The sequence below is a fragment of the Nocardia sp. NPDC046473 genome (assembly GCF_040645995.1).
Lineage (GTDB): Bacteria > Actinomycetota > Actinomycetes > Mycobacteriales > Mycobacteriaceae > Nocardia.
In genome coordinates, this window is record NZ_JBEYZJ010000005.1 from 1 (window position 1) to 115,343 (window position 115,343).

Genomic DNA, 115,343 nt, shown 5'->3' on the forward strand with positions numbered 1-115,343 from the left:
TCATCGGATGACCGGAGTAGTGCTGGGCGCGCCAGGTGGGGTCCCCGACCTTAGTTATCGGTCAGGTGCGCGATGTCACGTTCCGGAGGTGGTCATCTGGCTGTGGTGCTGTTCGCGAGCGCTTTGAAGCAGCGAGTGTGTCGGGTGGGTGTTTTCGGGGCCGCTGGGGCTCCGATGTGCACTCTTTGTTCAGGCCGCTCACCGTTTCTGGAAGCCGCTCACCCGGTGTAGTGGGTGTCCGGGTCACAGAAACGGTGCTCGGCCGACAGAGAAGGTGTGGGGTGAGAGTCGGGATCGACGGCACGTGGTGGCGGCGATCTGGTTGACGGGGGGAGTGGTGCCTGTTTTGGCGTGATCAGCTGTCCAGCTAGCCTCGAACTCGGGCATTTTCGGCGGCGCGGAGGTTCATGAGCATGCAGGCAGCGCAGGATCCGGATTCCCTGACTGCGGGGGGCGATGCCGTGGGGGCGGTGGCGTTGACGCGGGAGCAGATGGTGGACTTGATCGGTGGGCAGGCCGGTGCGGCAATGGTTTTCGGTGCGCCGGTCATGGCCGGGGGCGTCACCGTTGTGCCCGTGGCGCGGGCGGGCATCGGGTTCGCTGGTGCGGAGGGCGGTGTAGGGGGCGGTGTTGATGTGCGGCCGGTGGGTTTCATCGAGATCAGTCACGGTGTCGCGCGGTATCGGCCGATTCGGGATATCTGGGGGCGTGTCCTCGCGCCGCTGACCGGGGTGGCGGCGGGGCTTGCCGCATCGTGGGTGGCCCGCTCTGTGCTCGATCTTCGCCGTCGTCGTTGACGCCCTCAGAATCCGCAGGCGGTACCCCGCACACACCGCTGTGTTGACACGGCATATAGTTGTTGCTGCGGCGGTGGGGCTCGCCGCTCCGGACATCGGATTCGGAACAACCGCGGGCATTGCCGGCCAACAGTCCCTACCCCATCACCCCGCCCCCGGGCGGCCTTGGAGTAGGAGACAGCTGTGCCCATCGACCCGCAAACATGCCCTTCCGTCGATCCCGATATCGACCTGCACAACGCTGACCAGCGAAGCGAGCTCGCGGGCACGCACGGCGCGGTCTTGGCGGTCATCGCGGTCGGTGGCGCGCTCGGCGCGTTGGCCCGCTATGGACTGACCCTCGCCTGGCCCGCACCGGCGGGCGCGTTCCCGTGGGCGGTGTTCGCGATCAACGTTGCGGGAAGTTTCCTGCTCGGCGCGCTGATGGTGGTGATCACCGAGATCCGCCCGGCGCATCCGCTGGTTCGCCCGTTTCTCGGGGTAGGGGTCCTCGGCGGGTTCACTACCTTCTCCACCTACGCCGAAGACATTCGCGCACTGCTCGACCCGGCCACGGTCATCGTCGCCGCCGTCTATCTGGTTGCCACCCTCGTCGTGGCACTGGTCGCCACCACGGCCGCCCTGATACTCACCCGCGCGGCCGCCCGGTTCATCCGGGTGGCGGTGGCGTCATGAACGCGTTGTTGGTGATCGCGGGGGCGGCCATCGGCGCGCCCGCTCGCTACCTGCTCGATCGATCCATCCAGGTGCGCCACGACAGCCGTTTCCCTTGGGGCACACTGATTGTCAACGCCTGCGGCTGCCTCATCCTGGGCGCACTGACCGGCGCCGGATTGTCGGCACCGTGGATGTTGTTGGCAGGCACCGGTTTCTGCGGTGCCTTCACCACTTACAGCACCTTCACCTACGAGACCGTCCGGCTCGCCGAGCAAGGCGCCTACCGGCACGCGATCCTCAACGCGGTGGTGGGCGTCGCCGTGGGTGTGGCGGCCGCTGTCCTCGGCTACTCCATCGCCCGCGCCTTCCACGGATAACGCCGCAGCACCCACACGTGACGTTGATCGACGAAGCTGGCCGCGCGACCGCACCGCTGTTCCTTGCCGCACTACTCCCTCATGAAACTCGGGATGTCCAAGTCCGCGTCCCCGTGACATGCCCCGCATTCCCACATCGGAGCGTTGGACCTCTTGACACACCCACCCAAAACGATCTCCCCACGCTCGGCTCTCTCGAACGCGGCGTGCGTCGGAAGGCCGTACATGATCGGCGTCATCGCCCCCGCCGCACTCTGGACACACCGCCCTCTCCTTCGTCATACCGCCACTCTGACAGCGGTCCCGCCCATCCGGCATATTCTTGGCCGCAGTGTCGCCTGGGCGCAGTGGCGCTTTCTCTTCGGCGCCGGTTACTCGGGCTCCTTGGCTCCGAACAGACGGTCGTAGGTTGCGGTAGCGCGTTGACGTAGTTGTTCATCGTCCAAGCCGCCGGCATCGGCCCGTAGCTGCGGATCAGAAACGTAGTCGTCGACATCGGCGAACAGCGAATCCAGGAGGTGGAAATCGTTGGGTCGAAGATGGGTCTCCTTTGATTTGAAAGCTGAAAGATATTCCGATTCGAACTTCGGTGCGCTGATATCGCCTGAGATGAATCTGCGGATTATATCTTCATATTTGGCAAGACTTCGAGATTCGATATCATTCTGATTCGCCATTATCTGCCACCCAGCCCTCGCTGCAATTGGGGTCAGTCTTCCAGCCTGTGATGAACCCGCCGGTCGGCGACTGTACCTCCGTGGACCTGTACAGTTGGCCTGCTCGTGCGCACCAAGGATGTATTCGTAGCCACGAACATCCTGGATTGATGCCAGTCTGCGTCGTCTACGTGGCGGCGTAGGGATCGGTCAATGTTGTTGGTGTGCGTGCGATCTCCAGTGCGGTCTCGGGGAAGTTCGAACCTGCGACGTAAAACCGTGCACGGGTGCGGCCGACCGGTGCCAGGACTTGCCTGCGCACTAGTTCGCGTAGGTCGCGTTGTGCCTGTTGTAGATTCAGGCCCTCGTTCTGTTCGTAGCGGGTGCGCCGTACGCGGCCCGACATGGCGACGTCGTGCAACGCGGTGATGAGCCGCTCGTCCAAGCCGTCGCCGGTCGCGAAGTCGGCCAATGCCTCCCACACCCGGCCAGACCGCACAAACCTCGCGTGGACGGTCTGCGCCTGCTGGTGGTAGGCGATCAGATTGAACCGGATCCATTCCGAGACATCTTGATCCGGTCGATACTCGCTGCCGCGACGCCCCAATACCTGGTAGTACTCCCAGGTATTACCCGGACGTCCCAACCATGCCTCGATCGAGGAGAACTCCGGGGCCAGCACGCCTTCCCGGGCAATCATCAATGTTTGCAGCGAGCGTGACATCCGGCCGTTGCCGTCAGCCCACGGGTGAATAGACACCAGATGCAGATGCGCCATCGCGGCGCGAACCAATGGATGCGCGCCCTTCTCGATATCGAGCCAATCTACCAACTCTTCCATCAACGCCGGCACTGCCGCAGCCTCAGGTGCGGTGTAAGCGGCAATACTCGGGTCACGCACATCGGTCACGTATACCGGGCCACGCCGCCATTGCCCGGCGGGCCGGCGCGGACCATGCCGGTGCCCCTGCAGCATCCAGTGCAATGCGTTGAGAAGTCCCTTGCTGTATGAGAAATCCTCGACATCGTGCAAAGTTTGGATGTAAGTCATCATCTGCTCGTAGGCGAGCGTCTCGGCCTGGTTCTCGTCGGAGACATCAACATCACGTTCTCCGGCCATCAGGTCCTCCACATCGACAGTGGCGACTTTGAATCCTTCGATGGAGTTCGACGCTGCCACCGCGTCTGCGGTCAGGAACTTTCCTAACCTCGCGGTCAATGTGGCCGGCGCGCTCTGTAGCTGTTGGCGCAGCGCATCGTGCATGTCGCCCACTTCGGACAGCACACGCTCGTCGGCGTCGCTCAGCGTGGGAGTGGGAAACAGCACTTCGCGAGAATATAGCGGTGTAATCACTGCTGTAAGCGGGACTTATGGATTTGTTCAGCTCAGCTTGATCAGCAAATCTTGTGGGGACATTCTTGGCAAGAGTTGGTAAGAATGCGTCCCATGATAGGGACTGCCTCCGGGGAATTGATGGTTCGGCGGGGGGATGTGGGGGACCGGGCGCGTGGGGTGGAGCCTGCGCGGGCGGGGTTTCGGTCCGATGTCGAGGGACTGCGGGCGGTTGCTGTGTTGGCGGTGGTGGCGTTTCATGCGGGGGTGTGGGGAGTTGGTGGCGGTTTTGTCGGGGTTGATGTCTTCTTCGTGATTTCCGGGTTTCTCATTACCGGGATGTTGTGGCGGGAGGTGGGGGCTACCGGGACTGTCCGGTTGGCGCGGTTTTATGGTGGGCGGGCGCGGCGGTTGTTGCCTGCGGCGGGGATTGTGCTGGTTGCTACTGCGGTGGGGGCGGCTGTGTTGTTGCCGCCGTTGCAGGCTCGGGCGGTGTTGGGGGATGGGATTGCCAGTGCGTTGTATGTGGGGAACTATCGGCTTGCGTTGACCGGGACCGATTATCTGGCGGCTGATGCGCCGCCCTCGCCATTTCAGCATTACTGGTCGTTGGGGGTGGAGGAGCAGTTCTATCTGTTGTGGCCCGCGTTGATCATCGGGGTTGCCTGGTTTGTGCGGCGACGGGTGAGGGCTGATGCTTCGCCGGTTCCGTATCTCGTTGTGCTTGCGGTGGTGGCTGCGGGGTCGTTTGTGGTGTCGCTGAATTGGACTCGTACGTTGCCGCCGTGGGCGTTCTTCGCATTGCCCGCGCGGGCGTGGGAGTTGGCGCTCGGGGGTGTTGTGGCGCTTTCGGTGCCACTGTGGCGGCGGTTGCCGGAGTCGGCCGCGACCGTTGCCGGGTGGTTGGGGCTGGGGTTGATTGTGTTTGCCTGTACTCGATTGGACGGGCGGACACCCTATCCGGGAACGGCGGCGTTGCTGCCGGTTCTCGGTGCCGTGCTGATTATTGTCGCGGGGTGTGGGATGACTCGGTGGGGAGTCGGGCGGGCACTGTCGGTGGATCCGCTGCGGTCGCTCGGTCGTCTTTCGTATTCCTGGTACCTCTGGCATTGGCCGGTGTTGTTGCTCGCGCCACGGGTGCTCGGCCATGGGCTCGGCTCGGTCGGGGCGGTGGGAGCGGTGGTCACCGCCGCTGGGCTCGCGATGCTCACGTTGTGGTTTGTCGAGGATCCGGTTCGATTTGCACGACCGTTACGGCGTTCAGCGGGGCTGAGTCTTGCCAGCGGCGGTGTAGTTACCGCAGTGGCGGTCGGTATCGCGGTGGCGTTGCTCGTGTTTGTGCCCGCACCGGTCGGGCGTGGGGCGGCTGCTGAGGAGCTCACTGTGGTCGCGGCGCCTGCGGCACCGTCCGCGGAAACCGTCGATCCGCACGATGCGGCGGTTCGGCAGCTGACCGCGCAGGTGCAGGCTGCCGTGGCGGCGTCGGCTGACCAGCACGCTGTTCCTTCGAATCTCTCACCGGCGCTTGCCGATGCGCCGGGGGACAAGGCGGCGGTATTCGGAAACGGTTGCGTACGTTCATGGCTTGATGTCGGGCAGCCGGAATGTGTTTCGGGTGATCCGGATTCGACCAGCCGGGTCGCGCTGGTCGGTGATTCGCACGCGGCGATGTGGAGCCCGGCGTTCGAACAGGTTGCCGAGCAACGGCATTGGCGCCTGGAGACAATGAGCAAGGTCACCTGTCCGCTGATGGAACTGCCCATCACCAGCCCCTACCTCGGCCGGGACTACACCGAATGCGTGCAGTGGCGCCACCAGATCCTGACCCGCCTGCAAGCCGAGCACCCACGACTGATCGTGCTGAGCATGTCCCGCCGATACGGCGGCGACTTCGGTTTCACCACCTACGACCAAGCCTGGATCGACAGCCTGTCCCGCCTGACGACCCAGCTACGCGCGACCGGCGCGAATGTCCTTGTCCTAGGCCCGATCCCGGATCCACACACCACCGCACCGACCTGTCTGTCCGACCACCTCGACGACGCCCTGGCCTGCTCGCCGACCCGTCAGATCGCCGTCAACGATGACGGCATCGCCGCCGAACGAGCCGCGGCGACAGCGGGCGGCGCGCAGTACGTGGACCTCACCGACCTGTTCTGCACCACCGCCCGCTGTCCACTCATCGCCCGCAACAACCTCATCTACCGCGACGACAACCACCTGACCGTCACCTACGCGAAAACCCTCACGCCAATCGTCGCCGCACTGGCCGACCGCGCGCTCGACGCATCCCGGTAGGTCAGCGATCTGCTCGCTCGAGGTCGGTGCGCAGATACTGGGCGGTGACCGACCTCTTGTCGGAGGTGAGTTGCTTGGGCGTGCCCTCGAAAAGGACTCGGCCGCCGTGGCGCCCCGCGTCAGGCCCGAGATCGATCACCCAGTCAGCGTGTTTGACGACTTCCAGGTCGTGTTCGACCACGATGACGGTGTTCCCGTCGTCGACCAGACGATCGAACAACACGAGCAGCCGGTCGACGTCGGCCATGTGCAGACCGGTGGTCGGCTCGTCGAACACGAAAACGGTGCCCGTGTCCTGGAGCCGAAGCGCGAGCTTGAGCCGTTGACGCTCACCGCCGGACAGGGTGGAAAGCGGTTGGCCCAGCGTCAGATACGACAGACCGACCTCACGAAGCAACGCGAGCTTCCCGGTCACCTTCTCCTCGGTGAAGTAGGAGAGCCCTTCTTCGACGGTGAGCCCGAGCACCTCGGCAATATTCTTGCCGCGCAACGTCTTCTGCAGCGCCTCTTCGTTATACCGACTGCCTTCACACACCTCGCAGGTCACCGTGACGGGGTCCATATAGGCGAGGTCCGTCTCGATTACCCCGCGCCCCTTGCAGGCTGGGCACGCCCCGGTGGAGTTGAAGCTGAACAGCCCCGGCTCGGCGTCGTTGGCCTTCGCGAACAAGCTACGAACGGTATCCATGATGTCGACATAGGTGGCCGGCGTCGATCGCGACGAGATGCCGATGCCCGACTGATCGACCATCACCGCATCAGGGTGCTGGGCCGCGAAAGCCCCTGAGATGAGCGAACTTTTACCCGAGCCCGCCACACCGGTCACCGCGGTGAGCACCCCGGTGGGAATGCTGACGGAGACGTCGTGCAAGTTGTTCAGCGTGGCCTTGGTGATGTCCAGCGTGCCAGTCGATTTGCGCACCCGATCCTTCAAACCGGTGTGCTCACGCAACCTTTGGCCGGTGAGCGTGTCGGCCTTCAGTAGCTTCTGGTAGGTCCCCTCGAACACGATCTCACCGCCGTGCGAGCCGGCTCCGGGCCCCATATCGACGATGCGATCGGCGACGGCCATCACGTCAGGGTTGTGCTCCACAACGAGCACGGTGTTGCCGTTATCGCGCAGCTGGGCGAGAAGTTCGTTGAGCCGGTGCACATCTCGCGGATGCAGGCCGACGCTCGGCTCGTCGAAGATGAAGGTCAGATCGCTCAGGCTACTGCCGAGATGCCGCACCGTCTTCAGTCGCTGACCTTCGCCACCGGACAACGTTGACGTCTCGCGACCGAGGCTGAGGTAGCCGAGCCCGATCGATTCCAGCCGGGTCAACGCCGTGACGGCCGCCTCGACGACGGGCTTGGCGACCCGGTCATCGATGTGCCCCAACTCGACGATCAGTTCACTGACTTCCAGGGCCGCGTAGTCGGCGATGTTCTTGCCGTTGATCTTCGACGCGAGCGCGGCCTTGTTGAGCCGCCCGCCGCCGCACACTTCACAGGTGCCGGTCGTCACGACCTGCTCGACGTCCTTGCGCTCCTTCTCCTTCAGCGCATCGAGGCCGTTCTTGAGATAGCGCCGATTGAACCGGACGACAATCCCCTCGTATTCGTTGGAATGCGTCACGTCCTTGCCAGGCCGCCGGACCTTGAAACCCCCGCCGTAGAGCAGCTTTTCCCATTCCTCGGCGGTGAATTTCTGCAACGGCTTGTCCGGATCGAACACCCCGGATTCCGCGTAGGTGATCCACGGATACCCGCCGACGGCGAACAGCGGTGAGGTAATGGCCCCTGCGTTGAGCGACTTCTTCCGGTCGAGCAACAGGTCCAGATCGAGTCGCGCGGTGCGGCCGAGCCCTTCGCACTCGGGGCACATGCCCTGCGGCACGTTGAACGAGTACATGGTCGACTCGCCCGCACTGGGCTTGCCGTGGCGTGAAAACAGCACGCGCAGAATCGGATTGATCTCGGTCATGGTGCCGACGGTCGATCGGGAGCTGCCGCCGATCTGTCGCTGGTCGACCACGATCGCGGTGGACAGGTGCGACATGCCCTCGGCGTGCGGCCGCTCGTACTTCGGCAGCCGGTTCCGGATGAACCAGGGAAACGTCTCGTTGAGCTGGCGCTGTGACTCGACCGCGATGGTGCCGAACACCAGCGACGATTTACCAGAACCCGACACACCGGTGAAGACGGTCAGCCGCCCCTTCGGAATCTCCAGCGACACGTTCTTCAGGTTGTGCTCTCGGACGCCTTGCAGCGTAATACTGTCGTTCGCTTGCCGTCCGACTCGATCCGACATATCCACTCCCCTCAGCGTGACCAGAACTAGTTTCCAATTGGAAATTATATCATTACGCTCACGTCATGGGCGGCCAGCCATTCGGCAAGGCGAATCGGGGTCTCGTTGTAAAGGCCTCTTTCCTGCATCGACGATGCGGTGTCGACCGGCGCGTTGAGATGCTTGTCGATCGCGTCCTGGTCGAACAAAGGCAGGGCGGGCGAACTCGGTTCCGCGACGATCTTTCCCAGTATCTGTTTGATCGCCCGGTCGTACCCGGAATCCTGGGTGGACGGATATGGCGCCTTGCGGCGTTTCACAATGGATTCCGGGAGCAGATCCGCCGACGCGGCGCGCAGCAAGCTCTTCTCTCGTCCGTCGAAGGTCTTGATCGACCACGGCACATTGAACACATACTCGACCAAACGATGATCGCAGAACGGCACTCGAACCTCGATCCCGCTGGCCATGCTCAACCGGTCCTTGCGATCCAGCATCACCGGCAGCCACCGGGTGAGATTCAGATAGCTCGCGATCCGCATCCGCCGATCGTGTCCGGTTTCGCCACTCAGGTGCGGAACCTCTTGCAGCGCAGTGTGGTACTGGTCGGCGATGTATTCCGGCAGGTTCAGTTTCGCGGTCAGCTCAGGATCCAGGAACGCCGTCGATTGCTCGGTGATCGAGCGTTCGCCCAGCGCATGCCATGGAAAAGTACTGGCCTGCACGGCTTTCTGGTCGTGGAACCACAGGTATCCGCCGAACACCTCGTCCGCGGATTCACCGGAAAGCGCGACGGTGGACTGCTCCCGCACCGCTCGGAACAACAGATAGAGTGACGGACCGAGATCGCCGTCACCGAAGGGCAGATCCCAGGCCCGCGACACCGCCGACCGGATGTTCGGGGCAACCAGATCCGCGTTGTTCAACAGGATGGTCTGATGGTCGGTGCCGACATGCTGGACCAATTCCGCAGCGAACGGCTGGTCCGGGGCCTCCCGAAGCGGCTCCGGCGCGAAGTTCTCCACCTGCCCTTCGAAATCCACCGAGAAGCTCCGAATACGTTCGCCGCCATCGGCGTCGAGCCTGCGCTGCGCGAGGGCGGTCAACGCGCTGGAGTCCAAACCGCCGGACAGTAGGGTGCACAGCGGAACATCGGCCACCAGTTGCCGGGCGACGATGTCTTCCAGCAACTCTCGGACCTTGCCGACGCTCGCGGGAATGTCGTCGGTATGCGGCCGGGATTCCAGTTCCCAGTACTTCTCCTCGGACCGCCGGCCATCGCGCACCCGCACAACATGTCCGGGACGGACCTCGTACATGCCCTGCAACGGTGTCTGCCCGGGCACACGGACAAACGACAACACGTCGCGCAATCCGTCGATGGTGAGTACCGCCCGGCTTTCTGGGTGCGCGAGAATCGCTTTCGGCTCGGACCCGAAGAGAACGCCGTCCGGTGTCGGATAGTAGAACAGCGGCTTGACGCCCAACCGATCCCGATACAGCAGCAGTTCCTCGGCCCGGCTGTCCCAAATGGCAAAGGCGAACATGCCGTTCAGCCGCCGCACGAATTCGGTGCCCCACTCCAGGTAGGCCCGGAGAACGACCTCGGTATCGCTCCTGGTCGCGAAGCGGTGACCGTGCGTCTCCAGTTCGTCGCGCAGCTCGGTGAAGTTGTACACCTCGCCGCTGTAACTGATGGCGGCCAGCGGTGTTCCGTCGGGCAACGTTTCCGGCGTGACCATCGGCTGCTTGCCGCCTTCGAGGTCGATCACCGAGAGGCGCCGATGCCCCAGGGCGCAATGCGGATGCAACCACAAACCCTCGGCGTCCGGACCGCGTAAAGCCATGGTGTCCACCATCTTCTGGAGAACGCGGCGCTCGGCAGTGAGATCACGATCGAAATCTGTCCAACCGACGATTCCACACATCGTCTTATCCTTTCGCTATCGTCGTCTCACGCGAGGGTTGCCCACACGGTCTTCGGTTCGAGATACGCGTCGAGCCCGGCGCGCCCCATTTCCCGGCCGACGCCGGACGCCTTGAACCCGCCGAACGGGGCGGCCGGATCGCCGGGTGCCCACGTGTTGAGATAGATCGAGCCCGCATGCAGGCGAGCGGCGAGAGTATGTGCGTGGCTGAGGTTTTGAGTCCAGACCCCGGCCGCGAGACCGTAGTCGGTGTCATTGGCCAGGCGCACGGCATCGTCGATGCTGTCGAACGGCGCTGCCACCAGAACCGGCCCGAAGATCTCCTCGCGACAGATCCGCATGTCCGGCGTGATATCGGTGAAAAGTGTTGGGCGAATGAAGTATCCGCCGTGCGGTACGGGTTCGGGGAGGTCGCCCGAGGTCAATGTCGCACCGGCGGCCACCCCGCCGTGGATGTAACCACGCACCCGCCGGTACTGCTCGGCCGACACCACCGGCCCGCACTCGGTGGTCGGATCGAGCGCCAGACCGACCCGTGCACTCTTGGCTCGCGCCGCGAGTCCTTCGACCACCTCGTCGTACACGCTCCTATGTATGTACAGCCTGGATGCGGCATTGCACGCCTGGCCGGTATTGAAGTAGATCCCGTGGTAACTCCCGCCGATCGCGGCCTCCAGGTCAGCGTCCGGGAGAATGATGTTCGGACTCTTCCCGCCGAGTTCTAGCGTCACCCGCTTGAGTTGTGCGCCTGCCTTCGCGCCGATCTCCCGCCCGACGGAGGTAGACCCGGTGAATACGATCTTGTCGACGCCCGGATGATCAACCAGCGCGGCACCGGTGTCGCCGTCACCGGTCAGCACGTTCACCGTGCCCGCCGGGAACCCCGCCTCGTCGATCAGTTCGGCGAGGCGCAACGCGGTAAGCGGAGTCTGCTCAGCGGGTTTGAGCACCACGGTGCATCCCGCCGCCAACGCCGCCCCGACCTTCCACGCCGTCATCAACAACGAGAAGTTCCACGGGATGATCTGGGCGCAAACCCCCACCGGCTCTTTCCTGGTGTAGCACAACGTATTCGGCACCGCGACCGGGATGGTCTCACCCTCGATCCGCGCGGGCCAGCCGCTGAAGTAGCGGAATTGGGCTGCTGCGGCCGGCGCGTCGAGCGCTCGGGTCATGGTGATCGGCTTGCCCCCGTCGAGGGCTTCGAGCTCGGCGAGCTCGTCGCCGTTGCGTTCGATGAGGTCGGCGAGACGGGCGAGGAGCAGGCCGCGATCGGCCGCGGACAGCCGACGCCACGGTCCATCGAGGGCGGCGCGGGCCGCTACAACGGCTGCCACGACGTCATCGCGGCCCGCGTAGGCGATCTCGGTGATGTACTCGCCGGTCGACGGGTCGACCGTATTGAATGTCCGGCCGGTCGTCGAGGCCACGAACCTACCGTTGATGTACAGCAGGTGCTTGCGGGACAGGAAGTTTCGGGCCGCAACGCCCACGGTGCCGCACAAGGTATCCACGAGTCCTCCCGGTCCGCGTCAGAAGCGGTCGATGACAGTGATGCCGTTGGTAGTGAAGTCGCTCATCGCGGACAGGACTTCCCCGGCACGGTCCAGTGAAACGGTGCGCTGCACCAAGGTTTGTGGCGCGAGCCGACCGGACGAGACCAGCGAGAGCAACTGCGGGTAGCTGGAATGCGGATTACCGTGCGAGCCAACGATGGTCAGCTCACCGATGGTGATGATGTCCATCGGCAGCGCGATCTCACCGGCATCCGCCGCACTGGTGAGTCCCACCTGAACGTGCCGACCGCGTTTACGCAGCGAGCGAACGGAATTCACCACCGTCGTCCGAGTGCCGAGCGCATCGAGCGAAACGTGCGCACCGCCGCCGGTGGCCTCCTGAACCGCCGCGGGCACGTCCTGCTCGACGCTCGCGTCGATGGTGTGCGCCGCGCCCTGCTCCTCGGCAAGCACGAGCTTGGCCGGATCGATATCCACCGCCACCACGGAAGCTCCTGCGGCACTCGCGATCTGAACGGCCGCCAACCCGACACCGCCGACGCCGTGCACGGCAACCCATTCACCGGGCCGAACCTGCCCCTGCCCGGTCACCGCGTGAAAGGCGGTCATGAATCGACAACCGATGGCGCTGGCCGCGACCGGCGTGAGCTCGTCCGGCACCGGCACACAGTTGAAGTCGGCATTGCCGATATGCACGTACTCGGCATAGCCACCGTCGCACCAGAACCCGAGCACCTGCATGTTGTCGCACACATTGGCCCGCCCCGAACGGCAGTACCCGCAGGTGCCGCAGGCCAGGTGGAACGGTGTGGTAACCCGGTCGCCGAGATGCACGCCGCGCACCTCGGCGCCGACAGCGGTTACCGTGCCGACGATCTCGTGCCCCAGCGTGCGCGGCAACGCGACCTGTCCGCCCATCCAACCCCAGTCACCCATCCACGCGTGCCAGTCGCTGCGGCAGATACCGGTGGCGAGCACTTCGAGCACGACGCCGTCCGGTTCCGGTGCGGGATCGGGGATTTCGCGGAGCTCGAGTGGCGCGCCGTACTCGACAATCTGTGCCGCTCGCATGGTCGCTCCTTTCAGGAGATGCGCATGGGGAGTGTTTCCAGTCCCCGGGTGATGTTGTTCGGTTCCCGGACGGGCGCACCGGTGAGTTCGAGCGTGGTCGCGCGTTTGGCGAGCGCGCCGAACAGGGCGTGCGCCTCCATCGAGGCCAGGGTGCGGCCGGGACAGTTGTGCACGCCGAAGCCGAAACCGACGGTGTCGGCAGGGTTTCGGTCCGCCTGGAAACGGTCCGGATCGGGGTAGTGGCGTTCGTCCCGATTGGCCGCGGCGTAGGAGATGAGGACCCGGGCGCCTTCAGGAATCGTCACCCCGTCGACATCCCTGTCTTCGGTCATAACGCGAGAAAAGTGCTGGATCGGTGTCTCCAACCGAACACCTTCCAGGAACGCGCCGGGGACAAGCTTCGAGTCCTCCCGAATAGCCGCCCACTGGTCCGGATTTTCCGCCAGCAGCCAGAGGGTGCTCGCCACCCCGGCGATGGTGGTGTCCAATCCCGCGCAGGCGTAGGCGCTCATCGTCATCAGGGCTTCGGTCTCGGTGATCTCACCGCGATCGGCTGCCTCCCAAACGATCTGGCCGAAGCTGTCGGGCAACAGTTTGTCCGGCGTCGCGTCGGTGACCAGATATTGCATGAGCGCTTCCACGTCCGGGAAGGTCGACAGCTGCCGATCACCGGGCGGACCGAAGTAATTGAACGCGCCGAGGGCCCAGACCAGAATCTTGTCCCGCTGTTCGTCGCGGGGAAAGCCGATCAGGTCCATGACGATGTCCACCGGCAGCTTGGCCGCGAAATCGGTGACACCGTCGAATGTTTCGCGCTCCATCAGATCGTCGACGAGCTCGTCCGCGAGCTGCTCGATATTGCCGGCGACCTGGCGCACGTACTTGGGCCGCAGCGCGTCGTCCATGACCTTGCGCACCGCCCGGTGCCGCGGCGGGTCCATCGAGAGCAGCGACCCGTCTGATAGCTCGTTGGCGGTGGGATTCATCGCGATGCCCCGGGCGGAGCTGAACCCCGCCCAGTCGGTGAGCGCGGCGCGCACCTGGTCGTACCGGAACAGGCCGTAGAGATCGTGTTCGGTCATCCGGACAACCGGGCCCAGGTCACGCAGGGTCTGGTAGCAGGGGACCGGATCGAGGAGTGCCTCGGTCGAAAACAAGTCCAGCTCGGTCTCGACCGCGGGCGTTCGGGTCGAGCTGGTCACAACTGGTCCTTTCCCGCCAGGTCGTAGAAGCACAACCGGGGCCCGGCCTCCGGTCGCGTGTACATCCGGCGACAGGTCAGCTCGGACTTCTCGAACACGTCGAACCAGGCGGCACGGTCGCGTGGCAGACCCTGTCCGGTCAGCACGTGGATCAGGAAGAAGTCGTCGTCGTTTTCCCTGCTGTCGTAACGGATTTCGGGCTCGCCGACCAGCAGGATCTTCAACGCGGGGAAGGTCGCGGAGATCTCGTTCAACAGATCGATCACCGCCTGCTCGCCGTGCCGGAAGTGCTCGTGCAACGCGCTCATCATGCAGAGCCCGTCGGCCTCGAAGCACTCCTTCGGCCAGGTCTTCGGGGCGAACGCATCACCGACGACGAACTCGACCCGATCCGCCACACCGGACGTGCGGGCGTGCTCGTTGGCCACCGCGACGGCGTCGGCATCGATGTCCAGGCCGATTCCGGTCAGCGAAGGGTCACGCAGGCACGCGTCCACCACCAATTGACCGCCACCGCAACCGATGTCGAGGATGCGCTCGACCTTGCGACCACGCATGGCGGTCAGCAGGGTAGGTGTGTGAAACGCCGAGAACAGGGTGTCGCAGTGCGCACCGAGCTTGCCGCCGTCGCGGATCACGTCCTTGCCGTAGACCGCCTTGCCGGTGAGCAGATCGCCGGTCCTGCTGGTCACCATGCCGTACGCGTCGACGTAGACGCCGAGGCGGGCCAGCGAGACATCGGTGGTGAGGAACTCACCGAGCCGGGTCAGGAAGAATTCCTCGCCGCGGGTTTCGAGGATGCCTCGATTGACCAGGTAGCGCAGGAAACCCGGCCCCATATCGGGATCGATCCCGGCCAGCAGGCCGTCGGCAGGATTGCGCGGGCCGTTGCGGAGTCGTTCCAGCAGTGGGGTATCGGCGATGGCCCGCACCGCGTGGCAGACGTGCATCGCGCTGATCATCTCGGGCAGGTCGGACAGCGTGAACGCCTGCCATTCCCTGCGTTGCTGCTCATCGGTGAGTTCGATGATCTCCGGACGGTGTTCGGTGATCGTCATTGTCGTTCCTTTCGAAAATATTGTCGCCCAGCATCATTCGGCTACGGCGTAGGCGTGCCGCTTGCGTGGGCTCGCGGCCGCCCTGACGAACTCGTGGTCGTCGGTGAACCCGGTCGCGCAGACCCGGCCGAGCGAGTACGCGGGGACGAGTTCCACCTCGTGGCCACGCTGTGCCAGCTGCTGGACAACCGCGGGATCGCAGGTCTCCTCGGCCACCAGCACGCCAGGGCGATGCGCGTGCGGGGTGAACGACGCGGGTACCTGATCGGTGTGGAAGGCGGTGGTTTCGGTCGCGGCCTGGAAGTCCAGCCCGAAATCGACCACGTTGAGGAAGAACTGCAACGTCCACTGGTCCTGTCGATCGCCACCCGGCGTGCCGAAGGCGACGTACGGGCGGCCGTCGCGCAGCACCACGGTCGGGCTGAGCGTTGTCCGCGGCCGCTTGCCCGCTGCCAGCGAGTTCGGGTGGTCCGGGGTGAGGTAACCGCACTGACCGCGGGTGCCGAGCGGGAAGCCCAGGCTCGCGATGGCCGGCGAACTCTTCAGCCAGCCGCCGCTGGGCGTCGCGGCGACCATATTGCCGTGCTTGTCGACGGCGGTGACGGTGACGGTGTCACCCTTCGTCGTGGTCTCCAGCAGGATCGTCGGTAATCCGTTGCGCAGCTGGGACATCCACTCCGTCTCGGCCGCCGGATAGTCCGGCACGGACCGGTCGGGAATGAACGAAGTGCGCCCGCCCGGTGCGCCAGGACGGAGATCCAGCGCGGCACGCGGGCCGACCAGCCTGCGCCGTTCGCGGCTGTAGTCCTCGTCGAGCAGGGCGGCCAGCGGCACATCGCTGAAGGCGGGATCGCCGTACCACGCCTCACGATCGGCCATCGCGAGCTTCGTGCACTCGGTCACGGTGTGCAGATAGTCGGCGCTGCCTTGGCCCATCTTGGCCAGATCGAACCCATCGAGCAGCGCGATCTGCTGCAGGAACACCGGACCCTGCGACCACGGTCCCGGTTTGAACACCTGGTACGGACCGTAGCCGTGGCTCGGCGCGGTCTCCACGGTCGCCTGCCATCCGGCCAGATCGTCCGCGGTGAGCAACCCGCTGTGCCGCCGTCCGGTCGAGTCCAGCATCGGCCCGGACGCGAGGAACTCCGAGATCGCCTCCGCGACAAAGCCTTTGTAGTAGGCGTCGTGCGCGGCCTGGATCTGCGCTTCGCGGTCGGTCGAGGCGGACTCCGCCGCCTTGATCAGCCGCTGGTAGGTATTGGCCAGCGCCGGGTTACGGAAGCGGCTGCCCGCGGCCGGGGCGGCGCCACCCTGCAGATACGTCTGAGCCGACCCGGTCCACTCGTCGCGGAACAGCGGCGCGAGCACTTCGATCGCCTGCGCGGTCTCGGGCAGCAACGGAAAACCGTTGTCCGCGTAGCCGATCGCGGGCTGCAAGACGTCGGCCAGGCGCATGGTCCCGAACTCGGCGAGCAGCCGCATCCAGCCGCCGAACGCGCCCGGCACACAGGCGGGCAGCAGGCCCGAACCGGGGATGCCGCTCAATCCGAGATCGGCGAAGGTATCGATGCTGATCGCACTCGGCATCGGTCCTTGGCCGCAGATCTGCTGCACGTCACCGCTTTTCGAGCGATGCGCCACGACGGACAGGTCACCGCCGAGGCCGTTGAAGTGTGGTTCCACGACCTGCAGCACGAATCCGGCGGCCACGGCGGCGTCGAATGCGTTGCCGCCGTTCGCCAGGATTCGCATGCCTGCGGCGGAGGCAAGCCAGTGGGTGCTGGCAACGGCGCCGGTGGTGCCGGTCAACTCGGGCTTGGAAGGAGGCATGGGGGGTTCTCCCGGTTACTTGTCCTGGAATATCTGCAGACCGCGCGCGAGGATGGCGCTCGGGTCGTAGCGTGTCTTCGCGGCGCGGAAGGCCGTCCACTTGTCGCCGTAATGGGCCCGCCAATCCTGCGCGGTGAAGCGCAGCGAGCCGATCGGGTAGAGGACCGCGCCGTACCGCTCACGCGCGTGGGCGAACATTCGATCGTTGCGATCGAGCATTTCTTCGATGAATGCCGGATCGACGCCCGGGGTTTCGGCGACGGTGTTGATGTCGAGGACGAAGACCCAATCGGAGCCGTTCGCCTCGGGCACCGGCGGATACGGCCTCGTCATGTGTGAACGTCGCTGCGGGTAGATCAGGCTGATCCCGAAGGGCCCGATATCGCGTGCGGTGAGCTGCGACTGCACCTCGCCGACGTACTCCTCGACGACCGCGCCGGACAGCCACACGTCGTACCACGGCTTGACCAGCCGATCCCAGCCCACCTCGTCCCGCATGCCGTCGACCAGCGTGTCGATCTTGTACGCGTAGTCCAGGTAGCTGGTGTCGTCGATGAGCGGCTCGGTGGTCAGACCCTTGGCCGCGACCTGATCGTCCGGCGGCGTGGCCGGGTCGTAAAGGACGGTGGCGTAGAGCCGGTGGGTCGGCGCGGACTCCGGCGAGTACATCTCGGCATAGACGTGGTCGATGGCGGGACGCTCGATGAGCGTGCGCATGTCCTGGAAGAACTTGCCGTTGTCGGTGTACTCCAGCACGTAGCTGCGGGCGCGTTCGGTCGCGGGTACGAGGTCGAGCACGGCCTTGGTGATGACGCCGCACTGGCCGAGCCCGCCGAGCACCGCCTCGAACAGATCGGGTTTGTGGTCGGGGGAGCAGCGCTCGATATCGCCGGTCCCGGTGACGACCTCGAGCTCGCGCACGTGGTCGACCTGCAGGCCGGTGTTCAGCGCGCCGACGAGACCGCCGAGGCCACCCACCGAGAGCGTCCCGCCGACGGTCAGTGAGGTGTAGCCGGTGACGGCGGGCGGGGTGAGCCGCGGTGACTGCGCATAGGCGGCGTTGATCAAGTCCTTCCACAGGATTCCGGCGTCGACCTCGGCGACATCCGTCCCGATGGAATGGATGCGGTTGAGGTACTTGTGCTCGATGACCAAGCCGTCGGTGAGGCCCTGGCCGAGAGTGGTGTGCGCCGCGCCTCTGGCCGACACGCTGACGTCGTGCGCGCGGCAGAACCGGATCATCGCGGCGATGTCGTCCGCCGAACGCGGCCGCAGTACCGCAGCGGGCCGGTGGTTGGTGATGTTGCCGAGATCGGTGGCGACCGCTCGGCGCGACTCCTCGTCGACGAGCAGCTCACCTTCCAATGCGGGTGCGGTAGCGAACGACAGGCCCGCATTCTCGCCGGTGACCCAACTGCGCTCGAGCGGATCGAAACCCACGACCGCGGAATGTATGGTGCCGGCGCTGAATTCAGGCACGGCAAACTCCTTTCGACGCAATGGTTTGGCCGATGGCAAGCACGATGGCTGCGGCCGATTTCCACTACATCGAACATATCCGGACTGCTATGCCCGGCACATCCAGAGAATCCTCAAGTTACTGTCAAAAGCTCTTGAAGCCGTAAATCAGTGCAGGCTATGACGATATCGGCGCGGGTTGGGTGGACGCGTGGACAGCCTCGGCTACCTTGCCGCACAGTTCGGCGAAGACGGCCTGCTCGGCCGGGGTGAGCACGGACTCGGCGATCTTGGCATTAGCACGCCTGCATTCCGCCGCGCGGTCCAGGAATTCGCGCCCGGCCGGGGTGAGCGAGGTCGTCTGTTCTCGTCGATCGGTCCCGAGCGATGCCTGCTCGACCAGGTCCTGATCCTTGAGCACGCGAAGAGCTTTCGACATCGTCGGGCGGGACACGCTCAACGCGTCGCTCAGCAGAGATGGTGTCATCGGCCCACGTAGACGCAACATTTCGAGCACGTCGTACTGCTGCCAGCTCACCCGCTCGGGTGTCGTCCGGGTGCGCTGCGCCACCAGCACGCACGTCAGGTGGGCCAGCGCGTTCTCGATATCGTCCTGCCAGTCGAGTACCTGGCTGTTTTCGTTTTCGTCAACAGGCACTGGTCTCTCCTCGCCGGTCGTGGACTTGATTTCCTGCTGGAAACTAGTTTACGGTATCGATTGCTAAACCAACTTGTACCCTGTCATACAGGAGGAGTGGTCATGAGCACCTCGGGCGCGAACCCGACAACTGTGGGGTGGTTCGAAATCGCCGCCATTGATCCGGAGCTCAATAAGCAGTTTTACCAGCGGATATTCGATTGGGAATTCACCTCGTTCGGCCCTGGCTATTACACGATCACCGCGCGGGGAGCGTCGGCGAGCATGGGCGCGTTGCGTCGCGGCAGCAGTGACGCGCTGTGGATCAGCGTCGTCTGTGACGACATCGAGGCGACGATTCCGAGACTGGAAACGCTGGGCGCCAAGGTTTTCGAGAGTCCCGCGCGTACCGCGGCGGGCGATGTGCACGCGGTGATCACCGATGTGCAGGGCAACAAACTAGGTCTGTTCGAACCCGCTGTGCGCGAGCCTCGTTCGGCCCCGGTGCCGAACTCGACGGCCTGGTTCGAAATCGGCACAACGGATTTCGCGGCGACACAGAAGTTCTACGAACAAGCCTTCGGCTGGACGTATGAGCGCGACGAGGCGGCCGAAGGGGTGGTCTACTACAGCATTCACCCCGGCGGGGCCGAGGAACCGATCGGCGGCACGATGGATGTGTCGACCCTGCCCAACCCCACCGACTACGCGATCCCTGGACTGCTCGTCACCGACGTTCCCGACCTGCTCGCGCGCTGCGAACAGGCCGGCGGGCAACGCCTGATGGATCCGTTCTCCGACGCGACCGGTCTGATCATCGGACAGTTCACCGATCCGTTCGGCAACCGGTGGACCGCGTTCGCCCAGCCGTGAGGGGAACCATGCCTTTCGCCGTATATGTGTTGGGCCTGGGCGTTTTCTGCCTCAACACCACCGAAATCATGGTCGCCGGGCTCATTCCCGGCATGTCGAGCGACCTCGGTGTCTCCATCGCCGCCATCGGCTACCTCGTCTCGATCTTCGCCTTCGGCATGGTCGTCGGCGGCCCGGTGCTGATCGTCGGCTTATCCGAAGTGCCGCAGAAGAAGTCGCTGATCTGGCTGCTCGTGGTGTTCGTGGTCGGGCAGACGATCGGCGCGCTGGCCCAGGACTACTGGGTGCTGGTGGTGGCGAGAGTTGTTACCGCGCTGGCGGCTTCGGCGTTTTTCGGGGTGGCGGCCGCGGTCTGCGTGCGACTCGTCGGCGCCGAGCGACGCGGGCGCGCGATGTCGGTGCTGTACGGCGGCATGATGGTCGCCCAGGTGGTCGGCCTGCCGGTGGCCACCTTCCTCGAGCAGCACTTCGGCTGGCGGGCCAGCTTCTGGCTGGTCGACGCGTTGGCGGTGCTGTGCATCGCGGCGGTCGTCCTGCTGGTGCCCTCCGGCGGCAATACCCAGACCATGGACTTCCGGTCGGAGATCCCGGCGTTCCGAAACCTGCGACTGTGGGGCGCGTACGCCACCAATGCCCTCGTGATCGGCTCGGTCGTGGCCGGATTCACCTATCTCTCACCGATTTTCACCGACGCAACGCACTTCGCGCCCGCGACGGTGCCGCTGCTGTTCGCGGTGTACGGGATCGCGACGGTGGTGGGCAACGCCGTCGTCGGCCGGTTCGCGGACCGCTACACGCGGTCGATTCTGTTCGGCGGGCTGATCGCATTGATGCTGGTACTCACCGCTTTCGCGCTGTGTGTCGAGTACAAGGCGCCGACGATCGTCGCCACCGTGCTGCTCGGCCTGGTCGGCCTGCCGCTCAACCCGGCCATGGCCGCCAGGGTGATGTCGGTGTCGAACGAGGGCGCGCTGGTCAACACCGTCAACGGCTCCGCCATCAATATCGGTGTCGTCATCGGCCCGTGGCTCGGCGGCGTCGGGATCAGTGCCGGGCTCGGCCTCACGGCGCCGCTGTGGATCGGTGCGGCGATGGCGCTGTGCGGGCTGCTCACGCTGATACCCGATCTCCTGCAGCGCGCGCACGTGTCCGCCCAGGGCAGTGGTGCGATGTCGCCGGTACCTGCCGAGGGGGCCGGGGACCGTTCGTGAGGATCGCCGATAAGTATTGCGGCGTAATGTATTAGTGGACGAAACCGTCCATTTAGAGCGTCCATCGAGGCTCCGGCTTCGGTGGACGCTTCGCCAATCCCATTGTGCGCTGGAGTAACCCCGTCGCGAACGCATCAAACCCCTGGCAGGCAAAGGTTTCCGACAACCATCGACAATTGTTGTCTGACAGCGATTTAAGAGTTTCTTGAACCCTATTTGATTGCCCCGGAACTCGCTGTCCGTCGACGATGGAAGGTGCTGGGACACCCCCTCCCGCTGCGGTGAGGGGCCCGCCATGAGCACATTCGCGACGGAAAGGCATCCGATGCACGGGCTTGACATCGCGCCGAGATTTCACCACCTCGCCATTCAGACCGACGACGTGGACGCCACGATCCGGTGGTACCAGGAATTCCTCGGCGCCACGGTGGAATGGAAGCTCGACAGCTTCTCGCCACTCACTCTCGAGCGACTGCCGGGAATCGAGAAGCTGGTCGAGCTGAAAACGGGGGACGTGCGATTCCACGTCTTCGACCGGACCGAGCACACTCAAGACGGCCCGGACCCGCTCGGCTACCAATACCAACACCTCGGTATCACCGTGAACCGACCGGAAGACCTTGTCGCGCTTCGGGAGCAGTGGCTCCAGGCGCGCGAGTCGACCGACCTCACCTGGGCCAGCGACGAGGGGCCCTCCGACATCGTGACCGATGCGGACGGCATGCAAAGCCTGTATGTCGTCGACCCCAACGGTCTCGAGATGGAGTTCATCTACTTTCCTGGAGCAGGGTCGTGAGCAGCCGTAACGGACGTGATTCGAAGGGGCGTCGTCCGCCCGCATTGCAGCCGCATGTGCTGTTCATGCCGCCGATCGGCGACGACTTCGAAGAATCGTCGGATCAGGACGCCACCACCGATGCCCTCGCCCGAGAGATGCTGGAGTACCACGTCTTCGGCACCGAGCTGGTCGAGGAGGAGCGGGTGTTCTGGTACCGCTGGATCGCTGGCCATCAGATCTCGTTCCTGCTGTGGCGGGCCATGTGCGACGTCGTGTGGCAGCACGCCGACGAAGACGCCGACCGGCCCGGCGAGCGCGAACTCGACCTGCTGTCCGCCTGCGTCGACGGATACAGCGCGGCGCTGCTCTACTCGTCCACTGTCCCGAGGGACCACTATCACGCCGACATCCGGGCGCGAATGGCGTTGCAGCACCCCGCATTCAGCGGCACCTGGGCGCCGGACTATCGACCCGTTCGCCGGCTCTTCCGCGGCAAGATGCCCTGGCAGGAAGACGCCTCGTGCGCGGCGCTGGACGAAGCGGTCGCCCGCAACGAGGTGACGCACAGTCACATCGCCGATCATCTTGTGCCGGACGGTCATTCGCTGCTACAGAAGTCGGCGGGCGCGCCGGGGGTGAGTGTTTCCCGGGAGAAGGAAGACCTGTACGACAACTTCTTCCTGACCGTCCGGCGCCCGGTGAGCCACGCCGAATTCGTGGCACAGCTCGATGCCCGCATCGCCGACCTGGCCGCGGACCTGAAGCACAACGGGCTGTATCCCAACGTCGACGGCCGGCATCACCCGGTCGTCACCCAACAGTCCGACGGGGTGTTGCGGCCGCTGGTCGGCGACATCCTGCACGTGCTCGACCGGGCGGCTCGGCTGGTATCGGATCTGCGACTCGAGGAGGCGCGCCGATGAAACACGGCATCGTACTGTTGCCCGAGCACGAGTGGAAGGTGGCCGCCGACCGGTGGCGGGCCGCCGAGCAGCTCGGCTACCAGCACGCCTGGACCTACGACCACCTGATGTGGCGCTGGCTCGCCGACCGCAACTGGTACGGCTCGATACCGACCCTCACGGCCGCCGCCACCGTCACCAGCTCCATCGGCCTCGGCCTGCTCGTGGCCACCCCGAACTTCCGCCATCCGGTCACGCTCGCCAAGGAACTCGTCACCGTCGACGACATCGCGAGCGGCCGGCTGATCTGCGGACTCGGCTCCGGCGCACCGGGATTCGACGCAAGCGTGCTCGGTGGACCGGACCTCGGCGCGCGTGAGCGAGCCGATCGATTCGAGGCGTTCGTCGAACTCCTCGACACCGTGCTCGTCCGCGGCTCCGTGACAAAGGTGTCACGCTGGTACACCGCGGCGGGCGTGGATTTCCACCCGCGCGCCGACGACGCGATGCGCCTACCCTTCGCCGTGGCCGCGACCGGCCGGCGCGGGATGGCACTGGCCGCCGGCTACGCGCGGTACTGGGTTACCTCCGGCCCGCCCAACGACTTCCGCATGCGGCCGCTGCGCGAGGTCGTGCCCGTGTTGCGGGACCAGGTGCGTGGCATCGACGCTGCGTGCGAGCGGGTGGGCCGGGACCCAGTCACCCTCGGCAAGCTGTTCGTCGCCGATGCGGCTGTCGGCGGGATCACCAGTTCGCTGGCCGCCTACGAGGACGCCGCCGACGAGCTCGAGGAGATCGGCATCACCGATCTCGTCGTGCACTGGCCGCGCCTGGGCCAGCCGTATCAGGGCGACGAACAGGTTGTTGTCGATTTCGCCGAGAAGCACCTCGGAGGCGAGTGATGCGAGTACTGCGAGTGGACATGTTCGGCGCGGCACCCGGCCGCGGCAGCACCCTGGATGTGCTGATCTCGGCGGGCCGGTGCGACGACGACGCGGTGGCCGAAGCCACCGAGTATGCGCGCCAAGGCAATTCGGACGAGAGCGCACTGGTCAGCGAATGCTCCAGAGCGCAGCGAACTTTCGCCTCGCGCATCTTCAACACCGACGGCGAGACCCCGTTCGGCACGCACTCGCTGGCCGGCGTGGCCGCCTGTCTGGTCGGCACCGGTCAGCTCGACCCCGGTGAGCTCGGCCGGACCGCCGAGGTCGGCTGCCAATGGCTGTGGACCGACGGCACCGAGGTGCGGGTGCCCTTCGACGGACCCGTTGTGCACGAACAGATTCCATACGATCCGGGGTTGTTCGGTTGGAACCTGGGTACCTCCCACGCGGGCGGCATCGGCCGCGCTTTCAACTTCGTGCGGGTCACCGAGGACCCGCGATCCCTGCCTGTCCCGGATCTCGACCGCATGCGGGAAGTAGGGCTCACGGATCTCACCGCTTATCGCTGGGACCCGGATCGACGGGAAGTGCTCGCCCGAGTATTCGCGCCGGGGTTCGGCATTCCGGAAGACGCCGGTTGCCTGCCTGCGGCGGCTGCGCTCGGTCTCACCGGGCTCGGCTTGACCGCCGACGGCAAGACGCCCGTGACGGTCCGCCAGGTGACAGGAGACGGCAACGAATCCGTCTTCGGCTGCACCGGTTCCGTCCACGACGGCACCGCCAGCGTGCAGATCACCGGGCAGGTCTGGGTTCCCGCGATCGATGACGAGCAGAAAGCGAGTCAGGCATGACAGTACGACCGGAATCCGGAGTAACCATGCCGAGCAAGATGCTCGACGAGGCGCGGCGTCGTGACGTCGTCGATCCGCTCGCCGGGTATGCGCGGGACTTCGCCACCGACGGCTCCATCCACCTCAACGGCAATTCCCTCGGCCCGCCGCTGGGCACTCTTTCGGCCGAGCTCGATCGGGTCGTGACCGGCCAATGGGCGCCTCGACAGGTGCAGGCCTGGTTCCAGGACGGGTGGCTGGAGCTGCCTCGCACGGTGGGCGACAAGCTGGGCACATTGCTCGGCGCGGGGCCCGGACAGGTGATGGTTGCCGGTGAGACGACGTCGACGACGTTGTTCAACGTGTTGATTGCCGCCTGCCGTATGCGTCCGGACCGCCCGGTGCTGTTGATCGAGGGTGAGTCGTTCCCGACCGACCTGTACGTCGCGGATTCGGTGGCGAAGCTGCTGGACCGTGAGCTCGTCGTCGAGTCGCGCACCGGCTTCGATGAATACTTGCGGGACAACGGCACTCAGGTGGCAGTGGCTCTCGCCGCACCCGTCGATTTCCGGACGGGGGAGCGGCGCGAGATCCGGCCGATCACCGCGCTGTGCCATGCCGTGGGGGCCTTGTCGGCGTGGGATCTCAGCCATGCCACCGGTGTGCTCCCGGTCGACCTCGACGCCAATGCGGTCGACCTCGCCGTGGGCTGCGGCTACAAGTACCTCGGCGGTGGCCCTGGCGCACCGGCTTTCACCTACGTCCCCACCCGACTCCAGTCGACAGTGGACTTCCCCCTGTCGGGTTGGCACGGGCACGCCAAGCCATTCGCGATGGTGCAGACGTTCATTCCCGCCGACGACATCAATAGCGCACGTACCGGCACACCGCCGCTGCTGAGCCTCGTCGGTCTGAATCATGCTCTCGCCCCGTTGATCGAGGTGGGCATCCACGAGTTGCACCGGCGCTCAAAGGATCTCAGCGGATTCTTCCTGGAGTGCCTTGCCGATCGCCGCCCGGAACTGCTGCACCAGCTCGCGTCACCCGAGGACGCGGACCGTCGCGGCGGCCACCTCGCACTGCGAGTTCCCCAGGCGGACAAGGTCGAAAGCACACTCGCCGACAACGGCGTGCTCGTCGACGCGCGGCCACCCGATCTGATCCGCTTCGCCTTCGCGCCGCTGTACGTGACACACGAGCAGGTGGCGCAGGCGGTCGACGTGCTGAGCAATGCCGTGGGAGTAGTGAAATGACCAGCGCCCCTGAGTATCTTGCGCCCGAGTATGTCACCTACGCGCATATGGACCAATTGCACGAGCTGCAGGTCCCGCGCAGCGATGCCCGCGGCGAGCTGAACTTCATCCTGATCAGTCACGTCAAGGAGCTGCTGTTCCGTGCGGTGATCGACGATCTCGACACCGCCCGCCGTGCGCTGGAGCGCGACGACGTAGCCGACACCTGCCTGGCCTTGGCGCGGGCGACCCGAACCCAGCGGGTGCTCGTGGCCTGCTGGGAGTCGATGAACGGCATGTCGGTCGACGAGTTCATCGCGTTCCGGCATGTGCTCAACGATGCGTCCGGCACCCAGTCCTTCGCCTACCGCGCTTTGGAATTCGTGATGGGCAACCGGCCGGAGCGACAGGTGGAGGCCGCGGTGCGCGACGGACACCCGTTGCTGCGGGCCGAGCTGGAGAAGCCGTCACTGTACGACGCGGTACTGCAACACCTTGCCAGGCAGGGCTTTTCGATCCCGGCCGAGTGCGTGACGAAACCGCCTGCGCAACAACATGAGTCGAACCCGCTGATCGAAGACGTGTGGCTGCGGATCTACCAGCACCCGGAGCGCCATCACGACGCGCACCGGCTGGCGGAGAGCCTCCTGGAGGTCGCCTACCAGTTCTCGCACTGGCGGGCCACCCACCTGCTGGTCGTCGAACGGATGCTCGGCGGCAAGAGCGGCACGGCGGGCACCGACGGAGCACCGTGGCTCCGCGCCATCAACGAACACCGCTTCTTCCCGGAACTGTGGACCTTCCGCACCCGGATGTAGACGCGCACCACCAATCGAGAACGACTGCTGGAGGAAAACGATCACGATGACGGAACTGAAGACCGAGCTGACGAAACCGGTCGACCTCACCTCGCTTGTCCCGGTGTTGTTCGGGTTTGCTGCCTTTCAGCAGCTACGCGCGGCCTCGGAGTTGCAACTGTTCGAATACCTCGACCTGAACGGCCCGTCCACCAGCGACCAGGCCGCCGCGGGTTTGGGGCTGCCCGCCAAGTCCGCGCGTCAGCTCCTGCTCGGCACCACCTCGCTCGGCCTCACCGACCGCGAGGGCGAGCAGTACACGCTGAGCGCGATGCTGCACGACGCGATGGCCGACGGCACCTGGCCGCTCATCCGCAACATCATCGACTTTCAACAGCGGCTGTCCTACCTGCCCGCGAAGGAGTACGCCGAGTCGCTGCGGACCGGGAAGAACCTCGGCCTGAAGCACCTGCCCGGCAAGGGAAACGACCTCTACACCCGGCTCGAGCAGACGCCGGAGCTGGAGGCGCTGTTCTTCCGCGGCATGCACTCCTGGTCGGAGCTGTCCAATCCGGTGTTGCTGCACCAGGTGGACTACAGCGGCGTGACCAGGCTGCTCGATGTCGGTGGCGGCGACGCGGTCAACGCGATCGCGCTCGCACAGGCCCATCCGCACTTGAAGATCACGGTGTTCGACCTCGCGGGTGCCGTCGAGGTGGCCGGTGACAATATCGCGGCCGCCGGACTCGGCGATCGGATCGACGTGGTCGCCGGCGACATGTTCGGCGATCCGCTGCCCGGCGGATACGACATGGCGCTGTTCGCCCACCAGTTCGTGATCTGGTCACCGGAGCAGAACCGGGCGCTGCTCGAGCGGGCGCACGCGGCGCTGCCGCCCGGCGGCCGGGTGATCGTGTTCAACGCATTCGCCGACGACGACGGGCGGGGACCGCTCTATACCGCTCTGGATAATGTGTACTTCGCGACATTGCCTGCAGAGGAATCCACGATTTACCCATGGCGTGAGCACGAAGAATGGCTCGTCGCGTCGGGGTTCGTCGATATCAAGCGGATCCGCAATGAAGGCTGGACGCCGCACGGCGTCATCGAAGGGCGCAAGGCCGATGAGTAAGCTACTCGACCGCGAGTACTCGCCGAGTTCGGTCGCGCGCGACACCGCCCGATCGCTACGGCGGTACCGGACACGCAGCGACGCCGCCCGGTCCGAGCTCGACGTGCACATCGCGGTGCCGTACGGCGAAGGACACGGCGAACGGTGTCATGTGTTTCCTGCTGTGCCGCAAGGCACTCGGGGCCCGGAGACGCCCGCGCTGGTCTTCGTGCACGGCGGTCACTGGCAGGAGTCCGGCATCGACGACGCCTGCTTTGCCGCCGAGCACGCGGTAGCGCACGGATGTGCTTATGTCGCAGTCGGTTACGGTCTCGCCCCGGACCGCACGGTGCCCGGCATGATCGCCTCGGTGGCCAGGGCGCTCGAGTGGCTCGTCACCACCGGTCCGATGCTGGGCATCGATCCCGAGCAGTTGCACGTGGCAGGCAGCAGCGCGGGCGCGCATCTGCTCGCCGCGGCGCTCACCGGGGACGGCGCGCCTCAGGTACGCAGCGCGTGTTTGATGAGCGGACTGTACGACCTCACCGAGATCCCGCAGACCTACGTCAACGAGGCCGTCCGGCTGACGCCCGAGCTCGCTGCCGCGTGCAGCCCGCTGCGGATGCCGCCGCCGCGGTGCGACTCGATCCTGCTCGCCGCCGGGCGCTACGAGACCCGAACATATCTGCGTCAACACGAGGTCTACGCGGAATATCTTGCCGCACAGTCGGTCCCGATGACGGCACAGATCGTGCCCGAGCGGGACCACTTCGACCTGCCGCTGGACCTGGCGGACCCGTCGACCCCGTTCGGCCGGACCAGCCTGCGGCACCTCGGCCTGGCGCCGCGCCGCCCAGGCCCATCCACACCGGAAGGAACGGTGACATCAGCGCGATGAAACAGACACTGACCGCCCCGGTCGAGTCCGTCACGACGGGCCCCACCGAGGGTGCGACCACCGAAACAATCGTCGACGCCTTCGTCCGGACGGCGCGCGAACATGCCGACCGCGAGGCGATCTCCGACGGCAGCAGCACGCTGACCTATGCGGAACTGGACAACCTCAGCAGCCAGATCGCCCGGGCGTTGCGTGAACGCGGGCTGACGACCGGGGCGCGGGTCGGGGTGCATCTCGAGCGCAGCCTTGCCACCTATCAGGTGTTCCTCGGCATTCTCAAAGCCGGTCTGGTGGTGGTTCCGTTCAATCCGGTGCACCCCGCGGAGCACAAGTCGCGCATGTTCCAGGTCGCCGAGCCTGACCTGACGGTGACGGATGCCGTTGCGGTGGACGGAATTCCAGCGGAGACGTGCTTGCCGGTCGGTGATCTGTTGTCGGCCGCGGCGTCGTTGTCCACCGAATCGGGGCCGTCGGCGGTCACTGCGGCCGCGCCGGCGTTCGTCCTGTTCACATCCGGCTCGACCGGCGTGCCCAAGGGGGTGGTGATCGCGCATCGCGGGATCTCCCGGGTTTCCCAGCATCTCACCGGTTTCACGCCCGGGCCGGACGACCGGTTCCTGCAACTTGCCCAGCCCGCGTTCGCCGCGTCGACCACCGACATCTGGACCTGTCTGCTGCGTGGTGGCCGCCTCACGGTCGCGCCGCAGGAGATGCCACCGCTGGGCGAGCTCGCGAGACTCATTGCCAGCGAGCGGATTACGGTGCTCAACCTGTCCGTCGGTCTGTTCAATCTGCTCGTCGAGCATCACTCGGAGAACCTGACGCACGTTCGGACGGTGATCGTCAGCGGCGACTTCCCCTCCGCGTCGCACCTCGAGCGCGCGCTGGCGGTGGTCGACGGCGACGTGTTCAACGCCTTCGGATGCACCGAGAACTCCGCGTTGACCGCGGTGCACAAGATCACCTCGGCGGATCTGTCCAATGCCGAGATCCCCGTCGGCCGACCCATGCCCACCGTCGAAATGACCGTGCGTGACGAGGAATTGGTGGAATGCCCGCCCGACCGGATCGGCGAATTGTGCATCGCGGGCGACGGCGTGGCCGCCGGGTATCTCGGCGACGCGGAACAGACCGAGCGGAAGTTCGTCCGGCACGACGGTCAGCGACTGCTGCGAACCGGCGATCTGGCCAAGCTGACCACCGACGGCGAGATCGTGTTGGCCGGCCGCACCGACCAGATGGTGAAGGTACGCGGATTCCGAGTGGAGCCAAGGCATGTCGAGCTGACGGCCGAGGCGTTCCCCGGCGTGCAGCAGGCGGTCGCGCAGGCCGTCCCGAGCAGTGGGGCCGCGGATCAGCTGGCGCTGTGGTGCGTGCCGACCACCGGTCACGAGATCGCCGAGCCCGAACTGATGGACCATCTGCGACATCAGTTGCCGGACTACATGGTTCCGTCGACGGTGCTGGTGGTCGACGCCTTCCCGCGCAACACCAACGGGAAGATCGATCGCAAGGAACTCGGCTCACGGCTCGCCGCCCACAGCGCCGAGGAGGCGGAAGAGGCCGCGGGCGACGACGCCGCACCCAGTGCGACGCCGGACCGGCTGGCCGCGGTCGTTCGTTCGTCGCTGGCGGACATCACCAAAACCGAAGAACTCGACCTGGACGCCGGTCTCATCGAAAGCGGGGTCACCTCACTGCAATTGATCGACCTCGGCGCCCGGCTCGAGGACGTGTTGGGCGTCGCATTGGCACCCGACGACATCGTCGGCGCAGGCACCGTCCGCGGTGTCGCCGACCTGATCCGCACCAAACGTGCGCGAGGCTGACCATGACAGCTACCGATCAACACACCGCGAACGGCGCGCAGCGCGTGCCCGCGTCACCGGCTCAACCTGGACTGTGGTTCGACAGCATCTACGGGGCCGATCCCACGGCGTACAACCAGCCACTGGTGTTGCGCCTGGGAACCCGGCTCGACCACGACTGTCTCGTGCAGGCATTGGACGTCGTCCATCGCGACCATGCCGCGCTGCGCACCACGTTCGAGATGGCTGCCAACGGTGATCTGCAACAGGTGGTGCACCGCGAGCTGGCACCGACTGTCGATGTGCGCGACCGGCCCGATGGCGACACCGATGCCTGGGTGGCCGAGCAGGTGAGCGAGATCGCTTGCGCCGCTTTCGATCTGCGCGCCGGTCCGCTTGCGCGGGTGCGCCACCTCCGGTTCGGCGATGCGGGCAACAGCGTGCTGGTGTTCAACATCCACCACACGGTTTTCGACGGCATGTCGTGGAAGCCGTATCTCAGTCAGGTAGAAGCGGCCTACACCGCGGTGCTGCGCGGTGACGAGCCGCCGCAGGAAGATCGGCGGCAGGCCATCGAGGCCTACGAGCGCTGGACCGAGCTGTCCTCCGATGCCGAGACACTGCGGTTCTGGCGGGACAAGCTGGCCGACGCACCGGCGGCGGCCCCGCTCGGGCTGCCCGCCGAGGGACCGGCGCGACACGTCACCCGGCAGGTGGTGCTCGACGAGCGGCTGTCGGCGCGGGTGCGGGAGTTCTGCGCCACCGAAGGCGTCACCACCAGTATGTTCTTCGTCGCGCTCAGCTTCGTGCTGCTGCACCGGCAGACCGGTCAACACGACGTGCTGCTCGGTATCCCGGTTTCCGTGCGGGGAGCCGGCGACGCCGAGGTGCTCGCGCATCTCACTAATACCGTGGTGCTGCAGCACCGATTCGACGGTGATTCGATCCGCGACGTGCTGAGTTCGGCGAAACAGGAAGTGCTGGACGCGCTTCGGTATCGGCACGCGCCGCTGGAAGCCGTGCTCGGCGAGCTGCGCGCGGCCGGTGGCAGCCAGGACGGCGCCCTGTTCAACGCGATGGTCACCGTAATGCCCGCTGCCGCACGCCGTTTGGACCTGCCCGAGTGGGGCGTCGAGACATGGGAGCACGAGACCGGCGGCGCCAAGTACGACCTGGCGATCACGGTGGACGAGACCTCGGACCATTACACGCTGGTCGTCGAGCACGCGACCGCCGCGGCCGACGGCGAGAACTTCACGGAGTATCTGGCGCAGCGCCTGCGGATCCTGCTGGACAGCGTGCTCGCCGACCCGGACGCACCGGTCGACGATCTGGACTGGACGAGCGACGCGGAGCAGTGGGCGATCGCCGAGCTGTGCGCGCGCCGGACGGACGCACCGGAGCTCGGCACCGAGTTGACTGCCGATCTGTTCGCGGCAACCACTGCGACGGCAAGTGCGGATCCTGCGATTGCGGCGGACGGCACAGTAACCACCTACGCCGAATTGGCAAGGCGCGCAGACGCGGTGGCGGCGGCCCTCATCGACCGAAGAGTCCGCGACGGGCAGCCGGTCGCCGTGCTGATGCGGCCCGGGCTCGACCTGATCGCGACGGTCATCGGCATCCTGCGCGCGGGCGGCAGCTACGTCACGCTCGATGCCGATCAGCCGTGGGAGCGACTGAACTTCACCCTGAATGACTGTGGCGCAACGATTCTGGTGCGCGCGCCCGAGATCGACATCACTGATGCATCGTTGCCGCCGGGACTCGAGGTCATCGATTCACCCGAAATCGCCAGTGCGGAAGCCTCCTTCGAGGATCAGCGGAAAACGCCGAAGGACACGGCGTACATCGTGTACACCTCGGGCTCCACCGGCCGACCCAAGGGCGTCCGACTGCCGGAGATCACCCTCGCCAACCTCGTGCACAACCAGGCGATCTTCACCTCGGACCGCCGGATGCGCACGCTGCAGTACATGCCGCCCGCCTTCGACGTGTTCGCCATCGAGGTGTTCGGAACCCTGTGCAACGGTGGCACTTTGGTGATCCCACCCGTCCAGGCCCGTACCGATTTCGAGGCGTTGGCCGCGCTGCTCGCCGAAGAGCGGGTCGAGCGGGCGTATCTGCCGTACGTCACGCTCCGTGAACTCGCCGCCGTGCTGCGTTCGTCCACGGTGGAACTCCCGGACCTGCGCGAGGTGTACGTCACCGGCGAGCGGCTGGTGATCACCGGCGACGTGCGGGCGATGTTCCGGCGGAATCCGGACGCCCGGCTGATCAACGCCTATGGACCGTCCGAGGCCCACCTCTGCAGCTGGGACGAGCTGCCCGCCGACCCTGACACGTGGCCGACCATTCCCTCGATCGGCCGGGTGGTCGCGGGCGTCGACGCGTATGTGCTCGATACCGATTCGACGGGCGCGGCCCGGCTGGCGCCGTTCGGCGTCGAAGGGGAACTGTGCGTTGCGGGGCCGGTCGTGTCGCCCGGATATATCGGGCTGCCGGACAAGACGCGCGAAGCCATGGTCCCCGATCCGTTCGTCGGCGGGCAGCTGATGTATCGCACCGGTGATGTCGTCGTGCTGGCACCGGACGGGCGGCTGCACTACCGGGGCCGCAAGGACGACCAGGTCAAGATCCGCGGTTACCGCGTCGAACCCGGCGAGGTCGAGGCCGCGCTGGAACGGGAACTGGGTGTGGACGCGGCGGCCGTGATCGTGGTGTCCGACGGTGGCGACCGCGCGCTGCACGCCTTCGTGCAGAGCGACGCGGAGCCGCCGACGGATTGGCGCACCCGGCTCGGTGCCGTGCTGCCCGCCTACATGATCCCGCGGCAGGTCACTCGCATCGACACCATCCCGGTGACACCGAACGGGAAGACCGACCGCCGTGCCTTGGCGGACCTGCCCATCGAGGCCACGCCGCACCCTGCCGCGAATTCCGATGTCGCATGGACGGATTCGGAGCGAATGATGGCCGAGCTGTGGGACGAGGTGCTCGGCCGCCGCCCGGCAACACCGGAGGACGACTTCTTCGTCCTCGGCGGCCACTCGCTGCTCGCCGCGCGCCTGCACCGGCTGGTCAAGCAGCGCTTCCACACCGATGTCGCGCTGTCGACGCTGCTGAGCACGCCGACACCACACGGGATGACGAAGAGCCTCGCCGACCGCAACGCCGCCGCGGCACCGGATCTCAGCACGGACGCGCGCCTGCACGACCTGGTCGTGGGGGAGCGCGAGGAACCGGCCAACGGGACGGTATTCCTCACCGGCGCAACAGGATTCCTCGGCAGTCACCTGCTCGACGAACTGCTGCGCACGGGGCACCGGGTGCACTGCCTGGTCCGTGCCGACAGCGTCGCGGACGGGCGGGACCGCCTGCGCCGGACGTTCCGCAAGTTCGCGCTCGACCCCTCCGGGCTCGACGAGGTGGGCGTCTGCCTCGGCAATCTCGACCAACCCCGGTTCGGCCTCGGCAACGAGTACGACGCGTTGGCGCGCGAGGTGACCGACGTCTATCACGCGGCAGCGCACATCAACTTCGTCGTGCCGTATCACACCGTCAAGCGCACGAACGTCGACGGACTGCGCAACCTGCTGGACTTCTGCGGGATCAACCGCACACCGTTGCGCCTGATCTCCACGCTGGGCGTCTTCCCGCCGGACTCCACGTCCGGTCAGGTCGGCGAGGACACGGTGCCGGGCGACCCCGCGTCGCTGGGCATCGGGTATTCGCAGAGCAAGTGGGTCGCCGAGCAACTCGCATTCCGGGCGCGGGCGGCCGGGCTGCCGGTCACCGTGCACCGCGTCGGCCGCATCGCCGGTCACCGCCGCACCGGCGCGTGCAGGCACGACGACTTCTTCTGGTTGCAGATGAAGGGTTTCGCGCTGCTCGGCTGCTACCCGGACGACATCGTCGAGACGCCCGCCATCGACCTGCTGCCGGTGGACTACGTGGCGCGCGCCATCATCCGGCTGTCGGAAGACAAGCGGGACAACGAGAATTGGCATCTGTACCACCCGGACGGACTCGCCTGGCCGACCATCATCGAGGCCATTCGCGCGGAAGGCTACGCGACGGACCCGACCAGCGGATCCGAGTGGATGGCCGCGTTGGAGCGTGAGACCGCCGAGAACGACGATGAACGGCGCGGACTCGGTCCGCTGGTGCCGCTCATGCGCGAGGGCGTGATGCGCCTCGGCGCGCATTCCTTCGACAACGAGAAATCCCGGCGCGCCCTCGCCGACGTCGGCTGCCCCTATCCGCAGGCGGATCCGGGGTGGATCCACCGGATGTTCGAGTATTTCCGCGCCGTCGGCGCCATCGCGCAGCCCGCCCATGGAGGAGAAGAAGATGTCTGAATTAGCGATGCGCTCGGTAGTGATCATCGGCGCCGGGCCGGTCGGCTGCGCGTTGGCCACGCTGTTGCGGCGGCAGGGCTTGGAGGTGGATCTCTTCGAGCGGCAAGCGGAGTCGGCAGGAACCGGGTCGGGCCACTCGTTCAACCTGACGCTCACCTCGCGCGGGCTCGACTGCCTGCCGCTGTCGGTCCGGCGCCGCCTGTATCTGCAGGGCTCGGTGCTGGCCAAGCGGATCATCCACCATCGGGACGGCGCGATCTCCACGCAGGCGTACGGGACGATGTACAACCATCACCTGCTGTCCATCCCGCGCGGCATCCTGCAGGACCTGCTGCGTGATCAAGCGCTGCGGGCGGGCGCGCGAATCCACTACGGGCAGCAGTGCATCGATGTGGATACCGCGCGCGCCTCGGCGCTGCTGCAGGATCGGGACGGTTCATCGACCTGGGTCAGCGGAGATCTGCTCGTCGGCTGCGACGGCGCCAACAGCGCGGTGCGCGACGCCATCGTCGCCGCGCATCCGGCGGACATGCGGATGACGCGCGACACCATCGCGCACGGCTACGCCGAGATCACCATGGACTACGGGGACGCCGACCCGACGGGCATGCACCTGTGGCCGCGCGGCGACCACTTCCTGCAGGCCCAGCCGAACCGGGATCAGACCTTCACCACCAGTCTCTTCAAGCCGACCGCCGGAGACGCTGCGCAGCGGCGCTTTTCGGGCCTGCCGTCGGCGGCGGCGATCCGCCGATACTGCGCGAGCGAGTTCCCCGATGTCTTCGGGCGGATGGCGGAGGTCGGCAACGAGCTGGCCAGTCGGAGTCCCGGTTACCTGCGGATCATCAATACCGCGCCGTATCACCATCGGCGTGCGGTGCTGGTCGGTGATGCCGCGCATGCGGTGGTCCCGTTCTACGGGCAGGGCATCAACTGCAGTTTCGAGGATGCCGCCACGTTGGCGAGTCTGCTGGAGAAGTTCCAGGCCGCGGTCCGGTCCGAGGGCGGAACCGTGAAGACCGTGGCGGAGGTGGTGGTCGACGAATACAGCGACGTGCGGGTGAAGGCGGGACATGCGCTCGCGGAGTTGTCGATGCGGAATCTCGAGGAACTCTCCGATCACGTGAACAGTCCGCTGTTCCTGGAACGCAAGGCGCTGGAACGTCGGCTGCACGAGCTGCGTCCCGACTTGTACACGCCGCTTTACCAATTGGTGGCGTTCACCCACATGCCGTACGACGCGGTGCAGCGGGTGCAGCAGGAGTCGAGCGCGGTGCTGGACTCGCTGTGCCAAGGCCGCGACGTGCGAGCCGAGCAGGATGCGATCATCGGCGAGTTCGCCGAGTTGTACCGTGGCACAACGCAGCTCACTCCATCGAAGACGCGGACAGGGTAGTCGGTCAGCCCGCGGCCCCGCCGGCGCGGGCCGGTTCGACCGCCTGCGCCGGCTTGCCGCGGGTCGCTTCGTCATTGAAACGGAACCCGACGCCGTGCACGGTGACGATCCAGTCCGGCGAGCCGAGCTTCTTGCGGACGCTGCTCAGGTGGGTGTCGATGGTCCGGCTGGCCAGCGACGTCACCTCGGCGTCCACGTCGTCATATCCCCACACCCGCTGCAGCAGCTCGGCCCGGGAGAAGACCTTCTGCGGTTCGGTGGCAAGCAGGCGCAGCAGTTCGAACTCCTTGCGGGTGAGCTCGACCAGCCGGTTGCCGACTCTGACCTCGCGTAGCGCCGAGTCGATCTCCAACTGGCCGACGATGAGGGCCGGTTGGGACATCATGTGCACGCGGCGCAGCAGGCCTCGGAGCCGCGCCATCAGCTCGCGGCTGTGATACGGCTTCACGACGCAGTCGTCGCAACCCGCTTCCAGCGCGAGGACCTGATCGAGTTCGAACGAGGAGAAGCCGATGATCGGGATGTCGCTGGCTCGGCGGATTTCCCGGCACAGGGTGAGTCCATCGAAATCGGTGAAGTCGAGGTCGATGAGTATGACGTCGAAGTCGGGGTAGGACGCCAGGGTTTTGGCTCCCGTCGAGGACGGCTCGGGTTCGAACCCGTGCCGTTTGAGGTCGTTGACCGTATCCTCGATCCCCGCACAATCCGACACGATCAACAAGCGCGGATGAAGCAAAGCGCCCCTCCTTCAATGGAGCCGACCGACCCTGCGGTGCGCACCGGGGCGGTCGGCGTGAAAATCAGCTGGAAGATAGTTCGAGGAGAACTCGAATAGACGACTCCAGTGCGTAATTCATCGAGCCGCCGTTCGGTTCGAACGCGGTGTGTTCACCGGCGAAATGTATTCGGCCCTCAGGTGTTCGGGTGTGGTCCATCAGCTCGCTGTGGCCCACTTCCGGCAGGACATAGGCGCCGCCCGCGAAGGGCTCGTTGTCCCAGGCCACGGAGGCGCCCACCTCGAAGTTGGCGCGGGCGCCCGGCAGCATCGTTTCCACTTCGTTCAGCGCGAAAGTCACCCGCTCGTCCTCGCTCATGCTCGCCGCCGCCTGGGCGGGCCAGCCGGTGAGCCAGCATTCGAGGATTTTGCGGGGGCCGGGCTGGCGTGGGGTGGCGTCGCGGACCGTGCAGATCGGGGTATCCGTGGACAGCATCAGGCGGTCCTCCGGCCAGAACTTCTTGCGCATCTGCAGGTATATGCGCAGGACCGATACGTACCTGAGTTTGCGGATGGCCGAGTGCTTTTCGGCCGACAGTCCGGCCATCGACAGGTTGAGCCTGCGCACGCTGCTGAAAGGTGCGGTGACAATGACGCGGTCGGCATTCAACGTCTGCAATCGGTCGCGGTCGAGGAAGGTGACCTGTGCCGCGTCGTCGGTTTGAGTGATGCGGACGACCGGCTTCCGGTAGAGGATGCGGTCTTTGACCTTGTCCGCCATGGCCTGCGCGAGTCGGTCGGTGCCGTCCTTGACCTTGTACCACTGCGCGTCCGCGGTGGAGAAGGAGCGCGGGCTCGACTCGTAGCGGGCCCAGGCCATCGCCGACGCGGATTCCAGTTCGCCGCCGCGCATTTCGAGGAACAGCGGCTCGATCAGGCTGATCGCGGCGGGGGATGCGCCCTGGTCCTCGAGTATGCGGCGGACCGAAAGTTGGTCGAGTTCCAGCAGATTCGGCGTCGGGGTCCAGTCGAGGTCGGCGACTTCCGGTCCGATGTTCTCGTTGAACTTCGTGACGTATCTGGCGAACAGGTCGGTGACGGTGAGGTTCCGCTCGTCCGGGTGCAGACCGAGGGTTTCGGCGTGGTCGGGGACCTGGTCCGGCCGGATCCGAATACCGTTGCGGTAGTAGCTGAAGTCGGTGTCGACGAGGTCGCTCGGTTCGGTCTGCACGCCCATTTCGCCGAGATAGTGCATCGTGTAATGGCAGTGCTCGGTGACCGTCATGGCGCCGGCTTCCGCGTGCAGGCCGTCGGCGAACGGGTGGCGGTAGGTCCAGGTACGTCCGCCCGGGCGGTCGTTCGCCTCGAGAACGGTGACCTTGGTTCCCTGTTTAGTTAATTCATATGCGGCGGCGAGTCCGGCGAGTCCGGCGCCGATAATGATTGCGGAATCGATGTTGTTCTGCGACGGGAGACCCCCGTCGAACGTATGTCGGACGTCCTCTTGCGTAAGCCCCTGCACTGCTTTCCCTCCGGTGAACTGCGCTTGATTTCCACCGGCTCAACCAGGTATTCTGAACCGAAATCATTGACAAATCATCACGCTGACGGAAATTCTGGTCATCATTGATCTTCAACCATTGGTTGAATGAAATTATCGTATCAAGATGCGCGAAGTGCAGCAAACAAGTTTCAGTAGCCAGAATTTAACTCGATAGAGGGGGTTGACACCTCTCTGGCCTGATGATGTTTGCCTGTTCCAATGTGACCGTTATCACACTGGGCTGCTGTTTGACTCGTGACTAATCGCAGGCGACTGCGGCCGGAGCGGTCTCTCCATGTGTGGATTCGACTGGTCATGTGCGGTAGTGGACGTGACATGTAGAAATCTTCAAGGCGCCTTCGTTAGCTTGTGGCTAACCTGCTGCAACGGTTATCACGTTATTACGGACCGGGCAGTTTGGCGTTCGTGGTGGCAGATGCCAAGCGGCTGCGCGGACGGGCCGTAGTGCGTGCTGTCGTTGATCCCGACCAGCTGTAAAACGGAGTGGTCGTAATTCGATCGACACGGAATATTGTCGCGCGGCAGTGCAACTGGTCCGTCTCAATCTGTCGCCCATATCGGCAGTGGCTCGCGTGCGGCCAGCCACTGTTCCGGAATACCGCGGATATCGGCGCGGCGTCCGATTCCCGTGTGGGCCGCCACGATGCCGCCGACTATCGCGGCGGACGTGTCCGCGTCTCCACCCGCTTCGACGCATGCGGTGATGGCGGACGGGTAGTCATCGAGGAAGGTTGCGGCTGCCCACAGCGTGAACGGCACCGTGTCTTGGGCGCTGACTGCTGCGCCGTTGCCGAGCTCGTATGCCGCCTCCGCGATCGGTCGACCGAGTAGCTTCCTGGCTCGACGGACGCCGTCGGCGGTTCGGCCGTCGATCAGATAAGGTTCGACCGCTTGCAGTAATTCGCCTGGCGTGCAGCCCTTTTCACGTGTCGCCGCGGCGTGGGCGGCCGCTACGGCGATCACCATGGCGCCGACAATCGCCTCCGGGTGTCGATGGGTGACCTCGGCGGACAGTGCGGCCTGCGCGGCCGCTCGGTCCGGATCGTCGGCGAAGTGGGCGCCGAGTGGGGCGACTCGCATGGCGGCACCGTTTCCCCACGATCCGCGGCCGCCGAAGGCAGCACCCGCGGCTTCGGCCCAGGGGCGGCCGTCGCGAATCTCGTGCAGCACAACGACTGTGCCGCCGCCATAGCCGCGATACGGTTCGCAGCGATCGGCGAAGACGGCCGCGAGAGCGTCCCGGTCGATGCGGCCGCGGCTGCGGATTTCCGCGTAGACCGAGCAGGCCATCTCGGTGTCGTCGGTCCACGGCCATGGGGCGGCCGGCGGTCGCCCGGCGAATAGATCAGGGACGGACCGGCCGGGCACGAAGAACTGTGCGCCCAGCGCATCACCAACGGACAAACCGTCGAGGCTGTCGGAAACGGGATCGGAAACCAGCGGCATAAGTGGGGCAATAGTGCCAAAACGCATCCAGTTACCGCAACCCGCGCTGTCGATTACACGCTGCGCTGCTCCGCACTGGGCATCATGTGCGAAACGATGCACTGCTCCAGATGAACAAGCCACTCGTAACCCTGTGTGGTGCCCGAGATCCACGCCGCCGTAGCACCGCTGAGAACGTCGCGCGGGTGCGGGGTTTCGGGATCATCGACCGGCACCTCCGGCTCTTCGCGACGATGTCTCCCGCCGGGCTCGGGCTTCGGCTTGGATTCAGGGACAGGGGTCACCTCGGTGTCGCCGAACGGCCGCTCGCCGCTCGTCGCGTCCGGCAGCGCTTCCGGTCCACTGGCCGGTGGCGGTGCGAAGAACGGGCCGCTCGGCTCGCCCACGGTGGTCAGGCCGCGGCTGGCGGTCGGCTCGCTGCGCTCTGAGTTCCGGTCAGCAGTGACCAGCGCGGTGAGCAGTGCGGCTGTCGACACCATGGCCAACCGCATCGGAACGTCGGGCTTTCGTGGTGCGCGGTGCTTACCCATCGGCTACTTTCCGTCGAATACCGTCGGGTCTGAGAGTTTAAGTCGCGCGACCAGTTCCGGCCACAAGGATAAGCGCACCTTCACAAACATTAAGCCGCACTTACACTTTGCACGCTGAAGGGCTACTTCGGTAACGCCGCGATGCCATTCACTAAAACATATCCGGCGTTCTCCGTCGAAGGAATAATTTTCGCGATCTCACGGACGACCACGTCCGGCTCGGTGACGGGAATGTAATGGCTCGAATGTTCGGCGATGACATGACGGCCCTGCGGCGATTGCGCCGCGCGGTGCGCATGTGAAGCAATGGCTTCGGCACGTGCCGCGGCACCCATGCCGTCGCCCGTGCGGGCACCCGATATCACGGTCGCCGGTATCGACTCGAGGTCCGGCGACTCGTCGCGCCAACCGGCGAGCTCATCGATGAGGCGGAAGGTGCGACTCGGCTCCAACCGAAGCCCAACTCGCCCTTGGTAGCGATGATCTGCTCCCACGACCGTGACACTCAGATCAGCGCACGTCAGCCATGCGAACGACTACTTGGCATACAGCGGCAGATCAACCGCGTACTGTACGGCACATCAACCACCGAAGTAGCGGCAGATCAACCAGAAAAGCACCGTGGATTCCACGGTGAACACCCTCGTCACCATCCGGGGCAACTCCGCATCGGGTAAGTCGACAGTCGCCAAGGCCGTTCAGCAGCGTTTCGACCACAGCCGATGCGTTGTGGTTCCACAAGACGTCGTGCGTCGGCAGATGCTGCGCGAGTCCGACGAACCCGGCGCCTTCAATATCACGCTGATCGAACAGATCGCCCGGACATGCCTTGCCAGCGGACGCCTCGTGATTGTCGAAGGCATCCTCGACGCGCACCGGTATGGGCCGATGCTGCAACGACTGGCCGCCGCGGCGACCCGATCTTTGCATTACAGCTTCGATCTCACCTTCGCCGAGACGTTGTCCCGACATGCTGGGAGGCCGCAGGCCGCGACCATCCCGGAACAGATGATGGCGCAGTGGTATCACGGCTGGCAACCAGTGGCTGGCCTCGACGAGGTACGAATCGACGCCACCTGGACTCTTGAACAGATCGTTGATCGGATCCACCGCGATGTTCTCGCTGCGCATTCGTCGTGATCAGGGGTTTCAATGACAGGCAGTCAGTAGGACGGTCTGCAGGGGGCGCGGCTGTCGCTGGCAGGAGTCTCGGGTCAGGCGACGACGGAACGTTGGGGGACGCCGATGTATTCGCTCAGGGGGCGGATGAGGGCGTTGGATTCGGATTGTTCGATTATGTGGGCGGCCCAGCCGGTGATTCGGCTCATGACGAAGATGGGGGTGAAGACTTCTATGTCGAAGCCTAGGAGGTAGTAGGCGGGGCCGGTGGGGAAGTCGAGGTTGGGTTTTATGCCGGTGGCGTTGTTCATGGTGCGTTCGAGGGTTTCGTAGATTTGGACCCATTTGTGGCCGTTGGTGGCGGTGGCGATGTCGAGGAAGGACTGCTTCATGGTGGGGACTCGGGAGTCGCCGTTGTTGTAGACGCGGTGGCCGAAGCCCATGACCTTTTCCTTTTTGGCGAGCTTGTTGCGTAGCCACTGCTCGGCCAGGGCGGGGTCGTCGATCTCGATCATGTCGTGCATGACCGCCTCGTTGGCGCCGCCGTGCAGCGGGCCTTTGAGGGCGCCGATGGCGGCGGTGACCGCGCTGTAGATGTCGGACATGGTCGAGGTGACGACGCGGGCGGCGAAGGTCGAGGCGTTGAAACTGTGCTCGGCGTAGAGGATCAGGGATACCTCGAACGCCTGCACCAGTTCCCGGGACGGGATCTTGCCGAAGCACATGTTCAGGAAGTTCTCGGCGAACCCGAGATGCGAGTGCGGGGCGATCGGGTCCTGGCCGTGCCGGCGACGATGGTCGGCCGCGACGATGGTCGGCAGCACCGCCATCATCCGTAAAGCCTTGGCGCGGTTGGCGGCTGGGCTGTTGTCTGCTTCGGCGGGATCCTCGGCGCCGAGGTAGCTGATGGCCGTGCGCACGATATCCATCGGATGGCAGTTGTCGGGCATCTTCGTCACCAGCGACAGCAGCGACCGATCGGCGCGGCGGGCGGCGCGCTCCTGCTGGCAGAACCGTTCCAGCTGAGCGTCATCGGGCAACTCGCTGTGCCAGAGCAGGTAGGCGACCTGCTCGAAACTGCAGTGCGCGGCCAGATCCTGTACGGCGTAACCGCGGTAGGTCAGCGAGTTGGTTTCCGGCACCACCTTGGACACGGCGGTGGTGTCCACGACAACACCGGCGAGCCCCTTGTAGATAGTAGGTATGGTGGTCTCAGTCATCACTGGTCTCTTCCCAGGCTGAAATTGAATACGTCGGAATCGAATTCGTTGTAGCGCTCGTACTGCAGTAACTCGTACAGTCTGCTGCGCGGCTGCATCCGATCAATCAGACCGGCCTGCGTACCCTCGGCGAAGATCTCGCGCAGACCGTTCTCCGCCGCCCACATCGCCAGGCGCAGTGTGGAAACGGGGTAGATGACCGCGTTGTACCCGACTGCCTCCAACGTCTTGGCAGACAGCAACTCGGACTTGCCGAACTCGGTCATGTTCGCCAGCAACGGAATCGAGACGGCAGCGCGGAATTTCGCGAAATCCTTCTCGTCGACCAATGCTTCGGTGAAGATCAGATCCGCTCCGGCATCGGCATACGCTTTGGCGCGTTCGATGGCGGCGTCGATGCCCTCGATCCCGGCCGCGTCGGTCCGCGCGCAGACCACGAAATTCGCGTCCCGCCTTGCGGATACGGCCGCCCGCAGCCTGCGCACCATCTCCGCGGTTGGCACCACGGCCTTGCCGTCGAGATGGCCGCAGCGCTTCGGATTGACCTGGTCTTCGAAGTGGCAACCTGCGATCCCGGCGTCCTCTAGGACGGTCACGGTGCGCGCAGCACTCATCGGCTCACCGAACCCGGTGTCGGCATCGATGAGCGTCGGCAGCTCGGTCACCCGCGCGATCTGCTGCCCACGCTCGGAAACCTCGGTGAGCGTGGTGAGCCCGATATCGGGCAGCGCGAGATCGGCCGAAACCACCGCACCGGAAACATAGACCCCCTCGAACCCGATCTCCTGAATCAGCTTGGCCACCAACGGATTGAACGCACCGGGAAGCCGCTGAATCGAACCCGAAGCCAGACCTGCGCGGAAGGCGATGCGCTTGTCGGCGGCCGAAGTATCGGCCGCAATCAGGCCCGGCATCAGAACAGACCCTTCGGCAGCTGCGGTGCCCGCGCGAGGACCTCGTCGGACACAGTGAACGAAAGCTGGGACAGCTCAGCGGCACTCAGCTCGGCGGTGCGTTGCGCGACATCGAGGAAGCGATCCTGCTCGGCCGGTGCGATGACACCCTCGGCCAGCGTGCGGAACTTGGCGATGTACTGCTCACGAGCGAACGGACGAGCCCCGAGCGGGTGCGCATCGGCGATCGCGAGCTCGTCGACGATCACCTCACCGCTCTTCAGCGTGACCTCAGCCCTTGCGCCGAACGCCTTTTCCGCCGGATCGGTGGAGTGATAGCGCCGGGTCCACTCGGGATCCTCGGCGGTGGAGATCTTGCGCCACAGCTCGACGGTGTCCGGCCGCTGCGCGCGTTCGGGCGCGTAAGACCGCTCGTGGTGCCAGGTTCCGTCCTGCAACGCGACCGCGAAGATGTACATCACCGAGTGGTCCAGGGTCTCGCGCGAGGCCGTCGGATCGAACTTCTGCGGGTCGCCGGAGCCGGTTCCGATGACGACGTGGGTGTGGTGACTGGTGTGCAGCACGATCGAGGCGATCTGGTCGAGATCGCCGATCCGGTCGCGCATCCGGCGGGCCAGGTCGATCGGCGCCTGGCTCTGGTACTCCGCGGAATGTTCCTTGGTGTAGGAGTCCAGGATGGCCCGCTTGGGTTCGCCGGGGCCGGGCAGCGGGACCGAGTATTCCTTGTTCGGGCCGCCGAGCAGCCAAGCGATCACCCCGTCCTCGCCCTCCCAGATCGGCGACGGCGCACCCTCGCCGCGCAGCGCCCGGTCGACCGCCTCGACGGCCATCTTGCCTGCGAACGCCGGTGCGTAGGCCTTCCAGCTGGAGATCTCACCCTTGCGGGACTGCCTGGTCGCGGTGGTGGTGTGCAGCGCCTGGCCGACGGCCTGGTAGCTGGTCTCGGCGTCGAGGCCGAGCAGGGTACCGATGCCCGCGGCGGCGGACGGGCCGAGGTGGGCGACGTGGTCGATCTTGTGCTCGTGCAGGCAGATCGCGCGCACCAGATCGATCTGGATCTCGTAGCCGGTGGCCAGGCCGCGGATCAGGTCCCGCCCGGTGCGCCCGGCGTGCTGGGCGACGGCCAGGATCGGCGGGATGTTGTCGCCGGGGTGGGAGTATTCGGCGGCCAAAAACGTGTCGTGGAAATCGAGTTCACGCACCGCGACGCCGTTGGCCCACGCGGCCCACTCGGGGGAGTAGCTGCCGCCGACGCCGAACACGGCCGCGCCGGGCTGGTAGGGGTGCGCCCGTGCTTGGGCGCGGGCATTGGCGACCGGGCGCCGGGTGAGCGAGGCCGCCGCGACCGCGGCGTTGTCGATGATCCGGTTGATGATCATCTCCGCCGTTTCCGGCGCCACCTCGACCGAGTCGGCGGCGACCTCGGCGATGCGCCACGCGAGGTGTTCTTCGCGCGGGAACTGCTCGGCGGACCGGTGGGTGCGAACGAGATGATTCTTCATATTTCGCACGCTACACACGTCGGTTCGGTGCGGAAATACCTCGCAAATGCCTATATTTGCGGAAGCCGACCGGTGAAGTTGTAAAAGTTGTGTAGGACGGTGGTGCTAGATTTCGAGTTATGCAGAAGATGTACGCGGGCGGTCGGATGCGCGCGCTGCGTGAGCAACGCGGGCTGACCCAGACCGGGATGGCCGGCACGCTCGGGCTGTCGGTCAGCTACATCAATCAGCTGGAAAACGACCAGCGGCCGTTGACCGTGCCGGTGTTGCTACGACTCAACTCGACTTTCGACCTGGATATGCAGTTCTTCGCCGCCGACACCGACGCGCGGCTGCTCGCCGATCTGCAGGAGGTCTTCGCCGAGGATCCTGACGGGTCGACCATCACGACCACCGAGATCGATGAACTCGTCTCCCGTATTCCCGCCGCGGCACGGGTGCTGGTCGGCATGCATCGTCGGTTGCGCGGCGCCACCGAACAGCTCGAACGCGTTTCCGCCGGTATCGACCCGCGTTCGCACGACGCGGGCACCGGCATGCCGTACGAGGATGTGCGCGATTTCTTCTACGACCATCGCAACCACATCCCTGACCTGGACACCGCCGCCGAAGAACTGTTCACCCGTCGCGGATTCACGCTCGGTGGAATGGATCTGCAGCTGACCCGATTACTGAGGGAGGAGCACGACATCGCGGTCGCGATCCGCACCGATGATCCCGATCAGCCCGGCCCGAAGCGCACCTTCGACCCAGCCACCCGAATTCTCACCCTTGCTCGCAGGCTCTCGGCCGGGCAACGCGCGTTCCAGCTCGCGACCCAACTGGCGTTCCTCACCCAAGCCGACGCCATCGACGCGATCATCGCGCGGGCCGATTCGCTGGCCGCGCAATCGCGCGGACTACTGCGGGTCGGGCTGGCCAACTACTTCGCCGGCGCATTGATCCTGCCCTACACCGCGTTTCACGATGCCGCCGAGGCGCTGCGCTACGACATCGACCTACTGTCGGCGAAATTCGAGGTCGGTTTCGAGACTGTCAGCCATCGGTTGTCTACCCTGCAACGGCCGGGCCGACGTGGGGTGCCGTTCTTGTTCGTCCGCACCGACCGGGCGGGCAATATCTCGAAACGTCAGTCCGCCACCGCCTTTCACTTCTCCCGAGTAGGCGGCAGCTGCCCGCTGTGGGTGGTGCACGAGGCGTTCGCGACGCCGGGTCGCATCCGAACCCAGATCGCCCAGATGCCCGACGGTCGCCGCTACCTGTGGCTGGCCCGCACCACCGACGAAAGCACCCCCGGCTACCTCTCGCCCAAACGCGACTTCGCCATCGGCCTCGGCTGCGACCTCAGCTACGCGCACAAACTCGTGTACTCCCACGGACTTCCGATCGATGACACCAGCGCCGCCATCCCGATCGGCCCCGGCTGCAAAGTATGTGAACGCCCAGCCTGCGCCCAACGCGCCTTCCCGCAACTCGGCCGCCCCATCCGCGTCGACGAGAACAACGCACTCAACATCCCGTATACGCCGGGCGATCAACGCAGCTGATCAGTGCGGAATGAGGCTGTGCGGGCGAGGTTTCGGGCGGTCCGCCAGGTGCGCTTCGATGAGCTGAACCACCTGGTAGGCGTCGTCGGTCGGCTCGAGCAGCGGTAGGTATTCGACGCTGCGCGCGAGGGCGGGAAGGTCGACGGACAGATACATCGCCATCAGTGGATTCACGAATAGCTTTGTGCCGCAGGTGCGGTCGGTGGCATGGGTATCACCGAACTTGCCGTGCAACGCATCCGCGATCTGGGAGTGAACGATGCTGGGGCGCAACGGAGTTTCGGCCAGACAGTGGCTGACAGCGGCGAGGTACGCGACTGCCTCCTGGCTGTCCGGCGGGATGGAGAACGCGCCGAGGAATGCGTTCTGGCGTTGCAGCGCAGCGAGATTCTCCAGTACGTGGGCATGACAGACACCGTGGTAGGCGTCGATACCGAACCCGACCGACACCACGAGGCGAGCGATGTCGTCGAGTCCCGCGACCGCGGCGAGACTGGTCATGTCTTCGTGCGGCGTGCCGAGCCCGGCCTCGTCGCCGCGGAGCAGGATGTCGGTGCCGCCGTCGATGAGCACCAACGTGTCCGCGCCGAGATGATCGATGAGCGCGCGATAGGCGGCCCGCAAGGGGCGGACGCCGGACTTGGGGAAGGCGTACACGATCGGTTCGCGATCGGTGCTCGCCAGCCATCGAGCCAGGGTGCGTTCAGGGAAGTAGTCATCGTTACCGTCGGTCTCGGGATGTACAGCGGCCACCCCCGGCGCGAGCCAGTCATCGAGCGGGGTCCTGCTCAGGTTGCTGAACGACAGGTTCGCCAGGTGCACCTGCTTACCGAGCCCTTCCAGCGCAACGGCGAGTGGGATGCCACCGTACACATCGAATCCGCCGCCCGCCCCGGCTATCAACACCTTGGAGGCGTCCCGCAGACGGGTGAACAGAGGGGGCTCGACCAAGCTGAACGACGACACCCAGCCATTATCGCGGCGGCGACCACCGGCTGATCGTGCTGCCGTTATCGAGCCTCACACGGACCACACAGCTGGGACGTAGCTGATCAGCCCAGTTCCAGCAATATGTCGCCAGTGCCGACATTAAGTACTTCATCGCCGACGACGCCGCAGACACGGTCCGGGCCACGAATTCGAGGGCAGTTCAAGCGAAATCACCGCCTGGGTGAAATCTAATTTCACCGCGACAACTGTCGGTGACAGCATGATTTACAACCTCAGTCAGCCGAGGTGATACAGAGCGGGCCCTCCTACCGATACAGGGTTGCCGGACCGGACGCTTTGTCCGTCCGGCAACCCAGCACCGCTGTAGCTGCTGCGGCAACTCGAGGGAGATTTACGATGGCGTACCGACTGGGCGACATAGATTGTGTCAGTGCGCGAGGGCATTCCGCTTTGGGTGGGACCTTGGCAATACAGGCGGTCTGGCGTTACGACCGTCCGGTGGATATGGCCGGTCTGACGGACTTTCACGCCGCGTTGCAGGACGGCAGGTTGGGGCGGGTGGTCGCGGCCGCGACGATTCCGGCCGCGGGCGACCGGTGGAGTGCGCGAGCGAAATTCGGTCCGGTCGAGGTGACCGAGGCGCCTATTCCGCATGGTGAGCTGGCAACGTGGATAGCCGAGCAGGGCCGCGCGGAATTGCAGACCTTCGGTGGTCCGGCGTGGCGGTTGGCGGTGACCGCCTGCGATAACGGCGAAAGCGCGGTATCGCTGCTGGCTTCCCACACGATCGCCGATGGTCGCGCATTTTGCGACGCGATTGCGGAGGCGGTCGCGGGAAAATCCTTCGATCTGGACTATAGATCGGATGAATTCGGGCGAATGCGTTTGCTGTCCGACGATTTTCGCGATGCCGCGCGCCGCGGCCGGGTGCTGGTGCAGGCGGTCGGCCTGGCGGTGCAGATGGCGGTTGTCCGGCGCGGCGAAGCCAAGGTGCGCGATGAGGAAGACCCGAACTTTCACCTGCCGTCGGTCGACGCGACGGTTCCCGCGCCACTGTGGCATGCCGCCGCCCGGACTCGCGGCGGCTCCGCGACCACGTTGGCGGTCGCGGTGACCGCGGCCATCGCCACCGAGATCGGTCGCACCGACGACCAGGGGCGGGCCCGCATAATGATGCCGGTCAGTACCCGCACCGAGGCGGATCGTCGCGCGAATGCCTTGGCCTCCATTGATTTCGAGGTGGATCTCCGGGACGGCATGCTGACCGACCTGGCACCGTTGCGCGCGCTGATGAAGGAGAAGCTGGGCGCGGCCGCGGGACAGCCTGCGCCGCCGCTGATTCCGCTCGCGGTCGCGCTGCCGCGCCGGTTGTTCGCCGTGCTGGTGCGCAAGGTCGCCGCCGACGCGACCGTCTCGGTGTGCTCCAACCTCGGCGAAATCGACCCCGCGATGCTCCGCATCGACGGCGGCCCGGCCGCGACGATCAGGCTCGGCCTGGTGAATCAGAGCCTCGACTCGCGCACCGTCGTGACCGAACGCGGCGGCAACCTGTATGTGTCGCTCTTCGAATCCGCCGGGGAAGTCACTATGCGCGTCAACGGTTTTCACGCACCGAAGCTGGTCGACGTCGAGCAGCTGACCGAGCTGATCCAGCGGGTACTCGCCCAGTACGAGCTCTCGGCGACCCTCGGGTAACTCAGGCCCGCGCCCCGGTCGGGTCGTTGACCGGGACCGGCGCGAAGGTCTTGGTCGGTGTGGAGCGGCCGCGCAGCATCAGCGTGTTGTGCGGTTGCCACCACCGGGCTTCGTCGGCGGCATCGGCGATCGTGTCGTATGCGACCAAGATCCGTTCGGGCACCATCTTGGCTTGTTCGGTGAGGCGGGCGGCCACGTTGACCGGGTCGCCGATCACGGTGTATTCGTAGCGATGCTCCGCGCCGATATTGCCTGCTACGACGACTCCGGTCGACACCCCGATCGCGGCATCGAGTTCGGGATAGTGCTCGGCGAGGGCGGCCAGCGCGGTCCGCAGCGATCGTGCGGCACGCAGAACCGCGGCGGCGTGCCCGATGGTGTTGTCGGGTGGGCCGAATACGCACAGCGCGGCATCGCCCTCGAATTTGTTCACCCACCCGCCTTCGGCGCCCACGCAGCCCACCACGGCCGCGAACATGTCGTTGAGCATCGTCACCATGGCTTCCGGCGCCAGCCGCTGAGCCAGCGCGGTCGACCCGATCAGGTCGACGAACAGCACGCTGGCCGGGCGCCGCTCGCCGCCGACGCGCACGTCACCGGTCAGCGCGAAGCGGGCGACCTCGGTGCCGACGTGGCGACCGAACAGATCGTGCAGCCGTTCCCGTTCGCGCATTCCCTCGACCATGTGGTTGAACCCGGCCTGGAGTTGTCCCACCTCACCGCCGTAGTCGACCGGGATCTGCGCGCTCAGGTCGCCGTTCTGCACCCGTCGTTGCGCCGCCTGCAAGCCGACCACCGGCTCGACCAGCGACCATGCCATCGCGGCGGTGAAGGCGAGACCCGCGACGACACTCAACGCGGCGAGCACGGCCAGCGACACCGGCAGCCAGGTTCGCTCCGCGGGCGTCAGGCCGAGCGCCGCGGTGCCGAGCAGCACCACGGGCACGGCGCCGCTGAGTAGCCAGGACAGGATCAGCCGCCCGCGGAGTCCGAGCACCGCACCGGCCGGCGGCGCCTCGCCGTCCAGGACGATCCGCAGGACCGGCCGGGCCACCCGTTCCAGCAGCAGATACGACAGTGCCCCGCTGGTCAGGCCGCCGAGCGCGATGATGATGCCGACCCGCACGGTGTAGAGCACCGGATACTGCAGTACCGCGTGCACGATCGCGATCAAGATCGCCCCGAGGAACCAGCCGCCGAACTCGTCGATCGCCTCGGCCGAGGGAAAGCCCAGCGTCAGCGACCGTTCCTCGGCGGTCGGCGCCCGCCGCTGGCGCACCCAGCCGAACGCCCGATCCGCTCGGCGCTCGCCTCGATGGACACCGACGAGTATCGCGAGCGCGAAGTACACGACCCCGAACGTGCTGATCACGATGGCGTCGTGCCGGAAGTGCGCATGCCCACCGGTCCACGGAATGCTGAGCACGGCCAGCTGCACGGCGACCAGGACGAACCCGACACCGTTGGCGGCGATCGCCGCCCGCCGTCCGGTATGACGCTCGAACGCCGCCGCGACCGCGTCCCACAGATTGTCGTCGAACGGCAGGTTGTGCCGTGCGACGTCGGCTTGATCGTCGATCATGAGGAACCCTTCCAGGCCGCCATGCGTAACGTCCAGCACCGAGGACACCGCGTGCTGATGAAACCGTACGACACTTATCAGACCTGGGTTCGGTCACTCTTGGATAAACATCGCCGAGGCTTTGCTGGTGCGGGCGTATCAGGTGGTTCCATGTGCGGCATGAACCAGCGCGGTGACCTGCGTGTGATCGTCAGTGATCTGCTGCCGGAGCTCACGGAACTGCTCAAAGAGTCTATTTCGATACCGTCCATCGCGTTCCCGGGCTATCCCGTCGAGAACGTGCGGCGCGCGCACGATCGCGTTGCCGATGAGTTGCGAAGGTTCGGGGTCGATGACATTCGGGTGCTGCGGTTGCCCGATACCGCCCCGGTCGTTTACGGGCGCATTCCCGCCCCGCCGGGCGCACCGACGGTGCTGGTGTACGGGCACTATGACGTTCAGCCGCCTGGTGCTGAATCCTTCGCCGTCGGGGCGCGCCGGTGAATGATGTCGAAACAGCAACGGCCGCACCAGAATCCGAGCCATCGGCGCACAAGAAGTGGTTCTTTCCCTCGACCTACACGATCCTCGCCGGTGTCGCGCTGCTGGTGTGGCTCGCGGCATTCATCGTTCCGCCTGGCGTCTACCACACCGACGACAAGGGCCGTCCGATCGCCGGAACCTACCACCGCGTCGAGGACGCCAAGAATTTCGGCGCGCGGCTGCGCGACCTGTTCCTCTCGCCGATCAACGGGCTCTACGGAATTCAGGACGCCAAGACCGGACAGGTGGGTCCCGACCTGTCCGGCAATCTCTACGGCGCGGCGGCGGTGTTCCTGTTCGTGCTGGCCGTCGGCGCGTTCATCACCGTCGCCTTCGCCACCGGCGCGCTCGACAGCGGTATCGGGCAGCTGGCCTTTCGGCTGCGCAGCCGGTCGGCGCTGCTGATCGTCGGCGTCATGGTGGTGTTCGCGATCGCGGGCACGGTGGAAGGATTCGCGGAGGAAACCCTCGGCTTCTACGCGCTGTTGGTGCCGTTGACCTTGGCGCTCGGCTACGACCGGATGACGGCGGTCGGCGCGATCATCTGCGGGGCAGGCGTCGGCATGTTGTGTTCGACCGTCAACCCTTTCGCCACCGGCACCGCGTCCTCGGCCGCCGGCGTGCCCATCGGCGACGGCATTCTGCTGCGTATCGCGATGCTGGTGGTGCTCACCGCGGTCACCGTCGGATATGTGCTCTGGTACGCACGACGGGTCGAGCGTGATCCCGAGAAGTCCTGGTCGGGTTGGCAACCCGGCGACCGCGACGTGCGCGCCGAAGATCACGCGCCGGACCCGATGACCCACCGGCAGGCCGCGGTGCTCTGGTTGGTCGCGGTCACCTTCGCGTTCATGATCTTCGCGATCATTCCGTGGGCGGAGGTGATCAAGGGACCCGAGGCCGAGCGGTTCGGGTGGGAATTGGATTGGTATTTCCCCGAACTCACCGCGCTGTTCCTGGTCGGCGCGGTGCTGATCGGGCTCGTCGGCGGCCTTGGCGAGAACAAGGTGTCCGAGGCGATCGGCAAGGGCTTCGGCGACTTCGTCGGTGCGGGCATCGTGATCGTGCTCGCTCGCGGCGTGACCGTCATCATGAACAACAGCGAAATCACCAGCACCGCACTGCATGCGCTGGAAGGCGTGGTGACCGGTACCTCGTCGGCGCTGTTCGCGGTCGCGGTGTTCCTCGTGAATATTCCACTGGGCTTTCTGATCCCGTCCAGTTCCGGCCACGCCACCCTCGTCATGCCGATCATGGCGCCGCTCGCCGATTTCGCGAATGTGCCACGCTCCCTTGTGGTTACCGCATGGCAGTCGGCGTCCGGCTGGGCCAACCTGGTCACCCCGACCACGGCGGTGGTTACCGGCGGTATCGCCCTGGCGAAGGTGCGCTACGACCGTTACGTGCGGTTCGTCGCGCCACTCATGGGCATCCTGTTCGTGCTGATCTGCGCGTTCCTCGCCATCGGCGCCTGGTTCTGACACCCATGACCGCCACCCAGTGCGTCATCGGGCTCCTGGTTTCGGGAGTCGTAGCGGCCACGACTTCGGTGTGCGGCGGTCCCGATCTCACGCCCGTGCTGCACGCTCTCCCGGCGACCACCGGCCAGGCGGTGATCGTGCATGCGCCTACCGCCGCAACCACTTACGCGACGTTGGAAACATTCGAGAAGGTCGACGGCGACTGGCGCCCCGCGTTCCCGGCGATGGTCGCCAGAATCGGCGAAAACGGCTTCAGCGACCACCATCGAGAATCGGAGCCGTCGACTCCGACCGGCGTATACGGCTTCGGGGACACCCTCTACGGCCTCGAACCCGACCCTGGCACCCGCTACCCCTATCACGTTCTAGCCGTGGATGATTGGTGGAACGCCAACCCCGCCACCGCGGGCTACAACACCTTTCAGCACGGCGTCGATCCGGGCGGTGCCAGCGAGGCCCTCTGGCAGGTCACCCCGCAGTACGCCTACTTCGCCTTCATCACCTACAACGTGCCACCCGTCCCTGGAGCCGGTAGCGCAATCTTCCTACACGCCAACGGGTCCGGCGACACGTCAGGCTGCGTCAGCCTCGCCCGACCCGACCTACTGCACGTCCTACGCTGGCTGGACCCAACCCGCTCACCACGCATCGTGCTCGGCCCCGACAACGAACTGGCATGAATCAGATCATTGCGCGCACGGACACCTGCGGCGGTGCCCTCAGCCGTCCAGCGCTGACGCGATAACGGTCGCTATCTCTCGAATCTGGCTGCACGCCTCGGGAACCGGAACGGGTGCGGGCGGAACGGTCAGCGAGATCAGCAATGTTCCGTCCGGTGCTTCGACGGCGGCGTCGCAGGTGGGAATGGCCACCGCCGATCGGTAGACAACGGCAGGCCGTCCATTGATGGGATCGGTACCGACGACCTCGTTCCGCTTGCTTCCGCCGAACTCCGCCACCTTGTCCGTGTTCGTCGTAATAGAGAGGGATCCGGTGAGTGCCTCTGCCCCGTCGACCGTCGCCACCCTGCGGAAGGTGCAACCGATATGGGTCAACGTTGTCATGGACGTCACTTCGGCGGCATACCGTTCGCGACTCCCCGGATCGAATCCGACTTGCTCGATGAGCGAATCACGCACCCGGAAGCACGGATCGAACCCGACGAGCCGCGGCACGACCTGATCGGCGGCGGGCGGGACCGCCACCTTGATCCCGGGCACCGGCTCGGCCGCAGGCGTCGAAGACACCGGACCCGCGACCGCGGTAGTGGGCGTGGCATCGCCCCGCTCAGCGGAAGAACAGGCGGCAAGCACGCCGATGGTGCTCAGGAGCCCCAAGCCGGTCGCCACGGTCCGCCTACGACGGCTGAGCCGCAGTGGCCTGCCCGCTGTCGATGAACTCTGTCGCTGGATCACGTTCGGATCGTCCCCCTGTCGTGCCGGGCAGCTACCCGGTCGGTAATCGTCGGCCGCTCGCTCGCGTCGGCACGATGCTGACCCGACTGTATCGGGAGCGGGGACATGCGTCGGGCTCGGCCTCGACGGCGATGTTATCGTTGCCAACGATTTGCAGTAGGAGGGGAACCGTTGGGGTGGGATCAGTGGAATCGCGTCGGCCCGTTTCTGCGCGATCTCCTTCGCCGCGGTCCGGTGAGCTGGCGAATTCGGCTGGTGCGCATCGTCCTGGCGGTCGGCTTCGCCGCAGGTTTCATGGTGTACGTCACACAGACCGGGAATCCGCACCTGAACAACCAGGGTTCGGTCGAGAGCGCAGCTTCCGCGTGGCGACCGCCACCACGCAACTCCGGCCCGGTCGACCCGGCACCGCCGCCGGGTTTTCCGTACCTGGAATTTCCGCCGTCGATGACTCCCGCGTCGAACGGAATGCCCCAGCCCGTGCCGACTCGATACGGGCTTACCTACACGGTGCCGTCCGAGAAGGACTGGATGGCGAGCAACGAGACGGTACTCGGCTTCGTCGACGAGTCCGGGCAGGCAACGATCGCCACCTATGCGGCGGTGAGCAGGTACCGAGTGGGCTATTGCCCGGAAATCGACACTTCGAAGCTTGCCTATGTCGGCGTCACCGGCCGCAACGGTATCGACGTCGGGTCGGCCGCGCGGCAAGAGATCGACAAGACGGCGCAGTTGTTCAGTGCTGCCGAGGTCGGGGGACGGCCGACGGTCGAGATTCGCGGACCGTTCGAATTCGAGATCAGTGGCCGGCCTGCCGTGCGCTACTCCGCTGCGGTCTCCAACATCGCGAAGCGCGCGTCGTGCGAGCCCGACGCGGCGGAGTTCGACGTCATCGCCACGCCGGGCTACGCGAGCGCGGAAGTGGCGGTGTTCGTGGTGGAGCGTCACATCGACATGAAGAACTCACTGAAGAGGGCAGACATCGATTCGATCGTGCAGTCGATACGCAAAACCGGCTAGGGGATAGGGCAGAAGTAGATGGGTGAACAGTTCGAGGCGACACCGTCGGAAATCGCCGGACTGAGCAAATTGATGACCGACATCGGCCGGGACGCATGGCACGCGTCCGAGTTCATCCAAAAGGAGGGGCCGCCCGCGGAGTGGGTCAGCGCGATCATCATCGATGACTTGCTCGATCCGTTGAAGTCATTCGCGGAGCTGACCCGGCAGCGCATGCTGAGCATCGGCACGGTGACCGCCGATACCGCCCTCGAACTGAACAACGCGGCCTGGCTTTACCACGACAAGGACCGGCAGACCTATGAGGCGCTGAACCGGCACAAAGCCAACCTGCTGGCCACCGGCGATCAGTCGGTACCGGTCTACTCCGACAAGGAGGCGGTCGGCGCGACGAGTCCCTACGAGTCGGCTGCGCAGTATCCGAAGCCGGAGGAGGTGAAACTCGATGCGCCGTCTGGCAACAAGGAGGAGCTGATCGCACTGATCGGGGATGTGGCGCCGCCGCTCGGCGCCGTCAACGACACCGTGAAACGCCTTACCAAGAGCGTCGGCAGGGAGTACGACCCGCTCGGCGAGGCGTTGAAGCCGATTCCCGGAAACTGGACCGAGATTCGGCGAATCGGTGAGGCCTACAAGATCGCCGGCGAGGCGATGGAGAACTGCGGGAAGAATCTCGAGTCGGGCGTCAAACGCCTCGACCCGCATTGGAACGGTAAGGCCGCGCTGTCGTTCAACGACTGGGCGAGCCGGCAGGTCGCGGCGATGCAGTGGGAAGGTCCGACCGGGCGGATCCTCGGCGAGGCGCTCGGGAAGGTCTCCGACGAGATCCGTGACGCGGTCCGCTCAGTGCTGAAGTGGCTGTGGGAATTGCTCGAGAGTCAGGTCAAGATCGACGGCATCACGGATGCATTCAAGTTTGCGTTCAAGAAGATTCCGGTGGTCGGTTGGACCGCCCAAATCACTGAACTGGCCATTAAATTGGCAAAAATCGTGAGTGACGCGCTGACCCTGGTCGATAAGATCCAGAAGCTCGTCGACGCGACCAAGAAGTTCCTCGAGGTCATCAAAGATCCGGCGAAAGCCGCGCAGGACAAGGCCGATCAGAAGTTCGAGGAGCTCGTCGAGCCGTTCGCCAAGGGCGTCAAGGCCGCCGACATCCTGAACGATGCGCGCAAGGCAGCCGACCTCAGCCAGACCAACAACCGGCCCACCGACTACGACGTCGGCTCCGGCACGCAGCCATGGGACAACGCATGAGGCCGCTGCGCGGTTCCGGCCCCGACCCGAACGTCGATCCGGCGGTCGAGGCCGCCTACCGCGGATTGATGGACGCGGTCGACGATCTGCGGACGGTGCGGATTCGGCTGGACAACTTCGATCTGCAAGCCTTTCTCGACGAGCCGACCGAGATCGACGAAGAATTCATGCGACTGTTGGCGGCGCGACCGGGGGCATCGCCGGAACTTGTCGCCTTTGCGATCCGGGTGCAGAACGGCGAGTGCCGATGGCCCGACATCGAGGCGCTCGCACGGCCGTGGCCGCCCGAGCTCGCGGAGCTGCGGACCTCGGACCGGTTCATTTGGAAGTGGACCCCGGAAACCCCTGTGACGCAGCCTGATTCGCATATTTCTGCACGCGCTGATCCGTCGGTGGTCGGCCCATCCGACTGGCCCGACGATTTCGACGATTACCCCGGACGGAAGTCCTGGCTGGTCTGACATTTCCTTGCCCCGGCAGGGTAACTGCCGGGGCCGGAAGTGAAACCGTCAGCGAGGCGGTTCCAAAAGCCAGTTGCCCGGCGCGTTTTCGTCGTCGCTGAGGTAGAACTCGGTGATGGCGGTGCGGAATTCGGCGTAGCTGAGGGAACCGTCGCCGTCGCGGTCCAGGCGGCGGAAGGCGTCGCTGGAGTGAGCGGGGTCGATGCCGAGGCTGTCGTACATGCGGACGTACTCGTCGAAGCTGAGGGTGCCGTCGTTGTTGGTGTCGACGATGCGCATGAAGGCGTCGGCTATGGCCAGTACTGCGGTTTCGAAGTTTTCCGGGGTGGTGACGCTCGATTGCATGACGGTGCTGAATTCTTGGCGGTCGAGCTTACCGTCGCCGTCGCTGTCGCCGCCGGCCAGGAGCAGGCTCCACCATTTGTCGAAGGCGTCATGTAGTGCCTTCGCGTTTTCCGGGGCCTCGCCGCCGGGCAAGGCGGTGAAGAGGATGGCCATCTGGTGGAAGTCGGATTCGGAGAGGTAGCCGTCTTTGCCTTGGTCGAACCAGTCGAAAAGGGTGCTGAACTTCTGATTCTTCGCACGATCTGCCATGGAAATGTCCTTGTCGCTGACCGAGGTTCATCGGTCGTGGATCGTCAGGTGTGTAGCAGCGGGGCCGAGCCTGAGCGGGCGCGGACACCCGTTGTGGGGCCCGATTGTCGGAAATCGAACCCCACCGAAGAACAATTCCCATTGTCGCTTGAATCGACTGTGCTGGTGGCGCTTTCGCACGGCGAACCGGCGAGCAATCATAAACCGAACGCTCGCAACGGATATCGGCGTCGAAGGTCACCGTCGAACAGTGCGGCTCGCTGTCAGGCCGGTTGGAAAGTGGCCTCGACTTGCGCGGTGTCTTCGGTGCCGCGGAAGTAGACGATATGGTCGTCGTGGAAGGTGAATTGGTGGTGCAGGTCCATGGTTACCTGACGGCCGGTGGCTCGGTTGGTGGCGTGGAAATGGACGACGGTGAGGACGTCGGAGTCGGTGACGGCGTAGCGGACCGGGGTGAAGTCTTTGACCTCGAGTGTTTCGGCGAGTTGCTGCAGGTACGACGCGACGGCGTCCTTGCCGTGGCGGATGCCGTACCAGGGGGCCACGGTGGAGGTGGTTTCGCTGGCCCAGTCGATGTCGTCGCCGAGGGTGGCCAGCAGGCCGGGCACGTCACCTTGGACGAAGGCTGCGTAGAGGGTCTTGACCGTCTGGATGTGGGACTCCGCGTCAGATGGCGCGCATCGCCTGCTGGTCGGGTTTGCCTTGTTCGGTCAGTGGGAGGTGGTCGGCGAGGGTGACGGTGAGGGGCACGTCGAGAGCTGCGGATACGTCGGCGGCCAGTTTCGTCGGATCCACGGTAGCTTCGGGTTCGGGCACGACGACGGCGCAAAACCCTTCTGTACCAGGGAAAGTCGATGCGAGGCGAACTTCAGGGAATTGGTAGAGCAGGTTTTCGACCTGGGCGGGGAAGACACCATTGATCAGGTCGCGGCGGCGGCCGAGGATGTGCAGGTAGCCGTTGTCGTCGAGGAAGCCGACGTCGCCGGTGTTGAGCCAGCCGTCGGCGATGGTCGCATCGAGGTCGGGGCGGCGCCAGTAGCCGACGGCGACGCCTGGTCCGGCCACGGCGATATCGCCGGATGTTCCGTCCATGTTGGTGAAGCGTATTCGGCTGTCGGGCAACGGTTTGCCGGCGGTATCAGCCAGTTCGAAGGTGTATTCGGCGGGGTCGAGGATGGCGATGAGTCCGGTTTCGCTACTGCCGTAGCCGTGGCAGAGGATCGGGCCCAGTCGTTTCAGCGCGGTGCGGCGGGCGGCGGCGGGGGCGGACGCGCCCAGGTGTAGGAGGCGTCGCATGCTGGATATGTCATAGCTGGCGAGCTCGGGATGCGTTGCGAGAGCGAACAGTTGGGGTTCGACCAGGAATAGGTTCGTAATGCGATGCTGTTCGATCGCGGTGAGGACGACGGCGGGGTCGAAGGGAGTGGGGGAGTCCAGCAGGACGACCTGGCCGCCGGCCACTAGTGCGCTGTCGACGAGGGTCTGTGCCAGGTAGGCGAGCGGCGTGACGACCAGCAGCCGCGGTCGCGGCTCGCGCACCGTGCCGACGAATGAGCTGTGGTCGGCGTAGGTGTGGCAGCTGCCTTTCGGGGTGCCGGTGGTGCCGCCGCTGAACACGATGAAGCACAGATCGTCGGGCGAGGCCTGGCCGTGGATCGGCGTGGCGGGCATGGACTCCGCGAGGGCGAGCAGATCGACGCAGCCGGGGGCCGGGCCGAGACTGTAGGCGCCCGGTCGGGCGAAGCGCGGCGCGGTGACCAGCAGGTCCGCCCCGGTGAACGTGACGAGCTCATCGGTCGCGTGGGTCGGGAAGACCGCACCGCACGCCCCGAGCAGGTGGGTCGCCATGCGCACCGCGATGACCTCGGGGCTGTTCGCGGCGTGGATCGCCACCAGGCGACCGGCGGACACTCCGGCGGCACGCAGGGCGCCGGCCAGCCGATAGACGAGCTCGGCCAGTTCGGCCCCGGTCAGGGCGCGTTCGTCGTGGACGAGGGCGACGTCGTCTCGCCTGGCCAACGACTCGACCGCGCGATCTGCTTGGGACCGGAATCCGTCCATCGAGAGCTCCTCCGCGTCGGAACCTTATTCGTACCGTACCGACTGGTCTGAAACATGATTCCAGCGGCCGGTCGGCGCGCCGCGGCCTACCTCGCCGAGTGCGGGTTCTGGTGAAGGGCTCGAATCGCGAATGGACTGCTAGCCAACGGCTTTCGGCAGCAACGTCGAATGTCGCCTGCGTGTAGTGCGGCCAGCTCTCAGGCTGGTTGGAAGGTGGCACCCTCGTGCACAGCACCATGTCCTGGGATGGTGACCCGGTCCGGGCCGACCTCGACAATCAGCGTGACGGGGTGGCCAACTCGATGCATGGGTGGCTCGAAAAGCTGCGCGAGACAGCGGAATCGGCGGCCTGAGTCGGCGTTGATCGGATGAACGAGCCGGCGGTACGAGTGCGTACCGCCGGCTGAATCCAGTCAGGGGGTGGCGCCGACCATGCGGAGGGCGAGGGTGGCGTAGTGGTCGGCGATGGCCTCGGGGGTGAAGCGTCCGTTGTCGCGGAACCAGCGCGCGACGTCGATGCCGAGGGAGAGTATCGCGACGGAGGTCATGTCGAGGTTGTCTGCGTGGAAGACGCCGCTTGCGTTGCCGGCGTGCAGGACCCCGCGAACCATGGTGAGTGCCTCGCGCCGGATCGTGAGGATCTGCGCGCGATGTTCCGGGGCCAGTGAGGCGAGTTCGTAGCTGACGATGCGCGCGAGCGTGTGGTTCACCGCGTAGTCGCGAACGAAGCTGCGGACCAGCCCGGTGAGCTGCTGTACCGGGTCGTCGGTCGCCGCGATCTGCTCGGCGAACGCGCGTGCTGTGCGTTGGTGGCCCTCGAGCGCGATCAGGTAGAGCAGGTCTTCCTTCGACTTGTGGTGCACGTACACCGCCGCCGGGCTCATTCCCGCGCCCGCGGCGATATCGCGGGTGGTCGTGCCGTGGAAGCCCTTGACTCCGAAGGTTTCGATCGCGGAGGCGAGCAGGCGGTCCTTGGGATTGGCCGAGGGGTGTGTGGTGTCGGTCATAGGCCTCCTTTGTTGACGAGTATGGCAACTCTATAGCAAACTAAGCAAGCGCTTAGAGGTAAGCAATCGCTTAGTCGCTGTATTCCGTTTCGGCAGGTCGCTCCACTCTCGAGAAGAGGACGGACTGATGAACGAAGACGAGTTCGCGCGATACGTAGAGCTGTACAACTCCGGTAACTATCGCGACGTGGTGGACGGCTACTACCACGAGAATGTTCGGATCGACATCTACGGCGTGAACTTCACCCGTGGCGCGTCGGACACCCTGCACTGGTTGCAGAACACTCATGTCGGCCTGCTGGAGATCATGATCGTCGATGGCCTCCGGGTCAGTGCGAACGGTCGCGATATCTACGCGCGGGTCCGGGAGACCTTGGTGGCGCTCGAGACCGTGAAACGGTTGGCCTCCGGGCCGTTGGTTCCTGGTCAGGTCAGAACGACCAGCTTTGCCGCGCACTACGTCGTGGTGGACGGCAAGTTCACCCACGTCACCCTCGACGTCCCGAGAAGTCCGTTGCCGCAGGCCGATCGACCGAACGGTGTGCCGGCGAGAGCTCGCGACGTTCGGCCTGCGCCGGTGGTTACGCCGATTATCGGGTGCGACGACGAACGTTTGATGCCCGGTCCGGATCAATGGATCACCGGCACGCAACCCGAACGCTCCTATCTGAACTGAAGGGGACCGTCATGCCACTGGATCCAGCCATTGAAATCCTCGTCAAGCAGATGGAAGCCGTGCCGAAGCCGGCCAGGGAACTGACCATCGCCGAGAAGCGGGCCCGCAATGCGCTACTCGCGCTTGCCATGTCGCCGAATCCGCCGCTGCGGGTCAGCTCGATCGGCGACGACAATCTGGCCGGTGTGCCGGTGCGGGTCTATCGGCCGAAAACAACCGGACGGGTGCCGACCGTCGCCTATTTCCATGGTGGCGCTTTCGTTTACGGCGATCTGGACACCCACGATGAGATCGCTCGTCGGCTGTGCCGGGACCTGGACGCGGTGGTCGTCAGCGCCGGCTATCGGCTCGCCCCGGAGTACCGCTATCCCGCCGCGCATGACGACTGCCTGGCGGTGACTCGATGGATCGCCGACCACATCGATGAGTACGGTGGCGCGAATCTAGCAGTGGCCGGGGACAGTTCGGGGGCGAACCTGGCGGCCGGGGTGGCCCTCGGCTTTCGAGATGAGGGCAGACCGCTGGCCGGACAGCTGCTCGCCTATCCCAATCTCGATCTGTCCCACCGCATCAACTACCCGTCGTACAACATCTACGTGACCGGTGATGTGATGGCGGCGGGCGAAGCCGCCGACTTCGCCGAGCTCTATCTCTCCAGTGATCCCACCGCCTGCGATCGCGCACCCGCCTCGCCGCTGTTGGCGACGGACTTCACCGACCTCGCCCCCGCCGTGATCGCGACCGCCGAGTTCGACCCGGTGCACGACGAATGCCTCGCCTACGCGCACGCCCTCACCACCGCGGGCGTACCGGTTACCACACTGGTCTACCCCGGCCTCATTCACGGATTCCTCAATCTGGAGGCCGTGTCCCCGGCCGCCGCCGGTGCCGTCGGCGAAGTGTTCGGTGCGTTCGCGGCGCTGATCAATAATACTGTGGTTCAAGAGAATCCGCGCGATCGGAGTGCCGTGGCATAGTGCCGCGGGCCGGATTCGCCGAATAGCATTCGCACAGAACAGGAGACACCCATGTCCGTGTTCGACACGCTCGGCGATGTCTATCAGCGTTCCGCGACAGAGCTGCCGTTCCGGGAACACCTGGAGCGCTACTCGATGCATCGAGTCGTGGGCGACGTGACCGGGCTCGAGGTGCTCGACCTCGGCTGCGGGTCAGGTCTCTATGCTCGCCGCTACGCCGAGGCGGGCGCCGCATCGGTTGCGGGCGTGGATATTTCGGAGGGAATGCTGGCCACTGCGCGGGCGGAATCGAGTGCAGGCCCGGCGACTGTCGAGTACTTTCTCCGCGATGCCGCGCATCCGGCCGCCGCGGCTGATCCCCTCCTGGACAGCCGGTTCGACCTCGTCACCGCCGTGTACGTACTGTGCTACGCGACCACGCCGACCGAACTCGCCGGGTTCTTCGCGACCGCGCGCCAGGCGCTGCGCGACCCCGGCGGCCGAATCGTCGCCATGACGTTGAACCCGGACTATGGGCTCGGCCGCGACTACTTCGCACACTACGGATTCACCATCACGCAGGACACCGACGGCGAAGGTGCACCGGTCACAATGAGCGGGGCGATGCCGAATGGTGCGCAGTTCAGCGTGACCGCACACTGGTGGTCCCGCCAAGCGTATGAAATCGCGGCGAGGGCAAGCGGATTCGTCAACATGCGATGGACGGTCCCTACTGTGTCGGCGGCAGGTGTCGCCGAGTACGGCGAGGACTATTGGGCCGCTTGCCGCGCCGCACCACACGCGCTGATCCTCGAAGGTGAGGCGGATGCGGACTGACGGGGCCCGGCGATAGTCGATCAATACCAACGTTATATAGACCGGATCACCGAGGCCTTGGCACACTGATGGCGACTTGTTCGGCTCATTTCTCCATCGAGGTTCGCTCGGCGACCGTCGATCGCGTGCGGCGTCCGGGTGTCCGAAAGGAAGCCGCATCCATGAACCCGACCGATCTGGTGGCCCGTCTTCGCGTCCCGGTGCGCGCGGGAACCACCCGGCCACTGGCCTGGCGTACCCACCAACTTCGCCAGCTGCGTGCGTTGTTGACCGAGTGCGGGCCCGATATCGCCGCCGCGTTGTACACCGACCTGCACAAGCCCGAAAAGGAGTGCTACGACTACGAAATCGACTTCGTGGTCCGGGAGATCGACCATCTGCTCAGTCACCTGGAGTCGTGGCTGACTCCCGAATCGGTCCCGACGGCGGGCTACGGATATCCCGACGGGACCACCGCGAGCACTCGATACGACCCGCTGGGCGTGGTGCTGGTCATCGGCACCTGGAACTATCCGGTGCAACTTCTGCTCGCGCCCATCGCGGGCGCGTTGGCGGGCGGCAACACCGTGGTGGCCAAGCCGAGCGATATCGCGCAGGCGACCTCGGCGCTGTTGGCTCGGCTGCTGCCGCGCTACTTCGACGCCGACACCCTGGTTGTGGTCGAGGGTGGCGTGGCCGAGACGACCGCGCTGCTCGCCCAACGGTTCGACCATATCTTCTTCACCGGTGGCGGCACCGTCGGTCGCATTGTGATGGCCGCCGCCGCCGAGCATCTCACGCCGGTCACCCTCGAACTCGGCGGCAAGTCCCCGGCGTTCGTCGACCGCGCCGCCGACCTCACCGAAATTGCTACCCGATTGGCCGCCGCCAAGTTCTCCAACGCCGGACAGACCTGTGTCGCACCCGATTACGTGCTCACCGACCCCGAGACCGCCGCCGCGCTGGAAGCAGCATTGCCCTCGGCCATCTCGACACGGTTCGGCTCAGATCCCGGGACATCGCCGCACTACGGCCGGATCGTCAGCCAACGCCACTTCGATCGCCTTGTCGCACTGCTGGATTCCGGCCGCCTGGTCGCCGGCGGCACGCACGACCGCGCCCAGAACTACATCGCACCAACGGTATTGACCGACGTCGCCCCGGATTCCCCGGTCATGCAACAGGAAATCTTCGGACCGATCCTGCCCATCGTCCTCGTCGAAGACCTCACCCACGCCATCGAATTCATCAACGACCGCGACAAACCCCTGGCCCTCTACGCCTTCACCGACTCCGGCACCACCCGAGAACGCCTGACCACCGAAACAACCTCCGGCGGAATCTCGTTCGGCCTCCCCATGGCTCAACTCCGCGACGCCGACCTCCCCTTCGGCGGCGTCGGCGCCAGCGGTATGGGCCAGTATCACGGGCGGTATTCCCTGGAAACGTTCAGCCACAAGAAGGCAATCCTGGATGTGCCGCTCGGCTGAGCTCGATGCTGCCGAGCGAAATGGTGCTGCTCCGACAAGCGTTGATATTCATATCAGCGTTCGACCGATGATCAGCCGGTGATTCCGGCGCTATCCTGGCGTGACTCGAGCATGCCCCGGATAAGGGGTCGGCGGCTTTCGGCCACACTTCGCTCGAGTTCAGCAAGGAGCGTGGCAATGCCGATCGAGGTGGCTCCGGAAGACTCGCGGTGGGCGCGGCCGAAAATTCCGGCCGCACTTTTCGGTAACCAGGACCGGGTCCGTGCGATATTGGCCGAACGGGTCGCGGTGAAGTCGCCGAACATGGTGCTGGCGAGTACCTATGTTCCGCCGGATGGTGCTGTTGCGGCATATCTGCTCCATCGGATGTTCAGCCGCGGCGATTCCACCGGAACCGCATGGCATTCGGTGTTCGTGAATTCCGGCGTCGAGGCCCTCGGCACGGTGCTGAAGTACCTGCGCAACCGGCATAATCGCGCTGCCGGCGACGGGGTGTGCCGCATCCTGGTGCTCGACCCGACCGCGACCGCGCGGTATGCGTTCGGGCACGCGGTGCCGGGGCTGCACGCGGTGGTCGCGGACGGCTTGGTGATTGTCGGCGCCATCGAGGAATTTCTGCATCGGGTCGATACGGGCTGGGACTCGTATGTCGTGATCGCCGACGGTCTCGCGCCGGATGACGCGGCCCCGGTGCGCGCCGCGCTCGAGCTCGCCCGCGAGCGCGGCGCCGTGGTGGCCTGGGGTCTGCTCGGCGACGAGAGTGCCCTGGATACGCTACGCGGGTCGGTGGCCGCGGCGGACCTGGTGCTGCTGGGCGAGGTCACGGTCGGCAATGAGATGCCCTGTGGCACTGTCTCGTTCACTCGCGAAATGTTCGCGCTCTGGAACAACACCATGGACAGCATCGCGCACGTGTCGACCTTCGGTGGCAACGGACTGGCCACACAGATGTTGACCGAGACCTTGATCCGCTGGCGGCCGACGGATCGCCACGAGCGTGCGGCGATAGCACGGATTCGGCGCAACAGATTTACGCGCAGTGCGCGCCTGCGCCTGCACAGCAACACCTGGCAGACCCGGGCGATCGATCTGGCGGCCATCAATATGACCTTCGATCAGGCCGATGGCGTCACATATCGGCTCGGCGAGCGCACCTATACCGACCTCGCTTCCGGTACCGGTCCCGCTTTCCGCGGGCACAACGTGCAGTCGCCCGAAGCGATACGGATGGCCGGTACGACCGGCGACGAAACACCCGGGTTGGAAGCCGAGTTGGCGCGACTGACCGGATTGCCGATCATGCTGCCCGCGGTGAGTGGGCAGAGCGCGGTCGACAATGCGATACTCGCCGCACTGTGCTGTCGGCCCGGTCGCGCAACGGTGATCACCTGTCGGGGAAACTATTCCGGCAAAGGCCCGATGTCGCTGGCGGTGAGCCGGACGAGTTCATTCTTCCGCGACCGTGATCAGCATGCCTTCAGTCCGTATCCGATCGACGTGGTCGAGGTCGACATCGACGATATCGACGGGCTGCGACAAGCGCTGCGGCGCGACGACATCGCCCTGGTCTGGCTGGAAGTCGTGCAAGGCTACGACTGTGTCGAGATACCGCAATCGATACTCGATGAAATCGAGGATCAGCGCGCGGCCGCCGGCTTCTTGGTCGGCGTCGACGAGGTATTCACCGGCTTCTGGCGCTGCGATATCGACAACTTCCTGACCTGTACCGGGCGTGGTTTGCGGCCCGATCTGGTCGCGCTGTCCAAGGCACTCAGCGATGCGCTCGTCCCGATCGGGGCGGCGCTGATCTCGGCCGAGGTCTTCGAGCAGATGTCGCGCGCGGCACCGGATATGGCGTATTGGCTGCGCACGCACTACCGCAATGACATGGCGGCCGGGCTCGCCCGGGCGGCGATCGAAGCGGCCGAGCACGACCGGTCAGGGGCGGCCGATATCGAGGCGGCCATGGACGCCATGTTGCGCCGGGCGGTGCGATCACCACTGTTCGCGGAGTATCGGCGGATCGGATTGCTCGGCAGATTGGTGCTTTCGCCGCGCGCGATCGGCGCGCACCCGAGGCCGTCGGTGCAGAATTACGCGGAGGCGGTAGTCGCTCGACTTATCGGAAAACGGTGCGGCGCAATTACTTTGCAAATGCGGATCGCGCCGAGCACGGCAGGCGACGGAGCAGTCGAGTTGATCACGACCATGGCCGAGGTCGGCGAGTTTCTCGAGCACCTGCCGCGCTGGACCGTAGATCGCACGACGCTGAGCTCATTATTGGGAACGGCAGGCCGCGAAATTGCCGCCGCGCTGCTTCGGGTGCGCGAGACGTATGGTGATCGAAAGGATAAGACGCTCGATTGAAATGGTTCCAGCGCGGGCTCGGGTAAATCGACAGTATGCACATGAAGAATCGTTGATTTGCACAATGTATTCCGGATGAAACTGCGAAGTAATGCATCATTGACGTGCTACCCTGGTGAACATTCGCTGGGACCGATAGGAGCGTGAGATGCTTTGTCACGCAATGGAACTGATCAAGCGGAATGGCGTGCGCCGCACGTTCGCGGCGCGATTACCGAACCCGTTACGGCACCGATCCTCGGATCGGTGAGCGAGTGCCGAGGAACGGGCATGTCGGCGCACCGGTCGGTCACCATTCGCCTGGTGGTCTGTGCGGACAGCGCCCTGATGCGTTCGGGTTTGTGCGTGCAATTCGATCGCGAGCCGGATATTGATGTCGTAGACGACGTTGCCGGTGGACACAGCCTGCTCGGCGCGATCAAGGCACATGCACCCGACGTCGTCCTGCTCGTCGGCGCGGTGGAAGGCAAGCATCGTCTCGCGGAGATCGTCGCGGCCTCGAAGGTCATCATGGTGATGACGGAGGAGGATGTGGCCCGCGCCGTCAAGCTCGTGCGGACCGGCGTGCGCGCCCTGTTGTCCTCAGGCTGCTCGCCGTTCGAGCTGCTGTGCGCCATTCGGGTTGTCGCAGTGGGCAATCGGCTGGTGGTTCCACCGCAGATCGTGGGCGGGCTCGACCATGTGGTCGCCTCCAGCGTCACCCGGAACCTGGATATTCAAGTGGCCGGGAGCCTGACTCGCCGCGAGGCGGAGGTGCTCGGACTGCTCGCGCACGGCCGCTCCAACGCGGAAATCGCACGGCAGCTGTCGGTTTCGGCGACGACCGTGCGCAGCCACGTGCATCACGTCTTACAGAAACTAGCGGTCGGCACGCGCGGGCAGGCCGTCGCGGTGGCCTACGAGACCGGATTGATCGCGTTGCTCGACGACAGTGTGGGCACCGGGCAGGCCCGCGCGCCGCAACAGGCCAACGGCGTGCGCCACGGTCGTCAATGGCCCATGCCGAGCCCGCCATCCACCGGAATTACCGCGCCGGTGATGTAATCCGCGTCGTCGCTGGCGAGAAAGCCCACCACCCTGGCGATTTCGGCGGCGCAGGCGATGCGGCCGAGCGGGATCTTCTTGGTCACCTCGGCCCGCCACCGCGGTGTCAGCGAAGCCGTCATGTCGGTGTCCACGAATCCCGGTGCGACCACGTTGACGGTGATGTTGCGGGCGCCGAGTTCGCGCACCAGGGAGCGCGCCAGGCCGATCATGCCCGCCTTGGACGCCGCGTAGTTCGTCTGTCCCGCCGAACCGAGCAGTGCCGTCACCGACGACACCAGGATGATCCGGCCGCGCCGCTGTCGAATCATGGTCTTGGCGGCCCGGTTGATCACCCGGAACGTGCCGACCAGGTTGGTGTCGAGCACGGACGCGAAGTCGGCCTCGGTCATCGACGCCAGCAGCACGTCTTTCGTGATGCCCGCGTTCGCGACCAGCACGTCTACCGGGCCGAGCCGCTGCTCGACGGTGGCGAACGCGAGGTCGACCTGCCGCTGGTCGGTGACATCGCACGGCACACCGAACAATCCGTCGGGTGGCACGCCCGAACGCACCGACACCGCCACCGGTTTGCCACGCTCCGCGAGCTCGCGGGCGATGGCGAGGCCGATGCCGCGGTTGCCGCCGGTGACGAAGGCGGAGTGGTTCATCAGCACACCTCCCGGGTGGGTGAGCACGGCGGCTCAATCGGACCGTTCGCGCATGATCGCGGCCAGGTCGAGGCCGCGAACCGCACGCAGCCCCGGTAGCAGCGACACGGTCGCGACGGCCAGGACCACGAGCGTCGCGATGCCCAGCGTGCTCGGCCGGACGACGAGATCGAGCTGGAACTGGTCGTTGGTGTAGGTGGCCAGGAAGGCGTGACCGCCGAGCACCCCGAGCGCCAGCCCCGGTCCGATGCCGAGCAGCGTGATCAGCAGGTTCTCCCCGGTGATCAGGCGGGCGACCATCCCGGGCGGCATACCGCCCGCACCCAGCACGCCGACCTCGCGGCGACGCTCGACGATGTTGATCGACATGGTGGTGAAGATGATCGCGAAGGCCATTGCGCTGCCCAACGCCAGCATCACGCCGACGAACACGAAGAAGAATCCGGCGTAGCGGTCGATCAGCCGGTTCAGCTCGGCCAGATCCTCGTAGGCCGCGATGCCGGGACGGCCGGACAGCTCGCGCCGGAGCTGATCGGGATCGGTGCCCGGCGCGAGGCGTAGCAGTGCCGAGTCGACCGGCACCGGCGCACCCGCCACTGCGTCGAGCTGTTCGATCGGAAGGTAGGCGAAGGTGCCGATCGGTTCATCGAGCACGCCCGCGATCGGCACCTGAACAGGCTGCACGCCAGGTGCTTTCACCTCGACGGTGGCGCCGGAGCCGACGTGCAGCATGTTCCGGATGCCCTTGCCGACGAGAATGCCGCCGTCGGACCGGGACACAGTGGAACCGGCGACGGGGCGAAGTCCGTGCATCGTGGTGTCGCGCGGCAAAGCGATGAGTGCGGTCGAATAGGTATGTCCGCCTGCGGATATGGTGACCGGCAGCTGCACCATGGGTTCGGCGGCTACCACTGCCTCGGCGCTGGTCAGCTCGGCCAGCCGGGCCTGATCGACCGGCGTGGTGAAATCGACTCGCGCGTCGGCGGTTTGCACCTGATGGAAGGACACGTCCAATGCCGAGGCCATGGTGTCGAGCATCGTCCAGGAGGTGAGGATGACCAGCAGCGACAAGGTGGTGCCGAGTACCGTGCTCCAGGTGCGGCGCGGACTGCGGCCGATATTGCGCAGCACGAGCAGCCACCGCGCCGGAAGTCGGCGTAGCGCCGGAATCACCTTTTCCAGCAGGCTGATTCGGCCGGAACCGAGTGGTGCGGGCCCGCGCATGGCCGCCGCCGGCGGGGTGCGGAACGCGAGTAGCGCCGGTGCGAGTGCGCCGAGTGCGCCCGCCGCGACGCCGAAGGTCAACCCGGCGACGATGGTGATCGGCAAGACCTCGACGACCGCCGCCGACGCCGGTAGGTCGATCGCCCGGAGGTAGACACTGCTCAGGGCGCCGGATCCGGCCGGCCCGAGCAGGATTCCGCCGAGCGACCCGGCGAGCCCGGCCACGATGCCGTACTGCAGGTAGTGCCACAGGATCGTCGCGCGGTCCATCCCGCCGGCCAGCAGCAGACCGATCACCGGACGTTCGGTCCGGACGCGCCGGTTCAGCAGGATGTAGGCGACCAGTCCGGCGACGCTCAGGAACAGCAGCGGAAACAGGTAGGCCAGGCGGCCGAAGGCGTCGATGTCCATGCGCAGCAACCAGTTCGATGGTTGATCGGCGCGGTCGAGTATCTCCTGCGCCCCGTGGCTGTTCGCGATATCCCGAATCCGGTCCACCGCTGGGCCCGGCGTTCCGGCGAACCGCATCAGGGCTTGGTCGGTCGCGTCCGGCGTGACCGCGGTGGCCAATGGCTCGGCCGCGAAGATCACGCCGAAGTTGTCGGCCAGTGGGAACATGTCCAGTCGGCTGCGGGCCGGCCAGAGATACTCGGCCGAGGACACCACGCCCGCGATCGGCACGTCGTGCCAGCCGTCGGGGCCGAGTACCGAGAGTGTTGCGCCAGTGCGCAATCCGAAGTGGTCGGCCATGTGGTGCTCGACCAGTACCTCGTTCGCGGCCGGATAGTGTCCGGACAGGATGGTAGGTGCGTTGATATCGGGTGGGTGGTCCGGCGGAATGCCGACAATCCGACCGCGTAGCTTGTCCGCGCCGACGCGTAGCGATATGTCGGCCTGCCTGCGCACGATGGCGTCCGCGACGCCGGGCACGGTGCGGGCCTCGGCCGCGATGGCGATCGAATCACCGCCGCTCACCCAGACATCGGCGAACCGTTGCGTCTCGAACGTTCCGGTATAGGAGGCGGTCAGGTTCCGGTACGCGCCATAGGACGCGGTGAACAGTGCCACCCCGAGCACGATGATCATCGTCTGCGCGGCGAACTGTGGCCATTGGGTTTGGATGTCGCGCAACAGTTTCCGGCGCAACGTGGGGTGCCGATTCACCAGGAGACCTCGCTTGCCGCCAGCGGTGTGCTGTGCTGCACGTCGTCGACGATGTCACCGGAGCGCATGCGCAATACTCGGTCGGCGATGGCCGCGATGGCTTGGTTGTGGGTGACGAGCACGACGGCGCGATCGTCGCGGTGACACAGTCGCTGCAGCAGCGTCAATACGGTGCGCCCGGTGTCCAGATCCAGTGCGCCCGTTGGCTCGTCGCACAGCATCAGCCGTGGCCGGTTCACCAGCGCCCGCGCGATCGCGACCCGCTGCTGCTGGCCACCGGACAGCTCGGCCGGAAAGCGGTTCGCGCACTCGGCCAGTCCGACCTCGGCAAGTACCCGCTCGACCCGGAAACGGACCGCGCCGCCGGTCAATTCGGCGAGTACGGCGATGTTTTCGTAGGCGGTGAGGGTCGGCACGAGGTTGAAGAACTGGTAGACGAAGCTCAGCGATTCCCGGCGCAGCGCGGCCATCCCCTTCGCATCCAGGCCGGTGAGTGCACGGCCGTCGACGCTGATCGAACCGGTGGTCGGGGCTTCGATTCCGCCGACTACGTTCAGCAGCGTGGTCTTGCCCGATCCCGAAGGGCCGAGTACCACCAGCAATTCTCCGGCCGCGATGGTCAGGTCGAATCGGGCCAGTGCGTGCACAGCGGTGTCCCCACTACCGAACGTCTTCGAAACACCCTGCAGCACAGCAAGTGCGGAAATGTTGGGGATGGTGGTGGTGTCGTGCTCGCGCCGTGCTCGGCCTGCGGAGTGGAACATCGGCTACCCGGGCCTGCGGGTGGCGAGCAGCCGGACCTGTCCGAGTCGGCCCGCCGATCCCTGCTCGCCGAGTGTGTCGAAGAAGGCCAGGCCATCATCGAAGAGCGTGTCGCCCAGCACCTCTCGCCCCTCGGTCTCGAACAGCCGATACGACTCGGCCCAACGTCGGTTGATCGCGACGAACGTCGCGGTGCTGTCCTGGATTTCGATGTCGACGAAACCGGCGTGTGCCAGTAGTCGCCGATACCCGGATGGCGTCTGGGGGAACAGGCGGCCATAGACGGACAAGGCGCGCAACGTGTCCGGGTCGCGCGGGAACGGACCGGTCAGCACCTCGTCGGTGCAGACAAGGCGCCCGCCGGGTTTCAGCACTCTGGCGCATTCGGCGATGACCCGATGCCGATCGGGCACGATGACGAGGCTGTCCACGCTCACCACCGCGTCGAATGTTCCAGTTGGGTAAGGCAGTTCGCGGGCGTCGCCATGATCGAATCGGATCGGCGGATCGACGGCGGTCGCGGCGCGCCGGGCAATGGCTATCGCAGGCTCGGAGTAGTCGAGGCCGGTCATCGAGCAGCCGGTGCTCTCGGCCAGGTAGCGGGCGATTCCGCCGGTGCCGCAACAGAGATCGAGGCCGGCCTTGCGCGGTGCCAATGCGGTGGCCCGCACCAGCCCGCGCAGCTGATCCCTGGTCGTCCAGCTGAGCTGGCCGACGTAGCCGCCCCAGTCCCGCCAGAGATAGGCCATCATCGCCTGACCGGCGGGGGTGAGCGTGATCTGACGGTGGGTCAGGTCGTAGATCTCCCGTGTTTGCTCGATCACGGTACGCACGCCGAACTCCTTCTCGTCGTTGGTTATCCGGACGTCAGGCAGGCGCCACCGTCGACCACGATGGTCTGGCCCCTGATCCAGCTCGCGTCGTCGGTGCACAGGAACGCGACGACCTTGGCGAGATCCTCGGGCCGCCCGATCCGCCGCATCGGACCGGCCGCGGCGGCCTGCCGCAGCCACTCCTGCGCACCGGCGAGCGCCCGGACCGACTCGGTCTCGATGAGCCCGCCGCAGACGGTGTTCACGTTGACACCGGGGGCGAGCTCCACGGCCAGGTACCGGCCCATCGATTCGATCGCCGCCTTGCACACGCCGAGGCCGCCGTAGCTGGGGAGGTAGCGGCGGCTGCCCATGCTCGACAGCAGCACGATGGCGCCGCGCCCGTCCGGCATCAACTCGTACGCCGCGCGGCAGCCGAACAACGCCGCGGTGATATTCGTGTCGAGGGTGTAGCGCCAGTGCGGGGTCTCCAGTGCGAAGAGCGGTTTCATGATGGCCGATGCGGCGTTGTTGACGTAGAAGTCCACCGCGCCCCACTGTGTTCCGATATCTGCGAAAAGCCGCTTCAGCTGGTCTCTTTCGCCGACGTCGACGCGCAACGCGAGCGCCCGCCTGCCTTTGCGTTCGATCTCTGTGACGACCTCGCGGGCGGCCGAACGCCTGCGCCAGTAGGTCAGGATCACGTCCGAGCCGCGATCGGCGAACTCCAGCGCGATGGCCCGGCCGATGCCCCGGGAACCGCCGGTTACCAGGACGGAGCGTCCCGCGAGATCCTCTGACATGGCACCTCACCTCTCTTCCTGCGGCGCGCCGAGCAGCAACGCGGCGACTTCGGGACCGTCCACGTTCCGGCTGAGCGTGATCACATACCGGGCGCCGAGTGCGCACGGCCGAGCCGAGACGACGTCGATCTCGCGTGCGGCGCTGTCGAGCCGATCGAGGTTGAGCGTCGGCGGGATGACGCCGTCGCGCACGCTCAGGCAGGCGAAAGCCGCCTCGGCGACGTCGGTGGCCGGGCCCATGTGGCCGGTGGCGGCCTTGGTGCCGGTGAGCCGGATCCGGCGTTCGCGCGCAAGGGTTTCCGCGATGCCGCGCAATTCGGATCGGTCGCCTGCCGCGGTGGCGTCGCCGTGTCCGTAGACGAAGCCGACCTGTCCGGGATCGATGTCGGCGTCCGCGACGGCGCGCATGATCGCGCCGCGGACGCCACTGCCCTCGGGGTCGGGGGCGAGCGGTCGCCCGCGATCGGTGGCGGCACCGAAACCGACGATCTCGGCAAGGATGCTCGCGTCGTTGGCGCGGGCCAGGTCGACATCGGCGAGGACGAGCGCGGCGGCGCCTTCCGCGCAGATGTACCCGTCGCGGTCCCGGTCATAGGGCCGGACCGACCGCGCACCGGCCGCACAGGCGGAGGTCAACCCGAATTCGCGCAGTGCGAGACGCGCGAATTCGTCGGCGCCCGCATCGGTTCCGCCGCAGACCGCGACGTCGACCCGCCCGTCTCGCACGGCGCGGAAGGCACGGCCGACGGCACACAGACCCATTGCCGAACCGTCGACCAAAGTGCTGTTCGCGCCGCAGATCTCGTGCCGGATGGTGATCTGGCACAGCGCCGCGTTGGGCAGCCCGGACAGCAGGAAATCCGGCTTGGCGCGGTGCAGGGCGGCGTGGCCGAGTCGTGCGTAGTCGAGGGTGCCGTCCGCGCGCCGCGCGGTGGCCAGTACCGGGGCGAACCGCTCGAGGTAATTCTGCTCGTCCTCGTTCTCGTTGGAGCCGATGTAGATTCCCCGTCGCGGTGCCGCCGCGGCGTGGAACACCGGTCCCGCGTCGGCCACCGCCAGATCGGCCGCGAACACGCCGAGCCGGGACGCTCTGGTCAGCCGTTTGAGATGCTTGCGGTCGGCGGGTGCGACCGCGTACTCGGTATCGTCGACCGCGCCGAAATAGCCGAACTCCGGCGGGCTTTCGCGATCCCGGCGACGTAATCCGGTCTCGGCGGCCAGAATTCGCCGCCATTGCCCGCGATAGTCGGTGCCGAGGCAGGACAGTATGCCCGCACCGACCACGGCGACGCGGCGCCTCATTGGCCGTTCACCTTCGCGCCGTTGAGCCGCAACACCTGATAGTGCCGCCGGGTACTTTCCGGATCCTCGAACTCCGCGAGCGGGTAACTGCGGCAGCGGAAGGTCGCGGTGGCGATCTTGCGCCCGTGTGCCTGCGCGGTACCGCGGAAGTCGAGCTCGGCCGGCGGGATCGGCGCGACACCGCCGTCGAGGCTGTCCACCTCGATGGTCAGTCGATCACCCGGCACCGCGAAATCGATGAACTTGCTGTGCTGCACCGCGCTCAGCACGACGGTCGTGTGGAAGTCGCTGCCGGTGATCACCAGCCAGCGCGCGAGCTGGGTCATCGCCTCCAGGACCAGCACGCCGGGCAGCACCGGCTGCTGCGGAAAGTGATCGGCGAAGTAGTCTTCGCTCATCGCGGCATTCTTCACGCCGACGGCTCGGCGTCCGCCGGCCAGCTCGGTGATCGCGTCAACCATGAGGAACCGCACGGGTACTCCTATCCCACTCCGCCGACCAGGATGGCCTGCCCATTGAGGTATGTGCTTTCTCGTAGGCCGAGAAAGACGGCGATGGCGGCGACGTCGTCCGGCGCGATCGGCCGCGGCATCGCGGCGCGCCGGGCGAGATAGCCGGCGACCGCCTGGATATCGACGTCGAAGCCGCCGAAATACTCCCGGCTGACGCCGCTGTCGGCCAGCGTGGGACAGATGGCGTTGACACAGATGCCACGCCGGCCGACCTCCTGGGCGACACTGCGGGTGAAGCCGATCACCGCCGCCTTCGCGGTCGCGTACGCGACTTCGTCGGCGCCGCCGGTCAAGCCGAGGGCCGACGCGACATTGACGATCCGGCCGCTGCGCCGCGGCAGCATCCGGCGCACCGCCTGCCTGCTGCAATAGAAGACGGTATCGAGGTTGACCCGGAGCATCCGGTGCCAGTCGGCGTCGTTGTGGAAGACCAACGGCGAGCGCAGTGCACCGCCCGCATTGTTGATCAGGATGTCGATTCGGCCGAATGTCTTGTCGGCGTGTTCGAACAGTCGCGTCACGTCGGCGGGGTCGGTCAGATCGGCGACGCACGCGGTAATCGGCACGGCGGCAATGGCTTCGATCGCTTTCACCGTCGCCTGCAGGCGGGTCTCGTCGACATCGGTCAGCAGCAGCGACGCACCCTCCTCGGCGTATCGGGTGGCGATGGCGGTCCCGAACGCGCCTGCGGCACCGGTCACCAGCGCGACGCTGTCACCGAGCCGGTTCATCCGCGCACCGCCTCGGTCGCGAGCAAGACGTAGGCGACGGCGTAGTCGCCGTCGTGGCTCAATGACAGTGCGCCACCGCTGATGCCGAGCCGCCGCGCGAGCGTCACCAGACGGTTGTGCAGGAGCAGCCGCGGTGCTCCGGTCGACCGGCAGACCTCGATATCGCGCAGCCGCCGCAGCGCCGGTGGCAGTCCGAGGCCGACCTGAAAGGCCTTCAAGGTGGCTTCCTTGGCGCTGAATCGCGCGGCGAAATGCGGTGCCGGATCATGGAATCCGGCGCAGTAGGAGATCTCGGCCGGTTGGAACACCTCCTCGGCGAACGCGTCGCCGGCGGCGAGTAGTGCCCGCACTCGACCGACCGCCGCGATATCGACACCGACGGTCATCGCCGTCGCACCCGAGATCGCAGGCAGCAGCAGCGATGTCGCGGCGAGCCTCGTCGCGGCGGTCACGACCGGCGCTCCGAGTCCCCCGGGGTACCGGAGCCACCCGCGCCGACGGCCGATCCATAGTGTCGCTCGACGGCGCGCCGGTAGGCCAGGTTGAGGCCGATGACGGCTCGCTTCTTGGCTGCGGACTGCGGGCCGGGCAGTGGCTGTTCGGAGGTGTAGCGGCGTAGTCGTTGCCGGGTCACCGCGCGGGAATACGTACTGGTGTAAAGGTATTCGAGGCCGTCCTCGAGCTGTCCGACGGTCATCGATACCGGCGCCACCGACGCACGCAGGTGCGAGGGCCCGGCCGGGCCTGGATCGATCATGCGGCCTTCGCGCCGATGTTCCTCGTACAGCGGAACTCCCGGGCCGCTGCCGAGCGGGTTGAAATGAGCGATCTCTATTTCGTTCTCGACGACGAACTCCAAGGTCCGTTCGAAAACATCCGGCGTATCGCCCGCGAAACCGAAGACGAACGAGCCGATCACGCCGATGCCCGCGTCGTGCAGACGGGCGATGTGCGCACGGTAGTCGATGGGACGGCTCCAGCCCTTGTCCGAGGAGATCAGGTTCTCCGGGCGCACAGATTCCAGGCCGATGAACACGAGCATGCAGCCTGCCCGCCCGGCTGCCTCCGCCAGCGACGCCCGCTGGGCGATGGTGATCGTCGCCTGACTGCCCCACAGCACCCGCAGCGGTTCCAGCTCGGCGAACAGTGTCCGCGCGTAGCGCGGGTTGCCCACGATGTTGATATCCGAGAACTGGACGAAATCGCCGGTGCGCGCGTCGATCTGGGCGAGCACCTGATCGATCGGGCGGGTGCGGAAGGCCTCGTGGTGATAGCGGGTCTCGATGCAGAAGTTGCACGAGAACGGGCACCCCCTGGTGGCCTCGACCGGGAAGACGTAGTCGTGCGGCGGCAGGTGCTCGGGACCGTACTGTGGCAGCGACGACAGGTCGACGGGACCGCCGAGATAGCGCGGACGCAGGCCGGCGTGGCTCGCGTCGGCGAGTACCTGCGGCCACACCTGCTCGACCTCACCGCGGATGATCGCGGCGGCCCCGATCCGCTCGGCCTCGGGGTCGTAGCTGGGGAAATACCCATCGACAACGACCGGAGTCGCCAGGTCGGCGAAACCGCGGACCAATTCGCCGGTCCGGCGCTCGCCGAAGAACTTCGAGGTGACGGCAACCAGGTCGACATCGGCGAAGTCGGCGAAATCGGTGATGGGCGTGGCGTTCTCGTCGATCACCGTGACCTGGTGCTCGACCGAGGTCATGGCCGCGCGATAGGCGAGGTTGACCGGGACCGGATTGAGCATGCGGTTGCCGTAGATCACGCTCTTGTCCCTGACATCGGGGTTCACGAGTAGCACGTGCATGTGCGCCGATCCCATCCTCAGACTGGTGTCATCGCGTCGTCGGCGGCGCGGCGCACCACCAGGCTGCCGTTCTGCCCACCGAGGCCGAACGAGTTGGTCAGTGCGGCCGCTACCGACAGCTGCCGTGCCTTGCCGGGCACGTAGTCGAGATCGCATTCGGCATCGCGGTGGCGGTAGTTGACGGTCGGCGGCACGGTGCCGGTGCGCACGCTCAGCACGGTGCTGATGAATTCCACGGCGCCGCAGGCGGCGATGAGATGGCCGGTCATCGACTTGTTCGCGGTGATCGCGAGTTGCGCTGCCGCACTGCCGAAGACGTGTTTGATCGCGGTGGTCTCCACCCGATCGTTGAGGATGGTGGCGGTGCCGTGCGCGTTGACCAGCCCGACCTGTGCCGGGGACACGTGCGCATCGGCCATCGCCGCACGCATTGCCAGCGCGGCGCCCGCGCCGGCCGGGTGCGGCTCGGTAAACCTATGTGCGTCAAGGGATCTGCCGAATCCAGCGACCTCCGCGTACCACGGCGCCGACCGGCGGCGGGCGTGTGTCTCGGTCTCCAGCACCACCATGCCTGCCCCCTCGCCGACCACGAAGCCCGTTCGGGTCGCGTCGAACGGACGCCCGGTTCGGCCGGGCAGATTGTCGGTGGACGGTGCGCCGAGCGCGACCAGGCCTGCCATGCCGAGCGGGTTGATCATGGAATCCATTGCGCCGCACAGCACGACGTCGAGGCCGCCGCGCCGGAGCAGCCGGAACGCGGTGCCGATGGCGTGTGCGCCCGCGGCACAGGCTGACGTGATCACCGTGGTCGGTCCGCGCACGCCGAGATGTCCGGCCAGCAGTCCGATCACCAAGTCCTGCGGGTCGCGGATCAGCGACACCGGATCGATCGTGGCCTCGTCGGCCAGCGGGGCGGGCAGGCGGAAACGGCCGTCGGTGTCGAGATGCCTGGCGATGTCGGCCATTCCGACGATGCCGAGCCCCGCGCCGATCACCAAGCCGACTCGATCGGCCGACCACGCCGTGATCGGCTCGCCTGCCCGGGTGAGGCCGCTGTCGGCCAGTGCCATGGCGCAGGCCGCGAGTGCGAAGCGGGCCTGCCGGTCGGCGCGCAGCTCCGGGGGAAAGGGGCCGTCCCAGTAGTCGTGCACGTCGAATTCGGCGACCTCGGCGGCGATCCTGGTGGGGAGCGCGGACGCGTCGAACAGCGTGATCGGCGCCTCGCCCGAGGTGCCCGCGACCAGGTTGTCCCAGAATCGGCGGCGGCCGAGCCCGATCGGGGTCACCGCGCCGAGCCCGGTTACGACCACGCGGTTCACCGGGGCACCGGCCCGGTCGGCACGGCCCGGATCCGGTCGAGCGACCAGCCGGAGTAGTAGCGGAACCGGTTTTCCTCGGCCGCGACCTCGGCCGGGTCATTGATATCCTGCAGGACGTAGTTCAGCCGGGCAACGCGTGCGATGGGCGTTGTTTCGTCGTATGCCGCGCAACTGAGCTGCGCCCAGCGCTTGCTGAGGCCGAGCATTCTGGCCTCGACCCGCAGTGCCCGGCCCGGCGGGAGCTCGCCGACGATCTCGGCCCGATCGATGAGGCACAGGAACGCCGAGACGGTGAAGTCGGTGCTCAGATGCACCAGCCAGCCTGCCACCTGGGCCATCGACTCGAGCAGCAGCGAACCGCTCAGCAGCCTGCGACCCGCGTAGCCCGCAGCCAAATGGTCCTCGGTGAGCGAGACATGTTTCACCGCGACCATGGACTCACCCTTGGTCGCATCCAGCACCCGGTCGTAGAGCAGGAATCGCATCAGGTCCCCTTCGCCTCGAACGCGCCGAACACGACGCATTCGCTCTGTCCTTGGAACCCGGCGGCGAGGCACGCCACGGCATGGCCGGTGTCGATCCGGCGCGGACCGGCATGCACGAGGCTCAGGCCCGAATCAGGTTCGGGATGAAGAAGATTGACGATCGGCGGGACATAGTGTTCGGCCAGGCCGCACACCGCGAAGACACTGTGCAGCGGCAGCGCGGCCGCCAGCAGATGGCCGGTGGCGCCCTTGGCGGACGTCACGAGGACATCGGCGGCGCGATTGCCGAGTACGGCGCTGATCGCGGCCGCTTCGACGGCATCGCCGGTCGGCAATCCCGGCCCGTCGGCGTAGACGCAGCCGAGCCGGTCCGGGGTCAGCGCGGCGTCGTCGAGCGCCGCGGCGAGCGACTGTTCGATGGTCTGGCGCGGCGGGTGCGGCTCCGGCCCGGGCGGAATGCCCACTGCGGCACCGTGACCGAGTACCTCGGCGAGAATGTGCGCACCTCGGGCCCTGGCGTGCGGAAGCGTCTCGAGCACCAGCACGGCAGCGCCCTCGCCGGGCACCGTTCCGGTGCGGTCCCGATCGAACGGCCGGCACGAGCCGGCCGCCGGATCGGTGGTCTGCGCGACGATGCCGAGGTAGAGCATGCGTTGCAGTGCGGACAGATTCAGCCGCGGGCTGACCCCGCCTGCGAGCATGACCTCGGCATCGCCCTCCTGCAGCATGCGCAGTGCGGCACCGATGGCCTGCCCGCCCGCCTCACCGAACGGGCTGAACGACGCGTTCGGCCCGTGCAGGCCGTACTGCATGGCGATCTGACAGAGCGTGGCGTTGTTGAGCATCACGATCGAGACCATGGGGGAGATGGCGCGCCACCCGGTGCGGCAGAATTGGTCGATGTCGAAGCCGCTCGGATCGTGCAGTGAGCGCCGTGCGGCCAGTTCCAGATCGGCGATGTCGTAGTCGATCATGGTGACACCGAGCGTGATTCCGGTCGCGTCGGCGTTCATGTTGCCCGGGTGTATCTTCGCCGATGTCATGGCCTGTCCGGTTGCCGCGAAGGCCATGTGCGTGTGCAGCCGCATGGCCCGCGCGCCCTTACGGTCGGTGATCCAATCTCGTGGCTCGATACCGTGTACCCGGCCCGCGGCCCGCGGCCGGTCGACCTCGTCGCGCAGCGCGATGGCTTCGGCGAGGCCGTGCAGCGGGGCGACGCCGGATTCGCCGCGCAGCAGCGCATGCCATTGCGTCCGCGGATCATTGCCGAGCGCGGACACCGCGCCGACACCGGTCACCACCACACGTTCACCCATGACCGTTACCGTCCGCCGGGCCGGGCCAGCGGCGCAGCACGATGCTCGCGTTCTGGCCGCCGAAGCCGAACGAGTTGCTCATCGCGACTCGAACCTGCTGCGCACGAGCCGTATTCGGCACATAGTCCAGATCGCAGTCCGGGTCCGGGTATTCGTAGTTGATGGTGGGGGGAATCAGGCCGGTGCGAAGCACGTACAGGCAGGTGACGCATTCGATCGCGCCGGCGGCGGCGATCGTGTGACCGATCATCGACTTCTGCGAGCTGATCGGTATCGATGTCGCCCGGTCCCCGAAAACCTTGTGCACGGCCCGTGTTTCGGCGCGATCGTTGATCAGCGTCGAGGTGCCGTGGGCGCTGATGTAGTCGATGTCCTCGGCAAGCAGCCCGCCGTCGATGAGCGCACCGGACATCGCCAGCACGGCGCCCTCGCCGTGCGGCGGACTGTCGGTGATGCGGTAGGCGTCGCAGGACGCGCCGTAGCCGACCACCTCGGCGAGCGGTTCGCGGCCGCGCCGGAGCGCGTGCGCTAACTCCTCGAGCACGACGAAGGCAGCGCCCTCGCCCATCACGAAGCCGCATCGCCTGCGGTCGAACGGACGACTCGCCGCGGCAGGCCGGTCGTTGAACCGGGTGGCCAAGGCGGTGAGCAGGTCGAACGATGAGATACCGAGGAAGCTGAGCAGCGAATCGCAGCCACCGGCCAGCACCACGTCGGCGTCGCCCTCCCGGATCCAGAGGGTGGCCTCGCCGATCGCCTGGGTGCCCGAAGCACAGGTCGCCGAGACCGTCATGGTCGGCCCCGCCGCACCGCAGGCATTGGCCAGCGCCGCCGCGCTGGCATTCTTGCGCATGCTGTGGCGTTGCGCGGCGAGCAGGCCGACGAACTCCTGGCCGGGCTCCGCCGTACCGGTGGCGAGTTGCTTGCTGCGGATCAGCCCGTCCAGTGCGCCGATGTCGTACATCTGGCCGGAGGTGCCGACGCACACCCCGAACCGCTCTGCGGGCGTATCGCTCAGCCCGGCACAGTGATTCGCGGCCGTGCCGGCCGCGAGGCCGAGTTGCACCGCGCGCGGTGCCGTGCTCGACAGGTCCTCGACGCCCGCCAGATATCCCGCCGACGTCGCCGCGGCGAGAAACCCGTCATCGACCTCGCCGGCCACCTGTGAGCCGAGTCCGGATGCGTCGAATCGTGAGGTGGTGCGCACGCCGGAGCGACCGTCGACGAGGCCGCGGAAGGTCGTCTCGGCATCCCAGCCGAGCGGCGTCACCATCTCCGCCGCCGTGATGACCACCCGTCGTTGCCGCGCCGCGCCGCACACCGGTCACTCCGCGACAGCGTTGACCGGCGCGGGCTCGCCCGCCTGGGCGGTCGCGGCCTCGGCTGCGGCGGCCTGCGCCCGGCTCTGCTCGAGCAGCCGCGCCACCTCGTCCAGATCCCGGATCTCCTCGAACCAGAGCTGGTTCAGCTCGTCGCCGGGGGTCGCGGTGAGTTCGGTTGCGCACCTGTCACATTCGGCATGGAACTCGCCATCCTCGTTGCGCAGGAAGGTGCGGCCGCCGCCGCACAGCGGGCACTGCTCCGGGATGGTGTCGAGCAGGCGCTGGCACAGGCCACCCCAGGTGTGCACCGTCCAGAGCGCGGCAACATCCTCGACGCGCATTCCCGGCTCGACCTTGCTCAGATCGACCCCGAGCAGTCGCTCGCGCACCAGGTAGGCGCCGAGCGGAGTCAGCCTGCGGAGGGTGTCGACCGCCGCTCCGGCGCCGAACACGTCCTCGGCCTGTTCGTTCAGGTCGTCGCGTGGCACGGAGATCGGCAGGAACTGCTCGAGCCGGAACGTGATGTCCAGGAAGTCGATTGATTCCGCGCCGAGCTCCGGAATCAGCAACTTGTCCGACGTCACGTCGTCGAGTTCGACGGCGAGCGCCAAAGCGACCGCGCTGCGTACGATGTCGTCGAGTTCCTCCGAACTCAGCATGGATCCCACGGCGTTCCTCCTCGGATCGGTGTATGTGGTGGTTTTCGCACTGCGGTACTGGGTTTCAGCTCTTGGCCGTGAGCCGGGAGTACCTGGCAAGTACGCCGTCGAGGCGTCGATAGAGCTCGTCGACCTCGTCGGCCGTGATGGTCAGCGGCGGGACGATGCCGATCGTGCCGCCGAGGCCCTCCGCACCCTGACTGCCGATGATCAGTCCGCTCAGCGCGAGCCGGTCCTCGATCACCTGCCATTGCTGTTGCGGGATGGGCTCTTTGGTGTTCCGGTCCCGGACGAGCTCGATGCCCATCAGCAGTCCCGCGCCGCGAATGTCGCCGACGATCGGGTACTCGCGCAGGCTCGCGAATTTGTCGAACAGGTACTTGCCGGTCTGGCGCACCTGATCGACGATGCCGTCGCGCTCCATGATGTCGAGGGTGGCCAGCGCCGAGGCGCAGCACAGCGGGTTGCCGTTGGTTGTGCTGCCGGTCGCGATGAAACCGTCGACAGTGGAAAGGAATTCGCGGTATATCGCGTCGTGAACAACGACGGCGCCGAACGGTAGGTAGCCGCTGTTGATCCCCTTGGACAGCGCCATGAAATCCGGTCGCACCCCGAAGTAGTCGGCGCCGAACCATTCGCCGAGCCTGCCGAATCCGGTGATCACCTCGTCGTAGGCCAGCAGCAGGTCGTTGCTGTCGCAGATGTCGCGCAGTCGCTCGTGGTATTCGCGGGTCGGCACGATGGCGCCGCCGACCCCGAGCGCCGGTTCGACGAGCACCCCGGCGATGTTCGCCGCCCCGAGCCGATCCACCATCGTCTCGACGGCGTCGGCGCAGGCCAGGTTACACGTTCCGGCGCAACCGGATTCGCATCGGTACGCGTAGGGCGACGGCGCGTGGTGGAAGCCCGGCACCAACGGCTCGAACTGTTGGCGGAACCGGCGGAACGCGGAACCGGTTGCGCTCAACGCGCCGTAGGTAACCCCGTGGTAGGCCCGGTCCAGGGCGATCACGCCGAGCTTGCCGGTGTCCGCACCGAAGCGGAGCCGTTGATATTGGCGCATCATCTTGATGATGGTTTCGTTGGCCTCGGATCCGGTGGACGCGTAGAACACGGTGTTCATGCCGTCGGGAGTCACCGTGGCCAGGCGGCGTGCGTACTCGTCGGCGGCCTGATGAGTCGCGCGCTCGATGGGAAAGTACAGCAACGTGCCCGCCTGCTCGCGGATGGCCTCGATGATGTCGGGGTGGGCTCCGCCGAGGCTCAAATTGCACAGTCCGCCGAATGCGTTGAGGTATCTGTTGCCTTCGGTGTCCACCACCCAAACGCCGTCGGCCGAGGCGATACTGATGCCGCGCCTGCGGAAGCCGCGCATATTGGTGAATCCGTGCCAGAATGTCGAATCGGTCTCCGCCGCAATCTGATTCGGCATGACACTCCTCGCGTCGCCACTTCGAGAGCCGGCCGGAGTGGAAGATGTTCCGCAGGAACCGGTCTCGTCTGAAAACGACGATATCCTTGGGTACGGGCCTGTTTCCTCGACCGAATGGTCACACCTGGCTCAACAGTTGATGGAGGGCGGCGCGGCGCTCCGCTGAGTATCGAGGGCGGCGACCGGGGCGGCGGACAACGTCGCGAGGTCCCAGCCGGCGCGGCGGCAGATGAGACCCGCCTCGATGGCCTCGGCCGCGATGGTCCGCATATCCAGGGCCCACCATTGCACCGTGCTCACCGACTCGCGCACCGTTCGCCCGTCCTCGCGTACCCGGCAGATCGTGGTCAGTTCGATCCGCCCCGGAATGGCGGCAGGGCGCGAGCCGAGCCAGATCTCGTGCTGTCGCACACCGAATCTCGTGACACCGACCCGAATCGGCCGGACCGTTCGGGTCGAGGGAAACGGCGCGGCGTCGACCACCGCGTGGCAGCCGGGGGCGAGCCGGTCGACGAGCAATCGCCACAGCCTCCGCCGATCCTCGGGCGTCAGATAGCCGAGCACGCCGCACGCGACCACGCCGCCGAGCTGGTCGGGCAGGACCGTGTTTTCGAGAGTGCCGGCCTCGATGGTCACCCGCCGCGCCAGCGCCGGACTGGCCTGCACCCGGCTGGCGAGTGCGGCACGCATCGCTGGTGAGGGTTCTATCGCGATGATCGGAACGTCGGTCAGGGCGGCGCCGATGATCTCCACGACAAGTCCGGTGCCCGCACCGATATCCACGATCGGTGCATTCGTTTGTGCGGCAGCGGTCAACGCCGTCGCCAACGCGGTGGCGCGCGGCTTCCAGTACGGGCGACCGGCGATATCGTAGAACTCCGCCGCCGCACCGTAGCTGTCGGCCACGGCGGATCACCGCCCGCCGACGGGCATCGTGCGCGCCCGCATGCGATGTTCGAGGATCTGTTGCATATTGCGAAGTTCCAGCACATCGCAGGCGTGGAAGAGCGGCCAGAACGACCCGGGCCAGACCCGGCCGCGACGGGGGGACAGGTGTGGGTACGGATTCTTGGCGTAGTACGGATGACGCCAGATCGTCCACGACACCAGCGCGCCACTGCGGCGTTGTACCCGGCGAGCGGACAGGACCCGGCCGCAGAACACCATCCACAGGTCATCGCCCTGATCGAACGCGGACTCGTAATCGACGGTGCCGACCTCGCGATTGCCGCTGATGCGCAGGTGGATCTTGGTTTCCGGCTCGGTCGCGTCCACGCCGACATATTGTCCGTCCGCGCCTTCGGGCCGGAAATCGCGCATGCTGTAGGTGAATTCCGCGACGCTACGGATATCCAGCAGATAGTCGTAGAGCACTTCGGGCGGACAGTCGACGTGCTGATGCACCGTATACACCTCGCTGTCGCCGCCGCGCAGCTGCTTGGTCAGCGCGAGCAGCTGGTTGGTCGCCGCGGCGCGCGAGACCGTTTCGCACCGGAAGAGTCCGGGAATATCGGCCAGATCCGTAGCTGTCATGGGCGCTCCCTGGGCGAGGTGGGTTCACATCGGATCATGAGGTCGCCGAACACCCTGGCGCGCTGCTGCTCCGCGTCGACCCGGGGCATGCGGCGTCGCGCGAATCGGGTGAGGGCGATGTCTATGTGCGCGGTGTCGACGCGAACCAGTTCGTCGTCGAGCACTGCCGCCGACTCCATGGCGAGCGACGCGCCGATACCTGTGCTCGGCACGAGTCCGGCGGCGGCGTCGCCGAGTAGCACGATTCGGCCCCGAATCCACTGGGGGACGGTGACTTCCATCAGGTCGAGGCATTCGACGCGGTCGGCGTCGGGCAGGGTGCGCAGGATCCAGCACTCGTCGCCCGGCGGCGACTGCCTGGTCGTCAGTGCGGGGGCTGCGCTGTCGAACGCGTCGGCGACCGCTACGAAGCAGGCGACCCGATCCTGGGTCGGATACGCGGACATGATCCGCCGCAGCCCCCACATCTCATGCAGTTCGCCGGGTGGGGTGATACCGCGGCGGGCCCACCACCACCAGATGCGCCAGCCGAACCGATGTTCGGCGGTGTCCAGCTCTGCCTGCCTGCGCGTGCGGGAGCGAAGACCGTCCGCGCCGACGACCAGGTCGAAATCGCGCTCCCTGCCGTCGTCGAATCGGACCCGCACGGTCGAGCCGATCTGGCGCATCCGGTCGACCTCGGTGTCCAGATCGACCGGTGTTCCGCCGTTCGCCGACTCGAGAACGGCGAGCAGCTCCGCGCGTAGGGCCGCGCGGGGCAGCCCGTTGCGCGCGTCGAGGCGCTCGAGGTCGAAGGTGCGCAGGATCGCGCCGTCACGATCGTGTACGACGTAGCGTCGCAACGGTGCGCTCATGTCGATGAAGGAATTCCACAGGCCGAGGCCGTGCAGGACTCGACTGCCCGTCGGCCACACCGTGATCGCGTATCCGACCCGGCCGTAGCTGCTGATCGTGTCGATGACGGTGGGGCGCAGCCCGCGTTGGCGCAGCCGCGCCGCGAGGGTGAGCCCGGCGATCCCGCCGCCGACGATCAGGATTCGCACCGAGTGGCTCCCTGTGGCACCGGTGCCGAAAGCAGTGCCGCGGCAGCGGTTTCGCCGGAGCGGCAGCAGGCCTCGATCGAGCCGCCGAGGAGATAGTCGCCCGCCAGGGCGATACTGGCGAGCGGCGCGGCCGCCGTGTTCAGCGCGTCGAGGAAGTCGCCGTAGTGCGGGAGATAGCCGCAGTAGGCTTGCGGCCAATGTCTCACTGCCACAGCAGTTCTCGGTTGTCGCACCACCCCGAGATGGGTGTGCAATTGTGTTTCGGTGTCGGTGACCAGGTCGAGCACGTCCGCTTCCGTGGGATCGATCAGCCGGCCGTGTATTCCCGAAAAGGTATAGCGCACAACGTTTCGCGTCTCCTTGCCGTAGCTACCCGCGTTGCTGCACGGTTGGTCGTCCAGCGCGATTGCGCGGACATCGGCGGCGAAGACGTCGTGCGTGTACCGCACCACCGCGACCGTGGCCGGGAAATAGCGCACCGAATGCACAAGGTCGGCCAGCGCTTTCGACAGCGGTGCGAGCAGCGGGGCCGCCGCGTAGGCGGGCGTACAGACGGCGACGGCGTCGTAACGGGCCTGTCGCGACCGGCCGCCCGGGTCGACGAGGTCGAGGGCGACGCCTCCGTTGACCTGGCTGATGCCGGTAACCGCAGTGCGGTAACGGATCTCGACGAGCTCCGCGGCTCGGCCGAGCAGTGCCGACAGCCCGACGGTCGGCTGGTCGAACGTGTCGATCAGCATTCCCATATTGGTGGCGAAGTTGCCGTAATACGCCTCGTCCGGCTCGGCACCGTTCATCCGGACCGTGATCGGGCGCAGGAAGTTGGTGGTGGTGCGCCTGCCGAAATGCTCGGACAGTGGCCGATCGTCGCGGCGGCCGAGCTTCCTGGCGAGATCGGAGCCGAGGAACCGGGCCGTGTCCGCGGACTTCACCTTCCTGGCGATGCTGTCGAGTTTGGCCAAGTCCCGCCAATTACACATCCGCAGAATGCCGTTCATCGTCTCGGCACGGTTGTCGCTGTCGAGGCTGACGAGCCGGCCCGCCACGACCCGGGACGTATTGATGCCGAACGGTTCATATCCGGTGCCGCCGAGCAGGTCGAGCATGGCCCGGAAGCGGGAGTAGGCGCGCCCGATGTTCTTGCCGCCGAGCAGCACTTCGCGATCGCCGAGTTCGGCCAGGCCGAGGCGGCCACCGATCCGATCCTCGCGTTCCAGTATCTCGACCGCGCAGCCTGCGCGGTGCAGCGCCAGTGCGGCGGCGATACCGGAAACTCCGGCCCCGACCACCGCGACGCGTTCCGGTGTCGTCACGTGGTTCTCCCGTCAGCCCGAACCGGATTCGTCGAGTACGTCGAGAGTGATCGCGCCTAGTGACTCGCCTGCCTGCTCGAAGGCGACGCGGACGCGATGTCGCCTGCTCGGACCCGGCTCACCGGAATCGGCGATGGCGGCCTGGCAGTCGGTGCGCAGATCGGGTTCACAGAAGTTGCCGAAATCGACGTCACAGCCGACGATCAGTGCCCGGCGCGGGTCGGTGTTCCGGTGTTCGGCCAGCGTCGCCAGGCAGGCCTGCCTGGCCGCCTCCAGCATCAACATGCCGGGGACGTGATCCATCGGATGGTCGAAGAACACCGGATGCGTCGGGTCGAAGGTGAGCAGGAAGGCCATGCTGCCGGCCCCGGTCGCAATGCCGTTGGTGAGCAGGATATTTCGCGGGTGGTGTCGGCCGACCTGGTGCGGGGCGAGCAAGGCAGCCGGGTCGATCGGACGCGCGGGCTCCGGGGCGCGTTTCAGGGTCTTGTTCCGCGCCCGTTCGCGGATGTATTCGTAGTAGTGCTGCGGCAACGGCAGCCATCGCCCGCCGGCCCGGCCGCACTCGTGGCCGTCGACGATGATGGTCACCGGGTGCTGCGCCAGTCGCTCGGATGTGCGCGCATTGACGATGATCAGCACGCGGGCCGGGTCCGGTCCGGTGTGCAACCACTCGGGTGCGAAGACATCGATTCGCATATCGCGGAAGACCAGGAACTGGTTGTCCGGCACATTGACGAACTGGTGGGCGACATACTCGGTCACCTGCCGGGTGACCTCCATGATGGCGATGGTGTCCAGGTAGTCCGGATTGCCGCCGTCGTTGAACAGCATGTGACTGCGGGGGAGCATGGCCGCGACGGCCCATTCGCGTTTGCCGATGACCGCCGAGTCGGTGAGGAACACCTCGTTGATCGCAGCACGGTGCACCAGGGCACGTGGCACAGTCTGCTCGAAGCGCAACTCGGCCAGGGCTTTTCGGTCGCCGTCCGGCGAAGGGCGGGTAGTCACTGCGGTTTCGTCCACGGTTGCCTCTCCCGGGCCTCGTGTTTCGAGCTACCGCGAGCGTATCGACGCGACCAGCGCGGATCATCGTGCGTTCGGTGAAGTGATCTCAACGTCTGACCGAATACCGGTGCCGCAGCGGGCGATACGCTCATGCTGTGCTCGAGAGCGACGACAGGGTAGCGGTACCGGCCCGGTCCGGCGAGCCGACCGGATGTGCGTTGATCTTCCCGGGTCAAGGCGCGCAGCGACCCGCCATGGGTTATCGATGGCGAGACACACCGCAGTGGCGGATCGTCTGCGACGTATCCGAATGGACCGGGTATGACATCGCCGAGCTGGTGCTGCGCACCGGCGAACAGCGCTTGCGGAGTACCGATTCGGCGCAGCTGTCGATCTTCACGATGTCGCTGATGGCGCTGGACTACCTGATCGAGCATCGGCTGGTCGACGGGGTACTCGCGTGTGCGGGGCACAGCCTGGGGGAGTACACGGCGCTGGTGGCGGCGGGTGCGCTGACGCCGCAGGCCGGTGCGCGGCTGGTCGCGGCGCGCGGCGCGGCGATGCGGACGGCCACCCGGCAGCGGCGCGGCACGATGGCCGCGATCCTCGGCGCGAGCAGTGACATCGTCGAACAGCTCACCGCCGCAGTGCGTTCCGGTGGGGCGCAGGTCTGGGTCGCCAACGTGAACGGGCCGCGGCAGGTTGTCGTGTCCGGCACCGTCGACGGGGTTGATGCGGTCGCCGAACAAGCAAGGAAATCCCGGCTGAAGGTCGTACGGATCCCCGTCGACGGTGCATTTCACACTCCACTCATGGCAGCCGCGGCACCGCTGCTGCGCCAGGCTTTGGCCACGGTCGAATTCCGGTCCACCGACATCGAGGTGGTCGCGAATGTCGATGCGGGGCTGTTCACCGCCGCGCGGTGGCGAGACCTGGCCGAGCGGCAACTGACCGCGCCAGTGCGGTGGACCGATGTCATCGGCAGGCTGACTCGACTCGGTTGTGCGCGGCTGATCGAGGTGGGACCGAGCCGGGTGCTCGCGAAATCCATCGGCCGGGGCGAGTCGGTACCGACGGTGCGGTACTTCGGCTATCCGGGGGAGCTCGGCTCGTGAGGCGCCGGAATCGGTTGAGCGAGTTGGATTGCCTCCATCTGCGCCTCGACAGCATCGGGCACCCGATGCACTGGGTGCTCGGCCTGCGGCTCGAACCGGGTGATCCGATCACCGTCGAGCAGTTGCGGGCCCGGGTGGGCGATCGGGCCCGCGAGCACGAGATGTATGGGTGGTGCCTGCCGGATCGCCTGCGTCGGCGACCGAGATTCCTTGGTGCGGAGGTGGATCCGCGGCAACGGGTGCACCGGTCCGCGGTGGCGGACCGGGACGGGTTGTTGCGTGCGATCGAGGGGCTCCTGGCGACTCCGATGACGCGAACCGCGCCACTGTGGGACATCACCCTGGTCGACGAGGCGGACCGTGCGGGTCAGACGGTGTTGCTTCGCGTGCACCATTGCCTGAGCGACGGCCTGGCCGCCCCTGGCTTTGCTGCGCTGATCGTCGATACCGTCGATGCGACGGACTACGACAGGTTCGTTACCGCGCAACGGTTTCCGTTCACCAGGGCGCTCACCTGGCGGACCTGCACCGAGGTCCCCCGCCAGTATCGCGCCGCGCGCTCGGTGCGCCGGGGCGGGCGGATGCAGCCCTTCCCGCCGCGAGACTGCGTCCGCCAGGTAGCCACGTTCTCGATTCCGGTGCGGCGGTTGCGGCAGCACGCGGCGAATGCCGCCGGGTCGAGCACCGAGTATCTCTTGGCGACCGCCGCCGAAGCGTATCGGCAGGTGGCGCAGCATGTTTCGGGCAGCGGTCTGCGAATCATGGTGCCGGTCACCTTCGACCAGGAACTGCGCCACACCGGCAACGCCACCGGAGCGGCGTTCCTCGATGTCGAAATGTCGGGTACGCGGATAGCCGATCGGGTCAAGGCGGTGCGGGAAGGGCTGGCCGCCATCGACCCGGTGGATCAGGCCCGCGCGCTGGCCTCGGCCGGTGTCGATCTGCAGTATCTGCCGTGGCGGGCGCAGACCCGTCTGATGGCGCGGATGGTGCGCGACACCTGTCAGCTCAGCGTGAGCATCACCCCGGGATTTACCCTGCGGCACAACGTATTCGGACGCGCGGTGACCGCCATGCTGCCACTGTCGCCGCTGATGGCCGACGAGCTCATGGTCACCGCGGTGATCATGCGCGACCAGCTGAGCGTAGGTCTGGTTGCCGATCCGCGGGTATTGCCGTGCGCCCTCGAAGAATTCGCCGATTACCTGCACGACCTACTACTGGATGGGGCCGAGCTGCCGGTGGCCTCGAACTAGCCGGCTCACGGATTCCAGCGCGTGATCTCGGAGATCACCATGTTCTCGGGCATCGCGCGCATCATGGCGTTGCGCAAGGCGGTGCCGAACCTGGTCCGGCGCAGCATCACCGGAATCAGCCACCGTGACCGGTTCTGCACCGCGTCGACTCGGGTCCGGCGTCGGCACACGTACCGCTGCAGCGCATCCGGTATCTGGGCCGCGTCTACCTTCGACAGTTCCTCGGCGAGCACAAGCGCGGATTCCATTGCCATCGACGCGCCGACACCCGCCGTCGGCAGAAAGGCCGCGCCCGCGTCACCGAGCAGCACCACCCGGTCGAACCGCCAGCTCGGCAGCCGTAGATCGTCGAGGTCGAAACTGCCGATCCGGTCGATGCCGTCGAGTGCGTCGATCATCCAATCCATCGGTCCCGCAACGCCGTACAGGCGCTCGCGGAGCTGTCGTGGGGTCGTCGGGGCACCCGAGGCGGGAAGCGCGGCCGCACAGCCGACCGATCCGGTCGTCGGGTTGTAGCCGAAATATCTTGCCGTACCCCAGAATTCGTGCGACTCGTCGGGCGCGACGCCGTTGCCGCGCGTCCACCAGGTCCACAGCCGCAGCCCCGTGCGGTGCATCGGCACGTCCCCCGCGACCAGCCTGCGCACGCCCGAATCGATGCCGTCGGCACCGACCACCACATCGTATTCGGCGATCTGTCCGTCATCGAAACGCGCAACGACGATGCGACCGTCCTGTTCGATACCCGTCACCGTCCGCGCCATCCGCACGTCGGTGCCGCCGGCATAGGATCCGAGCAACTCGATCAGCTCGGACCGTCTGAGCGCGCGCGGGACACCGTCGCCGAGCCGCCCGCGAAAGTCGAAGTCGCGCAGTCGGCCACCGCCGTCGACGTGCGTCGAGTAGGTGTTGATCGGTACCGTCAGTGCGTTGAAACGCCGACCCAATCCGAGGTGTTCCACCACCAGGCGGCCCATCGGCCACAGCGTGATGACATACCCGACGTCGCCGTACCGCGCCACCCGCTCCACGACCGTCGGCTCGATACCGTTCCACCGCAACGCCGCAGCGAGCGTCAGGCCCGCGATGCCGCCGCCGACGACCAGAACCCGCGGCGTGCTCGTCGTCATGGCGGCGAGTCTATTTCCGCGAGGCGATCGACTCATCGGCCGAAAGTTGATCTGTGCTCGCAACCACGCCGTTCGTTGAGCCCGGTCCGATCATTCGATGCATGACCCGCTCGGATCCAGCCGATACGCTCGGACCGTGTCCGATCACACGCTGCCCATCGTGCTCGATATCTTCGAGACCGACCTGGGCATGGACGTCCGGCGGCCCGAGCCCGAGACGATTCTGATCGGCGATCTGGGATTCGATTCGGTGGCGGTCGCGATCGGCATTGTCGCCATCGAGGAACGTCTCGGCGTCCGGTTGACCGTGCACCAGCTGCTGTCCTGCTGGACGGTCGGCGACATCGTTCGCGTCATCGACGCGGCACTGCCGTCGACGACCGCGGCGCCCGACTCCCGCGGCGGATAGCCGCTCAGTCCCGCAGCGCGGCGAGCATACGCTCCTTGCCGGAAAGGATGTGTGCCTCCATCAATCGTCCGGCGGTCGCGTGGTCGCCTGCCGCGATGGTGTCGAGGATTTCGGCGTGTTGGTGGTTGGAGATGGTGCGGGCGGTGTCGGATTCGAGGCCGTGGCGGCGGAAGAGGTGGAGTTCTTTGGAGACGTCGTCGTAGAGATCGGCGAGGCGGGGGTTGTTCGAGAGGGCGACGAGGGTGCGGTGTAGGTCGACGTTGCGAGGGTAGTAGTCGTCGACGGTGGGGACGGCGGCTTGGAGTCGGTCGACCTTGGTGCGTAGTTCGGTGAGCTGGTCGGGGGTGATGTGTTCGGCGGCCAGGCGGCCGGCCAGGCCGAACAGGCTGGCGCGGATGTCGTAGAGCTGGGCGGCCTCGGCGACCGAGACCTCGCGCACGAACATGCCTCTGTTGGTGCGGAATTCGACGAGCTTGCCGCGTTCGAGCTGGCGCAGCGCCTCGCGCACCGGGCCGCGGCTGACGCCGAGCCGGGCGGCGAGGGATGACTCGTTGATCCGGTCGCCGCCGGTGAGGGCGCCCGCGATGATCAGCTGCTCGAGTTCCTCGGCGATCACCTGCAGCAGCGAACTGGACTGATGTTCGGCCACCCGGCGTTGCAGCGCGGTCATCGCCTGTGCCTGTTCGGTCATCACCGTCTCCCTTGCCCGCACCCAGTCAACAGCTTCGCAGCTTCGCATAGTCAATCGTCAATTGCAAATCGTTGACAGTTGACGATTTGCGCGCGCAGACTCGATCCACCGTCCCGAGCGAACAAAGGAGGACGGAATGAGAATCAAAGACATCCGGGCCAGCGTGCACACCACCTCGATCGATGTGCCACTACTGAGTGAACGGGTCAGCGGCTACGGCCGCGAGGAGCAACGCGAGTTCGTGTTCTGCGAGGTCGAAACCGACGAGGGCCTGACCGGGGTCGCCCTGACCGGTCACTTCCTGGCCAGAGCCGTGGTCGTCGCGCTGGAGCAACACTTTCTGCCCGTCGTGGTCGATATGGATCCGCGTGAGCTGGAGGCGATCCACCAGCGGGTGTGGCGAAAACTGAACCCGCGCACCATGACCGGCGTGGTGTCCAGCGCTCTGTCGCTGCTGGACATCGCGCTGTGGGACATCAACGGCAAGGCGGTGGGGCGTTCGGTCGCCAGCCTGCTCGGCGGCGCGCGCACCGAGGTGCCGGTGTACGTGACGTTCGGCTTCCCGCAGTACGATCGCGAAACCTTGTGCGCCGCAGCGCAACTGCAGCTGGATCAGGGCGTCACCGCGCTGAAGCTGGTGGTGGCGGTGGACGAGGGCGGCTGGCGCGAGGACGCGGCGCGCATTCACGCGGTGCGCGATGCGGTCGGTCCCGACATCGACCTGATGATCGATGCCAACTACCTGTTCACGCCCGCCGAGGCCGCGTGTCTGTGCCGCGCGGTCGAGGACGCGAACCTGACCTGGTTCGAGGAACCGTTGCACCAGAACGACGCTCGTGCGATGGCGGATCTGCGCAGGCACACCAGAATTCCGTTGGCCGCCGGGCAGATGGAGGGCCATCGGTGGCGGTTGCGCGAGCTGGTCGAAAAGCAGGCCGTAGACATTCTGCAGCCCAATGTCTGCTACTGCGGCGGCTTCACCGAGGCGCGTAAGGCCGCCCATCTCGCACAGATCTACAACCTGCCGCTCGCGCACGGCGGCGGCTGGCCGCTGTTCAACCTGCACACTCTGGCCGGGTTGATGAACGGCTGGATTCTCGAATGGCATCTGGGCATGGTGCAGGTCGGCGAACTGCTGTTCCCGGACGCGCCGAAACCGGTCGATGGCCGGATCACCGTGCCGGACCGGCCTGGTCTAGGCCTGACGGTCGATCGCGCGGCACTGCGCGACACCCTTGTGCGCGACCATTGATGTGCGGCGATTCCCATGAGTGACACGGCAATCGAGGCTGCACCAGAGTCGGCTACGCCTCATCCACGCTGGCGCAGGCTGGCCACCAATACTAGTTTCCAGGTGCTCGTCGCGGCCATCGTCGCCGCGATCTTCGGCATCGTCGCGCCGGAGGCGGCGGCCGCCATGCAGCCGATCGCGAAGGCGTTCATCGCACTGATCCAGATGCTCATCGCGCCCATCGTGTTCCTGGTGATGGTCACCGGGATCGTCGCGACCGGCGGGATGAAGGCGGTCGGCCGGATCGCGGCGCGGGCGCTGATCTACTTCGAGATCGTCACGACGGTGGGCATGCTGCTCGGCCTGCTCGCAGTGAACCTGTTCCGGCCCGGCTCGGGTGTCGCGCCGCCGGCCCACGCCTCCGGTGACCTGTCCACCTATGTGACCGGCGGCGCCGACCACAACTCGTTCGGCGAATTCCTCTCGGAGATGGTGCCGGACAACGCCGTCAACGCGTTCGCCACCGGCAGCATCATCCAGGTGCTGATCTTCGCGGTGCTCTTCGCCATCGCGTTGCTCCGGATGCCGGATCGGATCTCGCAACCGATCGTGGCGGGCTGCGCGAAACTCAGCGACGTCTTCTTCCGGATGATCGGCATGATCATGCTGCTCGCGCCGATCGGCACGTTCGGCGCGGTGGCCGCGACGGTCGGCAAGTACGGGCCGGAAACCCTTACCGCACTGATGAAGTTGGTCGCGGTGTCCGCCGTCGCGTTGCTGGCCTTCGTGGTCGTGGTGCTCGGCGGTGTCTCGCTGCTCGCGGGCTTCTCGCTGTGGCGGCTGATCAAGGTGCTGCGCAGGGAGTTCGCGGTGGTGCTCGGCACCTCGTCCTCGGAAGCCGTGCTGCCGCAACTGATGCAGCGATTGGAGCAGGTCGGTTGCCGCCGCAGCGTGATCGGCCTGGTTGTGCCGACCGGATTTTCGTTCAATCTGGACGGGGTGGCAGTGGTGGTGCCGATCTGCGTGGTCTTCATCGGCCAGGTGTACGGCATCCCGCTCAGCTTCGGTGACCAGCTCGGGTTGTTCCTCATCTTCCTGGTGCTGTCCAAAGGCACTGCCGGAGTGAGCGGTTCGGCCTTCATCACGCTGGCCAACACGGTCGCCGCGACCAGTTTGGTGCCCGTCGCCGGACTCGCGCTCGTGCTCTCGGTCGACCGTTTCCTCTCGCTGATGCGTGCTCTCACCAACGTCCTCGGCAATGCGGTCGCGACCGTCGTCATCGCGCGATGGGAACCCGACGGTCTCGATCGTGAACTCGCCGCCCGGACCATCGGGCTGACCCGCCCGAAAACCACAGTAGGAGAGAAGTAATGCCACGAATCGTCGCTATCCACGAAGGTGTTGTGCCGATCAGTTCGTCGATGAGCAACGCGTTCATCGATTTCAGTGCGATGGACTGTTCGATCGTCGCGGTCGTCAGCGATGTGATCAGGGACGGCGAGCCGGTCGTCGGCTATGGCTTCAATTCCAACGGTCGCTACAGCGCGGGGGAGATCCTGCGTCGGCGCATCATTCCCCGGCTGCTGCGGGCTGAGCCCGACGAGCTGCTGACCGACGACGGCGCCGCCATCGATCCAGCTCGGGCGTGGAACATCATGTTGCGCAACGAGAAACCGGGCGGGCACGGGGAACGATCGGTCGCCGTCGGCGTGGTCGATATGGCGCTGTTCGATCTCGCCGCCAAGCTCGCCGGACGGCCGCTCTATCAATGGCTCACCGAGCACTATGGTCTCGGTGCACCGGATACGGACGTATTCGTCTATGCCGCAGGCGGATACTACGCACCGGGCAAGGGGCTGACTCAGCTCCAGGACGAGATGCGTGGCTTCCTGGCCCAGGGCTACGACGTGGTGAAGATGAAGATCGGCGGCGCGAGCCTGGCCGACGACGTCAAACGCGTCGAGGCGGTGCTCGACGTACTCGACGGCGATGGATCGCGATTGGCCGTGGACGCCAACGGCCGATTCGACCTCGACGCCGCGCTCGAGTACGGCCGCGCCCTCGCGCCGTACGGCCTGTTCTGGTACGAGGAACCCGGCGACCCGCTCGACTTCGCCTTGCACGCAACACTTTCCGAGCAATACCCGGGCCCGCTGGCCACCGGCGAAAACCTCTTCTCGTTGCAGGACGCCCGCAACCTCATCCGCTACGCGGGCATGCGCCCCGACCGCGACTACCTCCAGTTCGATCCCGTCCTGGGTTACGGACTCGTCGAATACCTCCGGATCCAGGACATGCTGCGCCAGCACGGCTGGTCCGCCCGCCGCTGCGTCCCACACGGCGGCCACCAGTTCTCGCTGCACATCGCCGCGGCCCTGCGGCTCGGCGGCAACGAGTCCTACCCCGGCGAGTTCCAGCCCACCGGCGGCTTCGCCGACGCCGCCGTCATCGAACACAGCCGCCTGCGACTCACCGACACTCCGGGCATCGGCTTCGAAGACAAGGCTGACCTCCACCGGGTCTTTCGCGCCCTGCACACCGACAGCGGCCTCCCCGCCGCCGGGCCCGGCACGGGTTAAGATCGGTCCGGCCCAAGCGGACGTGGCGGCGTCCCTGGGTGTACGGGGAAGTGGCCCGCCCAGTGGAGTTCGACCCTGCTGGGCGGGCCACACACCGTCTGTAGGCGGCTGCGGTCCGCTGATTCGAAATCCGCCCGTCAGGCCGCCGTGCATGTGCACTATCGCCGATCGGCAATCTTCATTCTTATGTCAATGGTGGCTGTCCTGCGGGGATGGTGTGCTCGTCCTCGACGATGCGGTCGGCAGTAGTGAGCTGCGATCGTGCCATTCGGACAGACGAAGGGAGCCGATCCGTGGCTTCGATTGCCTATACCCGTTGGGGACACTCGGTCCGCGACGGTCTGCGCTGGTCGGTCATCCTGGCGGTCGCCGCTGCGGGCATGGTGGTGCCGGTCGGGGCCGCGTCGGCGGAGGAGCCCGCGCCGGTCGGTGTCGCGACCGATCGTCAGGAGCAGGTGCTCGAGGTTCGCGACGGCGTGATCGTGTCCGATGTCAGCTATCTGCTCCCGCTGCCCGCGGGTGCGCCGGCTCATCCTGCCGCGTGCGATCGGACCGGATATCTTCGCTACCGTCCCGTCGGCGGACCGGCGAACTCCAGCGACGCCGACCACGTGATCGTGCAGCAGCCCGGCGCTATCGGTGGTGCGGTGAACTCCGACAGTGTCGCCGCCAATACCGTCGCGGCCGCGCACGCCGCCGGACAGAACGTCGAATTCTGGGCGCTGGCGCGGCGTAGCGCCTGCCTCGATGAGAATGTCGGCTTCGACTACGCCCTGCGCACCGGCAACTATCTCGACGCGGTCGACTACTACTTCAATCGCGAGCCGATCGATGGCCAGGTGTTCCCGGGGTTCAAGGAATCCCAGGACCTGGCGGTGCTCGATGTCATGGGCATGGAACGGGTCATTCGCGACCAGTACGAGATGATGCTGTTCGAGATCCCGGAACAAGCTGTGCGGCAACAGAAGTACGTGTGCGCGGGCATCTCACTCGGCGGCCTGGTCGCCGGGTTCTTCTCGGACTGGGACTTCGACGGCAATCCGGCGACGACGCGGGACGCGGGCTACAACCAATGTGCCGCGTTCGCGGCCCAGGACACGATGATCACCTCCGACCCGGTGGCGATTCAGAACACGCCGTTCCTGCACGACCTCACCAACGCGATCGTCGGCCCGGCCAATGACGTGGTGAAGGCTGTCGCGAATGTCGGTGTGCTGCCCCGCTCGCTCGTCTCGGTGCCGCTCGTCGGGGCCAGGACGTTCATGATCTACCGATTGGCCGGTCTCGCCGCGCATCTGGAGCCGGACGCGGAGAGTCAGCTGCTCGCGCATCTGCCGCATGACCTGGATATCGACGCCACGCTCGATTTCATGTTCTCCGGATCGCTCACCGCGTTCGCCACCAACGGCGCGGACGGTTCCGGCGGCATGCGCGACTTCCGATTCACCAACACCGCGCTGCTCGGCGAGTTCATCGACAACAACTCGGGCAATTTCGCGCTGTTCCAGCAGGGCGTCGGCGCGCTCGCGGGCGGGCCGGTGTCGGAGAAGACGTTTCCGGTGCCCGGCTCGGTCACCCAGGTTCCGCTGCTCGGCGGGTTCCTGCGGGCCATCGCCGGTCCGCAGCAACGCGTTCGGCCCACCGATCGCAGCGTGCTCTACACCTGGCGTAACTATGACGATGTTCGCGGGGTGCCCTACACCGCGCCCAATCACGAAGCCTCCGATATCCGTGACGCCGCAAGGCAACTCGGCACGGGCGCACCGTATGCATACTGGGAGACCTACTTTCCCGCCCGGCTGTTCATCGATATCGGCGCGGGCTACGGCGGCGCGCGCAGCGGGGATATGACGAATCTGCGCTACCACAACATGGCGCGCACCAGGCCGAGCTACATCGCCTATGCGGGTGACGGTTTCGTGCAGCAGGGAGTCGGCATTGTCGTACCGCCGCCACCGACCGCTCAGGTGGTCACGCTGCCCGGGTACAGCCACGTCGACACGATCGGCGCCGCGCGGGTGCAGAACGACGGCAAGCCGGATGCCAGCGCGCAGAGCCTGGCCGACTTCGTGAAAAGCCTTGGATGAGAACACGTAACGGAGCAACCGATATCGGAAGGCGGGGAGCGATGCGGCTCACCAGTCGGATCAGAGTGTTACCGGCCATGGGGATTTCGATGGCTGTTGCGGCGGCATTGCTGGTCGCCGGACTACCGGTCCCGGTATCGACTGCCGCACCGGCGGTTTCGGCGGCACCGGATCGCACGGAGGTCAGCCCGGTCAGTGACCCGGCCCTCGGCGACGATGTCGAGGAAACCTATGTCCGGCTGCACTATCCGAGCCCGTACTCCACCATGGCTCATCCGGAAGCCTGCGACTGGATTTCGTTCGTGCGGTATCGGTCCAAGAAGGGGCCGGAGAAGTCTTCCGACGCGGATGCGGTGCTGACTGTGCAGCCCGGCACCTTCTCGGGTGCGGCGAACATGAATCCGCAAGCCCCGCAGGTGGTTCGGAAGGCTGCGGCAACCGGTAAGTTCGTCGAATACATATCGCTGGATCGCCGGGCGAACTGTGCCGAGGACCGAACGGGTTGGGCGGCCGCGGACAAGGCGGGGGACTATCACGTCGCCGCAGACTATTACTTCGGTGGTAAGGCGATCGACGGCAAGTCCTACCACTATCAGACGCCGCAGGATCTGAACTATCTCGGTGAGTACGGTTTGGCGCTGACCATGGACGACTGGCGGGTGGTCATCGAGTATCTGCTGCCCGATCCCGGCACCCGGACCAAGAGTTTCTGCGGCGGTCACTCGTTGGGCGCCTTCCTGACCGGGCCGATGATGGCGTGGGATTTCGACCAGAACGCGGCCACCACCGAAGACGCGGGCTTCAACCTGTGCGGTGGCGGCATCATTCCCGAAGACGGATTCGCCATGACCGACCCCGTTGGGTTCGCAAGCGCACCGCCGTTGGACATGTTCTTCTCCGCGGTGGGTGGCGCGGTGAAGAACGGCGTGGACTGGTTGTTGAAGAACGGCCTCGGTGTCGCCCAGTGGCCGGTGCTCGCGGCGAGCGAGATCATGAACGCCTATCAGCTGGCGGGCATGGCCGCGGACCAGAACCCGGACGGCGAAAGCGATCTGAAGACCCTGGTGCCTGCGGATCTGCGGACCGAACCGTGGATGCGGGCGTTCTACGGCAAGGACTATCTGGACCTGTTCACCGGCCAGAATCTGCCGCGCGATTTCCGGCTCACCAACACCGCGGCACTTGGCATGTTGTTCGATCAGAACTCGGCGGAGTATGTCCTGCAGGCGGGGCTGGGATACTACGACTGCCCGACGGTCGGCAAAACCTACCCGATTCCCAACGGGCTCGCCTCGGTGCCGGTACTCGGGCCGACGCTGTTCATCATCCCGCTGCGGGTCGGTTACGGCCAGAACTACACCCCGGTCGACCACAACCAGCTGTGCGGCTGGAAGAACTACGACCAGATGCCCGCGTCCACGATCGACGGCATCGACCCGGTGCGCGGCCAGCCGACCGATCGCGACCACGAGGTCACCGACGTGCGTGAGTTCGCACGGGCGATGAACCCCGGCGGGCAGCCCACCGACTTCTTCGAGGAGTACACCCCGCTGCGCATCATCACCGACACGATTTTCGCGCTCGGGCTCGGTCGCGACGGTGAGCTGCGGCAGTTACAGAACCGCAGCGGCGGCATCCTGAACTTCCTGCTGCACGGTGACCGTTGGCAGAGCACGCCGTCGGCCAGGCGCAACCTCACCTTGCTCTCGGGTGACTCGCCCCTGCAGAACGCGGGCTACGGCGGCCTGCTGCCCGCCAACGCCAAAATCATTCCCGGCTACCGGCATTACGACGTGGTCACCGCCGCGGAGCGGCAGAACAACGGGATGCCGGAAATGGCAAGCACTCTCATCGCCAATTTCCTCACTCAGCCATGAGCTGGGCCGGTGCTCATCGTCGGCGGTAGCGGACGCGGCATGGCTGCTGCAGCTGCACCACCATCTTGGAGTGGTCGTTGCGGTAGGTCTCCGACGGCTGGGACAGCTCGAACTCCCAGTCCCGCAACAGGATCGAGAAGATCGCTTTGAGTTGCATGAGCGCGAACGGCGCGCCGACGCAGCGGTGGCGGCCCGCACCGAAGGGAATCCAGGTCCAGCGGTTGATGATGTCTTCCTGCCGCGGATCGAGGTAGCGGCTCGGGTCGAAGGTGTCCGGGTCGGGGAAGTCCTCGGGGATTCGGTTGGAGATCGCGGGCGTGGCCGCCACCATGTCGCCGGGTGCGATGCGGTGCCCGCACACCTCGAATTCGGCGCGGGCGATGCGCATCAGGATGATCAGCGGCGGGTGCAGGCGCAGTGATTCCTTCAGTGCTGCTTCGAGATTCGGGATCTGGCGTAAGGCGTTGTGGCTGACTTCCGAGCCGTCGGCGTACAACTCGTCGAGTTCGGTGACCACCGTGCGCAATAGGTCGGGACGCCGCAGTAATTCGATGGTTGTCCATGCCGCGGTACCGGAGGTGGTGTGGTGTCCGGCGAACATCATCGAGATGAAGATGCCGGTGATCTCGCTCGCCGAGAAGCGCGGTGCGCCGTTCTCATCGCGTATCGAGATCAGGATGTCGAGCATGTCGCGAGAGTCTTTGCCGGACGGCGGGTTTGCCGCGCGGCCAGCCATGATCGCTTGCACCAGCTCGACGAGTTGTGCGCGGGCCTCGTCACGGCGGCGGAAGCTCTCGATCGGGGCGTAGGGATCGACGTAGGCCAGTGCGTCGGTGCCCTGTTCGAGTTCGTGGTACAGCTGCGCGAATCGCGCGTCGAGCTCATTGCGGAACTTGACGCCGATGAGGCAGGCCGAGGATGTGTAGATGGTCAGCTCAGCGAAGAATTCGAGGAGGTCTATTTCGCCCTCGTCGTCCCAGGTGGCCAACATCCGGTCCACCTCGGCGGCGATGGTCGCGGCGTGCCCGCGCATGGCGTCGGCGCGCAGAGCTTGGTTGTGCAGCATCTCTTTTCGGCGTTCCGGGCTCGCATCGAAGACCACGCCCGCGCCGAAGATCGGTGTCATGAACGGATAGGCCGCGCCTTGGTCGAGATCGTCGTCGCCGGCCCGGAAGAAGAATTCGTTGGCCGCCGCACCGGACAGCAGGACGACATCGCGTCCGGCGAGTTCGAAGGTCCCGATGTCGCCGCATTCGGCACGGACGCGCCGCATCAGCGCGATCGGATCGGTGCGGAACTCCTCGAGGTGTCCGTGCTCGTCCGCTCCGCCGGATACCCGCTGCGGCTTGACCGGTGTCATCAGGGAAATCCTCTCCGCAAGCCTGCCCAGATACCTGCTGGACATGTGTCTGGACAGTACTGCGAAGAGTCGTCCGGTACAAGACCTATCGCGGTGTCTGCCGGCTGCCTATCTGGTGAGTCGGCCGCACCTGGGAAACCCGGCCGGTATTACGTCAAGCGCAAGCCCGCCACAACCTCCCGCCAAGCCGACGACACCGAACTCGCCGCCCAATTGTGGGATCGCAGCACGCAATTGGCCGCCCTGGTTCACTGACCGCGAAGCAGAGAACACCTGCTGGGAATACCCCCGCGTGGCTACTGGTCAGGCGATCATGGGGAACTGAGGCTGGCATCGCCCGAGAGGGCAACAGCACCAGTTCCTCGTGAGCGCTTGTCCAACTGGGCATCTCGGCCGCTTCAGGGCAGCTGTTTTGCCATCGCGTCCATCATCGGCCAATCGGCGAACGGTTGGTCTTGTCCGATGGGCTGCCAACCCCACGATGTGTAGAGCGACCTGGCCGGGTTCTCGGCTCTGACGAGTAGGTATGCGAGCCGTTCGGGGCGTTCGGACAGTGATGCGTCGTGGATTTTCCGCCCGTAACCCTGACCCTGATGGTCTGGATGGACGGAGAACTCTCGGAAGATGTAGACCGGCGCGTCGGCGGCTTCGGCAGCGAGCGCGGGGAAGACGTGCGCGGCCGTGTCTCTGACCTCCTGTGGTCGCCTGTGCGGCGTGCCGAAGGCGTAGCCGACTATTCGGCCATCGAGCCAACCGGCGACCAACTCGAAATCGGGGATCGGCGCGTACAGTTCCTGGAGTCGTTCCCAGAACTTCGCCGGGTGGTACCAGGGATTGTCCTGTTGCCGGAGATGAGCGGCGAGGTAGACCGCCTTGATCTCGTCGGCCTGGCGCAGGGTGTCGGATGCGTCGTAGCGGACAACCTTCAGGCCAGCGTCATCGATGTTCAAGCTTCGATCTCCTCTGCCGACTCGACGTGCATCGGTGAATCCCTCTCCGGCTCAATGCTAGTGAGGGGCGCGGCGCACGAGACGCGAAGGCTGCTCACGATTTTCGGCACGGAAGCGCCGCATCAGCGCGATCGGATCGATGCGGAACTCCTCGCGGTGTCCGTGCTCGTCCGACCAATAGTCCACGCAGGGCGTCGACTTCGTAGCTGAGTGGGGTGATTTGGCTGGCGACGCGCAGCCAGCTGGTCCGCTACTGCGCTATGACAGGTCGAACTGGCGTGGGCCGAGGTCGATGATGGTCTGGGCGAGGGCGCAGATGAGATCGGTTTCCGCAGCGGTCCGCCAGATGAGTGCGAACTCGGCGGGTGGCGCGTCTCGGATGGGCAGATAAGCGATTTCGGGACGGGGTGCGAGTCTGATGGCTTGAGCGTGGACGGGCGACACGGCCTCGCCGGTAGCCAGAATGGGGATCATTTCCGCGAAACTCCCCACAGTTGGCCCGATGGGGATCGGACGGCCGCTGGGGGTGTGTGCGGGCACGAGGCTTCGGCGCCAGTAGTCAGGTGTTGCACCTGCCATCACCGGGTGGTCTGCCAGATCCTCGTAGCCGACCGATTCTTGCTGTGTCAGTGCATGTTCGGCAGATACTGCCAGGACAACCGGGTCGGTGAAGACAACGGGGCCGACAGTCAGATCCGGCTCCCGCACCGGCAGCCATAGGATCGCCGCATCGATGATCCCTGCGCGTAGCGGGCCGAACGGGTCGCTGAATTGCACCGCACGGATCTGAATTCGGCATCCGGGTCGCCGAGTGGTGAAGGCATCGAAGACGGGCCGCAGATCATCGGTGTTCCAGCCGAGCATCCCGATCCGCAAGACGGCAGCGGTCGTGCGCGCGGTCTGCCGGGCACGATCGATACCGGCGTACAGCCCGGTGTAATGGGGACGCAAGTCGTCGCGAAGTTGTTCCCCGAGCGGGGTCAGGCAGACATTCCGGCGAGTCGATCGGTCGAACAGTGCCCCGCCGATGAGACGTTCCTGATGTTTGATGGCCTGGCTGACGCGCGCCTGCGTGACGTGCAGGCGGGTTGCCGTGCGGCCGAAATGTAGCTCTTCGGCCAAGGCCAAGAAGATCTCGATATCTCTCAGTTCCACAGTCACCCCAGCCGACATAACACCTTGGTTATGAAATCTTACGTGATCAGCCGTTGATCCCGGATACCTGGGCTGGGCATTCTCGAACTTGCGCTGCCGCAGCGGTCCGGGTCTACGACAGACCGGTATCAGCCAGGCAGGCAACAACATTCACACACCGACCGCGCAACGCAGGCAAGGAAATACATCACCATGTCGATCACCCTTTCCGACCAGGACAAGAACACGCTGCGAGTAGCAGCGTGGGGCGCGGTTTCGCTGCTGGCCGCCACCGGCGGCACACCCCACAAGGCCGCCACCAACGCCTCCCTCGCCCTGACCTCGGCGACCGGCCCGATCGGGCACGTACTCGCCACGAAAGCCAGCGAGATCAAACTGAACGGCAAGACCGTCGCCGAACTCGCTGACCAGGTACTGCCGGCCCTGACCGCGACGATGAAGCTGCTGGCACAGCAGGATCGCGCCGAGGCCGACAACTTTCGCACGACCATCGCCATCGCCGTCGACGCCGCAGCCCGGCCCCGCAACGGCGAGCCCGGCCCCGCCGCCACGGCAATGGCCCGCAAGATCACCGCCGCCCTCGACGCGGGGGCGGACACCGTGGACAGCGAGGCCCCGGCTGCCGGGCAGGATCGTGCGGAACTGCAGAAGGCGATCGAGGAGATCGTCGATTCCGGTATTGCCGGGCTGACGCTGCGCGTGCACGATGAGCGAGGCGGGTGGGTCGGCAGCGCCGGGGTAGCCGAGCTGGGCGGCACCGCGAAGCCACCGATCGACGGGTATGTCCGGATCGGCAGCAACACCAAGACCTTCACTGCGACACTGGTCTTGCAATTGGTGGGCGAGGGCAGGATCGGGTTGGACACCTCGGCGGCGGACTACCTGCCGGAGTTCGGGCTCGACGAGCGGATCACAGTGCGAATGTTGTTGCAGCACACCAGCGGAGTGTTCAACTTCACCGGTGAGCTCTACCAGGATGGGACGATCGCGCTGGGGATCGCCTCGGCGGGCACCCCCTTGGCCGACGAGTGGGCCGACAACCGGTTCCGCACCTACCGGCCGGAGGAGCTGGTGGAGTTGGCGTTGTCCAAACCGGCGCGGTTCGAGCCAGGGACGGGCTGGAGCTATTCCAACACCAACTACGTACTGGCCAGGCTGTTGATCGAGAAGGTCACCGGCCGCTCGTACGCCGCAGAGATGCAGCGGCTGATCCTGGGGCCGCTCGGACTGTCGGGCACCATCGCGCCGACCACACAGTCGGAGCTCCCCGAGCCGCACGCCCACGCCTACTACCGGTACGACGGCGATCAGGAGAAGACGGTCGACGTCACCGAACAGAACCCCTCCTGGATCTCCAGTGGCGGCGACATGATCTCGACCAGCCGAGACCTGCACACGTTCATCTCCGCGCTGGTGACCGGCAAGCTGCTGCCTGCCGAACTGCTGGCCGAGATGTACACGCCGCACCCGACGGGCATCCCGGGCATGGACTACGGCCTGGGGGTATTCGTGAAGGACAGCGGGCCCGGCGGCACCGTCATCACGCACAACGGCGGCGCCGCAGGTCACGCGGCCTTGATGTACAGCACACTCGACGGCAGCAAAACTCTGACCGCCACGCTGAACTATGTGGACGACTCCGCACTGTCCCTGGGAGGACCGTTCCAGGCGGCGAACGAGCGGCTTGTCACCGAGGTGTTCGGCGGCGGGCAGACCGATCCGACGCAGCCGACGAGCTGAACACCCGCGAGCACACGTCCTGGAAGACGGATTGGTAGCCGTCGAATACGAGCGGGAACGCGAAGGGCCACGCCGATCTCAACGAGCTCGGCGTGGCCCGGTTTGCGTCCTCCACGGGAGAATCAGTGATGCTCCGACCAGAAGCAGCCAATCGGACCAGGCGGGTTGCTGTAGCGGTCGCGTCTACGACTGCCTGACTTGCGACCGCAGGCTTGATCGGTGTCCGGCCGGAGGTAGGGGTGGGAGTTCGAGGTTGTCGCGGAAGGTGGGGCCGAGGTAGTCGGGATCGATGATGTTGCGGCGGCGGAGTTCTGGGAGGAGGCCGTTGAGGAGGAAGTCGCGGGTTCGGGGGTCGGTCAGTCCGCCGAGGGTTATTACGTCCAGTACGCCGGCGTTGTAGCGTTGGGCGATTGCGTCGGCCAGTTGGTCGGGGGTGCCTGCGGCGGCCCAGTGGCCGGTGTCCTTGGCGGCGATGATCAGCTCGCGCAGGGTTTTTCCGGAACGGGCGAAGCTGCTGAAGATTTCGACTCGGCCGCGGCGTCGGTGTACCGAATTCACTTCGGGCAGTAGGTGTTCCGGGATCGGCTTGTCCAGGGAGAGTTCGGAGAGGTCGATGTTACCGCCGAGCATGTCGGCGAGCTGGATGCGGCCCGCGTCGAAATCGGTGGCCTCGTCGCGCTCGCGGACCAGTTGGCGGACTTCGGCTTCGGAGGCGCCGTAGGTCGCGTGGAATGAGCTCATGATCAGCGGCAGGCCGTCCGCACGGCCCAATTCTGCTGCGCGAGTGCGGATTTTCTTGGTGTAGGTGATGGCGTCGTCGAGGGTTGGTAGGGAGGTGAAGACGACTTCGGCGAAGCGGGCGCCGAGTTCGAGGCCTGCCTCGGATTGACCGGCTTGGAATTGTACGGGGCGGCGCTGGGGGAGCGGCGGGATGTTCAATGGTCCGCGGACCGTGAAGTGCTTGCCCGCGTAGTCGATCGGGCGGACCAGGTCGGCGTTCAGGATTGCGCCGCCGCGGCCATCCGGTGTCAGGGCACCGGGCTGCCAGCTGTCGAACAGCGCGTTGACGACCTCGAGGGATTCAGTGGCGCGCTCGTACCGTTCCTCCGGCGACGGCAGGTCCTGATCGCCGTAGTTCTCCTCGCCCAGCGACGAGGTGACCGCGTTCCAGGCGGCACGCCCGTTGCTGACGTGGTCGAGGGTGCCGAACAGCCTGGCCAGGTTGTACGGATGATGGAAAGTCGTTGTCACCGTGGCGATCAGGCCGACGTGCTCGGTCACCGCGCTCAATGCGGACAGGAAGATCAGCGGCTCCTGCGCCCCGATCGCACCTTGTGCGCCGAAGCTGAGCAGGTCCGCAGCGAAAAGCGCATCGAACCCGTTGGCTTCGGCGAGCTGCGCGATCTCGATGGCCGAGGCCACGGTGGATTGTCCGGGATCCACCGCGGCCCCGTAAACATCGGCCGAACCACTCACTCCGGTAACGGTTTTCAACGGCCGCCGCCGTGTAGCACCCACCCCTCGACGCTATGGGCTCCGGCCGCGCAGCGCGACGGTTACCTTCTGCGTGAACGAAACCGCCGGACCGCTGTCCGTCGAACGTTCCGCGCGTCGGAACGGCACGGACGCCAGAGGCGCTAGCTCCCTGAATAGACTTGGTTGCCGTTCATCCAGGTTTCCAGGACTGTGATGCCCTTGATCTGATCAGGTGGGACGGCGCGGGGGTCTTGATCGAGAATGACGAAGTCGGCGTATTTGCCGACCTCGAGGCTGCCGACTTCATGTTCGGAGGAGAGCTGCCACGCCGCTTCGGACGTCACGGCGCGGATTGCCGATTCCACCGATACGCGCTCTTCGGGTGCCAGCACATAGTCGGGTTCTTTCCAGGTACGCCGGGTCACGGCCATCTCGATCATGTGCAGTGGGTCGGGGTCGGTGACCATGAAGTCGGAGTGCAGCGTGAACCCGATTCCCGCTGCCTCCACGCTGCGGCACCGGTCGAGCAGCAAGGCCTTCTGTGCGCCGAAGACGTTGTCGCGCATCGCGATACCCCAGTAATGGACATGCCCGATCAGGAAGCTGGCGGATACGCCCAGGTCTTTCATGCGGGTGATCTGTTCGTCGTGCAGGATCGAGCAGTGCTCGATCCGCACTCGCACAGCGCCCGGCTCCACCCCGGCTTCGCGTATCGCGTCGCAGGCATCCAGGATGTTGTCGATACCGGCGTCGCCATTGCCGTGGATCGCGAGCGACCAGCCTTTGCTCGCGCGGTCGACCGCTTCTGCGGCGAGCACTTTGGGCTCCATGTACGCGATTCCGTAGTTGTCGGTATTCAGATACGGCTCGCGTTGCAGGCCGGTGAATCCCTGGTTGGAGCCGTCGGCGACGAGTTTGTAGCCCGCGATACGCACCAACGCGTCGCCATCGCCCGGCCGCACCCCCGCTGCGTCCCAGGTGTCGGTTCCGAGGGTATAGAAGGGGTAGGCGCGGATACGGGTCTGGAGCTTGCCGGTGGCAGCCGCCTGCGTCAGCACGGCGAGGTCGTCAGGGGTGTGGCTCAAGGTGCCCAATCCCAGTTCGCTCACCGTGGTCAAACCGACCTGCCGCCAGCTTTCGAGTAGGTCGACCAGCGCGTCGACCGGGTTCAATCCGGCAGCGGCGTCGCATTTCCCCAGGACCTGGTTGTATGCGACACCGTTTTTCATTGTCCCGGTGAGCTTTCCGTCGGCATCGCGAACGAACTCGGCTCCGTCCGGATTCTCCACATCCTCTCCGATGCCTGCGGCGGCGAACGCCGCGGAATTGGCATAGGCGATGTGCCCGGAGGCGTTGAGGACGAACACCGGATGTGTGGTCGACACCGCGTCGAGTTCGGCGAACGTCAGCGCTGCCAGGTCCGGCTGCACTGCCGGATCGAAATTACGGGCGAGGATCCATTTGCCTGCTTGCGCTTGCCTTGCCAGGTCTGCCAGATGATCGAGTACCTCACGCGCGGTGGCGAAGCGCGCCATGCCGACGTACTCCATCAGAGCCGCCACCATGCTGCCGGTCAATACGTGGGTATGCGCATCGACGAAGCCCGGCAACATCGTTCGGCCTGCGAGATCGATCTCCGTGGCTCCTACCCCCACGATCTTGCGTACCGTCGCCTCCGCGCCGACCGCGACGATGCGATTGCCCTGCACCGCGATTGCCTCGGCAATCGAGAATGCCCGGTCAACGGTCAATATCGTGCCGCCCGTGAACAAGTACAGCTGTTCGCCCTCGGGAATCCCTGAAGTGTCCATCGATGTCCCCTGCACTGGTATCTCGACGACACCATCACCCCACGCTCCGCGATCGACCCGCGATATCGGGTGACAGCTCGCCGCTGTGATGAACGTCGGTCGCGGCGAACAACATTCGACACAACCGGGGTCGCACTGTCATTGTCCGCGAAGTGCTGCGTGGCCCGCAGGCGAACCCGAACTCTCGTGCCGCTCGAGTTGATCCGAACCTGTTCTGTACCAGCCGAATTCCGATGGGTGACCGGTACGGTCAGACCTTCGCGCGGGATTACCGCTGAATGACGTCGGCCTGGCCGGCTTCTGCGTCCGGACCGCCGCTGGTCGATCGGCGCCAGGACCGACTGACCGCGGCTACCGGGTCAGCTCCTCGATTCGGCCGCCGCCCCGTCGGCCAGTGGCGTCAGGGCGGTGACCAGGCGTTCGGTCAATGGCATCGGGATGGTGTGCTGCTGGGCGATGCGGAGTAATGCGCCGCCGATGGCGTCGAGTTCCAGGGGGCGTCCGGCCTCGGCGTCGCGTTGCATCGAGGACTTGGCTTCCGGTGGGAAGGCGTCGTAGAAGCGTAGGGCTGCTTCGATATCGGAGGCGGGGTTGAGTGCGGCGATTTCGGTGACGAGATCGGTGAGCTCGGCCCGATGGTCGGTGCGGAGCGAGCCGACCGAGCATTGGTGGTGCGTGGTCAGTAGGGCGAAGGGGGCGAGGAAGAAGAGTTTGCCCCAGAGCATGGCGGATTCGTCGTCACGTGTCTTTGCCTGTATGCCAGCGTCATTGAGGATCGCCGCGAGCGCGTCGAGCTGTTCGGGGGGTGTGGTGGCGCTGGCCAGATCGATGTCGACGAACGGGCTGCCGTGTTCGATGGAGCCCGGTGCGACGCGGTTCGACGCGACCCGGATCACGCCGGGCACAACCAGTTCCGGGCGGTATCGTTCGCGCAGGACCGCAGGGTGTTCGATCCCGTTGAGCAGCGGTACGACCAAGCCGTCGCCCAGCGCGGCGGGCGGTACCCGGTCGACGGCTGCGCCGAGGATGTTCTGTTTGACCGTCACCAGACAAAGGTCCACGGGTTCACGTAACTCGGTGTCCGCCTGGGCTTTTACGGTGAACTCACCGAACATCCCACTGCGCACGTGCATTCCGTGCTCCTGCACGGTACGCACCGTCTCCGGTCCACTGAGGAAGGTAACCCGGTGCCCGGCACGGGCCAGCAGTGCACCGACCAATCCACCGACACCGCCGGGTCCGAGTACTGCCACACGCCACTGTCGCTCTGTAGTCATCGCATCCTCTCCTTGGTAGCAGGGAACCATATGTCCTCGGCGGCCAGATCCGCGATCCGGTACTTGCCGAGCGCGCTGATCAGGAGCCGGAGCTCCAGGTCGAACGCGGCGAGCAGGTTCGTCAGTCCATGATCGGCGTTCTCGTCGGCGGCGACCAAGGCGGCCCGGCCGAGGCCGGCGGCGGACGCGCCCAGGGCCAGGCACTTGACGACTCTGGTTCCCTCCCAACATCTTCCGGAGACGAGCAGGCTGTGCTCGTGCCGGTCGCGGTCGGCGACCCGGCGCAGGCATTCGGCCAGCGGCAGGCCGACGTGGTCGAGGAACCCGTGCGGTGCCCAGCCGGTGCCCGCCTCGGCGCCATCGATGGTCACCGCGTCAGCGCCCGCGGCCCAGGCCACCTCGGCCGCGTCGGCGACGTCCCGGGCGGGCGGCAGCTTCACCCAGACCCGGCAGCGCGGATAGTTGTTGCGCATCAACCGGATCTGCTGACGCAGGATCTCCGCGGTGAAAGTGCCGGGCGTGGCCGAACGCAGCACCGAGGCGTCGGTAGCGTCGTAGATGTCCAGGATGTCGTACTGCGCCGACAGGTGCGCGGCCCGTTCACGGGGGATGAGGGTCATGCCGCCGATGCCGGGTTTCGCGCCTTGGCCCACCTTCAACTCGAAGGCAAGGCGACCGCTGGCCAGCAGTGGCTCGCTCGCCGGGTCGCTGTACACCAGATTCCAGACCTCGGCGTCGGCGTCCTCGGTGCTCTGCTGGACGATCACGCCGCCGAGATCGTCGGCGGCCATCTTCGTGTACTCGGTGAGCCGCCGCAGCAGCGAGCTCTGCTCCTCGTCCGCCATCCGGCCGTAACCCGATACGGGCACGATGTTTTCGCCGATCACCATCGGCACACCTGCGGCACCGGCCTGTCCGGCCACCGCGACACCGAGATCGCCGTTGGCCACCGCGGTGGAGCCGAACGCCGAAACGTACACCGGCAGCGTCGAACGCAGGCCGCCGATGGTGGTGGTCAGGTCCACGTCACCTGCTAGGGGTTCCCGGCCGAGGTCGAACATCTTCTCCGCGCGCAGCGGCACGAACACGGGCGGTACCAGCCGGGCGTGGTCGATCGCGTCCATGGCGGGCGCGTCCGCGTGCTGCCCCTGTCCGAACAGGGTCGAGCCGTATCGCGCATTGTCCGGAAATACCGAACCCGCCGCGGTGCGCGCCCGCGCCCGCACCTCCCGCTCGGGAAATCCAGGAGCCGACAGCACACTCATGGACGTAGCTCCCCTGGAATCTTGGGGTAGGCGGTGGCCTGCCAGACCGCGGCGAGACCGCCGAGGAATCGGGTGAACCGCTCCACGCCGAGGCCGAAACCCGCACTGGGCGAAAGCCCTTCGCGCGCCACGGTGAGGTACCACTCGTATTTGGCCGGGTTCTCACCGGTTTCGCGGATACGCGTCAGCAGCGTGCGGTAATCCGACTCGCGCGCACTGCCGCTCATCATTTCGCCGAACCCGCCGGGGAAGATCAGGTCGAAGTTGCGCAACATGCCTGGCTCGTCCGGGTTTTCGCTGTCGTAGAAGCCGCGCGAACCCTTGGGATAGTCGGTGATGAAGAACGGGCGAGCGGCCGCCGCGGAGATGATTTCCTCACCCTGCCAGTCGATTTCGGTGTGCTCGCGCTGGTCGTAGCCGAGGTCGCGCAGCTCGGTCACCGCAGTGGTGTGCCGCTTGCGGTCGTAAGGACCCGCGAGCACCTGTTTCAACTGTTCGAGATCGCGGTCCAGGACTTCCAATTCGCGCTGGGCGCTGCTCAGCACGTATTCCACCGCGTACTTGGTCAGCCGCTCGGCCACGTCCATGGCGTCCTCGCGCGACCCGTTCGCGATCTCCACATCGAGCTGGTGGAACTCGGCGAGATGCCGGTGCGTCACCGCGGTTTCCAGCGGCTCGAGCCGCACGTTCGGGGCCACATGGAAGATCTTGTCGAAGGCGAGCAGTGAGGTCTGCTTGTAGAGAATGCCGCTGGTCATCAGCTTGTAGCGGTGCCCGTAGTAGTCGATGTCGACCTGTTTCGCGCCGCGTGCCCCCGGGTCGGTCACCGGACCGATGATGGGCGGCAACAGCTCGGTGAAACCCTCCGCGGTCAAGAACTCACGCGCGGCGGCCAGAAATCGCGCCTGCAAGGTCAACGCCGCTATGGTTCGTTTCGACGTGAGATGCGCACGCGGTAGTGGCGGCGTGGCTGCGGTCGGTTCAGTCAATTCAGGCAAAGTCCGATCCGTTCAATAGTCGTGCGGGGGAGCTCGTCGTTCATCGGTGCGATGTCCGTCGAAACCGTGAAATAACAAGACCGGACGCGTGTGGCGTCGGCGCTCCATCCCGTATATTCGCCATCTGAAAATATGTAGGCAAGCCGATGGTGTTAACAGACGCCCGGGGGATCTCCCATGGGCAATGCGTCGACTATCGGCTAACGTATATATCCGAGATTCTTTCCGGAATGCTCGGTAACTGGTGGGAAACTATTGCTTGACGGTTACGTCGAACCCCCCGTTCCTGTTGTAACTTCCTGCTAACACACTGGTAGCGGCCCAATTCTCCCCTGTCCGGGCGTTGCCGTCCACCCCCCGAATGGGGGGTTTTCCGCATAAGATCGTCTGCTCGAAGCGGACGTGTTCCGCTGGCCGAATAATTGTTCAACTGTAACGCTGCAGGCAGCTTATACTTCTTTGACAGCGACGAACAGTCGATGTAACTTTGCCTTAACAGGGCAGGGGGAGTCGCCGCGGGGATGCGACTTCCTTTGGGAGCTTCTGGGGGTACAGCTCCGGACGCGTGCATTCTGAGAGGGTGGTCTTGGATCAGCTATTGTCTGAATTGGTGCCGAACACCTTCTGCTGCCTCCGTTGCGATACCGGAAGTGAATCCCGATAACAATGAACTACGACCGTACGAACTTCGCCCCGCTGTCTCATACCCGAAACCCCGAGCACGGGGAGTTGCGGTTCCACTGGTGCGCACCGCTGGACAGCGGGCAGCAGAAGGCGACCGAGAAGTACCGAGTCGGCGAACTCGACTTCGACGGGATGGTGGACTTCGTACAGGAGGCGGACGCGCTGGGCGTCGACTCCCTGCTGATGGGCATCGCCGACTACATGCCCGATCCGCTGCCGATGATCGGCGCGCTGGTCCGGGAGACCGAGAACGTCACCTTCATCCTCGCCTACCGGCCCGGGCTGCTCTCGCCGACGCTGTTCACCCAGGTGGTGAACACGATCTCCTGGATGTCCGATGGGCGCATCTCGTTGAACCTCGTCGCGGGCATCTCGCCCGCGGAGCAGGCCGGCTACGGCGATTTCGTCGCGCATGACGGACGGTATGCCCGCACTCAGGAGTTCCTCGATATCTGCCACCGGTTTTGGAGCGGGCAGTCGCCGCTGTCGTATGAGGGCGAGCACTACGTCATCAAGGAGGCCGCGCTCGGCCTCGGCTACAAAGGTGGCGGACGGCCCGAGATCTATCTGAGCGGTGCCTCGGAGATCGCGCAGGAGACGGCCGCGATGTACGGCGACTGTTGGCTGCGCTACGGCGATACGCCCGAGGGCATGGGCGCGGCGGCCCGGCCGGTGCTCGACAAGGGCGCCCGGGTCGGCACCCGAATGCACATCCTGGCCAGGGAAACTCGGGAGCAGGCGCTCACCGATCTTGCCGCTATGCAGGAAAACCCCGACGAAAAGCATCGGGAGTGGGTCGCGCAGGTGGTCGCCGCCTCCGATTCGGTGGCCGTGAAAACGTCGTTCCGGTTGGCCGAGCAGGCCGCCGACGACTGGCTGTCGCCGATGATCTACTCCGGCTTCGTGCCCTATCGCGGCGGAC

100 protein-coding genes (1 of these 100 running past the window's edge) are annotated in these 115,343 nt (G+C 66.0%); 43 read left to right on the top strand and 57 right to left on the bottom strand.

Annotated elements, in window-relative coordinates; all coding sequences use genetic code 11:
* Positions 1–407: 407 nt before the first annotated feature.
* The 3 genes from ABZ942_RS17875 to crcB all read left to right on the top strand — a co-directional run bounded on the left by ABZ942_RS17875 (position 408) and on the right by crcB (position 1,831).
* Positions 408–797, top strand: coding sequence for a hypothetical protein (locus ABZ942_RS17875; protein ID WP_357383223.1), 390 nt, complete (start codon positions 408–410; stop codon positions 795–797).
* Between the two features lie 183 nt (positions 798–980).
* Positions 981–1,472, top strand: coding sequence for a CrcB family protein (locus ABZ942_RS17880; protein WP_357383225.1), 492 nt, complete (start codon positions 981–983; stop codon positions 1,470–1,472).
* Positions 1,469–1,831: a fluoride efflux transporter CrcB gene (gene crcB, locus ABZ942_RS17885; RefSeq protein ID WP_357383227.1), complete on the top strand. Its 363-nt coding sequence runs from the start codon at positions 1,469–1,471 to the stop codon at positions 1,829–1,831. The genes ABZ942_RS17880 and crcB overlap by 4 nt, the downstream gene beginning before the upstream one ends.
* Before the next feature lie 371 nt (positions 1,832–2,202).
* On the opposite strand, the gene ABZ942_RS17890 is transcribed toward crcB, so the two are convergent.
* Both ABZ942_RS17890 and ABZ942_RS17895 read right to left on the bottom strand, forming a co-directional pair.
* The gene (locus ABZ942_RS17890) at positions 2,203–2,508 is read right to left on the bottom strand and encodes a colicin immunity domain-containing protein (protein WP_357383229.1); all 306 of its coding nucleotides are present in this window, start codon (positions 2,506–2,508) and stop codon (positions 2,203–2,205) included.
* Positions 2,509–2,674: 166 nt separating this feature from the next.
* Complete coding sequence (locus tag ABZ942_RS17895; RefSeq protein WP_357383231.1) at positions 2,675–3,814, bottom strand: Fic family protein; 1,140 nt, start codon at positions 3,812–3,814, stop codon at positions 2,675–2,677.
* A gap of 147 nt (positions 3,815–3,961) precedes the next feature.
* On the opposite strand from ABZ942_RS17895, the gene ABZ942_RS17900 reads away from it, so the two are divergent.
* Entirely contained in the window at positions 3,962–6,118 is a 2,157-nt protein-coding gene (locus ABZ942_RS17900; protein ID WP_357384541.1) for an acyltransferase family protein, read from the top strand.
* Between the two features lies 1 nt (position 6,119).
* Here the strand turns inward: ABZ942_RS17900 and ABZ942_RS17905 are convergent, their stop codons facing one another.
* The 9 genes from ABZ942_RS17905 to ABZ942_RS17945 form a co-directional block, all read right to left on the bottom strand.
* Positions 6,120–8,411, bottom strand: a complete 2,292-nt coding sequence (locus tag ABZ942_RS17905) for an excinuclease ABC subunit UvrA (RefSeq protein ID WP_357383232.1) — start codon at positions 8,409–8,411, stop codon at positions 6,120–6,122.
* Between the two features lie 44 nt (positions 8,412–8,455).
* Positions 8,456–10,318 (bottom strand): asparagine synthase (glutamine-hydrolyzing), encoded by a 1,863-nt coding sequence (asnB, locus tag ABZ942_RS17910; RefSeq protein ID WP_357383233.1) that lies wholly within the window; start codon positions 10,316–10,318, stop codon positions 8,456–8,458.
* Between the two features lie 26 nt (positions 10,319–10,344).
* Positions 10,345–11,832, bottom strand: a complete 1,488-nt coding sequence (locus ABZ942_RS17915; RefSeq protein ID WP_357383235.1) for an aldehyde dehydrogenase family protein — start codon at positions 11,830–11,832, stop codon at positions 10,345–10,347.
* Between the two features lie 18 nt (positions 11,833–11,850).
* Positions 11,851–12,906 carry a zinc-dependent alcohol dehydrogenase family protein gene (locus ABZ942_RS17920; protein WP_357383237.1) on the bottom strand — a complete coding sequence of 352 codons (1,056 nt, stop codon included), beginning with the start codon at positions 12,904–12,906 and terminating at the stop codon, positions 11,851–11,853.
* An 11-nt stretch (positions 12,907–12,917) separates the two neighbouring features.
* Positions 12,918–14,108, bottom strand: coding sequence for a cytochrome P450 (locus ABZ942_RS17925; protein ID WP_357383239.1), 1,191 nt, complete (start codon positions 14,106–14,108; stop codon positions 12,918–12,920).
* Positions 14,105–15,166, bottom strand: a complete 1,062-nt coding sequence (locus tag ABZ942_RS17930; RefSeq protein ID WP_357383241.1) for a class I SAM-dependent methyltransferase — start codon at positions 15,164–15,166, stop codon at positions 14,105–14,107. The genes ABZ942_RS17925 and ABZ942_RS17930 overlap by 4 nt, the downstream gene beginning before the upstream one ends.
* Before the next feature lie 33 nt (positions 15,167–15,199).
* Complete coding sequence (locus tag ABZ942_RS17935; RefSeq protein ID WP_357383243.1) at positions 15,200–16,999, bottom strand: gamma-glutamyltransferase family protein; 1,800 nt, start codon at positions 16,997–16,999, stop codon at positions 15,200–15,202.
* Positions 17,000–17,014: 15 nt separating this feature from the next.
* Entirely contained in the window at positions 17,015–18,478 is a 1,464-nt protein-coding gene (locus ABZ942_RS17940; RefSeq protein ID WP_357383245.1) for an FAD-binding protein, read from the bottom strand.
* Positions 18,479–18,635: 157 nt separating this feature from the next.
* On the bottom strand, positions 18,636–19,115 hold the full coding sequence (locus ABZ942_RS17945; protein WP_357383247.1) for a MarR family winged helix-turn-helix transcriptional regulator: 480 nt from the start codon (positions 19,113–19,115) through the stop codon (positions 18,636–18,638).
* A 102-nt stretch (positions 19,116–19,217) separates the two neighbouring features.
* Between ABZ942_RS17945 and ABZ942_RS17950 the strand changes: the two genes are divergently transcribed.
* The 13 genes from ABZ942_RS17950 to ABZ942_RS18010 all read left to right on the top strand — a co-directional run bounded on the left by ABZ942_RS17950 (position 19,218) and on the right by ABZ942_RS18010 (position 36,175).
* Complete coding sequence (locus tag ABZ942_RS17950) at positions 19,218–19,967, top strand: VOC family protein (RefSeq protein WP_357383249.1); 750 nt, start codon at positions 19,218–19,220, stop codon at positions 19,965–19,967.
* Between the two features lie 8 nt (positions 19,968–19,975).
* Positions 19,976–21,178, top strand: coding sequence for an MFS transporter (locus ABZ942_RS17955; protein ID WP_357383251.1), 1,203 nt, complete (start codon positions 19,976–19,978; stop codon positions 21,176–21,178).
* A 295-nt stretch (positions 21,179–21,473) separates the two neighbouring features.
* Positions 21,474–21,974, top strand: coding sequence for a VOC family protein (locus ABZ942_RS17960; protein ID WP_357383253.1), 501 nt, complete (start codon positions 21,474–21,476; stop codon positions 21,972–21,974).
* Positions 21,971–22,879 (top strand): L-tyrosine 3-hydroxylase, encoded by a 909-nt coding sequence (locus ABZ942_RS17965; protein ID WP_357383255.1) that lies wholly within the window; start codon positions 21,971–21,973, stop codon positions 22,877–22,879. Before ABZ942_RS17960 ends, ABZ942_RS17965 begins: the two co-directional genes overlap by 4 nt.
* The gene (locus ABZ942_RS17970; protein ID WP_357383257.1) at positions 22,876–23,760 is read left to right on the top strand and encodes an LLM class flavin-dependent oxidoreductase; all 885 of its coding nucleotides are present in this window, start codon (positions 22,876–22,878) and stop codon (positions 23,758–23,760) included. The genes ABZ942_RS17965 and ABZ942_RS17970 overlap by 4 nt, the downstream gene beginning before the upstream one ends.
* A complete protein-coding gene (locus ABZ942_RS17975) occupies positions 23,760–24,593 on the top strand; it encodes a phenazine biosynthesis protein PhzF (protein WP_357383259.1) in 834 nt (277 codons plus the stop codon). Before ABZ942_RS17970 ends, ABZ942_RS17975 begins: the two co-directional genes overlap by 1 nt.
* On the top strand, positions 24,590–25,825 hold the full coding sequence (locus tag ABZ942_RS17980; RefSeq protein ID WP_357383261.1) for an aminotransferase class V-fold PLP-dependent enzyme: 1,236 nt from the start codon (positions 24,590–24,592) through the stop codon (positions 25,823–25,825). Before ABZ942_RS17975 ends, ABZ942_RS17980 begins: the two co-directional genes overlap by 4 nt.
* On the top strand, positions 25,822–26,622 hold the full coding sequence (locus ABZ942_RS17985; protein WP_357383263.1) for a tryptophan 2,3-dioxygenase family protein: 801 nt from the start codon (positions 25,822–25,824) through the stop codon (positions 26,620–26,622). Before ABZ942_RS17980 ends, ABZ942_RS17985 begins: the two co-directional genes overlap by 4 nt.
* Before the next feature lie 46 nt (positions 26,623–26,668).
* Complete coding sequence (locus tag ABZ942_RS17990) at positions 26,669–27,733, top strand: methyltransferase (protein WP_357383264.1); 1,065 nt, start codon at positions 26,669–26,671, stop codon at positions 27,731–27,733.
* The gene (locus ABZ942_RS17995; RefSeq protein ID WP_357383266.1) at positions 27,726–28,610 is read left to right on the top strand and encodes an alpha/beta hydrolase; all 885 of its coding nucleotides are present in this window, start codon (positions 27,726–27,728) and stop codon (positions 28,608–28,610) included. Before ABZ942_RS17990 ends, ABZ942_RS17995 begins: the two co-directional genes overlap by 8 nt.
* A complete protein-coding gene (locus ABZ942_RS18000) occupies positions 28,607–30,439 on the top strand; it encodes a non-ribosomal peptide synthetase (RefSeq protein ID WP_357383268.1) in 1,833 nt (610 codons plus the stop codon). Before ABZ942_RS17995 ends, ABZ942_RS18000 begins: the two co-directional genes overlap by 4 nt.
* 2 nt (positions 30,440–30,441) lie before the next feature.
* The gene (locus tag ABZ942_RS18005) at positions 30,442–34,779 is read left to right on the top strand and encodes an amino acid adenylation domain-containing protein (protein ID WP_357383270.1); all 4,338 of its coding nucleotides are present in this window, start codon (positions 30,442–30,444) and stop codon (positions 34,777–34,779) included.
* Entirely contained in the window at positions 34,772–36,175 is a 1,404-nt protein-coding gene (locus ABZ942_RS18010; RefSeq protein WP_357383272.1) for an NAD(P)/FAD-dependent oxidoreductase, read from the top strand. The genes ABZ942_RS18005 and ABZ942_RS18010 overlap by 8 nt, the downstream gene beginning before the upstream one ends.
* A 4-nt stretch (positions 36,176–36,179) precedes the next feature.
* On the opposite strand, the gene ABZ942_RS18015 is transcribed toward ABZ942_RS18010, so the two are convergent.
* The 5 genes from ABZ942_RS18015 to ABZ942_RS18035 form a co-directional block, all read right to left on the bottom strand.
* Entirely contained in the window at positions 36,180–36,911 is a 732-nt protein-coding gene (locus ABZ942_RS18015) for a response regulator transcription factor (protein ID WP_357383274.1), read from the bottom strand.
* Positions 36,912–36,975: 64 nt separating this feature from the next.
* Positions 36,976–38,412: an NAD(P)/FAD-dependent oxidoreductase gene (locus ABZ942_RS18020; RefSeq protein WP_357383275.1), complete on the bottom strand. Its 1,437-nt coding sequence runs from the start codon at positions 38,410–38,412 to the stop codon at positions 36,976–36,978.
* 582 nt (positions 38,413–38,994) lie between these two features.
* Entirely contained in the window at positions 38,995–39,858 is an 864-nt protein-coding gene (locus ABZ942_RS18025) for an ADP-ribosylglycohydrolase family protein (RefSeq protein ID WP_357383277.1), read from the bottom strand.
* Between the two features lie 95 nt (positions 39,859–39,953).
* Positions 39,954–40,430: a hypothetical protein gene (locus ABZ942_RS18030; RefSeq protein ID WP_357383279.1), complete on the bottom strand. Its 477-nt coding sequence runs from the start codon at positions 40,428–40,430 to the stop codon at positions 39,954–39,956.
* Between the two features lie 122 nt (positions 40,431–40,552).
* The gene (locus ABZ942_RS18035; RefSeq protein ID WP_357383281.1) at positions 40,553–40,765 is read right to left on the bottom strand and encodes a hypothetical protein; all 213 of its coding nucleotides are present in this window, start codon (positions 40,763–40,765) and stop codon (positions 40,553–40,555) included.
* Positions 40,766–41,051: 286 nt separating this feature from the next.
* On the opposite strand from ABZ942_RS18035, the gene ABZ942_RS18040 reads away from it, so the two are divergent.
* Positions 41,052–41,570 carry an AAA family ATPase gene (locus ABZ942_RS18040; protein WP_357383282.1) on the top strand — a complete coding sequence of 173 codons (519 nt, stop codon included), beginning with the start codon at positions 41,052–41,054 and terminating at the stop codon, positions 41,568–41,570.
* A 74-nt stretch (positions 41,571–41,644) separates the two neighbouring features.
* Here ABZ942_RS18040 and ABZ942_RS18045 read toward each other — a convergent pair whose 3' ends face one another.
* From ABZ942_RS18045 to prpD, 3 genes are read right to left on the bottom strand one after another with little or no spacing between them, the layout of a single operon-like run.
* On the bottom strand, positions 41,645–42,769 hold the full coding sequence (locus ABZ942_RS18045) for a bifunctional 2-methylcitrate synthase/citrate synthase (RefSeq protein WP_357383284.1): 1,125 nt from the start codon (positions 42,767–42,769) through the stop codon (positions 41,645–41,647).
* The gene (gene prpB / locus ABZ942_RS18050; protein WP_357383286.1) at positions 42,769–43,683 is read right to left on the bottom strand and encodes a methylisocitrate lyase; all 915 of its coding nucleotides are present in this window, start codon (positions 43,681–43,683) and stop codon (positions 42,769–42,771) included. Before prpB ends, ABZ942_RS18045 begins: the two co-directional genes overlap by 1 nt.
* Positions 43,683–45,185 carry a 2-methylcitrate dehydratase PrpD gene (gene prpD, locus ABZ942_RS18055; RefSeq protein ID WP_357383288.1) on the bottom strand — a complete coding sequence of 501 codons (1,503 nt, stop codon included), beginning with the start codon at positions 45,183–45,185 and terminating at the stop codon, positions 43,683–43,685. The genes prpB and prpD overlap by 1 nt, the downstream gene beginning before the upstream one ends.
* Positions 45,186–45,304: 119 nt before the next feature.
* Between prpD and ABZ942_RS18060 the strand changes: the two genes are divergently transcribed.
* Positions 45,305–46,732, top strand: a complete 1,428-nt coding sequence (locus ABZ942_RS18060; RefSeq protein WP_357383290.1) for a short-chain fatty acyl-CoA regulator family protein — start codon at positions 45,305–45,307, stop codon at positions 46,730–46,732.
* Here the strand turns inward: ABZ942_RS18060 and ABZ942_RS18065 are convergent, their stop codons facing one another.
* Complete coding sequence (locus ABZ942_RS18065; protein WP_357383292.1) at positions 46,733–47,698, bottom strand: DUF1152 domain-containing protein; 966 nt, start codon at positions 47,696–47,698, stop codon at positions 46,733–46,735.
* Positions 47,699–48,145: 447 nt separating this feature from the next.
* Here ABZ942_RS18065 and ABZ942_RS18070 point away from each other — a divergent pair, with 447 nt between their 5' ends.
* On the top strand, positions 48,146–49,378 hold the full coding sequence (locus tag ABZ942_RS18070; protein WP_357383294.1) for a hypothetical protein: 1,233 nt from the start codon (positions 48,146–48,148) through the stop codon (positions 49,376–49,378).
* 1 nt (position 49,379) lies between these two features.
* Here the strand turns inward: ABZ942_RS18070 and ABZ942_RS18075 are convergent, their stop codons facing one another.
* The gene (locus ABZ942_RS18075; RefSeq protein WP_357383296.1) at positions 49,380–50,999 is read right to left on the bottom strand and encodes an adenylate/guanylate cyclase domain-containing protein; all 1,620 of its coding nucleotides are present in this window, start codon (positions 50,997–50,999) and stop codon (positions 49,380–49,382) included.
* A gap of 120 nt (positions 51,000–51,119) precedes the next feature.
* Here ABZ942_RS18075 and ABZ942_RS18080 point away from each other — a divergent pair, with 120 nt between their 5' ends.
* Genes ABZ942_RS18080 through ABZ942_RS18090 form a run of 3 tightly spaced genes read left to right on the top strand, consistent with a single transcriptional unit; the run spans position 51,120 to position 53,643 of the window.
* On the top strand, positions 51,120–51,443 hold the full coding sequence (locus tag ABZ942_RS18080) for a hypothetical protein (RefSeq protein ID WP_357383298.1): 324 nt from the start codon (positions 51,120–51,122) through the stop codon (positions 51,441–51,443).
* Positions 51,440–52,963, top strand: coding sequence for a YfcC family protein (locus ABZ942_RS18085; RefSeq protein WP_357383300.1), 1,524 nt, complete (start codon positions 51,440–51,442; stop codon positions 52,961–52,963). Before ABZ942_RS18080 ends, ABZ942_RS18085 begins: the two co-directional genes overlap by 4 nt.
* 5 nt (positions 52,964–52,968) lie before the next feature.
* On the top strand, positions 52,969–53,643 hold the full coding sequence (locus ABZ942_RS18090) for a L,D-transpeptidase family protein (RefSeq protein WP_357383302.1): 675 nt from the start codon (positions 52,969–52,971) through the stop codon (positions 53,641–53,643).
* A gap of 39 nt (positions 53,644–53,682) precedes the next feature.
* On the opposite strand, the gene ABZ942_RS18095 is transcribed toward ABZ942_RS18090, so the two are convergent.
* Positions 53,683–54,378: a DUF3558 domain-containing protein gene (locus ABZ942_RS18095; protein WP_357383304.1), complete on the bottom strand. Its 696-nt coding sequence runs from the start codon at positions 54,376–54,378 to the stop codon at positions 53,683–53,685.
* 171 nt (positions 54,379–54,549) lie between these two features.
* On the opposite strand from ABZ942_RS18095, the gene ABZ942_RS18100 reads away from it, so the two are divergent.
* The 3 genes from ABZ942_RS18100 to ABZ942_RS18110 are packed head-to-tail and all read left to right on the top strand — an operon-like array spanning position 54,550 to position 57,116.
* On the top strand, positions 54,550–55,398 hold the full coding sequence (locus ABZ942_RS18100; RefSeq protein ID WP_357383306.1) for a hypothetical protein: 849 nt from the start codon (positions 54,550–54,552) through the stop codon (positions 55,396–55,398).
* 18 nt (positions 55,399–55,416) lie between these two features.
* A complete protein-coding gene (locus ABZ942_RS18105; protein WP_357383308.1) occupies positions 55,417–56,655 on the top strand; it encodes a hypothetical protein in 1,239 nt (412 codons plus the stop codon).
* A complete protein-coding gene (locus ABZ942_RS18110; protein WP_357383310.1) occupies positions 56,652–57,116 on the top strand; it encodes a hypothetical protein in 465 nt (154 codons plus the stop codon). The genes ABZ942_RS18105 and ABZ942_RS18110 overlap by 4 nt, the downstream gene beginning before the upstream one ends.
* Positions 57,117–57,164: 48 nt before the next feature.
* Here ABZ942_RS18110 and ABZ942_RS18115 read toward each other — a convergent pair whose 3' ends face one another.
* From ABZ942_RS18115 to ABZ942_RS18125, 3 genes are all read right to left on the bottom strand, one after another.
* The gene (locus tag ABZ942_RS18115) at positions 57,165–57,710 is read right to left on the bottom strand and encodes an EF-hand domain-containing protein (protein ID WP_357383312.1); all 546 of its coding nucleotides are present in this window, start codon (positions 57,708–57,710) and stop codon (positions 57,165–57,167) included.
* 263 nt (positions 57,711–57,973) lie between these two features.
* Positions 57,974–58,363, bottom strand: a complete 390-nt coding sequence (locus ABZ942_RS18120; protein WP_357384543.1) for a nuclear transport factor 2 family protein — start codon at positions 58,361–58,363, stop codon at positions 57,974–57,976.
* A 13-nt stretch (positions 58,364–58,376) separates the two neighbouring features.
* Positions 58,377–59,771 (bottom strand): AMP-binding protein, encoded by a 1,395-nt coding sequence (locus ABZ942_RS18125; protein ID WP_357383314.1) that lies wholly within the window; start codon positions 59,769–59,771, stop codon positions 58,377–58,379.
* 224 nt (positions 59,772–59,995) lie between these two features.
* Here ABZ942_RS18125 and ABZ942_RS18130 point away from each other — a divergent pair, with 224 nt between their 5' ends.
* Positions 59,996–60,124, top strand: a complete 129-nt coding sequence (locus tag ABZ942_RS18130; RefSeq protein WP_357383316.1) for a hypothetical protein — start codon at positions 59,996–59,998, stop codon at positions 60,122–60,124.
* A gap of 60 nt (positions 60,125–60,184) precedes the next feature.
* Here the strand turns inward: ABZ942_RS18130 and ABZ942_RS18135 are convergent, their stop codons facing one another.
* Complete coding sequence (locus ABZ942_RS18135; RefSeq protein WP_357383318.1) at positions 60,185–60,778, bottom strand: TetR family transcriptional regulator; 594 nt, start codon at positions 60,776–60,778, stop codon at positions 60,185–60,187.
* Between the two features lie 127 nt (positions 60,779–60,905).
* On the opposite strand from ABZ942_RS18135, the gene ABZ942_RS18140 reads away from it, so the two are divergent.
* From ABZ942_RS18140 to ABZ942_RS18165, 6 genes are all read left to right on the top strand, one after another.
* Positions 60,906–61,454 carry a hypothetical protein gene (locus ABZ942_RS18140; protein WP_357383320.1) on the top strand — a complete coding sequence of 183 codons (549 nt, stop codon included), beginning with the start codon at positions 60,906–60,908 and terminating at the stop codon, positions 61,452–61,454.
* A gap of 11 nt (positions 61,455–61,465) precedes the next feature.
* The gene (locus ABZ942_RS18145; protein WP_357383322.1) at positions 61,466–62,431 is read left to right on the top strand and encodes an alpha/beta hydrolase; all 966 of its coding nucleotides are present in this window, start codon (positions 61,466–61,468) and stop codon (positions 62,429–62,431) included.
* Between the two features lie 51 nt (positions 62,432–62,482).
* A complete protein-coding gene (locus ABZ942_RS18150; RefSeq protein ID WP_357383324.1) occupies positions 62,483–63,247 on the top strand; it encodes a class I SAM-dependent methyltransferase in 765 nt (254 codons plus the stop codon).
* Between the two features lie 161 nt (positions 63,248–63,408).
* Positions 63,409–64,716, top strand: a complete 1,308-nt coding sequence (locus ABZ942_RS18155) for an aldehyde dehydrogenase family protein (RefSeq protein WP_357383326.1) — start codon at positions 63,409–63,411, stop codon at positions 64,714–64,716.
* Between the two features lie 177 nt (positions 64,717–64,893).
* Positions 64,894–67,083: an aminotransferase class III-fold pyridoxal phosphate-dependent enzyme gene (locus tag ABZ942_RS18160; protein ID WP_357383328.1), complete on the top strand. Its 2,190-nt coding sequence runs from the start codon at positions 64,894–64,896 to the stop codon at positions 67,081–67,083.
* A 270-nt stretch (positions 67,084–67,353) separates the two neighbouring features.
* Complete coding sequence (locus tag ABZ942_RS18165) at positions 67,354–68,127, top strand: response regulator transcription factor (RefSeq protein ID WP_357383330.1); 774 nt, start codon at positions 67,354–67,356, stop codon at positions 68,125–68,127.
* On the opposite strand, the gene fabG is transcribed toward ABZ942_RS18165, so the two are convergent.
* From fabG to ABZ942_RS18270, 21 genes are all read right to left on the bottom strand, one after another.
* Entirely contained in the window at positions 68,073–68,777 is a 705-nt protein-coding gene (fabG, locus tag ABZ942_RS18170) for a 3-oxoacyl-ACP reductase FabG (RefSeq protein WP_357383332.1), read from the bottom strand. The genes ABZ942_RS18165 and fabG overlap by 55 nt on opposite strands.
* A 33-nt stretch (positions 68,778–68,810) precedes the next feature.
* Positions 68,811–71,165, bottom strand: coding sequence for an FtsX-like permease family protein (locus ABZ942_RS18175; RefSeq protein WP_357383334.1), 2,355 nt, complete (start codon positions 71,163–71,165; stop codon positions 68,811–68,813).
* The gene (locus ABZ942_RS18180) at positions 71,162–71,929 is read right to left on the bottom strand and encodes an ABC transporter ATP-binding protein (RefSeq protein WP_357383336.1); all 768 of its coding nucleotides are present in this window, start codon (positions 71,927–71,929) and stop codon (positions 71,162–71,164) included. The genes ABZ942_RS18175 and ABZ942_RS18180 overlap by 4 nt, the downstream gene beginning before the upstream one ends.
* A 3-nt stretch (positions 71,930–71,932) precedes the next feature.
* The gene (locus tag ABZ942_RS18185) at positions 71,933–72,760 is read right to left on the bottom strand and encodes a methyltransferase domain-containing protein (protein WP_357383338.1); all 828 of its coding nucleotides are present in this window, start codon (positions 72,758–72,760) and stop codon (positions 71,933–71,935) included.
* A 23-nt stretch (positions 72,761–72,783) separates the two neighbouring features.
* Positions 72,784–73,542: an SDR family oxidoreductase gene (locus ABZ942_RS18190; protein WP_357383340.1), complete on the bottom strand. Its 759-nt coding sequence runs from the start codon at positions 73,540–73,542 to the stop codon at positions 72,784–72,786.
* Between the two features lie 6 nt (positions 73,543–73,548).
* Entirely contained in the window at positions 73,549–74,844 is a 1,296-nt protein-coding gene (locus tag ABZ942_RS18195) for a beta-ketoacyl synthase N-terminal-like domain-containing protein (RefSeq protein ID WP_357383342.1), read from the bottom strand.
* Positions 74,841–75,317 carry a 3-hydroxyacyl-ACP dehydratase FabZ family protein gene (locus tag ABZ942_RS18200; RefSeq protein ID WP_357383344.1) on the bottom strand — a complete coding sequence of 159 codons (477 nt, stop codon included), beginning with the start codon at positions 75,315–75,317 and terminating at the stop codon, positions 74,841–74,843. Before ABZ942_RS18200 ends, ABZ942_RS18195 begins: the two co-directional genes overlap by 4 nt.
* Before the next feature lie 8 nt (positions 75,318–75,325).
* Entirely contained in the window at positions 75,326–76,087 is a 762-nt protein-coding gene (locus tag ABZ942_RS18205) for an SDR family oxidoreductase (RefSeq protein ID WP_357383346.1), read from the bottom strand.
* Positions 76,084–76,539 carry a holo-ACP synthase gene (gene acpS / locus ABZ942_RS18210; RefSeq protein ID WP_357383348.1) on the bottom strand — a complete coding sequence of 152 codons (456 nt, stop codon included), beginning with the start codon at positions 76,537–76,539 and terminating at the stop codon, positions 76,084–76,086. Before acpS ends, ABZ942_RS18205 begins: the two co-directional genes overlap by 4 nt.
* Positions 76,536–77,900, bottom strand: coding sequence for a radical SAM protein (locus ABZ942_RS18215; RefSeq protein ID WP_357383350.1), 1,365 nt, complete (start codon positions 77,898–77,900; stop codon positions 76,536–76,538). Before ABZ942_RS18215 ends, acpS begins: the two co-directional genes overlap by 4 nt.
* Before the next feature lie 17 nt (positions 77,901–77,917).
* The gene (locus ABZ942_RS18220) at positions 77,918–79,219 is read right to left on the bottom strand and encodes a beta-ketoacyl-[acyl-carrier-protein] synthase family protein (protein ID WP_357383352.1); all 1,302 of its coding nucleotides are present in this window, start codon (positions 79,217–79,219) and stop codon (positions 77,918–77,920) included.
* Complete coding sequence (locus ABZ942_RS18225) at positions 79,216–79,704, bottom strand: hypothetical protein (RefSeq protein WP_357383354.1); 489 nt, start codon at positions 79,702–79,704, stop codon at positions 79,216–79,218. Before ABZ942_RS18225 ends, ABZ942_RS18220 begins: the two co-directional genes overlap by 4 nt.
* Positions 79,704–81,020: a beta-ketoacyl synthase N-terminal-like domain-containing protein gene (locus tag ABZ942_RS18230; protein ID WP_357383356.1), complete on the bottom strand. Its 1,317-nt coding sequence runs from the start codon at positions 81,018–81,020 to the stop codon at positions 79,704–79,706. Before ABZ942_RS18230 ends, ABZ942_RS18225 begins: the two co-directional genes overlap by 1 nt.
* The gene (locus ABZ942_RS18235; RefSeq protein WP_357383358.1) at positions 81,013–82,341 is read right to left on the bottom strand and encodes a beta-ketoacyl-[acyl-carrier-protein] synthase family protein; all 1,329 of its coding nucleotides are present in this window, start codon (positions 82,339–82,341) and stop codon (positions 81,013–81,015) included. The genes ABZ942_RS18230 and ABZ942_RS18235 overlap by 8 nt, the downstream gene beginning before the upstream one ends.
* Positions 82,342–82,344: 3 nt before the next feature.
* Complete coding sequence (locus ABZ942_RS18240; protein WP_357384545.1) at positions 82,345–83,001, bottom strand: acyl carrier protein; 657 nt, start codon at positions 82,999–83,001, stop codon at positions 82,345–82,347.
* Positions 83,002–83,065: 64 nt separating this feature from the next.
* On the bottom strand, positions 83,066–84,433 hold the full coding sequence (locus tag ABZ942_RS18245; RefSeq protein WP_357383360.1) for an aspartate aminotransferase family protein: 1,368 nt from the start codon (positions 84,431–84,433) through the stop codon (positions 83,066–83,068).
* A gap of 129 nt (positions 84,434–84,562) precedes the next feature.
* Entirely contained in the window at positions 84,563–85,339 is a 777-nt protein-coding gene (locus ABZ942_RS18250; RefSeq protein ID WP_357383362.1) for a class I SAM-dependent methyltransferase, read from the bottom strand.
* 6 nt (positions 85,340–85,345) lie between these two features.
* Complete coding sequence (locus ABZ942_RS18255; protein ID WP_357383364.1) at positions 85,346–85,966, bottom strand: SRPBCC family protein; 621 nt, start codon at positions 85,964–85,966, stop codon at positions 85,346–85,348.
* Positions 85,963–87,009 carry an NAD(P)/FAD-dependent oxidoreductase gene (locus ABZ942_RS18260; protein WP_357383366.1) on the bottom strand — a complete coding sequence of 349 codons (1,047 nt, stop codon included), beginning with the start codon at positions 87,007–87,009 and terminating at the stop codon, positions 85,963–85,965. Before ABZ942_RS18260 ends, ABZ942_RS18255 begins: the two co-directional genes overlap by 4 nt.
* Positions 86,997–88,322 carry an FAD-dependent oxidoreductase gene (locus ABZ942_RS18265; RefSeq protein WP_357383368.1) on the bottom strand — a complete coding sequence of 442 codons (1,326 nt, stop codon included), beginning with the start codon at positions 88,320–88,322 and terminating at the stop codon, positions 86,997–86,999. The genes ABZ942_RS18260 and ABZ942_RS18265 overlap by 13 nt, the downstream gene beginning before the upstream one ends.
* A 12-nt stretch (positions 88,323–88,334) precedes the next feature.
* Entirely contained in the window at positions 88,335–89,348 is a 1,014-nt protein-coding gene (locus tag ABZ942_RS18270) for a ScbA/BarX family gamma-butyrolactone biosynthesis protein (RefSeq protein WP_357383370.1), read from the bottom strand.
* A 137-nt stretch (positions 89,349–89,485) separates the two neighbouring features.
* Between ABZ942_RS18270 and ABZ942_RS18275 the strand changes: the two genes are divergently transcribed.
* Both ABZ942_RS18275 and ABZ942_RS18280 read left to right on the top strand, forming a co-directional pair.
* A complete protein-coding gene (locus ABZ942_RS18275; RefSeq protein WP_357383372.1) occupies positions 89,486–90,445 on the top strand; it encodes an ACP S-malonyltransferase in 960 nt (319 codons plus the stop codon).
* Positions 90,442–91,701 carry a wax ester/triacylglycerol synthase domain-containing protein gene (locus ABZ942_RS18280; protein ID WP_357383374.1) on the top strand — a complete coding sequence of 420 codons (1,260 nt, stop codon included), beginning with the start codon at positions 90,442–90,444 and terminating at the stop codon, positions 91,699–91,701. Before ABZ942_RS18275 ends, ABZ942_RS18280 begins: the two co-directional genes overlap by 4 nt.
* 5 nt (positions 91,702–91,706) lie before the next feature.
* On the opposite strand, the gene ABZ942_RS18285 is transcribed toward ABZ942_RS18280, so the two are convergent.
* On the bottom strand, positions 91,707–92,831 hold the full coding sequence (locus tag ABZ942_RS18285; RefSeq protein ID WP_357383376.1) for an NAD(P)/FAD-dependent oxidoreductase: 1,125 nt from the start codon (positions 92,829–92,831) through the stop codon (positions 91,707–91,709).
* A 97-nt stretch (positions 92,832–92,928) separates the two neighbouring features.
* Between ABZ942_RS18285 and ABZ942_RS18290 the strand changes: the two genes are divergently transcribed.
* Complete coding sequence (locus ABZ942_RS18290; protein WP_357383378.1) at positions 92,929–93,240, top strand: acyl carrier protein; 312 nt, start codon at positions 92,929–92,931, stop codon at positions 93,238–93,240.
* Positions 93,241–93,244: 4 nt separating this feature from the next.
* On the opposite strand, the gene ABZ942_RS18295 is transcribed toward ABZ942_RS18290, so the two are convergent.
* Positions 93,245–93,931 carry an FCD domain-containing protein gene (locus ABZ942_RS18295; protein WP_357383380.1) on the bottom strand — a complete coding sequence of 229 codons (687 nt, stop codon included), beginning with the start codon at positions 93,929–93,931 and terminating at the stop codon, positions 93,245–93,247.
* A 136-nt stretch (positions 93,932–94,067) separates the two neighbouring features.
* Here ABZ942_RS18295 and ABZ942_RS18300 point away from each other — a divergent pair, with 136 nt between their 5' ends.
* From ABZ942_RS18300 to ABZ942_RS18320, 5 genes are all read left to right on the top strand, one after another.
* Positions 94,068–95,183: a mandelate racemase/muconate lactonizing enzyme family protein gene (locus tag ABZ942_RS18300; protein ID WP_357383382.1), complete on the top strand. Its 1,116-nt coding sequence runs from the start codon at positions 94,068–94,070 to the stop codon at positions 95,181–95,183.
* Positions 95,184–95,198: 15 nt separating this feature from the next.
* Positions 95,199–96,533 (top strand): cation:dicarboxylase symporter family transporter, encoded by a 1,335-nt coding sequence (locus ABZ942_RS18305; protein WP_357383384.1) that lies wholly within the window; start codon positions 95,199–95,201, stop codon positions 96,531–96,533.
* Positions 96,533–97,741 carry a mandelate racemase/muconate lactonizing enzyme family protein gene (locus ABZ942_RS18310; protein WP_357383386.1) on the top strand — a complete coding sequence of 403 codons (1,209 nt, stop codon included), beginning with the start codon at positions 96,533–96,535 and terminating at the stop codon, positions 97,739–97,741. The genes ABZ942_RS18305 and ABZ942_RS18310 overlap by 1 nt, the downstream gene beginning before the upstream one ends.
* A 293-nt stretch (positions 97,742–98,034) precedes the next feature.
* The gene (locus ABZ942_RS18315; protein WP_357383388.1) at positions 98,035–99,828 is read left to right on the top strand and encodes a hypothetical protein; all 1,794 of its coding nucleotides are present in this window, start codon (positions 98,035–98,037) and stop codon (positions 99,826–99,828) included.
* Between the two features lie 41 nt (positions 99,829–99,869).
* Positions 99,870–101,705 carry a hypothetical protein gene (locus ABZ942_RS18320; RefSeq protein ID WP_357383390.1) on the top strand — a complete coding sequence of 612 codons (1,836 nt, stop codon included), beginning with the start codon at positions 99,870–99,872 and terminating at the stop codon, positions 101,703–101,705.
* 13 nt (positions 101,706–101,718) lie between these two features.
* Here ABZ942_RS18320 and ABZ942_RS18325 read toward each other — a convergent pair whose 3' ends face one another.
* The 3 genes from ABZ942_RS18325 to ABZ942_RS18335 all read right to left on the bottom strand — a co-directional run bounded on the left by ABZ942_RS18325 (position 101,719) and on the right by ABZ942_RS18335 (position 105,320).
* Positions 101,719–103,068, bottom strand: a complete 1,350-nt coding sequence (locus tag ABZ942_RS18325) for a cytochrome P450 (protein WP_357384547.1) — start codon at positions 103,066–103,068, stop codon at positions 101,719–101,721.
* A 395-nt stretch (positions 103,069–103,463) separates the two neighbouring features.
* The gene (locus tag ABZ942_RS18330) at positions 103,464–104,015 is read right to left on the bottom strand and encodes a GNAT family N-acetyltransferase (RefSeq protein ID WP_357383392.1); all 552 of its coding nucleotides are present in this window, start codon (positions 104,013–104,015) and stop codon (positions 103,464–103,466) included.
* A gap of 258 nt (positions 104,016–104,273) precedes the next feature.
* Positions 104,274–105,320 (bottom strand): LysR family transcriptional regulator, encoded by a 1,047-nt coding sequence (locus ABZ942_RS18335; protein WP_357383394.1) that lies wholly within the window; start codon positions 105,318–105,320, stop codon positions 104,274–104,276.
* A 42-nt stretch (positions 105,321–105,362) separates the two neighbouring features.
* On the opposite strand from ABZ942_RS18335, the gene ABZ942_RS18340 reads away from it, so the two are divergent.
* Positions 105,363–106,910 carry a serine hydrolase domain-containing protein gene (locus ABZ942_RS18340; protein WP_357383396.1) on the top strand — a complete coding sequence of 516 codons (1,548 nt, stop codon included), beginning with the start codon at positions 105,363–105,365 and terminating at the stop codon, positions 106,908–106,910.
* Between the two features lie 183 nt (positions 106,911–107,093).
* On the opposite strand, the gene ABZ942_RS18345 is transcribed toward ABZ942_RS18340, so the two are convergent.
* The 5 genes from ABZ942_RS18345 to ABZ942_RS18365 all read right to left on the bottom strand — a co-directional run bounded on the left by ABZ942_RS18345 (position 107,094) and on the right by ABZ942_RS18365 (position 113,737).
* On the bottom strand, positions 107,094–108,428 hold the full coding sequence (locus ABZ942_RS18345) for an NtaA/DmoA family FMN-dependent monooxygenase (protein WP_357383398.1): 1,335 nt from the start codon (positions 108,426–108,428) through the stop codon (positions 107,094–107,096).
* Between the two features lie 119 nt (positions 108,429–108,547).
* Positions 108,548–110,158, bottom strand: coding sequence for an amidohydrolase family protein (locus tag ABZ942_RS18350; RefSeq protein ID WP_357383400.1), 1,611 nt, complete (start codon positions 110,156–110,158; stop codon positions 108,548–108,550).
* Between the two features lie 398 nt (positions 110,159–110,556).
* Complete coding sequence (locus ABZ942_RS18355) at positions 110,557–111,474, bottom strand: 2-dehydropantoate 2-reductase (protein WP_357383402.1); 918 nt, start codon at positions 111,472–111,474, stop codon at positions 110,557–110,559.
* Positions 111,471–112,739 carry a glutamate synthase-related protein gene (locus ABZ942_RS18360; protein WP_357383404.1) on the bottom strand — a complete coding sequence of 423 codons (1,269 nt, stop codon included), beginning with the start codon at positions 112,737–112,739 and terminating at the stop codon, positions 111,471–111,473. The genes ABZ942_RS18355 and ABZ942_RS18360 overlap by 4 nt, the downstream gene beginning before the upstream one ends.
* A complete protein-coding gene (locus ABZ942_RS18365) occupies positions 112,736–113,737 on the bottom strand; it encodes an asparagine synthetase A (protein ID WP_357383406.1) in 1,002 nt (333 codons plus the stop codon). Before ABZ942_RS18365 ends, ABZ942_RS18360 begins: the two co-directional genes overlap by 4 nt.
* Before the next feature lie 666 nt (positions 113,738–114,403).
* Between ABZ942_RS18365 and ABZ942_RS18370 the strand changes: the two genes are divergently transcribed.
* Positions 114,404–115,343, top strand: partial view of an LLM class flavin-dependent oxidoreductase gene (locus ABZ942_RS18370; RefSeq protein ID WP_357383407.1) — the 5' portion only. 173 nt of this gene lie beyond the right edge of the window; only the first 940 of its 1,113 coding nucleotides appear in the window; its start codon is at positions 114,404–114,406; its stop codon lies off the right edge, out of view.

Bases quoted from the DNA above. Each gene is read 5' to 3' on its own strand.
- ABZ942_RS17875 (WP_357383223.1), top strand. From the start codon at position 408: ATGAGCATGCAGGCAGCGCAGGATCCGGATTCCCTGACTGCGGGGGGC.
- crcB (WP_357383227.1), top strand. From the start codon at position 1,469: ATGAACGCGTTGTTGGTGATCGCGGGGGCGGCCATCGGCGCGCCCGCT.
- ABZ942_RS17890 (WP_357383229.1), bottom strand. From the start codon at position 2,508: ATGGCGAATCAGAATGATATCGAATCTCGAAGTCTTGCCAAATATGAA.
- ABZ942_RS17900 (WP_357384541.1), top strand. From the start codon at position 3,962: ATGGTTCGGCGGGGGGATGTGGGGGACCGGGCGCGTGGGGTGGAGCCT.
- ABZ942_RS17905 (WP_357383232.1), bottom strand. From the start codon at position 8,411: ATGTCGGATCGAGTCGGACGGCAAGCGAACGACAGTATTACGCTGCAA.
- asnB (WP_357383233.1), bottom strand. From the start codon at position 10,318: ATGTGTGGAATCGTCGGTTGGACAGATTTCGATCGTGATCTCACTGCC.
- ABZ942_RS17920 (WP_357383237.1), bottom strand. From the start codon at position 12,906: ATGCGAGCGGCACAGATTGTCGAGTACGGCGCGCCACTCGAGCTCCGC.
- ABZ942_RS17930 (WP_357383241.1), bottom strand. From the start codon at position 15,166: ATGACGATCACCGAACACCGTCCGGAGATCATCGAACTCACCGATGAG.
- ABZ942_RS17935 (WP_357383243.1), bottom strand. From the start codon at position 16,999: ATGCCTCCTTCCAAGCCCGAGTTGACCGGCACCACCGGCGCCGTTGCC.
- ABZ942_RS17950 (WP_357383249.1), top strand. From the start codon at position 19,218: ATGAGCACCTCGGGCGCGAACCCGACAACTGTGGGGTGGTTCGAAATC.
- ABZ942_RS17955 (WP_357383251.1), top strand. From the start codon at position 19,976: ATGCCTTTCGCCGTATATGTGTTGGGCCTGGGCGTTTTCTGCCTCAAC.
- ABZ942_RS17960 (WP_357383253.1), top strand. From the start codon at position 21,474: ATGAGCACATTCGCGACGGAAAGGCATCCGATGCACGGGCTTGACATC.
- ABZ942_RS17970 (WP_357383257.1), top strand. From the start codon at position 22,876: ATGAAACACGGCATCGTACTGTTGCCCGAGCACGAGTGGAAGGTGGCC.
- ABZ942_RS17975 (WP_357383259.1), top strand. From the start codon at position 23,760: ATGCGAGTACTGCGAGTGGACATGTTCGGCGCGGCACCCGGCCGCGGC.
- ABZ942_RS17980 (WP_357383261.1), top strand. From the start codon at position 24,590: ATGACAGTACGACCGGAATCCGGAGTAACCATGCCGAGCAAGATGCTC.
- ABZ942_RS17985 (WP_357383263.1), top strand. From the start codon at position 25,822: ATGACCAGCGCCCCTGAGTATCTTGCGCCCGAGTATGTCACCTACGCG.
- ABZ942_RS17990 (WP_357383264.1), top strand. From the start codon at position 26,669: ATGACGGAACTGAAGACCGAGCTGACGAAACCGGTCGACCTCACCTCG.
- ABZ942_RS17995 (WP_357383266.1), top strand. From the start codon at position 27,726: ATGAGTAAGCTACTCGACCGCGAGTACTCGCCGAGTTCGGTCGCGCGC.
- ABZ942_RS18000 (WP_357383268.1), top strand. From the start codon at position 28,607: ATGAAACAGACACTGACCGCCCCGGTCGAGTCCGTCACGACGGGCCCC.
- ABZ942_RS18005 (WP_357383270.1), top strand. From the start codon at position 30,442: ATGACAGCTACCGATCAACACACCGCGAACGGCGCGCAGCGCGTGCCC.
- ABZ942_RS18010 (WP_357383272.1), top strand. From the start codon at position 34,772: ATGTCTGAATTAGCGATGCGCTCGGTAGTGATCATCGGCGCCGGGCCG.
- ABZ942_RS18030 (WP_357383279.1), bottom strand. From the start codon at position 40,430: ATGGGTAAGCACCGCGCACCACGAAAGCCCGACGTTCCGATGCGGTTG.
- ABZ942_RS18035 (WP_357383281.1), bottom strand. From the start codon at position 40,765: ATGGGTGCCGCGGCACGTGCCGAAGCCATTGCTTCACATGCGCACCGC.
- ABZ942_RS18045 (WP_357383284.1), bottom strand. From the start codon at position 42,769: ATGACTGAGACCACCATACCTACTATCTACAAGGGGCTCGCCGGTGTT.
- prpB (WP_357383286.1), bottom strand. From the start codon at position 43,683: ATGCCGGGCCTGATTGCGGCCGATACTTCGGCCGCCGACAAGCGCATC.
- prpD (WP_357383288.1), bottom strand. From the start codon at position 45,185: ATGAAGAATCATCTCGTTCGCACCCACCGGTCCGCCGAGCAGTTCCCG.
- ABZ942_RS18060 (WP_357383290.1), top strand. From the start codon at position 45,305: ATGCAGAAGATGTACGCGGGCGGTCGGATGCGCGCGCTGCGTGAGCAA.
- ABZ942_RS18080 (WP_357383298.1), top strand. From the start codon at position 51,120: ATGAACCAGCGCGGTGACCTGCGTGTGATCGTCAGTGATCTGCTGCCG.
- ABZ942_RS18090 (WP_357383302.1), top strand. From the start codon at position 52,969: ATGACCGCCACCCAGTGCGTCATCGGGCTCCTGGTTTCGGGAGTCGTA.
- ABZ942_RS18105 (WP_357383308.1), top strand. From the start codon at position 55,417: ATGGGTGAACAGTTCGAGGCGACACCGTCGGAAATCGCCGGACTGAGC.
- ABZ942_RS18110 (WP_357383310.1), top strand. From the start codon at position 56,652: ATGAGGCCGCTGCGCGGTTCCGGCCCCGACCCGAACGTCGATCCGGCG.
- ABZ942_RS18115 (WP_357383312.1), bottom strand. From the start codon at position 57,710: ATGGCAGATCGTGCGAAGAATCAGAAGTTCAGCACCCTTTTCGACTGG.
- ABZ942_RS18125 (WP_357383314.1), bottom strand. From the start codon at position 59,771: ATGGACGGATTCCGGTCCCAAGCAGATCGCGCGGTCGAGTCGTTGGCC.
- ABZ942_RS18135 (WP_357383318.1), bottom strand. From the start codon at position 60,778: ATGACCGACACCACACACCCCTCGGCCAATCCCAAGGACCGCCTGCTC.
- ABZ942_RS18140 (WP_357383320.1), top strand. From the start codon at position 60,906: ATGAACGAAGACGAGTTCGCGCGATACGTAGAGCTGTACAACTCCGGT.
- ABZ942_RS18145 (WP_357383322.1), top strand. From the start codon at position 61,466: ATGCCACTGGATCCAGCCATTGAAATCCTCGTCAAGCAGATGGAAGCC.
- ABZ942_RS18150 (WP_357383324.1), top strand. From the start codon at position 62,483: ATGTCCGTGTTCGACACGCTCGGCGATGTCTATCAGCGTTCCGCGACA.
- ABZ942_RS18155 (WP_357383326.1), top strand. From the start codon at position 63,409: ATGAACCCGACCGATCTGGTGGCCCGTCTTCGCGTCCCGGTGCGCGCG.
- ABZ942_RS18160 (WP_357383328.1), top strand. From the start codon at position 64,894: ATGCCGATCGAGGTGGCTCCGGAAGACTCGCGGTGGGCGCGGCCGAAA.
- ABZ942_RS18165 (WP_357383330.1), top strand. From the start codon at position 67,354: ATGTCGGCGCACCGGTCGGTCACCATTCGCCTGGTGGTCTGTGCGGAC.
- fabG (WP_357383332.1), bottom strand. From the start codon at position 68,777: ATGAACCACTCCGCCTTCGTCACCGGCGGCAACCGCGGCATCGGCCTC.
- ABZ942_RS18180 (WP_357383336.1), bottom strand. From the start codon at position 71,929: ATGTTCCACTCCGCAGGCCGAGCACGGCGCGAGCACGACACCACCACC.
- ABZ942_RS18190 (WP_357383340.1), bottom strand. From the start codon at position 73,542: ATGTCAGAGGATCTCGCGGGACGCTCCGTCCTGGTAACCGGCGGTTCC.
- ABZ942_RS18195 (WP_357383342.1), bottom strand. From the start codon at position 74,844: ATGAGGCGCCGCGTCGCCGTGGTCGGTGCGGGCATACTGTCCTGCCTC.
- ABZ942_RS18205 (WP_357383346.1), bottom strand. From the start codon at position 76,087: ATGAACCGGCTCGGTGACAGCGTCGCGCTGGTGACCGGTGCCGCAGGC.
- ABZ942_RS18215 (WP_357383350.1), bottom strand. From the start codon at position 77,900: ATGCACGTGCTACTCGTGAACCCCGATGTCAGGGACAAGAGCGTGATC.
- ABZ942_RS18225 (WP_357383354.1), bottom strand. From the start codon at position 79,704: ATGCGATTCCTGCTCTACGACCGGGTGCTGGATGCGACCAAGGGTGAG.
- ABZ942_RS18230 (WP_357383356.1), bottom strand. From the start codon at position 81,020: ATGGGTGAACGTGTGGTGGTGACCGGTGTCGGCGCGGTGTCCGCGCTC.
- ABZ942_RS18240 (WP_357384545.1), bottom strand. From the start codon at position 83,001: ATGCTGAGTTCGGAGGAACTCGACGACATCGTACGCAGCGCGGTCGCT.
- ABZ942_RS18245 (WP_357383360.1), bottom strand. From the start codon at position 84,433: ATGCCGAATCAGATTGCGGCGGAGACCGATTCGACATTCTGGCACGGA.
- ABZ942_RS18255 (WP_357383364.1), bottom strand. From the start codon at position 85,966: ATGACAGCTACGGATCTGGCCGATATTCCCGGACTCTTCCGGTGCGAA.
- ABZ942_RS18285 (WP_357383376.1), bottom strand. From the start codon at position 92,831: ATGACGACGAGCACGCCGCGGGTTCTGGTCGTCGGCGGCGGCATCGCG.
- ABZ942_RS18290 (WP_357383378.1), top strand. From the start codon at position 92,929: ATGCATGACCCGCTCGGATCCAGCCGATACGCTCGGACCGTGTCCGAT.
- ABZ942_RS18295 (WP_357383380.1), bottom strand. From the start codon at position 93,931: ATGACCGAACAGGCACAGGCGATGACCGCGCTGCAACGCCGGGTGGCC.
- ABZ942_RS18300 (WP_357383382.1), top strand. From the start codon at position 94,068: ATGAGAATCAAAGACATCCGGGCCAGCGTGCACACCACCTCGATCGAT.
- ABZ942_RS18305 (WP_357383384.1), top strand. From the start codon at position 95,199: ATGAGTGACACGGCAATCGAGGCTGCACCAGAGTCGGCTACGCCTCAT.
- ABZ942_RS18310 (WP_357383386.1), top strand. From the start codon at position 96,533: ATGCCACGAATCGTCGCTATCCACGAAGGTGTTGTGCCGATCAGTTCG.
- ABZ942_RS18320 (WP_357383390.1), top strand. From the start codon at position 99,870: ATGCGGCTCACCAGTCGGATCAGAGTGTTACCGGCCATGGGGATTTCG.
- ABZ942_RS18335 (WP_357383394.1), bottom strand. From the start codon at position 105,320: ATGTTGTTGCCTGCCTGGCTGATACCGGTCTGTCGTAGACCCGGACCG.
- ABZ942_RS18340 (WP_357383396.1), top strand. From the start codon at position 105,363: ATGTCGATCACCCTTTCCGACCAGGACAAGAACACGCTGCGAGTAGCA.
- ABZ942_RS18355 (WP_357383402.1), bottom strand. From the start codon at position 111,474: ATGACTACAGAGCGACAGTGGCGTGTGGCAGTACTCGGACCCGGCGGT.
- ABZ942_RS18360 (WP_357383404.1), bottom strand. From the start codon at position 112,739: ATGAGTGTGCTGTCGGCTCCTGGATTTCCCGAGCGGGAGGTGCGGGCG.